Origin of the sequence: Halalkalibacter alkaliphilus (assembly GCF_023555415.1) — a bacterium.
In the GTDB taxonomy this organism is placed as follows: domain Bacteria; phylum Bacillota; class Bacilli; order Bacillales; family Bacillaceae_D; genus Halalkalibacter; species Halalkalibacter alkaliphilus.
The window spans coordinates 57672-173014 of record NZ_JAKRYL010000005.1 but is presented as its reverse complement, the minus strand read 5'-3'; the positions used below and the strand labels follow the sequence as shown (position 1 = coordinate 173014).

The window sequence follows — 115343 nt, the reverse complement described above, 5'->3', positions numbered from 1 at the left end:
TTCGTTCTTCTTCGGCGATGGAGGATTTAGAGGGAGCGTCGTTTGCCGGGCAGTATGAGACGATACTAAATGTTACAACGAAGCAGAATCTGTTTGACAGCATAAAACGATGCTGGGCTTCTTATTTTTCAAGCGATGTCCAAAATTATGCGAGTAACCATGACGTAGCGCTTGAGGATCTTCTTATGGGAGTCTTTGTGCAAGGGATGGTCGATGCAGAAGTATCTGGTGTGATTTTTAGCGCTAATCCTGTTACAGGGAATGCAAAAGAAGTCCTGATTAATGCAAGCTACGGTTTAGGTGAAGCGATTGTCGATGGAAGTGTAACGCCTGATATGTATATTGTAGGAAAAGAGACAAACCAGGTGATGAAAGAGCTTGGTGATAAAGATATCCAAGTGGTTCGAACGGATAATGGAAATGAAACGGTGGCTGTACCTTCTGAATTGCAGAGCGCTTTTTGTTTAGAAGGGGAAGAGGTACGCTCTTTAACCGATTTGACAGTAGAAATAGAAAACTATTTCAAGCACCCAGTTGATATTGAGTTTGCGATAAGCAAGAAAGATATTTATATATTGCAAGCAAGACCGATTACGACGTTGAAAGGGGAACATTTAGCATGAGCAGCGAATTGCAGAGCGTAGATTTCCAAGACTTTAAGAAAGATTTATTTTTAGCAGAGGAAGAAAAATACGTGTTTTGGGAAATTGATGGAGCACATTTTCAAAAGCCATTAACACCGTTATTTGCTTCCTATATGGTTCCAGCTTTAAGTGCAGGTACATTGGAAGCATTTGAGAAGTTGAAATTGCCGATGAAGCAGTTTCATGCAAAGATTGCAAATGGCTATTTCTATCAAACGGTGCCAATGCACGATGACCCAGAAGCAAGGGTCAATGAACATAAAGCAGCAATGCAGCACGTGTTTCCAAGAGCCACAGAAATTCTAGATGAGTATGTTGAAAAAACAATTTTGCCGTTTTATAGCAAACTAGATGAATATAAAAAGGTAGAGCTGTCGCTAGAAGAAGCGAAGAAGGTTGCATTAGAACTTTATGAAATGTACAGAAAGATTTGGTCCATTCATTTTGAAGTTGTCATGCCGAGATTGTCGCTAGGTGTTGCACTTGAAGAGGTATACGGTGCACTGCTGCAAACAGAAAATACAACAGAAGTGTACGATCTATTATTAGGTGTGATGAATAAGTCGTTAGAGACAGATCGAGAGTTGTGGAAGCTGTCACTGCACGTTAAAGGCTCAAGTGTGCTGTCAAAAGTGTTCGAAGACATGGATGTGGAGCAACTGCATGCAGCACTGCAAGATGTGGAGGAAGGCCGTGCATTCCTTGCAGCGTTGGATACCTTCCTTGAGGAGTATGGGTACCGCACTGCAGTGAGCCACGAATTTGCAGAGGAAACATGGGTTGAAAATCCATACCATGCCTTGAAAGTAATTAAAAACTATTTAGAGAAAGATTTTGATTTTGAGGCAGAGTTTCAAGAAGTGATTGAAAAAAGAGAAAAGAAAGTAGAAGAAACACTTGCTCGTATGCCTGAAGGAGAACTAAAAGAGACATTCAAAGCTCTTCACGCGATGGCATTGAATGTGTGGGGACTAGATGAGGATCATCACTTCTATATCGATGCGATGCTTCCGGCAAAAGCAAGACCGGTTATCCTAAATATAGGGCAAACGTTAGCCAGTCATTCGATCATTGAACAGAAGGAAGATGTTGTCTTTCTTTATTTAGATGATCTAGTAGAGCTGCTTCAAAATCCAACTGCAGCTACTGCATTAATCGAAGAGAGAAAAGAAGAACATCGTAAAAACGAAGCGATAACTCCTCCTCCATTCTTCGGCCCACCGCCAGAAGGTCCTGTCGATCCAATCGTTGAGCGTGTATTTGGGACGAAAATGGCAGATTTAGATGAGGAGACAAAGAAATTCTCCGGTTACTCGGGTTCGCAAGGGACACATACTGGAACGGTTAAAGTCGTCAGTGACCAAAGTGAGTTCGACAAAGTGAAAAAGGGCGACATTCTTGTTTGTAAAACAACGACCCCTCCTTGGACGGTTTTATTTAATTTGGCTGGTGCGATTGTGACAGATGTTGGCGGGATTTTATCGCATGCAGCAACTGTTGCAAGGGAATATGAAGTGCCTTGTGTGATCGGTACAAAAATTGCAACGGCTACATTAAAAGATGGAGATGTTGTCACGGTTGATGGAACAAAAGGAGAAGTCATTATCCGTGAACAAAACTAATTATCAGCTCATACTGCTAGGGATATTAACTGGAACCTTTTTGGTTCCTGTTAATTCTACTATGATCGCGGTTGGGCTTCCGGTAATTGCGGGTGACCTTCAAGTATCGATTCCGCAAATTACGTGGGTCGTAACGATCTATTTAATCATCATGGCCGTTGCACAGCCAATTGCAGGCAAATTAGGAGACATGTATGGAAACAAGAAAGTCATGATGATTGGTTTTCTTTTGTTTTTGGTTTCTTCGATTGCTTGTGCGTTCTCTTATAATATCCTTTCGCTGATTATTTTTCGTTCGTTGCAAGCACTTGGCGGCGCACTCGCTACTCCGAATGCGACTGCAATTATTCGTCATGTGATGCCAAAAGAGAAGCTAAGCAATGTCTTTGGGATCTTTGGTCTTTCAATGGGACTTGGAGCAGCGATTGGTCCATTAGTTGGTGCGGGATTGATTGGTTGGTTAGGCTGGCAAGCGATTTTTTGGGTGAATGTTCCGTTTTTGCTTTTTTCCATAATTCTAACTTGGACGTTAGTGCCTTCTGTTAATGTTGAAAAAAAGCATGCCCTAGACGTTCTTGGTTCGTTGTACTTAGGTGTGATGCTCACACTAATTACGTTATTTGTCACGAATCCTGAATATGTAAGCGTTTGGACGATTCTGCTATTACTAGGTAGTATCGCGTTATTTATTTTCCAGGAAAGAAGGACGAAATCGCCGGTAATAGAGTTTGCCTTATTTAAAAACATTGGTTTTTCAAGCTCTAATGTTTCTATCTTTATCAATAACTTTGTCATGTATAGTACGGTTTTGTTCATTCCGATTATATTAGTAATGTATGATTATCCGATTGGATCAGTTGGTTTGTTATTGTTTGCCTTTTCGCTAGCTATGTCACTTTCTTCTTTGTTTGGTGGGAAACTAGCCAATCGTTATGGGAAGGAAAAGATCATTGCACTCTCCTTTTTTCTGCTTTGTATGAGTGTGTTGTTGTATTTTGGATTCGGAGAACAGGCCTCTTCTCTTTATATGACGATCGTGCTTATTTTAGGAGGCGCGTCAGCTGGGATGGGCGTTGCATCGATGCAAGCTGCGAATCTAGAGTCGGTACCTAAGGAAAAGTCAGGAGCTGCATCTGGTATCTATTCAACATTTAGGTATATGGGAGGCATGATGGCTTCTGCGAGTGTAAGTTTGTTAGCGGGTTCGAGTCTTTTATATGTGCTGCTGCTTGTCTTCTCAGTTCTGGGGCTCATTATGTCTGGTGTACTGACAGTGCGAAGTCGTAATAAGGGAGAGGGTTCTTTTGCAGAGGGAGCCTGATTTATAAGGGTTCTAAGTACAAATTTCCTAAAGGTTGTTGCTATAAAATAGTATTTCCTCGTAGTGAAATGGAGCGGAAGTCACTCGACTCCTGCGGGATGCAGAGGTAGGGGCGAGACCCCGCAGGCACAGCCGAGGAGGCTCGGCACCTCCCCGCGGAAAGCGAGTGACTGGAGCGCAATGGAACGAACATATGGAGGACACCTAAGCCAAAAAGAACAACAAAAGCATGCGAAAACAGCCTTTCTAAAAGAAGTATTCTAAATATAGATTTCCTGGGACATTATCTGACAAGTTTGCTTACAGCTCTTTTAATGCTTGGTATGATGAACTCAAGTTAAAGAGATGAACAAACAGGAGGTAATAATGATGACAAACACAGCACTTAGAAACCCTGGATTCTTAACGATGATGGCTCTTACTTTTAAGGTATTTTTTCATAAATAAGTATATGAAGCTGAGCTCCTTTTGTGGGGGCTCAGTTTTTTTTTACATAGATTCAATGCTGTATGAACCCTTCCTACCCTCGAAAAGAGCATTCAAGAGTATATCCAGTTATTTGGGAGGAAAACAAAAGGTCGACAACATGACCTACTCTTATCCCACCCAGTCCATGATTAATCGATATTTTCATAGTTTACACAATTTGCCTAATTAGTAAATTGTGTATAAAGTTAGAAAAGTCAAAAGATTAATTAGTTTGCCTAAATTTTCTGATGGTAAATGAAAAAGGGGGAAGCAAGATGAAAGGAACACACGGTCAAAAGAGAAATGTGACAATGAAAAGTGCACTTATGGCGTTGTTCATGACGGCATTGCTAATGATGCTGGCAGCTTGTGGAACAGCGGAAGAAACACAAGGTGAAGAGCAAGCAGGTAGTGAAGCTGGGGAGGAAACAACGGAACAAGAAGCAACGGAACCAGCAGAGAAAGAAGAGATTAAAGTGGCTGTCGTACAAGACTACCCGCCATTTGAATATATTGTTGATGGGGATTTAACAGGATTTGATATTGATATTATTGAGGCGATTGCTGATCTGCAAGGGTTAGAAGTTAGCTGGGAGATTATGCGATTTGATGGAATTATTCCAGCGTTACAAGCGAATCAAGTAGATGCGGCGGTATCAGCGATTACCATACGTGAAGATCGTGCGGAGGTTGTTGATTTTACACAGCCATATTTTGAATCTGGTCTATCACTTGTCGTTCCAGTAGATAGCGAGATTGAGGGTATTGAAGATTTAGCAGGAGCACAGCTTGTTGCAAAACAAGGAACATCAGGACTTGAAAAAGCGCGTGAGTTTGCTGAGGAATATGACGGTGATGTAACGGTCCTTCAAGAAGATGCAACGATGTACATGGAAATTGTTTCTGGAAACGCTGATGCGATGATTAATGATTATCCGAGTGTAGCGTACAAAATTGCTCTAGATGGTGACGATTCTGATGTTCGCATTGTAGGCGACCGTTTAACTGGGGAAGACTACGGAATTGCCGTTTCAAAAGGAGCAGATGGCTTACTTGAGAAAATGGATGCGGGCCTAGCAGAAATTATGGAAAACGGCACGTATGATGAAATTTACGATAGTTATTTTGCAGAGTAAAAGAGTTAAAAAGGTGTGGCTGAATACAGTCTCACCTTTTTTCACAAAGAGAGGGTGTTGAACAATCGGAACGTTGGAGATCATGATCGATGCCTTACCAGTGCTATTAAAAGGGTTGTGGTGGACTGTTGTCATTACAGTTATTTCTCTTTTAATTGCACTCGTAATTGGATTAGTTTTAGGATTATGCAGCATCTCAAGAAACAAACTGCTTAAAGCTATAGCAACGATCTATGTGGACATCATTAGAGGAACACCGATTTTGGTACAGATTTTGTTTATTTATTTTGGTTTGCCGGCAGGGACAGGAATTACGATGTCGGCGTTAACGGCAGGGATTATTGCGATCAGTATTAATGCCGGGGCTTATTTAGTCGAGATTTTCCGTGCGGGGATCAACTCGATTGATAAAGGGCAAATGGAGGCTGGGCGTACGCTTGGTTTTTCGTACGGGGAAACGATGCGGTTAATCATCTTGCCTCAGGCGGTCCGTCGAATGATTCCGGCGTTTGTGAATCAGTTTATTGTGAGTATTAAAGACACGTCACTTCTTTCTGTTATCGGGATTGCGGAATTGACGATGTCTGGTCAGTCGATCTATGCGATGAACTTCCGGGCATTTGAAATTTTGGCGTTAGTCGGTATTTTGTATTTTGTTTTAATTTATGCACTGACGTTATTTTCTCGTTGGCTTGAAAGGAGACTTGATGTCACATGATAAAAATAGAGAATTTACGAAAGTCGTTTGGAGACTTAGAAGTTTTAAAAGATATTAATGCCGAAGTAAAGGAACGTGAAGTCGTTTGTGTCATTGGCCCATCAGGTTCTGGGAAAAGTACGTTTTTGCGTTGTATTAATCGATTAGAAGAGCCTACGGGCGGATCGATATACATTGAAGGAACAGATATCACTGATTCGAAAAACAACATTAACAAAATGCGTCAAAGGCTCGGAATGGTGTTTCAGCAGTTTAATCTTTTTCCGCATATGACCGTGTTGGAGAATGTGACGGTTGCTCCGAAACGACTGAAAGGGAAAACAAAAGCGGAAGTGGATCAGTTAGGGAGAGAGCTGCTTGAGAAGGTTGGATTATCAGATAAAGCAGATGTATACCCAGATAATTTATCTGGCGGACAGAAGCAGCGTGCAGCGATTGCGAGAGCGCTTGCGATGGAGCCGAATATTATGTTGTTTGACGAGCCAACCTCGGCATTAGACCCGGAAATGGTCGGAGATGTGTTAGCGGTTATGAAGGATCTTGCTAAAGAAGGAATGACGATGATGATCGTAACCCATGAGATGGGGTTTGCAAGAGAAGTAGCGGACCGCGTAATTTTTATGGATGGCGGGTATATTGTCGAAGAAGGGAAACCTGAAGACTTGTTTGGAAATCCTCAGCACGAGCGGACGCAAGCGTTTTTGTCGAAGGTGTTGTAGAATAGGAGAAAAGCTCTGTGGACTAATGTCTGCAGAGCTTTTTGTATTGACTAAGGAATTAAAAAATGTACAAGAGATAGATTGTCAGAGCTCCATAAGCAAAAATAACCTCTCATCACTTGGATGAGAGGTTATTTTGTTTTGGGGAGCTTATTGCTCAGTTAACTCGTTTACCGAAACACTTTGTTTGCTGTTTGGGTTATCTAGTGGATGAACTGTAGCTTGTCCGCTCCCTTGGTCTACATGCTCAATGTAAACAGCTTGTCCGTTATACATCACGTTTTTCATTTCTGTTGATGAGCAGATTTGTTGTGCGCGCTGTGCGTCCATAATGGCTGCACCTCCTTTGGATTTTAACATTTATACTATTTGCCTTCTGCCCGGAAGATATACGGAATTTGTGGAAATGATTTCTTTTTTTGCTGAGACCGGTATGAGGAGCGGATATGTCGATTGGACAGTATATTGAGGGTTTTGGACAGTAATGATCTGACCTAGGCTTATTAAGAATTAACACTAAATTTTAAGATACACTTTGGAAGATCGCAAACAAGTATGACACGTCTGTTCGAGATTTAAAACTAACAAATGGACTGCAATCTGACTTATTATTAGTTGGCCAGAGATTGTTTGTTCCAATGAGGTATGAAGTGGCTGCTGGAGATACACTATGGAAGCTTTCAAGAGCATATAATTCTACAGTTCAAGCTATAAAAGAAACGAATGGACTAACATCGGATGTATTGTACATAGGGCAAAAGTTAAGGATTCCTCCTAAGAAATTACCGATGGATGGTCAGTATGTTCTTATGACGAGAGAGGAGTTTAAAGACTGGTTATTTAACCATGAATTCACGAGGAACATAAGCCTCATTCAACAGCACCACACATGGTCACCTGCTTATGGTCATTTTAATGGGAACAATCATTTTTCGTTGCTTAAAGGGATGGAGTATTATCATACGAAAGAAGTGGGCTGGGAAAACATCGCTCAAAACATTACTACATTTCCAGATGGAAGAATAGCAGTATCTAGACCATTTAACAGTGCTCCTGACGGCTCGATTGGTCCAAAAGCAAATTCTATTGGGTTAAACATCGAACATGTTGGGAATTTTGATTTGGGTAACGATCAAATGACAGCTGAACACAGAGAAACGATTATCTATCTTACGGCATTGCTTTGTATGAAGTTTGGGTTAACGCCTTCTGTTGACAGCATCACGTATCATCGCTGGTGGGATATGAACACGGGGGAGAGAGTGTTGGATCGAAGTGAAGGAGTTTCTGTTAAAACATGCCCTGGCACGGGATTCTTTGGCGGGAATACAACAGAAAGTGCAAAGAACAATTTTTATCCTTTAGTGTCACGTAAAATACAAGAGATTAGAGCAACTTTGAATTAAGGTTAGGAGGAGAAAAGGACATTCATTAGAGTGGGCATTCCGCGCATATGTTTGAGAGAAGAAGGCGGAGCGCCGTCTATAGTTTGTTGGAAGAGCCTGCTGTTACCTAATAGCAGGCTCTATGTCGTACTTTTTTATCGATAGTTAACATTTAAAATAAGGGCTTGTTCATAGTTTCCAAATTTTGAACCAAATATATTAATTCCGCCTAGGTTTTTGGCATTCTCTTTTACTTCAATTTTAAATGAAATATAAGGCTGTTGTTCTATATTAAGGTCTTGAATCGTTATGTCGGATATTTTTTCTCCGTCGAGGTAACAGCCGTGGCTTGTTATTTTCCATTTCTTGAGAAGGCCAAATTGTGTATTATTAACTCCCCACCACGATGGTGTGAGGTTTCCTCTGACTCCTCCAAAATCTCCAGGACTTGTCCATAGGCCGATTTCTTTTCCGTTAATGGAACAAGTGATATCAGATGGCCAGTCCTCTTTATAATTCGTTGCTTCAGAACAGATTTCAGCAGAGAGAGTAAGTTCTTCCACTTCTGCTCCTCTAGGAATCCTATTAGGAAAATGGTACTCGACAAAGCCCATTTTAAACCAAATAAGCTGTGCGTCTTTTCGCTCGGGCTCAAAAAAGGAACGTGGATCGTCTTCAGTATGAATAATACCTTCTTCGCTTAATAGACCGCATGTAGGAGTGATGTCGCAGTTTACGAATTCGCCTACATTCATTTCGTATCGATATACATTGTCTTTAGTTGGTGTTACATCATTTCTAAGATTAATAATAATCCGGTCATATCGTTTCGAACTGACTTTCTGTGATCCTCTGCCAGGAACCAATTCCGTAGAGATTAATTTTGTATCTTCAAGCTTTTTCACATTTACAGCTGTAGTAGAAAAAGGGATTTTTAATTTAGAAGATAGGTCATTTACGTTCATTGGTCCTTCACTTAAGATACGTAAAATGTCCATTCGGTGTTCGTTTCCTAATGCTTTGCAAACTTCGATGGCTTCAGCGAGCGTTAATTCTAACGTTCTCATGAATAAACTCCTTTTTATTATATGTTTTATTAAAATTATCTTACTTTTTATGGAAAAGTCAAGCAATACAGGTTGAATCACTGGTAAATCAAGCTTTTCCATCAAAATTTTTAGTGAAATATTTCCGTATTTACCAATGGATAATTAATATAAAATGTTTTATTACACTTTTACTTGATTTATTATAATAATTAATGTAATAATAAACTTAGATTAAAAAAGGGGGAGTTGTTATGAAAGTGAACTTTGCAAACGTATACAAATTTACAGGTGTTGTTTTGTTGCTTTTGATTTTCGTGGGCTGTTCAAGTGATAGTGATGCTGCTGGAGATAGTGCCGATCCAGAAGCAACGAACTTAGTATTTTGGGCACCGTTTAGCGGTGGAGATGCTGACTTTATGAGAGATCTAATTGCAAATTTCAACGAGGCGCATGAGGGTATTGAGGTTGAGTACTTAACAGTCCCGGACTCAGAATATTATACGAAAATTCGTACATCTGTAACGTCAAATCAAGCACCAGATATTGCGATATCACATGCTTCTAGAATTGCTGAACTGCAATCTTCTAACCTAATAGAAAACCTAGATGAATTCGCGAGTGAGGCAGCGGTGGATTGGGATTCTTATAATCAAAACATTTTAAGTTCTACTATTATAAATGATCAACACTTTGCGATTCCTTTAGATACACATGCATTAATTATGTATGCAAATAAAGATATTTTGGAAGAGGCTGGCGTGTTAGATAGTAATGGACTACCTATCGTTGGTGAGGGGGCAGATGGCTTCATAGATTTCTTGTCAACAATTAAAGAGAACACATCAGATGACATTTTCCCTCTCGCTGCTACATCTTCAGGGTACTCTGCATTGCGTGTTTGGTGGACGTTATACAGTCAAATGGGCGGTGAGCTTCTAAATGAAGCTGGTACAGAAGCGGCTTTTAATAATGAAATTGGACTTGAAGCACTTCACTATATGGAAGAGTTAATGGATCAAGGGTTATGGCCTAGAAATATTCAGAATGGTGGAGAAATTTTCACTGCAAATAGAGCTGGAATTCATATTAATGGAGTTTGGATGACAGGGGCTTTAGAGAACAACGAATCTTTAAACTTTGTTGCACTGCCAATTCCACAACTATTTGGAGAGCAAGCAACATGGGGTGACTCTCATACATTTGTGCTTCCAGCAAATCAAAATCAAACAGAAGAAAAGAAGGTAGCAAGCTTGTTGTTTGCTGATTGGGTAGCTGAAAACTCTGCTTCTTGGGCAGAAGCTGGCCATGTACCAAGTAAAACTAGTGTTGTTGAGTCAAATGAATTTAACGAGTTGCCGTATCGTAAAGATTATGCTGAGTTAACGGATTACGTAAGCTTTATGCCGTCATCTTCAAAGACAACAGGGATTAGCGATTCCATTGCTAGACATATCTCTACATTTATGAGTGGTCAAACAAATGCTCAAGAAACGCTAGACATTCTTGAACAAGACATCAATAACATTCTATCAAACTAGACATAGCATACTTTATTTATAAAAAGTGGGTGTCTGCCAAGTGTAGGCACTCTCCTTTTTTAAGGAGGGTCAGATTATGAGAACGCAATGGGGAAAGGGAGAAACTGTAATAGCCTATCTATTTTTAGCCCCTTTCTTAACAATTTATGGTTTGTTTATGATATATCCAATCTTAAAAGGGATGTCAATTAGTTTAAGTGAATGGCAGTTTGGTGTTGAGCCTACCTTTGTGGGGTTAGATAATTATAAAACGATGTTACAAGATTCCTACTTTTGGGAAGCGTTGTGGAACACAATCTACTTCGTTCTAATCTCTACACCGTCTTTAATTATACTAGGTCTTTTGATGGCATTGATTGTAAATAGTCGATTAAAAGGGACTACATTTTTAAGATCGGCCTTTTTCCTTCCGTATATTTTATCTATTTCCGTTATGGCAAGTGTCTGGGTATTTATTTTTCAACCGTATACAGGATTGTTAAATTCAATTTTGCAAAATTTCGGTGTGACTGAAGAAATCTTCTGGTTAAATGATGAAAACCTTGGCTGGGTATCAATTTTAATCGCGACCGTGTGGTGGACGGTAGGTTTCAATATGATTCTCTTTTTAGCTGGGCTGCAGGAGATTCCGCAAGAGTTTTATGAGGCGGCAAAAATTGATGGAGCAGGACCAATCAGAAGCTTTTTCTCTATTACCGTTCCTTCTTTGAAAAATGTCATCTTATTGATCGTTGTATTACAAACAATTAATTCATTTAAACTATTTGGTCAGCCTTATTTAATGACAGGTGGTGGACCGGGCACGTCTACTAGACCACTCGTTCAATATATATATGAAAAAGCATTTGTCGATCAACATATGGGTGTGGCTTCATCGATGTCCTATGTCTTATTTGTGATAACGATCTTGTTTGCGTTTATTCAGTTTAAATTTTTCCAAGGAAAAAAGAATTCATAGGGGGGGGAGAATAGATGGCTGCGATTAAGAAGAAGACAACAGTAGGTAGAAAGCTATTGTATCTATTTAGTTATTTATTTGTAGCAGTTTGGTTGATTCCTATTGCGTGGATGTTTATTACCTCGGTCACCCCTAGTGGAAGTCCGGTTACGGTTATTAGTCAGTTATTTAAACCTCCTTTCACATTAGGGAACTATGATTATGTAGTAAACAATGCACTAATTTGGAGATGGACGTTTAATAGTTTCTTAGTTGCAACAACTACGACGGTATTAACGATTATGTTAACGTCTTTAGCGGCTTTTGCCCTATCTCGTCTAACGTTTAAGGGGCGTAACGTAATCTTTTGGGTGATCATTGCTGGTTTAATGGTTCCAATTGAGGCTTTAATTGTCCCACTATTCCAAATTATGATTGATTTTAATTTAGTTAATAGTTATAGTGCGCTCATTTTGCCTAATCTTGCAGCGCCGCTTGGTGTATTTATTTTAAAACAATTCTTTGATGGTGTTCCAAATGAACTGGTGGAAGCGGCTAGAGTAGATGGAGCAAGCATCTTTACAATTTATTGGAAAATATTCTTGCCATTATCACGCTCTAGTATGGCGGCCTTAGCTATATTCACTTTTATTATGTCATGGAATGATTTCCTTTGGCCGTTTCTTGCGGTTAATAGTGAAGCAATGTTTACATTGCCAGTTGCCATTCCGACATTCCAAAGTGCCTATACTGCTGAGTTGATGATTCCTATGGCTGCAAATGTGTTAGCAAGTGTGCCTGCAATTATTGTCTTTATCTTATTCCAGAAACATATTATCCAAGGTATTGCAATGACAGGTATTAAGTAACAGAAAGGGGCAAGGGTATGTACAGGGAAATTGATTTATCAGGTAAGTGGAATTTTAGGACAGATCCTTTAAATATAGGGGAAAAAGAAGGTTGGAATGAAGGGATTGAATCGGCAGAAGAAGTCCGCGTTCCGCATATTTGGCAGCAAGATGATCGGTTTTTAAATTATAGTGGTGCCGCCTGGTATGAAAAAACCATTCCTCAACTCAATAAGAAAGGAGATAATACCTTTTATTTACATTTTGAAGCGGTCGATTACCAATGCCGAGTTTGGTGGAATGGGATTTATATTGGGACCCATGAAGGTGGGTTCACTCCATTTAGCTTCAAGATAGATGACGGATTACTGAAAGAAACGAATAAGCTTACCGTGCGTGTATATGACCCAGCTGATAATGGAGAAATACCAATTGGGAAACAAGGTAGCTGGTACACGAGAGTGAGTGGAATCTGGCAAGGTGTTTATTTGAAAGAACGCTCAAGTGTGTTTGTTTCAAATGCATTTGTTACACCAGATATTGATCAGGAAACATTAGATTTAACTATCGATATGAGTGGCCAGCAAGACCAGGCATGGAATATTGATTATGTGATTCGCCCACATAGCATAGGGGAGGCAACTTGGGAAGCTGATGAAATCTACGATGGGACGTTTTCTTGCAGTTCTCTTCAATCAACTGGAGATCTCACTCGTCTGAAAGAAACAATAGCTGTTCCGAAAATGGCCAAGTGGAGTCCTGAAAGTCCCTATTTATATGAACTGGAATTGAAGGTGAAAGCAGGTAGCGAAGAGGGAGAGTTTCGTACGACTTTCGGTTTTAGAAAAGTAGAGCAAAAGAATGGAAAGATATATTTAAATAATAAGCCTCTCTATATTCGAGGAGCATTAGATCAAGCTTTTTACCCTGACACGATTTACCGTGCTCCTTCACAACAGTTTATAAAAAAAGAAATCACTCTTGCAAAAGAAATGGGTTTTAACTTATTGCGAAAACATATCAAGGTGGAATTGCCGGAATACCTATATTGGGCTGATCGATTAGGGATGTTAATTTGGGCAGAGCACCCGAACTATGTGAAATGGACAGAGATTGCAAGAAATCGCTTTGAAACAGGAATGAAAGAAATGATTGAACGCGATTACAACCATCCATCCATTATTATCTGGTCAGTTTACAACGAAGAATGGGGTTTAGAGTGGGATTTGGAGTTTGATAAAGAGAAGCAAGCGCATGTTCTTGAGTTGTTTGAAAAAGTAAAAGGGTGGGATCCGAGTCGATTGATTTGTGACAATAGCGGCTGGTCTCATGTTAAAACAGATGTGAATGACTACCATCGATATTTTGTTTTACCAGAGCAGTTAGATCAGTGGGAAGAGGATTTGGATGATCTAATCATTAATAATGCTGACAAGAATTTCGTGGCTGGTAAAAGCGCGGGTAACGAACCTAAGATCATTTCGGAGTTTGGTGTCTGGGGACTTCCGAATGTAAATAAGTTAAAAGAATACTATCAAGGAAAAGAACCTTGGTGGTTTGCAAATCAAGGAGAGCAAACTCATCAAGATGATTACAAAAAGCCGTATACACTATATGAGAATTTCGAACGATTTGGCATTTCAAAAGCAATTGGCGACTTTGATCGTTTGGCAGAACTTTCACAAAAACGGATGCTGCGAGCGGTCAAAGCACTTATTGAAGAAATGAGAAAACGCCCCGAAATTGGAGGGTATGTCGTTACAGAGTTCTCTGATATTGAATGGGAAACAAATGGATGGATCGATTTCTTGCGTGAACCTAAGGTTGGCTTTGAAAAGCTCATTCAATTCAACGGAGCTACCTGCATTATGGTTGATGTAGGGGAGCATAATGTTTGGTCGAAAGATGTACTAGAGTGTGAAGTATATATTATCAATGAGCAGGATGATCTAAATAATTTTACAGTTAAATGGTCGCTTGATGTTGGTGGTGTAAAAGAAGCAGTTAGCGGAGAAATGGTTATGAAGGCAGATGCTATTTACAATCGTTATCCACATGCGCTGTCTATAGTGGTACCTGAAGTGGAGGAACCAACTTTTTCCAAGCTTAATTTCGAATTATGGTCAGGGAATAAAAAAATTGCTGAAAATGAGGAAGAATTAACGATTAGCAACAAAGTTCTGGTTAAAGAGGAAGGGCCGTCTGTATTTTTTCATCATGTAGATACAAAGCTTATTGAGTCATTACCTGTATCCTTCGCCGTTAGTAAAGAAGAAGCGGATATCGTGCTTACGGAACGTTTAGACGAAGAAATGCTTCGGTTTGCAAGTAATGGTGGAAAAGTTGTCTTCTTAGCAGAAAAAGGAGATGCCTTAAGCAAAAAAGGAGAATTTACATTTAGAAAATTAGATTTAGGAGAAAGTTGGGCAAGGGCATCATCCATGAACTATTTAGATACAACATGGTTTGAGGGTCTCCCTGTTCAAACGGAAATGGGGTGGGAGTTTGAACGTTTATTTCCAGACTTCATCATTCCATTTGCAGACTACAAAAAAAGCAATAACAATCGGACGATCCATATGTTTGGGAATCCGGGTTTAGATCATCAATGTGAAGTAATTGCTGGATATTTTCAAGGTTGGTTAGGTCAAAATGGTGGGATTATGATCAAGCAGGATTATGGAAAAGGCTCAATCGTTACCACTACGATGAAGCTGATCGAACATATTGGCGATCAACCTTTGGCAGAACACGTTTTAATGATGATGATAAAAAAGTTATCACCTGAGAGAGTCAAAACAAATTAGTGAGGGTGAGGACAATGAGCGAAGCTATTCAAAAGATTATCGATGAAAAGTTAATAGCAATTATACGAATTGAAGATACGAATTCGATTGAGCAAGTTGTGACGAGTTTATACAAAGGGGGAATTCAAATTGTTGAAGTGACTATGAATACCCCTGGGGCTTTAGAGGCGATTGGGAGAATAAAATCCTTGTTTCCTGATCTTCTTGTAGGTGCTGGAACTGTGCTAGACTCAGAGACTGCACAGTCTGCGATTTCTGCCGGGGCAAATTTTCTCCTTTCTCCTACTTTAGATAAAGCGACAATACGAACTGGCAATCGATACGGAGTCCCTGTTATCCCAGGTGTGATGACTCCGACTGAAGCACTAAAAGCGTATGAGTATGGAGCGCAAATGGTAAAGGTCTTTCCGGTGCGGTCACTTGACCCTTGTTTTGCGAAGGACCTTTTAGTCCCGCTGCCGTTTTTGAAGCTGATGGCTGTTGGTGGAATCTCGGAATCTAACACTGAAGACTATTTGAATTCTGGCTGGCATGCCGTCGGAATTGGAGGACAGCTTGTTAACGCACAGTTAATAAGAGATCGAGACTTTGTTGAAATTGAAAAACGGGCAAGGCGGTTTGTAGAGCGAAAAAATAACACCTGCTCTTTTAAGGGTGGTGAATGACAGTGTATGTAATATTAATCGATTCAGGTACGACAAATACTAGAATTCGACTTGTTTCTTATGACTATCATGTTGTTGATGCTATAAAACTAAAGGTTGGGGTGCGGAATTCTGCAATTGATGGCCGTAACGACCGGTTGAAAAGAGAGATTCATAGCGGGATTAAGGAGATTATTAATAAAAATCAACTAACGCCTAAACAAGTTACATTTATAGTGGCTTCAGGTATGATCACGTCGAATTTAGGTCTTTATGAAGTTCCGCATATTACTGCACCAGCAAAAATAAACGATTTCATAAAAAACGCTAAAGTGATCCAATCTAATGAGTTTCTCCAAATCCCTTGTCTGTTCATCCCGGGTTTGAAAAATCAAGCGAATGAGCTTTTTATTGATTCCTTACAAGACATAGATGAGATGGATGTTATGCGCGGTGAAGAAGTAGAAGCTCTAGGGCTGTTAAAGCAGTTATCACCTAAAGGGAAGGGGATTATGGTATTACCTGGATCCCATACAAAGTATTTATTAATCGATGAGAATCAATCTTTTCTATCTTCTTGCACAACATTAGGAGGTGAAGTAATCCAAGCTATTCGTTCGAATACGATTCTATCGAGTTCATTGGGTGAGAGACTGCTAGAAACTGTTGACCTTACTTCATTGTTAGCTGGATTTCGTTCTGCCAAGAAAGTAGGCTTAACCAGAAGTTTTTTTCACATTCGATTATTACAGCTTTCCTCCAACCTAACGGAAAATGAACGGGCGAATTACTATGTCGGGGCAGTGCTGCAAAGTGATATCGCTGCACTTGATTCGTTCATAAAAGATAGACATGAAATCGATTGGATGATTGTCGGAGGAGCAAGTCCTCTAAGAAGGGCTTTTGTCCACGTATTGAAAACGGAATATAGGGAAATAGACATCATCGAAGCAGATGACAGTCAGGCAGAGCTTTCTCTCGTTCACGGTGCAATGGAATTAGGGAAGAATTATTTTGAAATGATCGAAGGAGGAGCGCCAAGATGAAAATAGTGGGATACGAGTTGTTCCAGGTACCGCCTAGGTGGTTATTTTTAAAAATAGAGACAAGTGAAGGGATCGTTGGATGGGGAGAGCCGGTTGTTGAAGGAAGGGCCCATACAGTAAAAGCTGCTGTTGAGGAATTAATGGAGTATCTGATCGGCAAGGATCCACTAAGAATTGAAGATCATTGGAATATGCTATACCGTTCAGGCTTTTATAGAGGTGGGCCTATTCTCATGAGTGCTTTAGCTGGGATCGATCAAGCACTTTGGGATATAAAAGGGAAATTTTATAATGCCCCTGTCTATCAGTTGATGGGTGGTGCATGCAGAGATTCGATTCGTGTCTACTCATGGATCGGAGGTGACCGACCGTCCGATGTTGGAATAGCTGCAAAGAAAGTAGTAGAAGCTGGCTTTACCGCAGTAAAAATGAACGGAACAGAAGAGCTTCAATATGTCGATTCTTATAAGAAAATAGACGAAACTGTAGAGCGTATTGCAGCGGTAAGGGCTGCAGTAGGGAATGATGTAGGCATTGGGATTGACTTTCATGGCAGGGTGCATAAACCGATGGCGAAAATTTTAGCGAAAGAATTAGAGCCTTATCGTCCGATGTTCATCGAAGAACCGGTCTTAACGGAAAACAATGAAGCATTAAAGGAAATTGCTCAATGTACACATATACCTATTGCGACGGGAGAGCGCATGTTTTCAAGGTGGGATTTTAAAGGCATTCTAGCAGACGGCTATGTTGATATTATTCAACCAGACTTGTCACATGCTGGTGGAATTACCGAAACGAAAAAAATCGCCTCAATGGCTGAAGCTTATGATGTTGCATTGGCACCGCACTGTCCTTTAGGTCCTATTGCATTAGCATCGTGCTTGCAAGTTGACGCTACATCGCATAATGCCTTTATTCAAGAACAAAGTTTAGGCATTCATTACAACAAAGAAAATGATATTCTTGATTATATTAAAGACAGAAGTGTATTTGATTACGAAGATGGGTATGTGAAAATCCCATCAGGACCAGGTCTAGGAATTGAAATTGATGAAGAATATGTCCGAGAAAGAGCTAAAGAAGGGCATAATTGGAAGAACCCAGTTTGGCGTCATAAGGATGGGAGTATAGCAGAATGGTAGTATTTCTGCTTGTAAATGAAAAAATCTGCTATTGCCTTTAGGAAATAGTGGGTTTTTTTGTGTTCGGACAGAAAAAGCATGTTTTTGGACAGTGAATAAAAAATTTCCTCAAATCTTCCGAGTAAATTGCAATTATTTTTATAGCTAGATAGAATAAAAAAAATATAATAATAGATAGGTTTTGATATTAAATTAATTTAATTAATTCACGAACTAGACCTAAATGCACGATGTATTAGGGATAAATACTGTATATACAAGGCTAAAAACCAGTTGACAGCGTTTGCAGATAGGTATATTATGATTATAAATTAAATTAATTAACTAATTTGATTTGGTTCTTCAAATAAAGGGGGAATAGTAATGAAAAGGTTTTTTTGTGGAAAGTTATTGATCATTCTTTTATTAGTAGGGTTAGTTGCTTGTGGTAATAACGAGGGCTCAGGCACAGCTGGTGAAGATACTAAAAGTGCTGCAGGAGGAGAACAGATCACGTTATGGGTTCCTTTCTCCGGTCCGGATGGTCCGAAAATGCAGGAGATTGTCAATGCATTTAACGACTCTCAAGATGAATTCTCTGTAAACTATCAAGTGGTTCCGCAGTCTGAGTACTATACGACAATTGATTTAACGTTAAACGACAATCGTAATGTACCTGATTTAATGGTTATGCATGGTAATCAAATTCTTACTTATGTGGAAAATGACCTTTTGAAAAATTTAGATGATATTACTGGTGAAACAGTTAATCTAGAAGATTATAACGAGAATGCAGTAGAAGGTGCGATGGTTGATGGAGAACTATACGGGATTCCGCTAGATATTCACCCGTTAATGTTCTATTGGAACAAAGATCTATTTGAAGCAGCAGGTCTAGATCCAGATGTACCACCAACAAATCGTGAAGAGTTCGTAGAGTTTGCGCAAAAGTTAACGGATGGCAATGGTCAATATGGTTATGTTGTACCAACTTTATGGCCACAACAATTTATTATGCCGACAATCGTCTATCAAAATGGCGGTAAGTTATTTGATGAAGGTCAAGTGCTTTATGATTCAGAAGAAGTAGTAGAAGCATTAGAGTTCCAACGTTCTTTAATTACTGAGTATGGTGTATCACCTTCTGATGTTCAACAAGATGGAGAAGTTACTCTATTCTTACAAGGGAAAAATGCCATGCATATGAACGGCCCATGGATGTTACAACAATGGGAAGATTCAGGCATGAACTTTGGTGTAGCACCGGTTCCTATGCTTGGTACAAAGCAGCAAGCTGTTTTTGGAAACTCCCATAACTTTGTTGTTCCAGAAGTAGTAGGAGAAGAAAAGCACGAAGCGATTAAGCAATTCTTAAGTTTTACAGCTGAAAATGGGATGGCTTGGGCTGAGTCTGGCCAAGCACCTGCTTCAAAAGCAGTGTATGAAAGTGCTGAGTTTCAAGAAATGAAGCAACAGCCTGAGGTGGCAAAGCAGTTTGATTACACGCAATTCTCACCTCGAGTTCGTAACTGGGGACAATTATCAGACCCTCTAATGGAAGCGGTTAATGAAGTGCTTCTTGGACAAAAAGAGCCGAGAGAAGCTTTGGAAGAAGCAACAAATCGAGCTCAGCAACGACTTAACTAAAAATGGGAGCAGGGTTATCCTGCTCTTTCCTTTTAAACATACGAAAGATTAATGAAAAGGAGGGATTGGATGAAAAACTCAAAACTGTCAAAATTGACCTCGTTCTTGTTTGTTTTACCTTATTTTGTGATGTTTGTTTGCTTTCTCTTAATTCCAATCATTTATGGATTATATATTAGTTTTCATAGTTGGGATTTGCTTTCGAAAGATCGACCTTTCGTAGGATTACAAAACTATATTGCTATTTTTGATCCTGGTACTCATCTTAACTCTGTTTTCTTTAATGGGTTATTTAATACATTTAAGTTTGTTATCTTTTCTGTTCCATTATTAGTTGTCATTGGATTGTTATTAGCGCTTTTAGTGACAAACTTACCGAAAAAAGTGCAAGGATTTTTCAGAACGGTTTACTTTATACCATATGTTGTGTCTGTATCGGTTATCGCGATTGTATGGCTATGGCTTTTAGATACAAACTCTGGTCTGATTAATGAATATTTGAGTGTATTAGGTCTTGACCCGATCCCGTGGCTGACAAGAATTCCTTATGCATGGATTTCGATTGTCGTTGCTACGCTTTGGTGGACGATTGGATTTAATATGATTCTGTTTATAAATGCGCTAAATGAAGTTCCTGAAGAATTATACGAATCAGCCTCAATTGATGGCGCTAGTTCATGGAAGAAATTGATTCATATCACATTGCCAACGATTCGACCTGTGATGCTATTTGTATTCATTACATCAACGATTGCGTCATTTAATGTGTATGGTCAGCCGTACTTAATGACAAGGGGCGGCCCTGGGAATCAAACAGAGGTTTTACTTATGAGTATTGTTAATGAAGCCTTTTCTCAGCGTCAATTAGGATCAGCTTCGGCTATGGCGATTTTAATGGCACTTATTATGATTACGATTTCAGTGATTCAATTTAGAATCAACCGCGCAAGTGAAGAAGGAAAGTTCAAACGAAAAGGTAAGAAAGGAGTGGGAGCATGGACAAAAAGAAAAAATCAATCCTTCTAGTTAGTATAGCTGTAGTGATAGCGATCCTCTTCTTAATGCCTTTATTCTGGATGCTTTCCACTTCTTTTAAAACAGATACTGAAGCATTAACAGGTGGATTAAACTGGATTCCGCAAAACTTTACGATTGAAAATTACACATATACGTTATTAGGCGAAGGCTTGAATGTTCCGGTTATAAGATGGATGTTTAACTCGATTTTCGCTGGTCTTGTTGGAACGATGATCATTGTTTCAATTGATGCAATGGCAGCTTACGGGTTGGCGCGGTTAGATGTTCCATTTAAAAAGTACCTTTTCCCGTTATTTGTTAGTACGTTAATGATTCCGTTTGTGATCACGTTTTTACCAATGTACATGCAATTTAGCAATCTAGGACTTTTAAATACGTATGCAGCTTTGATCTTGCCATATACAGCTAATGCGTTTGGAGTGTTCTTGCTTTATCAATTCTTTAAGACATTCCCGAAAGAGCTTGAAGAAGCAGCGAAATTGGACGGAGCGAACAAATGGCAAATTTTTATTCGTATTGTCGTTCCTTCGGCTAAACCGATTTTATGGACGTTGTCTATTTTCTCTTTCATGATGATTTACAACGATTTCTTATGGCCGCTCGTTGCGACAAGTTCTCCAGAAATGAGAACGATCGCTACAGGGATCGCGGTTATGCAGCAAGGAAGCTTCGTTTCATCATACGGAAAATTAATGGCGTTAACGTCGATTGCAACGATTCCAGCAGTGATCGTGTTTATCATTGGACAGCGCTATTTCATTAAAGGTGTTACACAATCTGGTATTAAGTAAGGAGAGATAAACATGAGTACAATACGAAACGAATATCCACGCCCTCAGTTTGTGCGTCAGGAATGGTTAAATTTAAATGGTGAGTGGGATTTTGCTTTTGACGACGAGAACTGTGGCTTAAAAGAGAAATGGTATAAAGAATTTCCACAATCAATGAAAATCGTAGTTCCATTTGCTTATCAAACAGAGAAAAGCGGGATTAATGATCATAGCTTTCATGATGTGGTTTGGTATCGCAGAACCTTTACAGTAAGTGAAGATTGGTTAGATCAAGAGTTGATTCTTCACTTTGGAGCAGTTGACTATAAATCTTGGGTTTATATTAACGGGGAGCTTGTGACGTTCCATGAAGGGGGAAATACACCGTTCTCAGCAAATATCACACCACACTATAACAAAGATGGTGAAAATGACATTGTTGTACGAGTGGAAGACCCGTCCGAAGATGTGACGATCCCAAGAGGGAAGCAATATTGGCATGAGCAATCTGCATCGATTTTTTATACAAGAACAACAGGAATCTGGCAGCCGGTTTGGCTTGAGCCAATTTCTGAGAAAAAAATTGAAGGCGTACGCTTTACACCGGATATTGATCGAGGAGATATTATTGTCGAATACGATGTACCAAAAGATACGTCATTGACGATTAAAACAACGATCTCTTTTGGTGATCAAGTTCTTGTAGAAGAAGAATCAAAAGTACTAGAATCATATATTAAACGAAGCTATAATTTGCGCAATCGCTTTACGGATCGAAGCAATGTTCATGATGATGGCTGGTATTGGACGCCAGAAAATCCGAATTTATTTGACGTCAATATTAAGCTAGTAAGTGAAGGTGTAGTGCTAGACTCGGTTGATACGTATTTTGGAATGAGAAAGGTCTCGATTGAAAATGGAAAGTTCAAGCTTAACAACAAGCCTTACTTCCAAAAGCTCGTGCTTGATCAAGGGTACTTCCCAGGTGCGTTATTAACAGCTCCGACAGATGATGATCTAAAGAAGGATATCATCGTATCAAAGGAAATGGGCTTTAACGGCGCGAGAAAGCACCAAAAAGTCGAAGATCCACGTTATTTATACTGGGCTGATAAACTAGGATTTTTAGTTTGGGGCGAGATGGCGAACTGTTCGGAGTATAGTGAAGAAGCCGTCCGCCGAATGGTGACGGAGTGGGTCGATGTTGTCAAACGTGATTACAACCATCCAAGTTTAATCGTTTGGGTGCCTCTAAACGAAAGTTGGGGAATCTCGCGTGTTGCTTATGAAAAACAACAGCAAGATCACGCAACATCAATGTACTATTTAACAAAATCGATTGATACGACACGTCCTGTTCTTTCAAATGAAGGATGGGAGCACACGATTTCTGATATTTGTGGAATCCATAACTATAACTCTGCTGAGCATATTAAAAAATCATATGAAACGGTTGAGAGTGCGATCAATACAGAACCGGCAAACCGAGTCATCTACGCAGAAGGCTATGAATACCGCGGGGAGCCAATTCTTATTACAGAATATGGCGGAATTGCCTATCAAGTGGATGAGCAAGATGGCTGGGGCTATTCATCGGTTAAGTCAAGTGAGGACCTGATTGAGGAATACCGCAAAGTTACCGAGGCAATCTATCATTCTGATATTTTACAAGGGTTTTGCTATACGCAGTTAACCGATGTTGAACAAGAAATTAATGGGCTGTTAACGTACAACCGCGAACCGAAGTGCGACTTAGCTAAAATCAAAGAGATTAATGATCAAAAATAATGACAATCAAGCGCCTTGTGCAATGATAGTACGAAAAAGGGAAAAACGTCCTTTTTCGTACTATCTGCAGGGCGTTTCTTTATAACAGAGGGAAGGGGTACTATAATGAAAAAGTGGTTTTTATTATTTGTACTTGGAGGTTTACTCATGACAGGCTGCCAATCTAAAGAAGAAAAAACATTTCAAAATCCAGTATTTGAACCGGTTATTGCCGATCCTTCGATTGTTCATGCGCACGATGGATACTTTTATGTGTACGGGACAGAGGATCATTTTGGAGATGAACGAGGTCAACCTTTGATTCCGATCATAAGATCAAAGGATTTAGTCGAGTGGGAGTATGTCGGAGAGGCACTAGAAGCGAAGCCGGAGTGGAAGGACCAGGGCTTCTTATGGGCGCCTGATATTGTTCATCGCAATGATAAGTATTATATATATTATGCTGTTTCAACGTGGGGGGACCCAGACCCTGGAATCGGGATTGCAATTTCTGAGAACCCAGAAGGACCGTTTGAGGATCTTGGAAAATTATTTACAAGTTCAGAAATCGATGTTCGAAATTCGATTGACCCAATGTTTTACGAGCATGACGGGAAGAACTATCTATTTTGGGGCAGCTTCCATGGTATTTATGGGGTTGAGCTAAGTGAGGATGGACTTGAAGTAACAGGGGAAAAGTTTAGAGTAGCAGGGAATGCCTTTGAAGCCCCTTATATTATTGAGCGAGATGGGTACTTTTACTTTTTTGCATCACTTGGTTCATGTTGTGAAGGGTTGAATAGTAAATATCGAGTCGCTGTCGGAAGAGCTGAATCAATCGAAGGACCTTATCTCGATAAGGACGGAAACGATCTCCTTGATTCGGAAGGAACACTTATTTTAAAAGGTGAGCCAGCAGAAGATAGTGAGTCAGTGTTTGTTGGTCCAGGACACAATGCCATCGTTACTGATGATGAAGGTACGGATTGGATTGTATACCATGCAATTGAACGTGACAAACCTTATTTGCCACTCGGAGCGACGAGACGACCGTTAATGATTGATCCAATTATTTGGGAAGATGGCTGGCCGACAATTGAAGGCTCAATCCCAAGCAGTGAGCCTCAGAAAGCACCTGTTTTTAACGATTAAGCTGGTAGAAAGTTATGGTTTTAGCAGGCTAACTTATTGACCAACCTTATGTAATATATGATACTTAAGTTAATTAAACAATTTAATTAATGAGTCGGAAGAAATAGTTCAAATGTGAATCTAAATTGAAGGCGGATGGATATGGTTTATAAAACAGGTAGTTTCGAAGGGATGAAGTCACTTAATCAATCAACAATACTAAATTTAATACGTTTAAAAGGCCCAATTTCGAGAGCGGAAATTGCCAAAATTACGAAATTAACCCCGCCTACCGTTGGAGGGCTAGTGAATGAGCTGGTAGAAAAAAATCTCATTATTGAACAAGAGGCCAGTAAATCAAACGTCGGTGGCAGACGACCGATCATGCTAAGTATTAATTCCTCTGCTTATTTTGTGATCGGAGTCTATGCGGCAGGAGAAGTGATTCGGGTCGTCACTGCAACGCTTGATGGGAAAATCACATTTGATTACGTTCAAAAAATAACAACTTTACCGACAAAGAGTGAGTTTCTTTCTATGGTCAAAGAAAGCATCCATTATGTACTCACAGAACATGAGGTAGATAAGAAATACATTCTTGGGTTAGGTGTAGCTATGCATGGGTTGGTGAATCCAGATAAGGGAGTGGCGATTTTCTCGCCTCACCTGCAGCTTCGTGACGTCCCATTAAAGGATGAACTAGAAAATGAATTTAACATTCCCGTTATGGTAGAGAATGACGTCCGGGCTTTAGTCATTGCAGAAAACTGGTTTGGCCAAGGGCAAGGCGTTTCTGATTTTCTCTGTTTAAGTGTCGGCCGCGGGGTTGGTTCTGGCATTTTTATTAATAATGAAGTGTATCGAAGTTCATTTAATACAGCAGGAGAAATTGGGCATACGATTGTAGATGTTAACGGACCATTATGCCGCTGCGGGAACAGAGGGTGTTTGGAAGCATGTGCTTCAGAAACGTCTATTTTAGAACGTGCGCAAGAGGCAATCGAGTCAGGCACGGAGACGGTCTTGGTGGACTGGACGAATGGGGATAAGTGTATTTTATCAACTGAGTTGGTGTTTAAAGCAGCCAAAGAGGGTGACCAGCTAGCGAGAACGATTTTAGAAGATACAGGTAAATCGCTTGGAATTGCAACGGCGAACATGATCAATATTCTTAAACCATCTAGAATTATATTAGAAGGTCAAATATTTGAAGGGGAAGATAATCTCGTCATTGATTCGCTTCAGCAAATGGTGAATCAATATATCTTAACGAACTCATCTGAGGATATTAAAGTGGTTTGTTCAAAGCTTGGTAAAAAGGGTATGGTCTTAGGCGCGGTTGCACTGATTATCAACAAAGTCTTTATGCCTGGCGGGGTAAATTAGTATGATTAGCGGCTTGTGGGAGCAGGCCGCCTTTTTTTAAGTTGATAATAAATTAAATTAATTAATTTAATTATTTGGGAGGAGTTTTTTTATGAGAGTGATGAAAGAGTTTTTTGGTAAGTTAAATGGGAAAGAGGTAACATCCTTTATTCTTCGTAACAGCAAAGGAATGGAGATGACGTGTCTAAACTATGGAGGAATTATCACAAGACTTTTAACGCCAGACTGCGAAGGAAAAGTAGAGGATGTTGTGCTAGGATTTGATAATGTTGAAGACTATGAGCATCACTCTCCTTATTTTGGAGCAATTGTCGGTCGTTTTGCAGGAAGAATAAGTGGTGCAGAGTTTGAATTAGACGGAAAGAGCTATCGTTTGCTGAAAAATGACGGGGAAAATCATTTACATGGAGGGAACGAAGGGTTTAGCCATGTGATTTGGGAGGCTGAGACATTTGAAGCTGAAGATCGAGTGGGAGTGACATTCAGCTACTTAAGTAAGGACGGCGAAGAAGGGTATCCAGGAAATCTCGATGTGAGTGTCACATATACGCTGACAGAGGAGAATGAGCTTCTTATAGATTATTCAGCAACAAGTGATCAAACAACGATTGTGAACTTAACGAATCATACGTATTTTAATTTAAGCGGCGATTTGAAAGAAGATATTCTAGACCATACACTTACAATTAATAGTAGTGAGTTTCTAGAGCTTAAGCCGGATCTTATGCCAACGGGTGAAAAGCTCCGTGTCGATGATACACCATTTGACTTTAGAAATGGAAGAAAAATTAGTGATGGTGCTGTGTCGGAATATGAGCAAAATATCTTGGCTGGGAGAGGCTATGATCATCCGTTTATGTTAAATGCCAATAATAATAAAGAGATTAAGTTAAAAGATGACAAGAGTGGTCGTGTGCTCGTTATCGAGACGGATGAGCCTTGTGTTGTTTTGTACACAGGCACTCAGATTGAGGATAATTATGAAGTGAAAGGTGTTCAAGCACGAAAGTATTTAGGACTATGCTTGGAAACGCAAGGAGCACCAGATTCAATTAATCAGCCACATTTTCCTTCGCCGGTACTACGGGCAGGAGAGCGGTATGAGACGCGTACGCGGTATGCGTTTGGTGTCGAGTAAAAGGTATGTTGATAATGACGGAAGCCTGCTATTGCTTTGGTGATAGCAGGCTTTTTAGTGCCCTCCTTTTTACACGTTGTGGGGGTTCGGACAGAAAAAGTCGTACGTTTGGACAGTATAAATCAATAATTGGACAGTAAATCAAAATTCCAACACATGAAAGTAGATAATTTCTAAGGAAGAGAAGCGGAATCCCCGCTTCTTTTCTATATTTTGGATTAATTGAATGAATGATGTTATAAGGTATGGAGAAAACTACCTTCAGTATCTTACGCAGTCATTAAGTCGTTTTTTAGAAGGGAGAACGTAAGGTGAAAAAAGAGATGGGTGTTTTTTATGTTTCAGTTTCCATACTTTTAGTCCTTGTTCTTATTGGGGTACTGGTTCCTGATGCTTTAGAACAAGTTACAGCTAATGTTCAAGTTTTTATAACCGAAGCGTTTGGGTGGTATTATCTCATTGTCGTAACGTTGTTCACGATTGTCTGTTTGTTCTTTTTAATAAGCCCAGTGGGGAGAATTAAATTGGGGAAACAGGACAGTAAGCCGGAATTTTCAAGACCTACTTGGTTTGCGATGCTGTTTAGTGCTGGGATGGGGATTGGGCTTGTGTTCTGGGGTGCGGCAGAACCGATAAGTCATTATGCTGTAGATTCTCCAACAGGACAAGTTGGAACAGAGGTGGCAATACGAGATGCGATGCGGTTTACTTATTTTCATTGGGGATTGCATGCGTGGGCAATTTACGGGATCGTTGCATTAGTTTTAGCTTATTTTAATTTCAGGCACGGAGAGCGTGGGTTAATTAGTGCCACGTTAAAGCCGATTTTTGGTGACAATGTGAATGGCATTACAGGAAAAGTGATTGATGTGATTGCCGTGCTTGCTACGGTTAGCGGTGTAGCAACGACACTGGGATTTGGTGCAGTACAGATTAATGGTGGATTGTCATTTCTATTTAACATTCCGGTTAATATTCTTGTTCAATTTATCATCATCTTAGTTGTGACGGTCTTATTTATGATTTCAGCATGGACTGGCTTAAAAAAGGGGATCAAGATTTTAAGTAATGTGAACATGGGGCTTGCGGTACTCATATTTTTAATGATGTTTATTGTTGGACCTACTTTATTTATATTAGAGTTATTCACCCATTCTATTGGAACTTATCTTCAAAATTTGCCGGCGATGAGTTTTCGAATTTCCCCCTCAGATCCGGATTTGCGTGCATGGATTGATGGTTGGACGGTTTTCTTTTGGGCTTGGTGGATTGCTTGGTCGCCTTTTGTTGGAATTTTTATTGCGCGTGTTTCAAAAGGGCGCTCGATTCGAGAGTTTGTCTTTGGGGTTTTGTTCGTTCCGTCACTTGTTGGATTTTTATGGTTTTCAACATTTGGCGGTACAGCAATTATGCTCGAGCATGACGGAATCGCAGCTATTTCAGAACTAGCGGTAGAAGAGTCCTTGTTCGCAGTGTTCTCCTATTTTCCATTAGGATTTTTGGCATCAATTTTAGCGATGATACTGATCAGTACATTTTTTATTACCTCAGCCGATTCAGGAACATATGTGTTAGGGATGATGACAACAAACGGCTCTCATACCCCAGGTACTCGGATCAAGTTGATTTGGGGAGCGATGCTTTCTGCTACAGCTCTTGTCCTATTATATACAGGCGGACTTCAAGCGTTGCAGAATACGATGATTGCAGCAGCACTGCCATTTTCCGTTATTATGGCATTAATGGTCATTAGCTTTTTGAAAGCTTTGTATAAAGAAGCTGCGGAGCTTGGGATTGGGCAGATTAGGAAGCAGAGATGATAGAAGAGAGGTGGTGTCTCAAAGGTCTTTTTTTGACCTTTTGAAACACCTTTTTTTTTAGGTGATGGGACAGTTTGAACAGATAACTGTGTAAATTGGATGGAATCAATGGGAGGCACCTTAGTTATAAATTGATCTCCGTAATGTCTGTGATCAAATCGTAGAATACATCCTCTTTTTCAGGGAAATGTTGCTCTTTTAAATACTGGTTAATCTGACTGCCGCTAGGCTTTTCTTCAGACTCAACAATAATTCCTTTAAAAGGGATGTTATATTCTTTTATAATCTCTTCGCCCAGTTGCACGGCCCATGTTTTCATATAGATCGCCTCCTTGTTGAAATTGAATATAGGAAGTTTCCCCTATTTTTAAATATGTATTCTTAAAAAATGTGTCGAGAGTTCATAAAAAGGTCTAAATTCTATCTAATAAAGTTCATAGATTAGTTATATTTCTTCTGTAAAGTGTAGGACAAGCAGTTAAAGATACTGCAAAAAATGACAAAAGGAGGGAGCGACTTATTCGTTTCGACAATACAGTATGAACGTCTGGAACGTAATAGCTAGCCCACCTAAAAAACAATCTTACGCATTAAGGGAGGAAGAAACATGGTGAAAAAGAAAGATATGCAATTGAAAAGGAGAAAAAAATCTAAAAAAGTAGTACCTTTTGTGTTATCTACAGCGATGGTGGCAAGTGCATTTGCTGCTGCGGGTGCACCTGTTTCCGCATCGGAATTAGGAAATAACGAAAAAAACCATGGTGAAATCGTTTCAGAAGTAGCCAAAAGCATTTCAGGATCGCCTGAAAAAGGAAAGATCATGCGAGAGGTTGCAAAAGGTAATTATGAAGTATTAGAGGATTTGCTTAACGAGCATTCGGAAGATGGCTTAGATAATGATAATGACACAGAAGATGAAAATAATGAAGATGACAGCATAGATGAATCGTCTGATGAGGAAGACGAAGTTGAAGAAGCAGATGTTGTAGAAGAAGACGGAAGCGAAGAGGAAGCAAGTGAAGAAGCAGACGTTGTGGAAGAAGAAGGAACAGAAGAGGAAGCAACAGAAGAAGTAGATGTTGTGGAAGAAGGAACAGAAGATGATGAAATTGAAGAAGCAGATGTTGTAAAAGAGGACGGAAGCGAAGAGGAAGCAAGTGAAGAGACAGATGTCGTAGAGGAAGACGGAAGCGAAGAGGAAGCAACTGAAGAAGCAGACGTTGTGGAAGAAGAAGGAACAGAAGAGGAAACAATTGAAGAAGCAGATGTTGTAGAAGAGGATAAGTCTGTTGATGAAGATGTTATTGAAGAAGAATCGGATGTTGAGGTAGTAGAGGAAGAGGTTATTGAAAACATTGATGAGGGCCTAATAAAACATGATGTTGAAAATGCTATCTACGAAAACTATCAAACTATTTTCAATCATTACGATCAGTTAATTCAATATAAAGGTCAATACATCAAGAACCACCTTCAAAACATAGAGCTAGAACCAGTGATTGAAGAAGTAGAAGAAGTAACAACAGTAATCGATGAAGAGGCACTAGAAGTAGAAGAAGGAATCGAAGAGGTAACACCAGTAATTGATGAAGAGGCACTAGAAGTCGAGGAAGGAGTCGAAGAAGTAACACCAGTAATCGATGAAGAGGCACTAGAAGTAGAAGAAGGAATCGAAGAGGTAACACCAGTAATCGATGAAGAGGCACTTGAAGTCGAGGAAGGAATCGAAGAGGTAGAGCCAGTAATCGATGAAGAGGCACTAGAAGTAGAAGAAGGAATCGAAGAGGTAACACCAGTAATTGATGAAGAGGCACTAGAAGTCGAGGAAGGAATCGAAGAGGTAGAGCCAGTAATCGAGGAAGAGGCAACAGAAGTAGAAGAAGGAACAGAAGAGATTGATTCAGTAATTGATGAAGGTACAACAGAAGATGAAGAACCAACGGATGCTAATGCCGGAGTCGAGCTTGGCTCGGAGGCAGAAGCAAATGCTAACGTGCAATATGAAGGTACATTTGATAAGTTGTTTGGCTATTATGAGAGACTGAAAACGGCTTATACAAACTTCCTTTCTTTCTTAAAATAGGCGAGACTAAAAGAGGGACTGTCCTAAAAGTCTGGAACAGAGACGGCAATGGCTCCGTTCGTTACGTGCCTTGTGAGGAGAAACCCACTCCTCTCAAGGCTTTTAAAAGATGTAGCGACTCCGCCCATTGCTTCGGGGGTGTCTCAAAAGGTCAAACATAGGAGGCCACTGAAAAAGGTACGGTTTTGACCTTTTTCAGTGGCCTACAAACATAGACCTTTTGAGGCATCCCCTTTCTTAAATTGGAAAGAAGATAGGACTGAGTTTCAAACTTATGTCCCTTGAAACGTGTTAATTGTTAATGCTACCTTGTATATGTGTAAAAGCTTCTTAGCAAGATTCCAATAGAATAAGAGGAATTAAAGGAGAGGTTTTATTTGCTAAATGTTTTGGTAGCGGATGATGATGATAATATTAGAGGAATTATTGATCATTATTTAAAAAAGCAAAAATATAACGTAGTTGAGGCTGAGAATGGCAGAGATGCACTGGATTTAGCTTTAGAAAAACAATTCGACATGGTCATACTCGATATTTTGATGCCTGAAATGGATGGGTATGATGTTTGTCGTGAAATTAGAAAAGTTTCTAATGTCCCGATTATTATGTTAACCGCAAGCGGGGATGAATTGGATCGAGTTCTTGGTTTGGAGCTAGGAGCTGATGATTACATAATCAAGCCATTTAGTCCAAGAGAATTGGTTGCTAGGATTAAGGCGATTTTAAGAAGAGTGGAACCTTCAAGCAACGAAAATGTCAAAGAACAAAGCTACACATATGATTATGGTGAGTTTAAGATTGATGTGGATCGAAGAGAAGTGATCTATAAAGGTGAGAAAGTGACTTTACGGCCAAAGGAATTTGATTTACTAGTACAATTAGCAAAGACCCCCGGGAATGTATACACACGTGAGACATTACTTGAACATGTTTGGGGATACGACTTTTTAGGTGATATTCGAATTGTTGATGCTCATGTAAAGAAGATTAGAAATAAATTCAAAACAACAGGTTGTGATGTGCTCCGTACGGTTTGGGGCGTCGGTTATAAATTTGAAGTATAAAAACCTTAGAAAGCGCAATGGAGTCAAATGAGCCCATTTGCGCTTTTATATTTCGTCTTTACTTTAAAGTACCCAAGTAGTAACCAGCAAGAAAAATAGTAATAATCAGTATGAAATGGATAAGAAACCATCCTATTTTACCGTACTGTAAATTTTGAATGCTTATTGGTTTTCGTAAATGTTCGGGTATAATTTTTCCACCAATCCATTCAAAAAGTAAGAAATAAATCCACCACCATGTATAAGAGTCCCAAAGATTCCATTTAAAATTGAATTCAATAATACGGGTGTTTGTTAAAAGGAGGGCTTCAAAAAAAACTCCTATATGAATAACGGTCCAATAAAAGGGGATTTTCCACATCCAAAGTTTTGGACTGTACCTAACACAAATCAACACAAGTAACGGAAAACTAGCTGTTATAGCGGTTATAGGCATGGTTGCAAGTTTCGGAAATAGACGGTAAGGATATGAGTAAAATCCCAGTTTCACAAATAATAAGCATAAAATATTTCCCACACTGGCACTTAGTAAAAACAACAACCCGTACCGTTTCCAATCTAATATAAAAAATAGAATTAATCCAATGACTCCAATGATAATGATCCCCAATAGGATAAAGGTTTCTATGTTTGTGCCAACATTAATATAGTGATTCATACACCTCCCCCTTACATAACAATTTAGTATGGATTATTCTACTTTCGTCGTTATATGTTGAAACTTGTATAAAGATGATATCCCGTATTTCAAAAGGGTTAACAAGGCTTTCGTTTTAATTCCTGTAATAGATAAGAATAGTATGGATAAATACATGTTTTGAAATTATCCATGAGGGGGTACTTTTTCTTCCTGATAAATAAAAAATAAGGACCTCTCAATAACCGCTCAGTTACGGGAACCTTAAATGTTGTCATATAAAACAGTACAGAAAAGAGTGATAGCACCCAGATAATTACAGGTTTTTTTAGAAAGAAATAACTAAATAAATACATCTGTAAATAGATCAGCCCTGACCAAATGATATTCCAACCGTATTTAAATCGAATCATTTTTTTCTCCGCTAAAATATACTCAGCGAAACTAGATGCTAATACCCACTTCACCGTATAGATGACCTGATTTATAAACGATCTGGGAAATCGTGATAAGAATAGGAGCACTAAAACAGGAGAGAGAAAAAACGTATGTATTTTTCTTAAAAACCTCCAGTTCATATCTCCAGGTGTGAATTCCCAAAGAAGATTTCTTTTAAAAATATAATAATAAAGAGCATTAATAAAGCTTGTGTACAGCATGCTTTTGTAGTATTTCGAGAGATCCTTCCATGTTCGGAGGTAAAGATTAAGTAATAAAATAATTAGGATTAATGCAATCTGTTTATGCCTTTGTCTCATTTTGTCCTCCTAAACGTTAGTGTGTTTATAAGTATCTCTTATCAAATGCCGAATATGTAAATTAATTGGAAAATAATAAATTATGGAGGTTGACAATCATTTACTTGGTAAAATTATGGATAGAACCCAAATAAATAGGGGTACCTCTCCCTCTCTAATCGCGTTATGATGAGTCTCGTTGAAAGAAAGCAGACAAATCTACCTTTAGGAGTGTGTTGTTCATTGAAAAAATACGTTATCACTGCTGCTATGTTTGGGTTTTTTACTTTCGGTTTATCTGATCACGCATCAGCTAGTGGATTAACATATAATGTCCAATCTGGTGATTCGCTTTGGAGAATAGCAACGACTAATAACCTCACTGTTGATCAGTTAATGCAATACAACAACTTATCATCATCAACGATTCATGTCGGGCAGCAGTTATTTTTAACGGATCAGCGAACAACTACTCCTCAAACGACCACTTATACAGTGAAATCAGGTGACAGTCTTTCTGTCATCGCTAGAGCTCATAATACAACAGTACATGAACTGAAGTCTTTGAATAATTTAACAACCGATTTAATTAGAGTTGGACAAGTTTTGAAGGTATCTGGTACAACAGTAACGCCGATTCCATCTACACCTGCACCTGCACCTGCTTCATCAACTACCTATACAGTACAATCAGGTGATACACTATGGAAAATTGCAACAGCTAACGGTTTAACTGTTCAGCAGCTTAGATCGTTTAACAACCTAACATCAGATACGATTCATGTAGGACAAGTGTTACGATTATCAGCTAATGGTCAGGAAGCAGCTCCTGCTAAAACATTTAATGCCGATTCCTTAATTGCTGAAGCTAGAAAATATATAGGAGTTCCTTATGTATGGGGTGGGAGTACTCCTTCAGGGTTTGACTGCTCTGGCTTCTTGAATTATGTCTATAATAGTCAAGGGATTACATTGCCTAGAACGGTTGCAATGATTTGGAGTGCGACAAAGCCGGTTTCAGCTCCTCAAAAAGGCGATCTAGTATTCTTTGAAACAATCAGTCCAGGAGCTTCTCATGCTGGTATTTACATTGGCAACAATCAATTTATTCACGCCGGATCAAGTACGGGTGTTACGATAGCAGATATGAATAATTCGTATTGGAAACCACGTTATTTAGGGGCGAAGTCGGTACGGTAAGAAGCCTTTTTAGCAAGAGCTGATGAATCATGCTCTTGCTTTTTTTAAAATGCTGTTTTCACATACTTTGTTGTTTTTATGGGTTACGTGTCCTTCACATGTTCGTTCCATTGCGCTCCAGCCACTCGCTTTCCGCGGGGAGGTGCCGAGCCTCCTCGGCTACGCCTGTGGGGTCTCGCCCCTACCTCTGCATCCCGCAGGAGTCGAGTGACTTCCGCTCCATTTCACTACGAGAAAACACATTTCTTCACAGCAACAATCTTTACGAAAACAGCCTTATTAAAAGAAGGTAGGTTTTATGATAACCTAGTTATAGAGATAGAAAGTGGGTGAGATAGTTGCGAAAAGTGCTAAAAAGATTAACATTTATTTTTAAAGTGTGGAGGTTTGCTCCTTTTCTGAAAGATTATTTTTTATCGAAAGAGGTTTCTGTTAGTAAAAAGTGGATTGGAGTGCTGTTGATCATCGGATATGCTCTTTTTCCAATTGACCTCATTCCGGACTTTATCCTGTTTTTTGGGATTCTAGATGACATTGTTATTGCGACATTTATCTTTGAACGCATGGTGAAAATGGCTCCAGATTCATTGAAGGAAAAGTATAAACTTAAATAAATATACGAATTTCAAAAGCCTTGTCAAAAGGCTTTTATTTTTTGAAGAAATTTCAAGAAAAGTGAATCCAAACTCTTACAATATACGTCAAAGGAAGTGGTCTGGTCTCTAGAGGGGGTGGTTAGTTGAGTGACTTGTTAGCACCAATAGGAGATTTGTCCCGAATGACAGAGAAAGAAAAAGAAGATCTGTTGGAAGTGATCATTCATACATACGGGAAACAAGTTACAAATTTTGCTTATACATATGTGAAGGATTGGGGCATTGCTGAAGATGTTGCGCAAGATGTGTTTATTAAAGTGTTTCAACATTTGCACCAATTTCGCAAAGATTCTAGCTTGAAAACATGGATTTATCAAATTACAGCTAATCATTGTAAAGATTTACTTCGGAAAAAGTACTTTCAATCAACGTTTCTTACAGATTTGGTTGGCCAAATCATCAACGGAAAAGCAGTAATCGAGTCCTCTGAACATACTTTTTTACAAGTAAATCAGGAAAAAGAAATGGCAAAGCAAGTACTCCATCTGCCAGTAAAGTATCGAGAAATCATGATTTTATATTATTATGAAGAGCTGTCAACAGAGGAGATAGGCACGTTTTTACAAATAAGTGTAAGTACAGTGAAGACGAGGTTACAAAGAGGAAGAGAGCGGTTAAAACGGCGATTGAAGGGAGGCGATTGGCTTGGCTGACCAATTCAAGCATGTTAAGAAAGGGTTAGAGAAGCATGTGTTCAATCAGCATTCGCTCGATCAAGAAAAAATGATAGCGGAGATTAAGCTAAAGAGGAAAAAAAGTAGAAGGCCCTTTGTCTTTTGGGATGTAAAACCGGTATTATCTATGACTTTATTCTGTTTCGTGATGGTAACAGCGGGAGCTTTGTTTTTCTTAAAGGGAGATGAGTTTGAGCGCTTGGCGATTGAAGATGGTTTGATCACAGAGCTTTCAGCCATCCCCGATCCTTACTTACAAAATGAAATAGAAGAGAACGAATTGTTGCAACAACGGTTTATGCAAGACTTAGAGTTTCGTACAAATGCACTCTCAGGAAAAACATGGTACTGGAGTGAGGGTGAAATTAGATTTTTAGAAGAGGCGCCAACATTAGATGCTTCGTATGAGAATGAGTTTTTGGTTTTGCCCGAACACATTCAGGAGGTTATTCATGATGACCCGTTTGTTTTGCTGGCTCAATTTAATGAAAATGAAGACTTTAGAGAGAGATTAAGTTTAGCGAGTGAGAAAATGGATGAGTTCCAAAAGGAGGATGTTTACACTCTTTTAAAGTATGATGAGAATATAGGACGTTCTGGCTTATACAAAAGAGGTGAGGAGACGATTTTTGTAGAGTATGGTTCAGTGTATAGAAGGATTTATGATCAATTCTATGAGACAAAAATAACGCAAAAAAAGCAACTTATTTTAGATGATTTGTATGTGCTTGCATCGTCTTTTTATTTACAACAAGATGGGTTTTCATCAAAACCTACGCAGATTGAGGAGATTGATGAGGCGGAAGCATTGGCTGAGGCAGGCTCAATCAAAGACTATCGACAAATAAGTTATCAATTATCAAGAGATTCAAGAGAAAAAAATTATATAATTTATGATACGTTGAGACTAGCGTTGGATGAGGATGTTAGTTCCCTTCATCAATTTTTAAGCAGAATTCGTAATGATTTAGAAATCCTTGCTGAACAAGATCAAGTAATTTCCCAATATGAGTATTCTTACTATTACCAGGCTGCGCGTGAACTATTTATTCTCAACGAAGTATTAAATGAACCATTGCCAGTAGAATTTATTGACTTTAGCCAACCCCTTTCTAATCAAGAGGTTGTCGAAGAGATAGCTAGAGAGAAAAAGTAAGTTAGTTGAGAGAACGGAAGGAGATAATGATGAAAAGTAAAAAGGTTGCGTTTATTTTAGTTTATTCCTTAATTGCACTGTTCGGTGTTGTTATTGCAGTAAATTGGTATTCAGTTATTCAAGGTGAGGAGACTATTGAGGAATATCTTGAAGAGGAAGAAGTTGTAGAGGTGATTACAGTTAGTCATGAAGAAGAGGTCGAGGAGACAGATCTGTCTAGTGAAGCTGAGCAATCTGAGGTCGCTTCAGGAGAGATCATTGCAGATGTACATGCTGAGTTAAACAGTTTAGTAGGGTGGAATCGATACCGTGGGTTTTCTTGGGGGCGTAATGAACCTCGGCTTGAAGGAATTGTTGAAGATCTTGAAACGATGTTAGAGATAGAAACGAACGATGCTCGACGTAAAGATGCACAAAGAACGATCCAAGCCATTCAGAAAGCATTAGATGGAAGTGATGTAGAAGGGGTACGACTAGCTCATAAAATTATGCATGACCTAGATTTTTACGTGAACGGGAATGTTGGAGATGGGAAGAGGTATGGGATTACGGAGTATCAGTAGGAATAGGAAAACCGCACGGGACTTTCATCCCATGCGGTTTTTAGCTATTGCAAACTTTATTATGATTCCAACTTGTAGGAAACCACTATTGAACAAACCCCTGTAACATCAAAGTTAACAGTGTTTTCTTCCTAAAAGCTAACTGTGCCGTTTCATCAATTTCTTGTACCTTTAATTTCGTAACAAATGGGTTGTTATCCAACATGCCAGTAGAATTTGCTACAAGCCGGTCTCGTAACACAACCCCTCTCGTTACTTGTTGATGGTTATTTTTCGACATCCCTAGTTCAATATGGCGTTGTTCGAGAAGGCCGTCTTCTATAACGAAAATCGAATATTCATCATTCTCTACTAAAATGCTAGACTCAGGTATTGTGATCGCGCTATGAATTTCATTTTGAATAATATTGAGGTACACATGGTAGCCAACCTTTATTCCGTCATCTGGCTCTTCCATATCCCAGTCTACGTAAAAAGGGTAGGTAGTTTCTTTATCAAGTGATGGTTCTTCTTTAGGTAGGTTGGAAATCCGCGAGAGGATCCCGTTAATTGGTTCTTGATTATGTCCTGTGATTTCAACTCTCAACCCTTCATGAATCTCTTGAGACTCTGCCTGTGTTAGCTCGCCTTGGGCTAGTAATGTGCTAGAGACAATGGTCAGTAGCGGTGCGTTTTGCTGGGTGTTCACTTCTTTGATGATTCCCGTTACTGGACTGGTGACCTCTAATTCATATTGTAAGCTATTTAGCGCGAGGAGGTATTGTTGATGGATGTCCCTTTCAAATTCGAGCGCTTCAATTTGGTGTTGCTTTTGCAAAATTTGTACTTCATACTGGTCTATTTGTTGATTTTGAAATGCTGTGAGTTCTTCTTCTGCTTCATCACCGAATTGATAATTTTGTTGTTCGAGCCTGTTTTTGATGGATGTAATGGTCCAAATTTCTTCCGATAGCTGAGATGTTTTCAAGTCAATCTGATCAATTTTTGACTGCAATTCTTGCTCGGTAGATTCGATTTTAATGTTTTCATAAGTAAATAGAATATCTCCAACATGAACTTCTTGTCCCTCTGCTACATAAAGGTCGCCCATCGAACCGATATTTTCATTAAAATAAATATGCTCTTCATTTGTAGATAAAATAATACCTGGTTTCTCTATCGATTCAACGAGATCGCGTTCAGTTGGTGATAGAATTTGATCAACAATTTGTAAGCGTGGAATTTTATTTTCATTCCCGACGATGAGATAGACATTAACTGAAATCAATAAGACACAAGCCAAAACGATTACATTCACTTTCCATTTTTTCACTAGTTGTACCACCCTTTTACATCAAATCAACGCTAAAAAAGTTTGAAAGAAATAATAAAAATACCGATGTGACAATCATGATGAGATGAACTAACACGGTTATAACAATTAAGAACCATTTCCTCGTGTAAGCAATTTTTGAAAAAGCATAGATTTGGTAAAACATTGCCGCTATGAAAAATAATGATATTTGCCCAAAAAAGTGAATATAGTATTCATTTGTTGTCCACAAATGAGCAAGAACACCTAAAGCAAAGGGAGACGTAGCTGATTGAACTCCGAGCCAAACTTCAAAAGGCAGCAGTGCTATGTTTCCGATAGTAAGAATGAAGATGCTAATAGTTGATACGACAAAGGCTTGTCGATAATGTGTTTCATCTAAGAACACCCAAAACCATACACTTGTAAACATCAAGTAGGCGAGGGGTGATACGAGAGCATCTATCACTCCGCCTAGTCCAATCATCAGTTTGGCTAACTCAAATTGGCTCGCGGTATAATTAGTAATGACGTGAGAAATGCCTGACGTATGTAAGCCGTAGTAGGCTTGTACGATCGAGACGGATAACCCTAGGAAGAGGATGAATGCTACTTTCCCTAGGTTAAGAGGGATCTCTTCTGCAATCGATAACTGGTCAACCTTTGTATCTGGTTCTACTAAACTCCTTACTAATTCTAAATGGTACCTCATTATATAAATCCCCCATGTGAGTCGATATGATAAGTCTACTTTATTTTACAATTTTTTGTAGCTGTTGCCTAGAGAGTGCCTGACATCACCCGAGTTTTGTCGATTTTTGATAGGATGTATGTAGATTTTGTAAATTAGGTAAATTATATGCCATACATGATGATTGCGAGACAAGGTGCTGTTATGATGACAGTGAGGTGAGGAAAATGACTAACAAGACGATTTTGGAGAATATGAAGGTTTATTTTGAAGAGAAGCTGAAACGGAAATTGAAGGTCGAGGAAGTTGCAGTTTTATCTCAAGCAATAGAAAAAGCTCACCGGTGATGTAGAAATACTAAGATGAGAGCTCTGATGAGTACTTAAAATTAAGTACTAGTGTAGAGCTCCTTTTTTGTTTGATATAATAAAGCAGGCATTCATTTAAAAGGGGATAGGAAAATGTTAAAAAGGAAGATCTTGTTCTTGGCGTTCGCTTTATTACTTAGTGCTTGTGCACCGGTGGAAAGTGAATTACCAGTAGAAATTGTGGCCGATGATGCTGCATTTTTTGAGAGTGATTGGATTTTGGCAAGCGTTGAGAGAGTAGTAGATGGGGATACCATTCGTATTAAAGATGTAAATGTGGATTATGTTAGTGATCTCAACTTAGTTGAAGAGCTATCTGAGGTTGGTCCTTCTGTACGAGTGAGATTTTTAGCAGTAGATACTCCAGAGGATACGAATGTGAAGCAGCTGTATGGCAGAGAAAGCACTGAGCGTGTTCAGGAATTATTGGGAAGTGGGTATGTCGTTATTGAGATCGATGAAAATGCTGATTTTGACCGGTATGATAGGTTGCTTGGTCATATCTTCACTGTAGATGGTGTGAATGTGCAGGAAGTGCTTTTACGAGAGGGCTTAGCGCGAGTCGCTTATTTGTATGATGATTACAAGTATGTCGATGATTATTTTAAAGCGGAAGCAGAGGCGCTAGCAGAAGGGTTGAACGTGCATTCCATTGAGGGATATGTAACGGATCGGGGATTTGATATGAGTGTGGTCGAGTAAGGAACTTTATAACCTGTATTTAGAATACAGATTTATTGGTAAATAACCTGACATGAATGCTTACAGCTTTTTGGATGCTTGGTAGTATGAAGTTATCAAAAGAGATGAACATTCAGGAGGTTATTCAAATGACGAACACACTTAGAAACCCGGGAATTTTCACGTTACTTGCTTTGACATTTACGGTGTTTTTTCAAAAATAAATAGATAGAAGTGAAGAAGGAGCAAGAGCATGGGGATGAACATGCTCTTTTTTTTGCGTGGGGATTTTTGGGGGAGTGGATAGTAAATCGGTTTGTTTGGACAGAAAAGGTTCCAAATTTAGACAGTATCATGCCGACTCATAGAAAAAAACAGGAGCAAGCATCTAATGCCACTCCTGTTTTCCGATCAATTTTGGTTAAACGTTAACTATTCGCTCCTGTTAATCTATTTACAGCATCTTGAATTGTCGTAATGAGGTTATCCATGCTTTCTTTGATCGATTCTGTTACTTGTGTTTGTTCTTCAATCGCCTTTGTTTGGTCTTGAATGGACTCGTTCATATTAGAAACTTCATTTGTTAAGCCGGAAAGAGCGAAAAACAGAACACCAATCCCAACTGCAGCTACAATGAGCCACATCCAGCCTTGATTGTACCAAGGCTTTTTATTATTAGAATGTCTTGTTTCATTTTTATTATTGTCCATACCAATCACACCTTTGTTGAATTGATTAGGAGCGCTCGTTATCTATTTTTTATATACCCTTAATTGATCTATATAAACACCTCTCCAAAAGGCCATTGAAAAAGGTCAAAACCGTACCTTTTTCAGTGGCCTCCCCTTTTTGGAGAGGTGGTATTGTCTCTATATCTTATTCGATTTGCGAAAAAAGTATAGCGAATCCACGACATCTACATTCTTCTTGTAGAGTTTTACAATGTTTACGAGCCGTATTTTAGAGTTTCTGAGATTGTTGTAGAATCACCAAGAGTGGCAAATTGGCCCATCTACTAATGCCTAATTTCCAAAAGGATAAGCTCTTATCCCGTCCTAGTTCAATAGGATATATAAGCTCTAAGGAAAAGGTGATGATATGTTTGTAAATGCATTTCACGGGTTTGGCCCAGTTGCACCCGCACGGTATGGACATGGGCACATTTGGCATCATCCGGGATTTTATCCAGGCCATTATGGGTATGGGCATGTTGGATATCATCCAGGGTACCACTATGGATATCCTCAGCAGCAGTGGCATCACGAATATCAGCAACAACAAGAAGCGCTACCTAAGCAAAAGCCCGCCAAAAAGAAGGATCATCAAGAGTATCATTTGCATCATGGATACGCGTTCGGACAAGGTACGGGTCAGTTCCCGGATTACTACAATCATAACTACTGAACCAAAAAAGGGATTATCCCAAAAAAGGTCTGATTTTTGACCTTTGGGATAATCCTTAATTCATGTGCAGAGTCGTGGCGAGTAGCGAATGGAGCCATTGTCATCTCTGTCACAGGCTTTTGAGACAGCCTGCTTTGTAAAACCTACCACCATGGACGACGTGGATACCAAGGGTTCCATGGAGTCCAATGTAACAATAGGTGATCTTGGTAAGAAGGGTTCCAGTGTCTTTGATGACTTGGATTGTGGTGCACATGTGGATGAAGACTCATTTCTTGAAGCCAAGGAAACATATTATCACCTCTTTATGAGCTGGATAATATAGTTTATTTGGCTTTTTTCAGATTAGAGCTTTTCCACAAAAATTTATAGCGAAAATCTGTATTAACTAAGATTCTTGCTTTCTCTCTGTAGATTTATTTGAAGATAACTTTTCTCTGAGTTCTATTTCTTTCTCAATTAATTCAATAAATTTCGGGTCTAGTTGGAGTGTAAGGGCTTTCTGTCTTGTATCTAAAAGAACCTCATGATCGAGTCTTCCTAACCCTTTGTTTGTGAAAGTGTTCTTCATCATATATCCCCCTTGGTATTGAGTCATATAGGTGAATACCACAAAAATAAATCATTAAACATCTTTCATACATTAATTATACAGAATATAGACGGTTTGGTGAAGGTATTTCGATATGTATTCGTAAAAAATGAGAGCTTTGACGTTTGATGCCAAGCTCTCATCTGTTTATAAATGTTATTCAGTTGTCTTTTTTTCTCTTAAATAAAGCTCTTGATTTAACAATGTAATAAACTCCTCATCCAATTGGAGTTTCATTGCTTTGTTGCGAGCATCTAGTAAAATTTCCTTATCAACCTTTGCTAGAGCACGTTCCTTCTTGAGACTTTGCATAAGATAACCCCCTATTTGAGTTATATATATTACCTACCACATCAATTCAATTCGTAAACATACTACGAATCTAAGCTAGTTTCGACTTTTTGTGATCTATCATTTATAATAAAAAGAAAAAAAGGATACGATTATGTCAATAAATCAGAACCTATCAGAGTGTGAACTGAAAAATGAGATAGAGAAGTTGAATCAACTGAATCAACTCATATTGGATTCAGTAGCAGAGGGAATCTATGGAATTGATTTACATGCAAACGTCATTTTTTGGAATAAGGCAGCTGAACAATTAACAGGTTTTCAAATCACTGATTTTGAGAAGCAAAATCTCCATGACTTAATCCATCATACGAATCAGCAAGGGGAGCACGTTCCTCTAATTGATTGTCCTGTTTACCATGCCTTAAATAGTGGCGAAAGTATCTTTGTCGAAGATGATATCTTTTGGAGGAAAGATGGTACTTCTTTTCCTGTTGAATACACAGTGAATCCGATGACGGAAAAGGGAAAGTTTATTGGCACCGTCATTACGTTTAGGGATATCTCTGAGAAAAAGAAGACAGAGCAAATGCTAGCTGAATGGGAGAAACTCTCGTTAGTTGGACAAATGTCTGCTGGAATTGCTCATGAAATTCGTAATCCCATTACATCTTTAAAAGGCTTCGTGCAGCTAATTAGAGAAAGCAAGCAATTAAGAGAAGATTATTTTGACATCATGGACTCAGAGTTTAATCGGATTGAAACAATTATTAAAGAACTATTAATGTTTTCAAAGCCTAAGGACGTTAATTTTACTCAACATGATTTAAAGGAGCTCATTACGCAGGTCGTCATGCTCATGGAGCCGCAAGCTATTTTGAAAAATATTCGAATTGATACAGAATGGAACTCTAACGAAGCAATTATTTCGTGCCTCGAACATCAAATCAAGCAAGCCTTTTTAAACTTAATAAAAAATGCAATGGAAGCGATGGTAAATGGCGGAAATATTACTGTGAAAGTAGATACAAATGAGAAAGATGTTCTTATTCAGGTCATCGATAATGGTCCAGGAATTCCAAAAGAGAAGCTTGAAAAAATAGGAGAGCCGTTCTTTACGACAAAAGAAGGCGGGACGGGTCTTGGAATGATGGTAACGAAAAACATTATAAAAAATAACCATCAAGGAGCATTAGAGGTAGAAAGTGAAGTCGGGAAAGGGACGACGTTTCATATTCGTTTGCCTCTTGGGATGGATTGTTAGGGGAGATCTTGATTGAATCTTCCAAAATATCAAATTACATAATCAAATGAAGAGGGCTGGAGAAATACACCAGTTCTCTTTTTTTGTTTTAATGGTTTAACGTAGTAAAGAGGGGTCTGACCCCCGGAAATAAATCCCTATTTCCCGGTTGCTAGATTTAGGGATTATTAACTAGGAACGAAACAGTTATAATAGAATGGTGAGAGAAGGAGGGACGATAGATGTCGCGAAATCAAATGACCGGTAGTTTTCAGTGGATGAAAACATTAAATAAGTCGACGATCTTAAATACGATTAGACTTCATAGCCCTATTTCTAGGGCTGAAATAGCAAAGAAAACGAAATTGACTCCACCGACGGTTACGAATATTGTTGCTGAGTTAATCGAAGCCAATTTAGTAAGAGAAAGCAAGGTTGGCACGTCTCAGGGAGGTCGCAAACCGATCCTTTTAACGATCAATGATCAGCACTCATTTATTGTTGGAATTGATGTAGGAGGGCATATCGTTCGTGCTGTTGTGACGAATCTTAATGCAGCGATTCAAGCAAAGTGTGAGGTAGAACTCCCAAAGCAGTTAACGAACGATCTGTTGCTTGAGGCGATCACAGCAGCTGTTGATGCAGTCATTAAAAAATCAAAGGTAACAAAGGAAAAAGTGATTGGAATTGGCATTGGGATGCACGGGATTGTGGACCATACGAAAGGCATCGCTGTCTTTGCACCAAACTTTCAATTGAGTGAGATTCCAATAAAAGATACAGTCGAACAGCATTTTCAAATACCGACCTTCGTTGAGAACGATGTACGTGCTTTGGCGTTAGGAGAAGCGTGGTTTGGAAATGGCCAAGGAATTGATAATGTCATTTGTATTAACATCGGTGTCGGAATTGGTGCAGGGATCATTTTTAACAATGAACTGTTTCATGGGCAAAATGGCATTGCTGGTGAGTTTGGTCATATTATTGTCGATATTAACGGAAGTCGATGTTCTTGTGGCAGTTACGGATGTTTACAGACGATTGCGGGTGGAGGTGTCCTAAGGGAGCGTGCTTTGCAGTCTGAGAGGAACACAAAGCTGTTAGAAAAAGCCGATCACAACCCCGATGCAATCAATGGTGCGCTCATTTATCAATGTGCACAAGAGGGCGATGAGTTTTCGATCCAACTTTTAGCTGAAACAGGGCGATCGATTGGGGTAGGAGTTACGAATCTGATCAATTTAATTAACCCAACTCGAATTATCGTTGGGGGAGGCGTTTCAAAAGCCGGTGACTTTGTGTTAGGGCCGTTACGTGAGGTTGTTAAGCAAAGAGCGCTGACATCTCAAGCACGTGAGACGGAAATCATCCAATCAAAATTAGGCGATGACGGAACGGTAATAGGTGCGGCAACGCTCGTGTTAAAGGACCTTTTTAGTCCACAAGTTCCACATTGATTAAGCGTTTGCAAAATACTTTTGATAAAAGGGTTTTATTTTATTAAAAGTATGATACAATCTTAATTAATTAAATTAATTAACTAAGTTTATCTTTAATAGAAAATCAATAAAATGAGGTGTGCACATATGTGGAATACAACGAGTCTTTTAGAGAAGTTTGATCAGCTGTTTCCTGCATCAGATAAGGAAAAGCGCTTGTTCTTTGCTCCAGGGCGTGTGAATTTAATTGGAGAACATACAGATTACAATGGCGGATATGTTTTTCCTGCAGCGCTGACGATTGGAACGGAAATGGTCGTTCGTGAGCGAGAGGATGGAACGTTCCACTTAGCGAGTACGAATTTCAAACAACGAGTTTCTTTTACGTTGGATGAATTAACGTACGAAGAAAATGATGACTGGGGCAACTACCCAAAAGGAATCATTAAAGAGCTCGTAAAAGAAGGCGTTGTCTTAAAGGGAGCAGACATCCTATATGAAGGAACAATCCCAAATGGCGCAGGGCTTTCTTCTTCAGCTTCAATCGGAATGGTAACAGCGTATGGCTTAGCAGAGTTAGCCAATGCGTCGATTTCACGAGTAGATTTAGCGAAGCTTTGTCAGCGCATGGAAAATAATTTTATCGGCGTTAATAGTGGCATTATGGATCAATATGCTGTTGGCCTTTGCAAAGAAAAGCATGCGATTTATTTAAATACGATGACGATGCACGCTGAGGATGTTCCTCTAGAGCTTCATGGCCACAAAATCGTTATTACGAATACAAACAAACGCAGAGGTCTTGCGGATTCAAAATACAACGAGCGTAGAGCACAATGTGAGGAAGCTTTACGAAGAATCCAAACGAAAAAGTCTGACACACAAACATTAAGTGATCTAACGAGCGAAGACCTACCGGAAATGGAAGCACTAATCCAAGATGACCTGCTTTACCGTCGTGCGAAGCATGTGGTAACAGAAAATAAGCGTACAAACGGTGCGAAAGAAGCGTTGCAAAACGGGGATCTAGCTATTTTTGGTAAGCTAATGATCGGTTCTCATCTTTCGTTAAGAGAAGATTATGAGGTAACAGGAAAAGAACTTGACGCCTTATTTGAAGCACAAAGAAAAGTAGAAGGTTGTGTCGGTACACGTATGACGGGAGCTGGATTTGGTGGATGTACAGTAAGTGTTGTCAAAGCGGAAGCGGTTGATACATTTAAAGAGCAAGTGACAAAAGAGTATGAAAAGGAAACAGGGTTAACACCAACCTTTTATATTTGCGAAGCCGGAAACGGTGTTCATGAACGTCAATTGGAGGTGCAAAAATAATGAGTGTTTTAATTACAGGTGGAGCTGGATATATTGGAAGCCATACGGTCCTTTATTTTCTAGATAAGGGCGAGGATGTTGTAGTGTTAGACAGTTTGGAAAAAGGCCATAAGCAAGCTCTTTTAGATGGAGTTACGTTTTATCAAGGATCGATTCATGATGAAGCACTTCTTAGTGATATTTTTCAAAAACATACCATTGAAGCTGTAGTTCATTTTGCTGCTTCATCCTTAGTCGGAGAAAGTGTGGAGAAACCACTAGATTATTATGAAAACAATGTGATTGGCTCTCACACGCTTGTGAAGCAAATGGTGAAACATGAAGTAAAGCATATTGTTTTCTCATCAACAGCTGCGACATATGGAGAGCCGAAAAACATCCCAATTAAAGAAACGGATCCGACGATTCCAACGAATCCTTACGGAGAAACGAAGCTTGCGATGGAGAAAATGTTCCGCTGGTGTGACGCAGCATACGGATTAAAGTCGGTTTGCTTACGTTATTTTAACGCAGCAGGAGCCGATCCAGATGGCCGTATTGGGGAAGACCATACGCCTGAATCTCACTTGATACCAATCGTTTTGCAAGTCGCATTAGGGCAGCGTGAACAGGTACAAATTTTCGGTGAAGATTATGATACAAAAGATGGAAGCTGCATCCGCGACTATATCCACGTCATGGACTTAGCAGAAGCTCATTATTTAGCATTAGAAAAATTACGTCGTGACAACACCACATCGATTTACAACTTAGGAAATGGGAAAGGTTTTACCGTAAAAGAAGTGATCGAGACGTGTCGAGAAGTAACAGGACACGAGATTCCAGCTGTTGTCTCAGAACGAAGAGCCGGAGATCCTGCAACCCTCATTGCATCAGCAGAACAAGCGAATCAAGAGCTAGGGTGGCAACCACGTTATCCAGAGTTGAAAACGATCGTTGAGCACGCTTGGAAGTGGCATGTGGCTAATCCAACAGGCTACGATAAAGAGATCGCAGTGAATAAACGATAGAAAGGATGTCAGACAATGGGTGTACACATTCATGAACAAATTGAACGACTCCTACATTACGGATTACAAAAAGGTCTTATTACAAAGTGGGACCTCGATTATAGCCGAAATCAAATCTTTCAAGTATTAGGAATCGATGACGCAGAGCCAGTTCAAGTAAGTGACGAAGAGCTAGAGACGCCTGTTGAGATCTTAAGCGAAATAGTAGATTGGGCGGCAGAACATAACATTCTTGAAGAAAATACCGTTACGTATCGTGATCTACTAGACACAAAAATCATGGGCTGTTTAACAGCGCGTCCTTCAGAGGTTGTTAAAGATTTTTATGAGCGTTATGAGGCGAACAGCCCAACGGATGCAACAAAAGCTTTTTATCAATTTTCAAAAGATGTTCATTACATTCGAACAGACCGAATTGCAAAAAATGAGCATTGGTATGCACCAACCGAATACGGCGATATGGAAATTACCATTAATCTATCTAAGCCAGAAAAGGATCCGAAGGCGATTGCGGCAGCAAAGCAGCTTGCATCGACCTCGTATCCGGAGTGCTTACTATGTAAGGAAAATGTCGGTTTTGCTGGAAGGGTAAATCATCCTGCTCGTCAAAACTTACGAGTGATTCCGCTGACGTTAACAGAGGAACAATGGTACTTGCAATTCTCACCATATGTTTATTACAACGAGCATGCAATTGTCTTTTTAGGCGAGCATGAACCGATGAAAATCTCTCGAAAAACATTTGCAAGGTTGCTAGAGTTTGTGGAGCAGTTTCCGCATTATTTCCTTGGTTCGAACGCAGATTTGCCGATTGTCGGAGGATCGATTTTAAGTCATGATCATTTCCAGGGTGGGAGCCATGACTTCCCGATGGCCCAGGCGCCGATTGAACATTCTTTTACGGTAGCAAAATTCCCAGACGTTCAAGCAGGGATTGTGAAATGGCCGATGTCGGTTGTTCGCCTTCAAGGAGAGTCACGTGAATCTCTCGTTGAGGCAGCGGATTACGTACTAGCTCAGTGGAAACAGTATGAAGATCGCAATGCGGACATTCATGCGTTTACAGGTGATACACCTCATAACACGATCACGCCAATTGCGCGCAGACGCGGGGAATTATTTGAGATTGATTTAGTGTTGCGCAACAACCGCACAACAGATGAGCATCCAGATGGTCTTTTCCATCCACATGCGGAAGTACATCATATTAAAAAAGAGAACATTGGCTTAATTGAAGTGATGGGTCTTGCTGTGCTTCCGGGACGTTTGAAAGAAGAGTTAGAGGAGCTTGCGAATGTGCTGTCAACAGATAATGCGGAGGCGGTCATTTCTCGCAGCGAGGGGATTGCGAAGCATCTTGATTGGGCTTTGAAAATTAAGGCGGCTCACCCAGAGTTGTCGGAAGAGAATGTGACATCAATTCTACAAGATGAAGTAGGAAAAGTATTTGCAACGATCTTAGAGCATGCTGGCGTGTTCAAACGAAATGATGAAGGAACAGCTGCATTCCTACGTTTTATTGAATCATTATGATTGATCAAGTTAATGAGCTAACGCTTGGGTGTTAGTTCATTAACTTTTTTAGTAGAAAGAGGAGTAGAGTGGATAAGAGAGTCAGTTTGACAACGGTTGAACGTGCTCTTTAGCATAAAGAGGATGAAGAGCCTCTTGTCTGAAATAGAGGAAGGAAAAGGTCGTCATGGAGGAGATGAAAACTCAAACGACCCAAATAGAGCAAGGAAAAGGTCGTCATCGAGAGGATGAAGCCAAAACGACCAATCAGAGCAGGAAAAGGTCGTCATCGAGAGGATGAAAGCCCAAACAACCGAAACAGAGCAGGAAAAGGTCATCATAGAGTAGATGACGACCCAAACGACTAAAACAGAGCAAGGAAAAGGTCTTCATCAAAGAGATGAAGACCCAAGCCGTCAAAACAGAGCAAAGAAAAGTTCCTCATCGAGCGAATTCAGTATTCAGTAGAACTGCAGATTTGAGGCACCTCTATCTGCTACTCTATCATCTTCTTCTGCTCCACACCCCGATATGTTTGTTGATACAAGTTTTCTGGCAGTTTTAAAATCGATTGGTTAACAAGGTCGAGCTTGTTCTCTATCCGGTGAAGAAGGTAGAGAGTCACAATGACCGGAAAGCCAAACTCACTTAAAACTGGCAGCCATGCCTCCATAGGGTTGTCCTCCTTTCAAAAAAAGAGGGAGGATACAAGTTCCTCCCTCTCCTTACTCATTAAATTTCAATATCTTCAACAGTACGATCAACAATTCTCGCGGATTTCTTAGCGACAATGTCTCCGCCAGATGATACAAACGCATTTTGTGCGACAATCGTATCCATCGCTGAACTAACAGCAGCGGCGTTCGCTGGGTAGACAGGGTTGTCTAGAGAAAGAGTGACATTTCCACCCATTTCATTTTCAAATACTAACTCAAGTCGTTTGCTCAAAGGAATTCCTCCTTTCTACTCATTTTTCAATTCATTACATCAAGCTGTGAATGTTCGTACGGTCAACAGAGACTAAATCCCACTCTTGAAGAGGAGCTAACACTGTTGCAACCGATGTAAGCTGTTGGTCGGTTGCTGTTGGTTTGACGTTGTTGAAGCTCTTCGTTCTTCGAATTGGGTTGCCCTCGTTGTCTTGACCGTTTTCTAAACTTAGAATCAAACGAGAATCGACTAGCATCGTATCACCTCCTCTCACTTTGTATATATAAGTGAGAGTGAGAAAACGTTTAGAGGCATGGATAAAATTTTTTGAAATGAGCAGGCAGAGGGTTTAACTGTAACTAGTTGAAAAAGGAATAGGCGGGTCTCAAAAGGTCAAATACAGGAAGCCACTGAAAAAGGTCAAAACCGTACCTTTTTCAGTGGCTTCCAAAAACAGCCCTTGTGAGCCCCCTTTCGTTAAAGCTTTCGAAAAATAAACAGTACGCCTTTAATAATGAGATAAAGTGAGAAGACCAATACAGCTAGGAGACCAATCACTGTTGTAATTGGGTCAATTCCAGCTAAAAACGTACCTGATAATGGTAAGTTTAATAAAGCGAACCCTGCTAAAATACATGCTAGCATTAAGAAAATCCAACTACTCATGCTTCATCCTCCTTTCTTTACTAATTTATGTACAAGGAAGGAGGGAGTGCTTGTCTTTAGCAGGATGAGTTTTTGTAAAAATTCTCTTACCCTGTGACCATCACCTAAACGAATTTTTTTTTTGGACATACAATATAGCATAACTGGTGGAAGGAGGGGAAAAGATGAGCTACTATGGATACGGATATGGCTGCGGTTATGGTCCACAGGTGGCAGGTGCGTATCATCGCCCTGGAACGGGATTTGCGTTAATCGTTGTTCTGTTCATTCTATTAATTATTGTTGGAGCTGCTTTTGTAGACGATAAAAAACGTTGCTAATAGAAGCTCTACTGAAAAAGCGCCTTGATTAGGCGCTTTTTTATTGGAAGGAACTGATCAGTTATCTCGATGGGTTTATAGGAGAATAGCATACAAAAGAGCAGGCTGCTCCTGAGCGCCTGCTCTTTTGTATTAAGGTCGAAACGTTGGTTCTTCTGTCCTTGCCATAAAGACGGAGAAGTGAGCCCGTGTTAATGGTGACTCAGGACGGAAGGTATGATCAGTAAATCCTGTTGTAATGTTATGTTCGACTAAAGTAGTGATGTGAGCTTCAGCCCAATGAGACTGAATATCTGTTATATGAGATAGAGTCGAAGTAGAGCTTAACTGATAGGCATTTGTTAGAATAGTTGCCATTTCTGCTCGTGTTAATGGTTGATTTGGACCAAACTGATCTCCCTTAACAAACTCTGCAAATAGTCCTTCATCGATTACCGCAGCGATTTCTTCATAGCCATTTAATGTTGTTGCAACATCAGTAAAATTAGTATTTGGCCGCTTCTCTAGATCAAGCTCGAAAGCTCGTGCAATCATTAATGCTGCTTGTCTTCTAGTGATATGATTACTAGGTTTAAACGTGCCATCTGAATACCCGTTAATAATATTGCGGTTAGATAACCATACAATTTCTTCTATACTTGGATGCCCATCTCTTACATCAGTGAAACCAGATTTATTTGATGGATTGTCTAGTTCTTTAGGTTTTTCCTCTTGTTTTGGTGGCACTTCCTCTTGTTTAGCTGGTGTTTCTTCTTTTGTATTATTGGATTGTGCCTTCTCAATTTTAGCATGTAACTCATTTTCTCTTTGAGTCAATTGTTTCGCAATCTCTTTCATACGAGAGGAGTTGCTTATTTGGATAGACGCTGCTTTTTTCAATTGTGTGCTTGCTTTCTCAGGTCCGTCTTTCGTTAGTGTGATTTCGACTTCATTTAAGGCTAGGTATTTAGTTACAGCACCATCTATTAATGCAATGGTTTCTTTAGCTGGAACGGCATATGCTTGTGAGATCACACGGCGATTTCCAACACCTACTACATTTTCAATCGCAGCTTCCGTTCTTTGAAGCTCATGTTTCACGCTTTCTAAAGCCGCAATAGTCTTATCGTTTAACGTGTTTTTGTCAATGGATTGGTTTAGTTCAACATTACGTTCCGTTAACAATTCGCCACGATTCATTGCTCGCATTACTAGTGTGGCACGTCTGCGAAGTTCAATTGTTCGTTCTAAGCGTTGTTGCAGGTTGCGTTTCACAGCGTTATTTGGTAACTGTCGAACAGTACTTGCTGCGTTTGAAATCGCATCCCGTGTTTTGTCGTATTGTCTTTCAAATTCAGGTGTAAGTCTTACATTTTTAGGTGAGGTGATAATATAAAACTCTGTTAATCTATTTGCTTCTCTTTCTGCTTTGCTTACTTCGTTTTCGGCAACAGTGGATAAACGGTTTAAATAAAGTTTATGCCCTTCATAAGCAACATATAATCCGACATAGCGATTCTGCTTCCAAACTCGATCAAACTCTGAAATCGGTAAATTCGTTTGTCCAGGGTATCTGCCGAGTTCAGGAGTAAAACCTGGACGTTTAAACTCTTGAATAAACCAATCGGTCATTCCTCCACCTGAAGGGTTAGGTCCTGGATAAATTAAGCGGTAGCCTGTTAGCTTTCCTATTTGTTTTGCATAAGCTAAATCGCGGTTATAACGGCTTCCTGTTTGATGAAAGTTCCAGAATAAAATTTCTCCACTCGAATGATAACTAACCGTCATTTCGGGATCAATTCGATATGTAAAGTCAACAATTGCTTTAGTTTCACTAGCTGAATGCGGCCTAGTTCCTTTATAGTTTGCAAATTTAGGCTTTCCTGGGTCGTTCTTTATGTTCCGCCAATCGGCATCGTATTGGCGATTTAGGTCGACACCTTTGGCATTAGCTTTCCATCTTTTAAAGTCACGGCTGCCGTCATTCATTTGAATGATACTTGCATGATCTTTTGATGGAAAAGCGGAAAGGCCAAATTGCTGCAGCTGAACACCATCTGGATTGACCATTGGCACAAACCACATCGTTGTTTCGTTTAAGACGGTCCTTACGCGATAACCACCCATTGTGCTGTTACTTTTGTAGGCGCGTGCATACTGTTCAAGCATATGCATATTCAAATTCGTTGAAAGCCATTCTCTTGCATGATGAGAACCATTAATAAAAACAGTTGAGTTTCCTTTCCCTAATGCGACTGCATAAATATTTCGTCCGTACTCACTTTTCCCAATGACCTCGTATTGAATTAAATCAGGGTATTTTTTCGCAAGATTTTTAATGTCTTTTTCCATTTGAGAATAAGAGTATTTTTGCTTAGGGTTAACAATGGTTGATGCTTCAATACTAGTAGAAAATGAGAAAAGTGATAAGAGAATAATAAAAAGGGCGAGTCTTTTGCCGTTCATAAGTCTTTCATCAACTCCTGTTGTTATTTGACAGTAATAGTTTACTAGAAAACTAAGCAAAAAGCCCTATTTATTTTTAAGGACGGAGGAAGTATATAAAAAATGCTAGAGACGTTACACCGCCTCTAGCATTTTTTATAACCTTAACTCCTCGTTCAGTAATCTTGCCATAATAACAGCAAATTGCATTCGTGAAATTGGCTTATTTGGTTGAAACGTTCCGTCGGGATATCCACCGACAATGCCAAGCTCAACTAATATAGGAAGCGCTTCTGCTCCTGTTGTTGTTTCACTTACATCAGAGAACGTGTTCTCATAGTCACCTTCTAAATTGTAGGCTTTTCCAATAATCTTGACCATTTGTCCACGTGTCATAAAGTTATTAGGTCCAAATGTTCCATCTGAGTAGCCTGATATAACTCCTCTATTTATAGCTTCTAGGACATAGCCTGAGGCGAAGTAGTCTTGTCTTACATCAGGGAATTTTGTACTTCTTTGCGTACCATCCCAATTACTGGAACGACCGATCATCGCAACCGCTTGTCCACGTCGCACGTTATCTAGAGGTTTGAAGTATTGGTTGTTGTCATATCCTGTAATAATGTTTCTTTCAAATAAGTAGCTAATATGTTCAGCTGCCCATGAATTTATGCTTACATCTTTGAAAGAATGCAAAGTAGGATCAGTAGAACCTTTCTTAATAGGTGGCTGGACGAGTCCAAAGCCAAATAATTCGTCACGTCCTTGTGCTCCTAAATCAAGTGCATTGTTCCTGACGAGCCTGCGAATTTCAATATTAGAAGCGTTAGGGTACGCTTCTTTATAAAGTGCAATGACACCAGCGACGAATGGGGAAGACATGGACGTCCCATCCATATGTGTATAACCATTATTTAAATATGTGCTGTAAATATCTACACCAGGTGCTGTTAATTCAATGGCTGCGCCTGTTGCAGAAAACCTAGCAATCTTGTTATTTTTATCAAGAGCAGATACGGCAATAACACTTCCATATCGAGCAGGGTACTGTACAGGCATAGGCTTATCAAAGTTGCTATGCTTGTTACCCGCAGCAGCGACAATGATTACACCGCGTTCATGAGCTTCGTCCACTGCGGACCTTAATGCTGTATGTGATTCATCGGTACCTAAGCTTAAGTTAATAATATCCATTCCATTATTAACAGCCCACTCAATCCCTCGAATCGTATCATTCAGCCGTCCCATACCATTTCGATCCAATGTTTTGACAGCATATAATTGAACTCCTTGAGCAACACCAGGAGCCTTACTTGCAGTGGAAGCAATAATTCCTGCTGCATGAGTGCCATGTCCAAAATCATCGTTGTAAGAGTTTGTATAATTAACCATGGATACCCCACCTGTCACTTTAAGAGCAGAGTGATTCGTTGCAATGCCGCTATCGATGACAGCGATTTTGACTCCTTTTCCAGAATAACCAGAATCCCAAGACTGAGGGATATTTAAATGTTCAATTCCCCAATTTTTTGAGGAGGAAGAAGTTGATGTTAATTGGATGTTTGGTTCAACTGTATGGATACTAGAATGTAAGATTAGTTGATCAAGCTGGTCACGGCTCGTTTGGACAACGACACCTGGAAATAAATCAAAGCTCTCAATTATCTCAATATGTGCATTTTCTAAAACTGCTTCATCTATGTGATCGTTAAATGTAATAATGTATTCTTCTACTTCTTTTGCATGGTCAAGTCCTAGTAAAAGAACTAGACTTAACATTAAGAGTATAAATGGTTTTGCCTTCATGAATAGCCTCCCCGTATTCGTTTGTAACGATGACTCTTTTACTATCATACCTAAAACTTCAAAAAATTTGAAGAGAGTATCGTTGGAAATAAAAAATGATAGGTTATGAGAAACCTATCATTTTAGAATGAATTATTCATATAATGCGCGGTGTAAGAACACGGCAAGCTGAGCTCTCGTTGTTGAGTTATTTGGTCTAAATGTATTGTCATTATGCCCAGTTGTAATCCCGCTTGCTGCTAATCTTTGGATAGCATCATACGCATTTGATGATGAAGGAACATCAGTAAAACCAGCAGCTGTCACAGCTTCAGGCAAATCAAATGCTCGATCAAATACAATTGCTATATGAGCTCTAGTAAATGGATCATTAGGACGGAAGTTACCGTTTGAGTCACCTTTGAATAGTCCCGCATCAACTACTGCTTGAATTTCTTCATAGCCACTTGTATTAGAATGAACGTCATTAAAGTCACCAGAGTAATTCGTTGGTTTTAAGTCTAATGCTCTTGCTAATAATCGAGCAACTTGAGAGCGAGTAATTTCATTGTTTGGCTTAAAAGTAAAGTCATTATAACCATTAATGATTCCGGCTTCTCCAAGTCTTTTAATCATGTCATGTGCCCAAAAAGAGTTATCGACATCATGATATTGACCTGCTGGCAATGAAACAGGCTTTGCTTCTTGAACAGTTGGCTGTTTTTCTTCAATCACTCGTTTAGCCCCTAAATAACGAGGACCCCAATAATGAGGATCATTAATGGAAGAAGTACTCACTCCATTGGAAGAGGATGCATGTACAAATTGATTGTTACCTATGTATACACCAGAGTGTGAGGCTCCTGGTTGATATGTTTCAAAGAATACTAGATCACCAGGTCTTAGGTTCGATTTAGAAACGTTTTGCCCAACACGATATTGTTCTGCAGTTGTACGTGGAAGCGAAATTCCAACTTGATCATAAACGTAACGCATAAATCCAGAACAATCAAAACCACTTGGTGTTGTTCCTCCCCATCTGTAAGGAACTCCGATTTGTGCTTTGGCAGCTGCAACGACTTTGTCTGCTGTTGACGACGCACTTACCTGATTACTAGGATACAATGTAACTAGTAAAATGACGGCAAGCAGAGTCATCATTATTCTACTAAACAAGAAAATCACTCCTAAATTTCTACAATATGTATGTTTTATATCAATTTATTACGGGTATGTACTCTGTTAGTCTATCATAAGAAAGAAGTGTCGAATATTACAGTTTCGTAACAGAATAATGTCAAAGAATGAAAAGAAATTTGTAATATTTGGTAGTTTTGTGGTGTGATTACTTTGAATTCATTCTTAGATGAAATATCGCTTGTTTTCGGATAACCCATTTATGTACAATAGGAAGAGTGATTAATTAGCGTAAATCGTAGTTATTTGTTGTCATAAATAGGAGAGATAGTTATGAAAAGAAAGATAGCAGCAGGGATCATACTTATGGTCATAATCATCTTAACAGGGTGTCGTGAATCTATTTCAACGGAAGAAGTCTATGATGAAGGATTGGCCCAATTAGAACAATTAGAAACCGTGTCATTATCAAGGACGCAAAGCTTACGAGCTCAACAGCAGACATTTCGCAGTACGATGGAGGCAGATGTACAATTTGAGCCGTTAGAAATGTATGGAACGGTTGAAATGTCCTTACTCGATTTGCGGGAACCTCTGCAATTTCAAATGTATTTAAATGATGATGAATGGCTTACTTTGCCAGACCATCAAGGAGCTACTTGGGAAACAAATGATCGTGAACAATTTGATGACGTAGTTTTTGAAAATATATCTTCGTTATTATCAATTTATAAGCCATATCGCCATGAATTTCTAATGAAAGAAGTGGATGTAGTATTTGCCGAAGATGTGTCAGAAGTGGAAGTTATTGATGAGGCTGAGGAAGTAGACCTCGAACTGGAAGAAGATGAAAACAAGCAAATCGTTGCAGCTTATGAAGTATCGTTTCGAGGTTCCGATGAAAAGTATAAGCCTCTTGTTCGCAGTCACCTTGAACAAATGAATTTAAGCGAATTACAAGGAGTAGATTTAGATTCTGTTATGGAATCAGTGGAAATTGAGCGGATTGATATGATTGTGCAAGTAGATCAAGAAACGTTTGATATCCTAAGGTTTCAAACAAGGTTTCGATATTTAGTAGAAGTTCTTGATGAATTTCATGTCATTGATGAGTCGGTGATTATTAATTTACGAGATCATAATGAGCCAATTGACTTTGATCAGTTGCGAGAACAAGCTATATAAAAAAGCAGAGCGTGCTCGCACGCTCTGCTTTTTTGAATGCCTCTATATTCCTTCATCCAAAACAGAAGGCTTAAACGTTTCGATTCGTTCAATTAATTCTATACCTGACACGTTATCATTAACATTAAGGCGGTTAATTCGCAGGGGATTGTCAGTTATATGGCTTGTCCGTCTCCCTGTTAGTAATACCAATTCAAATCCGACATCTTGAACAATTTGTTCGGTTACATCATTAAAGGCTCCAAAAGGATAAGCGAAGGAGAAGACCTTTGTTCCAAGTTCTGTTTCAATCACATCAATTGATTTTTGTAAATCATCAAAAATCCGAGTATAGTATTGCTCGTCTATTTCCTCTTGGTCATCCCGTTCCTCACGAAGAAGCATGGCTTCAAGGCCCTTTTTTTCTCGATGATGCAAATCATACGTATGGCTTTGAATATCAATCAACCCGGACTCGACCATCTCAAGAGCCTGGTCCCATGTAAAGTGTGGGATGTTCAATCGTTCTTTCCCCATTTTGCTAGCGATAACGTAGATCGTTGCATTCATATCCAACTCTTTTAAAATCGGAAAAGCAAATTCATAGTTACTTAGATAGCCGTCATCGATTGTGATCCAAACGGGTTTATCTGGTAGACCATCATGTTTCTTTTGATAAAACTGTAACGCTTGTTCGGTCGTAATGGTTTCATATCCGGCTTCTTTTAATGCGAGTAATTGATTTTTAAACGTTTCTGGAGTTACGGTCATGGATGGGTAATCCGTAATTTCTTCTTCAAAATGATGATACATGAGTACAGGTAGATACTCTGATTTCACGTATGGGTTAAGCTTATTTGATGTGTTTTCTAGGACATATGATTCATTATTCTCTAGAACAAGTTCTGGATTATAGGCTTCTTCGGACTGAAAAATGCTATATAAACATGCACCAATGGTTATTAAGATAATGGACGTGGCAAATAGGTTTCTCAATGAAACGCTCCTCACAAAAAAGTTAGTAAGTAGTAGTCGAAAACTCCTATATTAGATTACCATTTTATTACGAGAATGCCTATGAGGATTTAAGTGGAAGATAGAAATCTAAGTGAAAAGCGAAGCTACTGAAAAAGGTACCATTCAACCTTTTTAGTGGCAATGACTCCGCACGCTAAAAAGCCTGCTATGAGAAGATCGCTAGTATAGATGAAGACAGAAGGAAGAGGGGAGAGGTTGAGAAAAGAGCATCATAGCTATAAGGAAGACCAATTTTAATGTAAATCAGTTGCAAAAAGAGTCTTTCATAACTCAAAATTAAAACTTTAACTTGTCTACTACAATTAAATGTAAAAATGCACACGAGAGTTTCGCCTAAAAGACTCCGTGTGCATGCTTTGTTATTTATTTACTTTACTACTTGAATCCCATCAATATGAATTCGCTCATTCGTAGCTTCAGATCGGCTCTCGCCTTTAACAACAATCGTAACTGTATGCTCACCATGTTCTAATCCGGTCAACTCAAATAACTCATTTTGGAAGACTGCATTAGGTTGATAAGTGTCGACTTCAGCAATTAGCTCATCGTTTACATAAACATCAGCTAACCCTTGAGTACTTGCGCTGTATCCATACCAAATAAATCCTGTTCCTTCAAAGGTGAAAGAGACTTCACTAGCTTTTTCGTTTGAGAAGATCGCTAGTTGATTTCTATGTTCAGCAATTCTGCTTTGTTGCCAAGTTCCAGAGTAATGGAAGATCGGACTATTTGCATTGTAAAAATCAGCGGTACCGGCGACATTGTTTGTAGAAACATTTAGAATGTGAATGACATTGCCTTCACGGGTGTGGCCAGTAACAACAACGGAACCAAAATCATTAATTTGGAGAACATTGTTTTCATCGATAGAAGCGACATCTGCGTCACTTGTTTCCCAACGTACAACGTTAGTATCGATTAACTCAACTGTACTACCTAGTTCTACCGTTTCGTTGTTTTGCTTAATATGAGAGACATCGATCGTTAACTCAAGAACAACTTCATTTGCTGTCGAGAAAGTAATCGTAGAAAATCCCTTTTCTTGTAAAAGTAATGTACCGTTTTCTCCTATTTCCACGACTGTTTCATCACTAGAATCAATTTGGATTTGCTCTAATTCCGGGAACGAAACATCAATTGGTGTGTCTGTAAAATATGTTCCACTCCATCCGGCAGGTAAATCACTTGCATCTCGTCCAGCAATTTTCCATTTTAGATCAGGATCAACGGTAGCTATTGTCATTTCGCCTATTCCACGTAAATCAAAATAGCTTAAAAGGTGAGCTTGAACGAAATCGGGTCTCTCTTTGGCAAAGCGGCGCATTGTATCGACTTCTTCATTCCATTTTTCGATATCAACAGGTGCACCCCAACGATCAATATGACTTGGCATCTCAGGGGCAATAACCGCAGCCATGTTATCAATCGTTTGAATGACTAGATCTGATTCGAAATTCGTATTTAAATAATGAGCAAAGCGTGAGATGAATGTCTCACGGAATGAATCATTTTCGAGAAGCGTTCGTAATAAAAACGTCGAATAATCTGGGTTTGGCCAGCTTGTCCCACCTGGTTCTGTAGCAAATGCAAGTGTATGATGAGCAACAGTACCGATAGCTCCAGGTAAGTCAAAAGCAAAATCAAGATCATAGACAGACCAGCGCCACTTCCCATCAGGTCGTTCACGCCAATAACGGTTGTTATTTCCCGGCCAGTCTGTATTTCTCACAAAAATTTGTGCAATTTGGTAATCAATAAAATTGTTTACATCAATTTGGTTTGCAACTTGGTCATAGACGTCAGGTTGTGATAGATCATTTTCTCTCATATAGGCAAGAAGAGCAACATAATCATCATTTGTCCCCTCTATAACCGTTGCATCTCTTTCAAGAAAATCAAGATCTTGAGGGTCGACACCATGTTTAATTTCGTAATAATGGCTATCATACCGCTCTCTCAAGTTATAAATACCCCAATACTCGCCATTTACATATAGCGTAGTAGGACGGTATAGCTGTGTTTCTAAATCGAAATCTTTTATTAGTTCTTGAAGCATGGCATCACGGAACAATGTGTTATTCCAATCGTTCCCGGAATTTCTTAAAAGTAACCGGTTATACTCACTTCGCGTGTCATCCTCAAAGAATGGGTAACGGAATCGATTTTCACCGTAATCACTCCTAGCATAAAGACGGAATGACTTTCGATCAACGGTCCTTGATGCACCTCCATGCATCCGGATACCTGCACCTTGTGATAAGACTCGCTCTCCGTCTTTTTCGAAAAACTCAAGGTTAATTGGGCGTTCCCATTCTGCTCCGCTTTGTGCAAAGTTTCCAGTGTGATGTGGGTTCGGTGCATCTGGGTTGTAGTAAATACCTGGTACATAGATTCCAATTTCTCGGTCAAATAGGTTTGCTGGATCAGTTGAAATAGAAACAATTGGTAATGTTGTGTCAACACCAATTAAGAATGTGTGAGTAACCTCATCACTTTCCTCTATCCCTTCCGCGAAAAACTTAGCACGAATAACTGTATTTTTTGCAATTTCAATAGGGTTACTATAAGCAGTTGATGTTTCATCTGGAGCTGAACCGTCCGTTGTATAACGAATGACACCTTCAGAATCTCCTTCTGTAGATATGCTTACCGTAATCTCGGAATCGAATAATCCACCTGTTTCAGAAAAGACTAAATGATGTTCGGGCCGCGCAAAGTCTTTATCTTTGATTGAGTCGTATGCTTCGGAAAGTAAAATCCAATCCGTAATGGGGTTTCCTTCCAAATAAAGACGCTCACGTAAAGTAGGTAACGTTGTTAACACTTCAACGGATGTAATGTCGTTATACCTTGCATTTAAGTCGTTAAGCTCTGTCAATTTACTAAGAGGAGTTAAATCATCTATTTTGTTTTCACGAATGTTTAGTGAAAGTAGATTTGTTAAATCTCCAATTGGTTCCAAGCTTTCAACTTTATTCCCTCGTACACTTAAGGAAGTTAATGCTCTTAATTGAGCTAATGGCTCAAGCGTAGTAATGTTATTATCTCGAACGTCCAAACTTTCTAGTCGAATCATCCGTTGCAATGGTTGCAAATCACTAATTTTATTGCCAGATATGTCTAAACTTACTAAGCTCTCAAAGGCTTGTATCCCTTCAATGGAAGTAATTCCACTATTAGCAAGGGAGAGATTTTCTACTCGATTGAGCATATCTTTCCGGATAGCTCCTTCTTCTAATTGTAATTCTGTCCGAATTGCTTCTTCGAAAGCAGGATCTTCAAATACCAATTTTTGATCATCGGCAATTTGAAATCCAATCCCCCATATTAGGGCAATAATAGGGATAAGCCATAGTAAATTCTTAAACAATTGCTTCTTCAATGTATGAGTCCTCCTGTACGAAACTTGAATATGATCATGAGTTCAAAATGATTTTCCCATTAATAAAACTCTTAGATTTTGTAATGACAGTTGAATTCAACCAGTGTTATACTACTAATTATGTTAACATTCTGTAAAAATCAACAGTTTTATTATAAAGATATTGTAAAGCTTAAGTCCAATATAAATTAAGGTGGTGATTGGTCTTGGCACTTGAGATCTTTAGTCGTTTTGAAGTGAAATATTTAATCCCATATAATATTTACGAAAAATTAGTCCCTTATTTGTTAGAAAGAATGCGATATGACAAATTTGGTACAAATGGTTATTATAACATTGTTAGTTTATATTTTGATTCCCCTGATAAAAAGATTTATTATGAAACTAGAAATAAACTTAGGTTCAGGCAAAAGCTTCGACTTCGTGTTTATGAAGATGCAACGATAGAAGGTCCTGCATTTTTAGAAGTAAAGCAAAAGTATAACAATGTCGTTAATAAGCGTCGTACGAAAATTAAATTAAGTGACGCTTACCATTACTTGCAAAGTGGCACAACTGATTTTATGGAAGGCTACGACCTTTCAAACCCGCAAATTCTAAAAGAGGTTCATTCGTTCAAGAGCTTATATGACTTAGATCCTCGAATCATTGTCAGTTATGATCGTCAGGCATTCCATGGTCTATATGAAGAGGACTTGCGTGTTACGTTCGATTTTAATTTAATGTGCCGTGATGATAACTTGCGGGTAGAAGATGGACCACAAGGGAAGCACTTTGTTGATCCGAATTTAGTTATTATGGAAGTGAAGGTTACGCATAGTGTCCCGCTTTGGTTGACGCGTCTACTTAGCGAATTTGAATGTAAAAAGCAAAGTGTCTCGAAATTTTGTACAAGTATCGACTTAATGGAAGAAGCTCGTAGGGACGCTGTAACACTGAGGGAAAAAGTCATTATTTAGCTTGAGGAGAATACGATGAATCAATTGTTTGAAGAACTTCAATTTTTTGCAGATCATACTACACGGTTAGCTGTGATTGAGTCTTTTGCAGCCATTATTTTAAGTTTTATTTTAAGCTTACTAATTACATGGGTTTATAAACTTACTCATAAAAAAGGTCAATATTCTCAGTCGTTTATTCATACAATCATTATTATGTCTGTCGTTGTCTCAGTCATTATGATTGTCATTGGAAATAATATTGCCGTGGCCTTCGGTTTAGTCGGGGCGTTCTCGATTATTCGCTTTAGAAGTGCAATGAGTGACCCGAAAGATATTGCATTTATCTTTTTCGGCATGGCAACAGGGATTGCTTGCGGGTTAGGTTTTTATATTTTAGCTATTTTATTTGCGATTACGCTGTCTGTTTTAATCTACATTTTATTTGTTGTTGATTATGGCAAGAAAGATGTGGAAGAAAAAACACTGAAAGTAACAATTCCAGAGAACTTACATTATGAGCAGTTATTTGATGAATTGTTTAATAAATACTTAAAAAGCTATACTTTGCAGCAAGTTGAAACGACAAGTCTTGGGACTATGTATCAACTGACATATACGATCACGTTACAGGAAGGCGTGACAGACAAAGAATTTATGGACGCCATCCGTGAGCATAATGCCAACTTAAAAGTTTCCATAATTATGCCATCGCGCGTGTATTAATATGATTACGAGGCTGTCTCAATGGTCAATGAAAGGACCATTGAGACAGCCTCGTTTTTGTTTTAAAATGCAAAAAAGGGGATCGCCTAAGGTCTTTGTTTGACCTTGGGAGATCCCCCTAAATGCAATTGTTCTTATTTGTCCAGCTTTTCAAAAGCTTCAACCATATAGTCCTCTAAAACAGGTCCTAGCGTTTCAGAATATAAAGTGGAAAGGTGATGATTGTCACGGTAAATTAATACATTTCCAATAACAGCCTCACATGTTCCCTCTGGACAGAAATAGTCGGATAGGTCGATAAAGAACACATTGGATGGGATCCCTTCTGTGTTTTCCCACGGAGGAATGTCGGACAAGGCGTCTTGTCTAGGAACGGAACATTCATCAGGGTTTACCTCGACACATAAAGGAATATCATCTTCCATCCTCGGGTTATCCCGGATGGCGATAACTTCGGTAATGCCTTCCATCTTTTTCCACTGATTGAGATATCCTAATGGGACGGTATCGCCTCGATTGACGTTTGCTGTTGTAAATACGAAATCAGGTGGATCTGATGTTAATGGATCAAGAACATTTTCATTCCACTCCATACAAGACTCGTTCAGGATTCCATCGAAATCATCATCGGAAAATCTGCAACCATCTTTATTATAAACATCAATTCTTATATTCAACCTTTCTGACATTTCTTCTAAAGCAGGGAACCAGTGCCCTGAATGGGAACCACCGACAAGAGCAATCGTATAGTCTGGGTTTTCTAGCTCACCGTACGAGCAGAGTGTTACTTTAGGGTCATTTAACCCGGAGTAGCAGTTTAGCTCTTCTTCGTTATAAAAAGTTGGCAAGTGAGCTTTTGCCTGAACGGCATTCGGCAGTGGCTCTAACCCAGGGGTCGGTTCAATGCCATAAAAGATCGATTGTGCACCTGGATAATCTTTAATCGAATGGTATCCATCTAAGGATTGACTATTAGCTACATGAACGCTCCAAGCCGTACCGGCGACAAGAACAGGAACGAGGAAGCTCACCAAAATGGCTGATAACTTGACCTTTGATTGCTTTACGTTCATGTTTCGGACTGGTGACTCAATGATTTTTACCGATACGATTGATAAAGTGATCGAAGCGATAATAATTGCAATCCCACCGACGATTGAAACAGTATCCGTCCTAAAGTAATCATAATAGAAAACCAAGATCGGCCAGTGCCACAAATAAAGCCCGTAGGAAAAGTTCCCTAAGAATGAGAGTGGCTTTGATCCTAGTAATTTCTCCACTCCAAACTTGCTTCCGCCCTCAGCTGCGATTATGACGAAAATGACCCCGGTTGTTGGCAGTAGTGCAGCATATCCTGGAAAGACTGTTGATACAGGCAAAAGAATTCCAGTTAATAAGATAATCGTTAACCCAAACCAACCTAGTATAAAACTGATTGCTTTATTAAATGAAAGATATGGAATCAGTAGCGCTAGAATTCCACCTAGACTAAATTCCCATACACGGGCGAACGTGTCGAAATACGCCCACGGCTGATTAACTGTTGTAATGTACACGGAATAGCTGAGTGAAGCTGTAAAAATTGTGAGCAGCACAGCAAGCAATGTTTTTCTAGCAGGTGTTTTTAGCACCTTTTTGGCAATAAAAAAGGATATAAAAATAATGAACGGCCATAGTAAATAGAATTGGCCTTGAATTGAGAGAGCCCAGTAATGTTGGAATGGACTTGCTTCATTATTTTGTGCTAAATAATCGACCGCATTGTGGGCCAATTGCCAATTTTGATAATATAACGCTGATGCAAAAAGTTGCGGAATGGTTTCTCCCCATTGTGCATGCGGTAAGATGAGAATAGAACCAATGGTTGTTACTAAAATAACAGTAAAAGCAAGGGGAAATAACCTTCTAGCCAAACCTAATATATACTCAAATACGTTGACTGAGCCGACTTTTTCCATTTTTGATAATAAAAGAGTGGTAATTAAATACCCTGACACAATAAAGAAAACATCTACTCCACCAGAAACGGAGCCTAACCAAATATGATAAATTGCAACCAGAAGTGCAGCAACTGCTCGTATCCCTTCTAATTCGGGACGGAACCTTCTTTCTGGTGATTTTAAATCGACCATAATATACATCTCCAATTTAATAATTTCATTTAATCAAAAACTCCGTTGGTACTTACTCTGACTAAATGCCTATTTGTTATAGTACTCCACTTTTGTTATCAGTATTAGATACAAAGTGAAGAAGCAAAGGAGCTAGGACCCTCTCATTGCTTGTCTATTTTATACTAGCTTCATAGTTTTATCAATGTAACGGAAGATGGACTTGGAAGCACGGCCTCTAGCATTACAGTAACGGCCATGAATAGAAAGATTGGGTGGAAGCCAAGTTAGAACTAAGCAAAGAGTTACTATACATTAGGGGGGATTACTACATTGTTTCGTATTAGGTTAAAGCTTGTCTTTATTTCGATATTGATATACATGTTTCTGCCTTTTTCGAGCACACAAGCCCAAACGGATTTTCATGACGTAGATGATGATTTTTGGGCAAAGAATGAAATTGAATTTTTACATGAACAAGAGGTGATCTTTGGTTATCCAGAAGGGAACTTTAAACCAAACTTATCGATAAATCGAACACAAGCGGCTACAATGCTTGTTCGTGCATTAGGTCTTGATACGAGAAATCGACCGGACCCGGGTTTTGCAGACATTAGTCAAAACTTTCATGCGTATGACATTGTTGCTACTGTCGCAGAAGAGGGATTGTTAACAGGAAGTGATGGGATGTTCCGACCAGGTGAAACACTATCCCGAGCACAAATGGCAGTCATTTTACAACGTGCTTTTGAGTTATCTGGAACGTGGGATCGAGAATTTACGGATATTCAAAATGGCTTTTGGGCGTATGATGAGACTCAAGCACTTGCGGCAAACCGAATTACAACGGGCTACTCGGCGGATGGAACATTTCGTCCTAGTAATCCAACAACTAGAGCTCAATTTTCTGTGTTTTTGGCTAGGCAAATAGATGAGGCTTTTAAACCAGCAGATGAAGATCAAGTAAAAGAGAGTATGTTGGTAACTTTATATGAAGAGGCCAAAGAAGGGAGGCTACTAGGAACGAACGTAAAGATTGGATCTAATTATTATGATGTATTACGTGAATTTGGGACACCTGACTCACAAAGTGTAAACTACATGCAGTATTTTAGCGGTTATTTGGTTGGTCTTAACCCGACGGGCAATGTTTTTTTGCTTCATCGATACGACGATGCAGGACTTACCTTAAACGATTTAACAAGGGTATTTGGACCTCCAGATAGAGAAGAGGTTCAAATCGGTGAAATGCACACGATTTATCATGCAAATCTTTATAAACTTACTTTTACGAGAGACTTTATTGGAAGAGATAACTATTCTAATAATGTAAGAAGTGTGTTTTTACAGCCGCGTGATCCGGATGAGTCTTATTATGAAATTGATAAATCGACATGGCAAGTGTACGAAAATCAGAAGTTTGGATTTAAGGTTCACTTCCCCATTACGTGGTCTCCGAATGATTGGGACGACAGTGGAATGGCGTTGCATGAAAAGCGAGACATGTATATTGTTGCCTTTGCTAGGCCTGTTGTGGAGTATGATTTTGAATTCCCGCCGACCTATTATGATACTGTTACTTTAAATAGTGGAAAGCAAGCATATTTTCATGAAGGAGCAGATGATCAATTTGCAGGATACCATATGATCCTTATTGAAGATGGAATTGAGTATCACTTTAGTTCTGAAATGGCACTGTATTTTTATGAAGATAACAAACATATTTTAGATGAGATTATGTTGAATTTTGAGGTTTTCTAAGGATATACCAACGCTATTTTGTTAATTAGGGAAGTGAAGGTGCAAGCAGCTGAAAACCAGGGGAATAGGTCATCATGAGATAGATGAAGGCCTCAACTGTCCAAGAATAATAAAATAGATCCGTCATAAGAATAGGTGAACAAACCCACCAATATCATCTAGTACAATTCTTTAAATCCATTTTCGAAAAAAACGAAAAGGAGGAAATCATCCTCGATTTCCTCCTCTATACTATGTTTCGCACCCATTAGGTTAAAGCCGCCCTAGTTTAATTTAGAATCAAAATAACTACGATACATCCCGAACGTATCTGTACCATATGTCTTTAAAAAATCGGTCGTAGGAGAGTATGTCATCTCAAGGTAAGCTGCTGCTGCTTCGTGTTCTCCCATTTCTTCTAATACGTAACTTAACGTATAGTATAGGGACATATCATCAGGTTCCAACGCAATTAAGAAAAGGTAATTCTCCACGCTTTCTTCGTAATTCCCTTTTACATAATGTGCATTTGCAAGTGCGTGCAATGTTTGCTTATTCGGATCTTCTCCACTAGCGTATAAATCCTCTTCCAATTGTAGAAGTAACTCAACTCCTAAATCAATATCATACTTTGTATCAATTAGCAGTGAAGCATAATAGGCCACGTTATTTTGTCTTTCTGACTCACGCTCGTACTGACGTTTAGCCTGGTTAAGTGTATCTTCTACCAATTTCGGAGAGGGATTATTCGTGTTTCTCACGTGAGCTTGCAGTGCTTCGTAATAGCGTTCTGTATACATTGCTGCTTGTGACTCTTCTTCAGCTAAAAGGTAACGTAAATAAATAATAACTTCATTATAATTACCAGCAGCGATCTCATCTTGCATAATGCTATTTACATTTGTAGTCGATAGTTTCTCGAAGCGGAAACGTTCTGCGAGGGTTTGAACCAATGAATCATTATATTGAAATTGTTCGTCGTCATAAGCATAAACTTCCGAATCAATGCGACGTTCTTCAGCAAGTTTTCTCTCCATATTTATTGTCGAACATGCGGATAAAAAACTTAAAATGAGTATTAAAAATAGAGAAAAAAGAGTTTTCTTCATTATAATTACCACCTTATATGAACAGTCTTCTTATTTTAGCTTTTTTTCATACGATTGTGAAGGGAGCGGCAAAGGTTTTTAAGCTATTACCAAATTTATATAGATTACAACAAGATATACGAAAAAAATACTAATTTCGATATTTTTCTAAAATCGCTAGTTTCATAGAATTTTACATGGTATTCTAGGATAGAACAAAAATGACGGATGGGAGGCATGTAATTGTTAAAAAGAGGAGTTTCTTTGTCTTTAGTTTTCGGACTCTTGTTCTCCCTATTTTTGTTAGGAACAGGAACGAATGCTTCAGCACAAAGTACGTTTAGTGATGTCCCTTCAAGTGCATGGGGACATAAAGAAATCCATTATTTAAAAGATAACGGGATTATTGGAGGTTATCCAAATGGTACATTCCGTCCGAATAACTCGTTAACTCGTGCTCAGGCTTCCGTAATTCTTACAGGAGCTCTTGGTGTTGATGGCCTTAAAGTTAGTAGAGCCACATTTCGAGATGTGAGCCTTTCTTATTGGGCTTCGCCAGAGATCGAGCGTGCTGCTTCATTGGGAGTTTTGACTGGACGCAGTGATGGACGTTTCTCTCCAGGAGATAACCTTACAAAAGCTCAAGCAGCAGCAGTTATTGTCCGGGCCTTTAACTTGAGTGGTTCTGGATCTAGCTCTTTTAGTGATGTCAGTTCTGGGTATTGGGCTCAAAGAGAAATTAAAGCTTTAGAACAAAATGGCATTGTTGAAACAGGTGGACGCTATGAACCGGGAAAAAGCATTTCGCGTGCAGAGTTTGCTACATATGTAGCTCGTGCGATGAATAACAGCTATCGCTTAGGCGCATCACAGCCAAAACCGGAAAGCGCTCAGTTTACAGGTGTTGTTAATGTATCAAGTACATTAAATGTCCGTTCTGGTGCTGGGACGAATCATTCAACAATTGGCAGTTTAAGAAATGGACAAAAAGTTGATGTGTATGAAACGATTGGGTCTTGGTATAGAATTAAGTTTGGCAATGGTTGGGGATTTGTAAGCTCGACATTTGTCAAAAAGGAATCTAGCAATTCATCTAATACCTCTAACTCCAAGTTATCAAACCGTGTCATTGCGATTGACCCAGGACATGGTGGTCGTGACCCAGGCGCAGTAGGTAATGGATTACAGGAAAAGGATATTGTATTAGCTGTTGGACTTGAGTTAGAAAAGAAGCTTAAAAGTGCTGGTGCGACGCCAGTTATGACGCGAAACAGTGACGTATTTATTGAATTAGGTCAACGTGCTAAAATTGCGAATGATGCAAAAGCTGATATTTTTGTAAGTATTCATGTTAACTCAGGGCCTTCAGGTGGTCATGGAACAGAAACATGGATTGCTTCATCTTCTTCATCAAGCAGTGATAGTAGAAAACTTGCAGAAATGATTAATAAGCGTCTAGTAGCAGAATTAGGCACACGTGATCGCGGAGTAAAAACAGCGAACTTCGCTGTACTTCGTGAAACAAATATGCCTAGTGTTTTAGTTGAACTTGGATTTATTACAAATAGCAATGATGCCTCCATCATGAAGCGTTCTAATTTCAATGAAAAAGCTGCAAATGCGATCTACAAAGGTATTGAAGATTATTATTCTAGTAAATAAAGAAGGAGAGTAGCAGAGGACCGATCTGCTGCTCTTTTTTGTTATCGTAAGATTCCTTCATAGAATGTACATTTTCATATATTTTTACATCATTGAAACGAAGAATTAATCTGCAATGTAGGAATGACTCATGTATAATGTAGAAGGAATTAACTCTGAATGATAAACGGGAGGGTACCGTCTTGAAAGTAAAAAAAGCGATTATCCCTGCAGCAGGTTTAGGGACGCGGTTCTTACCAGCTACAAAAGCGCAACCGAAGGAAATGTTACCAATCGTTGATAAACCAACGATCCAATATATTGTAGAAGAAGCTGTGAAATCAGGTATCGAGGATATCTTAATCATTACTGGACGTGGGAAGCGAGCGATTGAAGACCACTTTGACAGAATGGTCGAACTTGAGGAAGAGCTAAGAAGAAAAGAAAAAGAAGAGTTACTAAAAACCGTTCAACAAAGTACGGACCTACTCGATATCCACTACATACGTCAGAAGACTCCATCAGGACTAGGGCATGCTGTGTATTGTGCACGTAAGTTTATTGGCGATGAGCCCTTTGCTGTATTGTTAGGGGATGACATTGTTAAGTCAGAAACTCCGTGCTTGCAGCAAATGATGGAGTTATATGAGAAACATGAAAGCCCAATTATAGGGGTACAAGAAGTTTCGGATCATGAAGTGGAACGTTATGGGATTGTTGATTGCAAGCCTTATGGCAAAGGGGTTCATAAGGTGAAGAGACTTGTAGAGAAGCCGTCGAAGGCAGAAGCCCCGTCAAACATTGCCATCATGGGCCGTTATATCCTTACCCCAGATATCTTTGACGTTCTTGAAAATACGGCACCTGGAAAGGGCCAGGAAATCCAGCTGACAGATGCCCTTCAGACGTTAAGTCAAAAGCGTGATGTACTTGCCTATGAGTTTTGCGGGACCCGTTATGATGTCGGGGAAAAGCTAGGATTTATTCAGACGACGATTGAATTTGCCCTTGATCGAGCAGACTTAAAAGATGAGATGGAAATATATTTAAAGGATCTTGTTGAAAAACGATTCACAGGAAAGTAGGACGTAGAACATGAAAGTTGGAATTATTGGGAATTACGGAAATAACAACAATGGAGATGAAGCGATCTTAACGGGAATTTTGAATCAATTGACCGAGCATCTCCATGTGAAGAAAGAGGACATTGTAGTCTTCAGTAATAATCCTGAGAATACGGTCGAGCGTTACGGCATTACAGCGAAACCTCTCATCCACAAAAAGGGGAGTATCCTGAAATCAGGAACCACAACGATTCGGGCGAGTTTTCGTGTGATGAAGGAGCTTGATCTGCTTATTATTGGCGGTGGCGGTCTATTAATGGATATGTATAAACGAGACGCGCCGCTTTATAGCACCCTTGGTATTACAGGCAAGCGTGCAGGGTGCAGGGTTGTGGTGTATGGAGTGGGCGCGGGTCCTCTGAACACAGCGATTGGGAAGTTTCTTATTAAGCAATTAACGAATGCAGCACAGTCGGTCTCTGTTCGTGATACGGACTCACAAAAGCTCTTGCAATCCATTGGGGTAAAAACACCTGTGGCTGTTATCGGAGATCCTGCTTTTTCCGTACCAGCGGAGAGAACACATACGCATTCAGAGGCAATCAAAAAAGTGGGAGTGACGGCCGTTCCATATTTCAGCAATCAATATTGGCCGACTCCGGATCTGCCAAAGTATAATGCGTACGTTGAAGGAATGGCTGCAGAACTCGATCAATTGATTGAAGAAAAAGGGGTAGAGGTTACCTTCTTCTCGACAAAATTTCCAGAAGATGTTCAAGTGACAAAAGATATCTTTTCGAAAATGCAACATCAAGAAAAGGCTGCATTACTTGAAGACAATCTTCATCCAACAGAAATTGTTCGGATTAGTGCGGAGCAGGATTTAATCATTGGAACAAGGCTTCATTCGCTTATCCTATCTGTTGTCGCACAAACACCTGTTATTGGGATCGGCTATCATCATAAAGTAGAGGATTTTATGAAAGTGATTGGTATGCCTACATCGGGAATTCCGATTAACAAAGTCACTCCTAACTCAACAGCGATTGTTGATGTTTTTCACGGGATTAGTGAGAAGTGGGATTCGGTTCAACATGCTTACGTAAAGGTATCAGACCAATTAAAACAAGAAGCGTTAAAAGGTTTGAAACAGCTAGAATTAGATAAAAAGTGAATGGTGTGAATTTTTTATGATAGAGAAATATTTACCGGTGGAACGAACGAATCGGCTCCTCTTGGTAGCTACCGTCTTGCTTGTTATTTGGACATCAATTGAACTACAGTTTACAAGGATTTGGGGGAACTTACTTCCGGGAATCGTCCGAATGGCCATTTCCTATACGGGGGAAATGCTCCTTGTTGCCATGGCTCTGATTGTGATTATCCATCCTCAAATTGGTCGGAGACATTTACTAGCGAAGTTGAAAAATCCGATTAACGGGAGCTTAATCCTCTTTATGAGTTTTGCGCTATTTAGTATGTTTGTGAACAATGTTCCGTTTACTCAAGGTGTCTTTGGAGTCCGTGCATTGTTTCAATATGCCATTTTGTTTTTTATCTTGCTTGCCTTGGATATTCCGGCTAGCTGGGTGAAAAAAGTGTTTCATTTAATTATTGGTTTGGCTATTTTTCAATCTATTATTGGCTTTATTCAAATTGCCTTACTAATACCACTTCCGTTACGAGATGTTTCACAAAGAAGGAGCATTGCGGTTGGGGAGGAAGTTCGTGCATTTGGATTAATGGACTCTAGTAATACACTTGCTGGATTTTTAGTTGCTGTACTGTTGCTTGTCGCTCTCTATGTATTTGTTTACCGACAAGAGCTCTCTACAAAGAAGAAGACGATTTATTTGGTGATCGTTGCGGTGTTATTAACGGCAATTGCACTAACGTTTTCACGTCAAGCCTTTTTAGCGTTAATCGGCTGCTTTGCTATAATTGGTATTATCAATCGAAAAAACAATGCATTTCGTATTTTATTAAAGGTTGCTATCGGACTCATTATTTTATTTATCGTAGGCTACGGTCTTGCTCTTGCCTTTCTTGAAGGGTTTGCTCAGCGGAATTTATATACGTTAGATTTAACAAAGAACTACCGTTTCCTTATCATATTAAGTGGGTTAGAAGTGTTTATGTTTAATCCAATTGCCGGGGTCGGTCCAGGGATGTTTGGGAGTAATGCTGCGTTTGTCTTTAACTCACCATTCCACCAATTTATGCATGAAGGGCTTCCGAGTACGATGCGTACAGTAGATAACAATGCGTTGTATGTTCTTGTTGAATACGGCATTATTGGAGTTATTTTACTCGGTTATTTCTTGTTTAAAGTGTTAAAGGAGATGACCTTGTTCGCTGAACGAAATCAATTGATTTATAAATGGGTAGGTTTATTTGTTGTTACATTTGGGATTGCCTTTGTTATTATGGGGTTATTGTCTACAGCCTGGGAAAATCACCAAATTGCACTATGGTTTTGGCTCTTCTTAGGAATCGGGATGAACTGGCATATGAAGGAGAAAGAAAATGAATAAACAAAAGCGGGTACTTGTTTTAAGTAACATGTACCCTGGTGCAAAAAGTTCAACGTTTGGCATTTTTGTAAAAAATCAAGTTCAGGCATTAAGAGAACATGGGGCGAAAGTTGACGTTGTTGCTGTATCTGACCCAGATATGAACAAGCCTAACGTGTTAAAAAAGTATCTAAAATGGGCAGCGGAGACCATGTTTTCTTTTCTTTTTAAAGGAAGACGCTATGATGTTGTCCACGCTCATTACGTCTTTCCTACGGGAATGCTTGCCCTCTTATTTAAAAAATGGTTTAAAACAAGAATGGTTGTAACGGCTCATGGTGGAGATATTAACCGGATGGCTAAAAAAAGTGAGCGAATTAAGCAATGGACGGCGAAAATTTTAGAAGAGGCTGATCACGTTATTACGGTAGGGCATGATTTATATCGTGAAATTCATGAAAAGTACCATATCCCAGAAGAAAAACTATCGGTCATTAATATGGGTGTCAATTTAGAGGTTTTTCAACCACATGAAGTTAGTGAAGCAAGGCAAGTTCTCGGGATAAAGGTGGGTGAAAGACCAATTGTTTTTGTTGGAAACATTATAAGAGAAAAAGGAATATTAGACCTGCTTGAAGCTTATAAAATCTTGAAGAAAGAGCAAGAAAATTTATCTCTTTATTTAATAGGAAATCCAAAGCTTGAATCATTTAAACTAGAAGTTGAAGAATATATAAGGCAACATCAACTAACAGATGTTCATCTTTCTCCGGCTGTTCCTCAAGCGGAGGTTGCGATATGGATGTCAGCAGCGGATGTGTTCGTCCTTCCGTCCCATATGGAGGGGTTTGGACTTGTTGCAGTGGAAGCAATGGCTTGTGGAACACCAGTTGTTGGAGCAAGGGTAGGTGGACTTCAAACTCTACTAGAAAATGATCATGGGGTATTAGTTGAAGCGGAAGACCCCAATTCATTAGCGAGGGGTATTAGGAAAGTCATTGAGAATGAGGACTATAGAAAGCAGTTAATTAAGGCTGGTAGAAAAAGAGCGCTAGAAAACGATCAAGAGCTATTAATTGAAAAGGTTTTTGAGATATATGAGAATAAGGTGATCGAAGATGAAAAGAAATAAAAAGAAAAAAGTAATGTTCATCTCCTCGATTGGTGGTCATTTGACACAACTATTGCAGTTGAAGCCGTTATTTGAGAAATATGACTACCATATTGTAACAGAAGAATCGAGTATCACAAGAGAATTAGCAAAAGAATATCCTGTGTCTTTCTTAGTTTATGGAGCTCGTAATTACTTATTTAGTTACTTATTTAAGTTTTCTTTTAATTGTATTAAGTCCTTTTTTATTTTCTTAAAAGAGAGGCCGGATGTCATTGTTACAACAGGAACTCATACGGCAGTTCCAATGTGCTATATTGCTAAGCTGTTTGGAAAAAAAGTGGTTTACATTGAAAGCTTTGCTAAAACAACAACTCCAAATCTAGCTGGGCGTATGGTTTATCCAATTGCTGACTTATTTATTGTTCAATGGGAATCGATGAAAAAAGTCTACCCGAAAGCCGTGTATGGGGGGTCAATCTATTGATATTTGTAGTATTAGGAACGCATGAACTGCCCTTTACACGATTACTAGAAGAGGTTGAACGTCTGCAGAAGGAAGAAGTAATCACAGAAGAGGTTGTCGTACAAGTGGGGCATACTCCGTATAAAAGTGAGACAATGAAGCTTATTCCATTTATGAGCTATGCTGACATGGAAGCATATTTTGATCAAGCGAGATTAATCATCACCCATGCAGGCACGGGATCGATTATTACAGGTGTGAAAAAAGGCAAAACCGTGATTGCGGCTGCACGCTTAGAAAAATACGGAGAACATAATGATGATCATCAAATTGAAATCTCTGAAACGTTCAGTAATAAAGGTCATATTTTGAGTGTAGTAGAGATGGAGGATCTCGAGTCAAAGCTTGAAGAAGCAAAAAGCTTTGAGCCCGTTCCGTTTGAAAGTGGCAGGGATCGGATGATTGGGCTTATTGATGATTTTATTAAATCAATCTAATTTTATTAGGGAATGACGGAAAGAAGTGAACCGAACGTGAAAGGCAGTACGTTATTTAAAATTATTGGAGCAGTAGCCGTGATCAATCTTGGGTCGCGGTTTATCGGTTTTTTACGAGAAGTAGTCATAGGTTATCAGTTCGGAACAACAAATATTGCAGATAGCGTCATTGCGGCCTATACGCTGCCGAACTTCTTTTATGTCGTTCTTGGTGGAGCGATCACAACAGCATTTATCTCGATATTTAGTAAAATGGATGATCCGTTGAAAAGAGAGACGTTTGTAAGCTCCATTTTCACGTGGCTTTCGTTGCTGTTATTGGTGTTTACGGTTTTACTCATGCTATTTTCAGAGGCAGTTATTGGATTGTTGTTTCAAGGATTTGCAGTGGAAGAAGTCAAACTAACAGCTGACCTCTTTCAATTCATGGCACCAGCCACTTTATTTCTTGTCTTGTCGATGTGGTTTACGGGCATATTAAATGTAAATGGAAAGTTCACGTTAGCAACAACATCAACTTTAGTGATGAATGTGGTGTTTGTGATTATTGCGGTGGTTGCTTTCCCGTATATCGGACCGTATGCGCATGCGTATGGGGCAATTATTAGTGCGATTGCTATGGCGGTCATGCTGATAATTTTATTAAAGAAAGGGAAGTTTGTGCGCTTTCGATTAAATTTCAAAATCGATGATGATTTTAAGAAAATGTGGCGTTTAGCTCTGCCGATTATTTTAGGTGGTGCTACATTACAATTTTATTTTCTGATCCATCGAATTTTCGCATCGGAGTTAGCGTCGGGGGCAATTGCTGCATTAAACTATTCATCTAAAATCGTTCAATTGCCACAAAGTGTGCTGATGACAGCTGTGACAACGGTAATCTACCCACTGCTCGCTAAGAAAGTAGCGGCAAATGAGCAGGATGACATCCAAGCCCTTTACCAAAAAGGGCTGCGTATGATGACGATCATCATTATACCAGCAACCATTTTTGCTTTCTTTTATGCTGAGGAAATTTTTAGACTTGTATTCGAATATGGAAGTTTTACAAGAGAATCAACGTTAATCGCCGCACCTCTTTTTCAAATATTAGTCATTGCGATGTTTGCTCACTCAGCTAACCTTTATGTCACACGTTTTTTCTATGCAAAGGAAAAATCAGTGCTGCCAGTATTATTAGGGACAATTTCGGTTTTTGGAATCAATGTTGTACTTAATCTTTTATTTATCGAACGGTTTGGTGCTGCGGGCTTGGCAGCGGGGACATCCATTAGTGCGATTTGTAACTTCATCATGTTAATTGTTGCGGCAAAATATGTCCTTAAGTTAAAATTATTTGGTCCAAAAATCTTGAACACAGCTATGAAGTTTGCTGTTCTATTCGGGGGGCTAATTGCTGTTCAATTAGCTGTAAAAAGCGTCGTTACGATTGATGTGCCGATCGTAACTCTTGCTGTTGGTGGGGTTGCTTCAATGATAGTAGTAGGTTTCATTTTGTACGTATTGCGTTTTCCGGAATATGAAGCGATTCGTACTAAGTTAAAGAAAAAGGTTGTGAAACGAGGATGAAATTAGCTGTTGTAGGAACTGGATATGTAGGACTCGTATCGGGAACTTGTTTTGCCGAACTTGGAAATACAGTTATCTGTGTTGATAAAATAGATGAAAAAGTTGAAATGTTAAAGCGTGGAGAGATCCCGATTTATGAGCCTGGATTAAAAGAGTTAGTAGTAAGTAATCAAGAAAAAGGCCGATTAACATTTAGCACAGACTTGGCTGCAGCTGTTGCAGCATCGGACATTATCTTAATTGCTGTAGGTACACCAGCAGCAGAAGATGGATCGGCAAATATGTCCTACGTTTATGCGGTTGCCGAAGAAATTGGAGAAGCACTTGATTCAAGTTATAAAGTAGTTGTTAATAAATCTACGGTCCCTGTTGGAACAGCAGAGAAGGTTGAAGAGATTATTAAAGAAAAGAATGAGAACGCGCAGGTTGATGTTTGTTCTGTTCCAGAATTCCTACGTGAAGGATCAGCCGTTAAGGATACGTTTAACCCTGATCGAATCGTCATTGGAACATCGTCCAAGAAAGCAGAAGAGATGCTAGTAGCTTTACATAAGCCTCTAACAGAAGAGATTGTTGTTACAGACGTCCGTAGTTCAGAGATGATTAAATATGCGTCCAATGCCTTCTTAGCAACGAAGATTTCGTTTATTAATGAAATTGCTAACATTTGTGATGCATACGGAGCTGATGTGAAAGCTGTTGCTAGAGGAATGGGTCTTGATAACCGAATTGGGCCGAAATTTTTAAATGCAGGACTTGGCTATGGAGGGTCTTGCTTTCCAAAAGATACAAAGGCCATTATTCATTTAGCGCAATCGGCTGGGTATACTCCTGAGCTTTTACAGGCAGTAGAAGGGGTTAATGAACGTCAAAGTTTCCGGATTATTGAACATGTAAAAGGCATTTTTGGAACGGAATTAATTGGATTAAAAGCTTGCATACTTGGCCTTGCTTTTAAACCTGAAACCGATGATATTCGTGATGCGCCAGCTTTGAAAATTATTGACCAGTTATTAGAAATGGGGATGGCTGTTAAAGCGTACGATCCAATTGCGGTTGAAAATACGAAAAAGGTACTTGGTGATCGTGTTGAATATGGAGCGAATGTAGAAGAGACGCTTGAAGGTACTGACGTGATGATTTTGGTCACTGAGTGGGATGAGTTTGTTAAACTTGATCCAGAAATGATTAAGAATAAGCTCAATCGAGCCATCGTTGTCGATGGAAGAAATGTATATGAACCGAAGGCTATGCGAGAGGCTGGATTCATTTATCATGGAATTGGGAGATAATAAAAAAGACGAAGCTGTGACGAGCTTCGTCTTTTTGCTACATACTTTTTTGTGAGTTGCAAATACTACTTATCTAAATGACTCATCAATGGCACGTGTCATAAAACGTGAGAACTGAACGCGATTTGTCGTCTGGTTAGGACGGAACGCGCGATCACCGTGTTCTGTTGTTAAACCGTGATAAGCAATTGTATCAATCTCTTTTAACAGTGATTGATTATACGTATCTCTGTTGATGTCAGCATACGTAAACGTTACGCTATCTGGTTTTGTTAAGTTAAAGGCACGAGTTAGAACGGCAGCCATTTGTGCACGTGTTAAGTCCCCGCCAGGATTCATTTTTCCGTTGCTGCCTGTCATAATACCGTGATATTCCATCTTTCTAAAAAGGTCATAATATGACTGGTCTTTTGTAATATCGGTAGCTTTCAAATTGTAGCTACTTGGTGGTGCTGATAAATTAAGCTCTCGGTCAAGCATTCTTGCCGTTTGTACACGTGTAATTGTTTGGTTTGGTCTGAAGCTATTGTCTGGATAACCAGTAATAACACCACGGTTATAAAGGAACATAATTTCTTCAAAACCTGAGAACGTGTTTGTTACGTCAGTGAAGATGTCATTGCGCTCTACATCGAATTTGATGCTTCGTAGTGATACGCCGAAAGCAGATCGCAATCCATCTGCGTTTCCAGAAGGTAATACAACAGAGTGCGCTTTGCCGCTAGTTTTGTGCTTACCAGTTACTTTCACTTCTTGAACAGAATCGGCACTTGTTCTTTTCTTAATTTGAATGTCTTCAACCATGATATCTCTTGAACCAAAAACAGCTTGCGCAATAGTGGCATTTGGGACAATGACTTGCCAGTTATTAAAAGGGCTTGTAGCTGTATCGTAAGGGTCATTAACAGCTTTTAAATAAGAAACACTGCTTGTCCAAACATTTTCACTGTTTTCTGTATGGCCGCCTGAACTAGCATGGAAAACAGCATTAATAAGGTTATTGTTGTTATCTAATGCGACTTGTCCAACTGTTTGTTTAATCGCATCATCGGAACGAGAGTGTTCAGATGCTTGCCAGTTTACAGCAGAATGCGCACGAGTTGCCTTTCCTTTGTAGACTTGGTTAGCAACAGTGTCAACTAAAGTACCGCTGTTAGAATTTACTTGGACATGCGCATACGTACGCGCAGCAATAGCTTGTGCTTTTAATGCCTCTAGATTCCACGAAGCAGGCATTTCATTAGGAACAACACCGCGTAAGTAATCTTCCATCTTTAATTCGTTCGTTAAGGTTGGTCGGTTGTTTCCAACTCCAATAATAAAAGATCCTCGGTATTGTGCATCCACTGTAGAGGTTCCTTGTGTAACTTGAGACACAGCAGCAAATGTGTCGTTCGAGTTGTTCGTTGCTCTTAATTCAAATCCTTTGTCTGATGTGATTTCTTGATCGTTTACGTTTACTACGACTTTATTGCTTTTTTGACTAAATTCAAGTTTGCCAGTAAATGAAACTTCTTCATTATTATCGGCGTTATATAATTTGTGATTGCCGTTTGGTTCAATCGTAAAAGTTTCGGATGGAGATAACCTAACTTTCACATCGCGATCATCTCTTGTACCAAGTTTAATTCCCTGGTAATAATGTTTTAAAATTTGCTCATAGTTTTTTCCGTCTTGTGCCATACCGCGTGCACCATATTGACTCATACCTATACGGTGGCCCCAACCATCACCAGTAAATGTAAACGTGGCACCACTATTTGAAGATGAAGCTTGTACAACTTCAGCTGGATCTACATATTCAACACGTTCAATTGGTTCACCGTCAATAATTGGATATGTTTCTACGTTGTCTACAATGTCATCAGCTAAAGCCAATCCACTACCTGAAAAAGTAATAATGGCTACTAAAAGAAGGATAAAAAGGGAATGTAATCGTTGCATAAATAAACTCCTAACCTATTAAATGTTTTTGCTAAACTACTAGATCTTGCTCATGATTGTGAGTTAAACTATTAAATTTCGACCTCCTCTTACAAAATCTGTAGTTTTATTATAACAAAATGCTACATGTTTCATAGAGTTAACGATTGGAAAGTGTAAAAAAAGGTAAATTTACACATCTAAATTGTGTGAAATTGTGTCAATCTGCATAAAATGAAAAGTTTTTGATTCCGCTTTACAATCTTTATGGTACAATCCATTATGGGGAAATTGCTTTGGTATAAAAAGATACAAATTAAGTTCTTAAAAATGAAATAAAAGTGATGATACTGGAGAAGGTAAGAAATAAGGAGGGTAATTATGCTTGCTCTTGCTTTAATCATTTGCTTTATCGTGACGGTGCTTATTACACCGCTAGTAAAGCGTTTTGCAATCAAAATTGGTGCAACTGACAAACCAAATCACCGTAAAGTACACCAAACGTTAATGGCACGTTTAGGTGGTTTGGCGATATATATTGGTTTTCTTGTAGGTTTTGTTCTTTTACAGCCAAATAGTGAATTTACATTGCCGATCTTAATTGGAAGCTTCGTTATTATTGTCACCGGTTTTCTCGATGATATGATAGAGCTTTCAGCTAAATGGAAATTGTTTGGACAGTTGCTTGCAGCTGGTATTGTTATATATGGTGGTGTACAAGTTCAATTTATTAACTTGCCATTTGATGGGCAACTACAGCTTGGCTGGTTTAGTATTCCATTAACATTGTTGTGGATTATTGGGGTAACGAATGCGATTAACCTAATTGACGGATTAGACGGTCTGGCAGCAGGGGTTTCATCGATTGTGCTAATTACAATTTCATCATTGGCGATTATGCAAGGGGATCTTTTCGTTGCATCGCTAGGTGTAATCCTGTTAGGAAGTACGTTAGGGTTTCTTATCCATAATTTCAACCCAGCGAAGATTTTCATGGGTGATACTGGAGCTTTGTTTTTAGGTTATATGATTTCGGTCATTTCCTTATTAGGGTTTAAGAACGTAACGATGTTTTCATTGTTAATCCCAGTTATTATTTTAGCAATTCCTATTTCGGATACACTATTTGCCATTGTTCGCCGTTTAGTGAACAAGCAACCTTTGTCTTCGCCGGATAAGTCTCATTTGCATCACTGCTTGCTAAGGTTGGGGCTTTCACATAAGCAGACAGTGTTAGCTATTTATGCGATGACAGCATTCTTTGGGTTAGCTGCTGTCATGTTGGCGATGTCAACGTTATGGATATCAATGATTATTATCTGTGTGATTATTATTGCGATCCAGCTGATCGTGGAGCGTGTAGGGCTCGTTAGTCAAGACTACCGACCAATGTTAAAGTTTTTGAGAAGGTTTAGTGCGAAACGACCATTGAAATATGAAAAATGACTAGGTTAACATAACCTAGTCATTTTTTTTGCGTCATTATAAACAAATGACTCAGAAATTATTCTGAGTCATATTCATTATATTCTGTTTCGTATTGAGGTGCCGCTTCCTTTAATCCAAGGTGAACTTGGAATATCTCTGATAGCTCGTTTACGGATTCATCATGAAGCTGATAGTAGTAAACACCATTTATACGTGCGTCACTTCCTGCTAATGATAAAGATTCAATGTCATTTAGACCACTAGCATAAGAGTGAAGAGCAATGATGTTTCCGAAGCTTAAGTTTGTACTCATGTGGTCTTCCACACTTTGCATCACATCTCCATAGTTTCCAATCGATGAAAGTGATGCTCCTTTATCAATAATTCCTTTGATTACTTGCTGTTGACGTTCCCCACGTCCTAAATCTCCACGTGGATCTTTTTTACGCATCCGTGTAAATGCTAATGCTTCTTCTCCGTTTAACGTATGTCTTCCTTCAAATAAAGTAATGCTCTCTTTGTTGTTTTGACTATCCATCTCACTGAAAGTAAATGGTACATCAACCTCAACCCCGCCAAGGGCATCAATAATTTCAACAAAAGCGACAAAGTTTAATTTTACGAAATAGTCAACGGGAATATCAAATAAATGCTCTACTGTTTCAATTGTTAAATTAAGTCCCCCAAATGAATGGGCATGGTTGATTTTATCGTAATTCACTCTGCCTGGTATTTCAACATAGGAATCTCGCGGAATGTTTAAAAGCTTAATCGTACCTAGCTCTTTGTTGAAAGTTGCAAGAAGCATGGCATCTGTTCGCCCTCTTAAATCGCCATCCCGATCGTCAACTCCAAGTATTAATACAGAAATGTTATCCTTGGATGGATCAACAGCAACCTCTCTGCGTTCTGACTTTTCACCACGGTCAAGTTCTAACTGAGTGTTAGCTGTTACATTAGAGAGCTGATAAATGAAATAACTGACGGCAGCTCCAAGCCCTAATAGACTCACAAGACTTATAACCATAATGATACGAAATATATTTTTTTTCTTTCTTTTTTTACGGCGCCTAGACTTTATTTGCGTCATACGCAATACCTCACTTTTAATAAATAATGTATTACTTCTTTCATCTATACATACCAAAAGGTTTAAACCGAAAATAAGACAATATTCTACACTTACTTCATAGTATCTAAAAAAAGTAGATTAGTAAATAAGAAGATTGAGGGAAAACGTGAAGGAGTTTCAAAGAGGACCAAAGAGGGTCAGACCCTTCTGCAGTACTGTACAGAACAACAGAGGGGTCTGACCCCAAATATACGTTGTGGGTGCATAAGTTATTGTAAGAAACCAAATGGTCTGTTTACACTATTTGGGTAGGTTTTACTGGTGTGAGAGGATTCGTAGCAATACTTGAGTTATTTTGTTAATTTCGAAAAAAATAGTGCTAAATAGCATGGAAATCACATATAAAATCATAACTTACTATTCCGTTTGTTAGAAATTCCCACAAGGAAATAATTATTTTAAAAATATTGAATATTGCATTAAGCTGAATATTAAATTATAATGACGTTAGTCCAATTTACGAAATTTGCAGAAAAATATGTGAAATTAATAAATTTCGTAATGAAATACTAGTTTTCTAGCAAAATTCGTTATTGAAGAGAGTGGTCATATGAGTAAATTAGATGAAATGGATTTTTCAATTCTAGGATTTTTACAAGAGAATGGTAAGCGTTCGTATACTGAGATTGCAAAGTTGCTGAATGTCAGTGAAGGAACCGTTCGAACGCGAATCAACCGAATGTTAAAAGATGGGGTTTTCGAATTTATTATTCATATGGACCCGAACAAAATTGGATTAAATGTTCAAGTCATTATTGGGATCGTCACAAAGCTAGGGCATCAGGAGCAAATTGCGACAACTCTGAATCGATATCAAGAAGTTCGTTTTGTCGGTGCCTTTTCTGGTCGTCACGATCTAATTTTACAAGCCTATTTTAAGAACAATGACGATCTTGTTCATTTTGTTAACAAGGAACTTGCTAATATGGATGGCGTGATCTCTGTTGATGTAAGTATTGAATTAAAGCAATACAAAGATTCTTTCTCGTATATAGAAAAGTAACTAAAATTTTCGCAATCTTTTTACTATTATTAATATTAATCCAGTTCAATCGTTAATTATGCAAAGTCTTCTAAGATGAATGAGGTGAAGATGGTGACAAATCAGCCATTATTAGATGTACGTAATTTAAAGACGTATTTTTATAAAAAAGGAAAAGAGCTTCCTGTTGTAGATGATGTGTCGTTTCAAGTACATGAAGGGGAAACGGTAGCCATTGTTGGTGAGTCAGGTTCTGGGAAAAGTATGACGACGTTATCAATTATGCAGCTTGTGCCATCTCCTGGCGGGAAAACCGTTGGTGGAGAAATCCTCTTTAATGGGGACGATTTGTTAAAGCACGGACAGGACCGAATGTTCAAAGTGCGTGGAAATGACATCGGAATGATCTTCCAAGAACCAATGACGTCATTGAACCCAGTATTGACGATTGGCGATCAATTGATGGAAACGCTCATCTACCACAAGAAGCTCACAAAAAAACAAGCATATGCACGAGCAAAGGAAATGCTTGAGTTAGTAGGTTTTTCAAGAATAGATGAGATTTTGGCTGACTATCCTCACCGTTTATCTGGAGGGATGAGACAGCGTGTCATGATCGCAATGGCAATGAGTAATGATCCAAAGCTTCTAATCGCTGATGAGCCAACGACAGCTTTAGATGTAACCGTACAAGCCCAAATTCTTGATTTGATGCGCGGTTTAAGTGATAAGTTTAATTCTTCTATTATTCTTATTACTCACGACTTAGGTGTTGTAGCAGAGCTTGCTGATCGCGTCGTTGTCATGTATGCAGGTCAAGTCGTCGAGGAAGCGGATATTGTGCCTTTATTTGATAAACCACTGCATCCATATACGGTTGGATTAATGGAGTCAGTTCCGAAACTAGATGTAGAGCAAGATCGTTTAACATCAATTGCTGGAAACGTTCCAACGCCGGATAACTTCCCTAAAGGTTGTCGCTTCGTTACGCGTTGTCCTCTTGCATTTGATCGATGTTCACAGGAGCTTCCTGAATTGGTGGAAGTTGAAGCAGGGCGCAAGGTTAGATGTTTCTTGCACGAGGAAGGGAGAAACGAGTCATGAGCACAAATGCAGCAAACGAAGTGTTGCTTGAGATAAATGGATTAAAAAAGTACTTTCCAATTAAAAAAGGTTTTTTCCAACGAACCGTCGGAAATGTGAAAGCGGTTGATGGAATTACGTTTTCGATAAAAAAAGGAGAAACATTTGGCCTTGTAGGAGAGTCGGGCTGTGGGAAATCCTCAGCTGGTCGTACGATTATGCGATTGTATGAGCCAACAGAAGGGCAAATCATCTTTGATGGAACAGATATTTCGAAGCTCAAAGAACGTGAACTTCTAAAATATCGTCGTGACATTCAAATGGTGTTCCAAGATCCTTTTTCATCCTTAAATCCTCGTAAAACAGTTGGTGCGATTTTAAAAGAACCGTTAAGTGTACACGGACTTTATAAAGGAAAAGAGCGTCAAGAGTATATTGAAAGATTAATGGAGAAAGTGGGGTTAAATCCATCTTACGCAAACCGCTATCCGCATGAGTTCTCAGGCGGGCAACGTCAACGTATCGGAATTGCTCGTGCACTTGCGCTAAATCCAAAATTAATTATCGGGGATGAGCCTGTATCAGCCCTTGATGTATCGGTTCAATCACAAGTATTGAACTTAATGAAAGATTTACAAGAAGAATTTGGCTTAACGTATTTGTTCATTGCCCACGATTTAGGGGTGGTCAAACATATTTCTGATCGCATTGGTGTTATGTATCTAGGAAATATGATGGAGATTGCTAGTAAGCATGACTTGTATAATGAACCACTTCATCCATACTCCCAAGCTCTTTTGTCGGCGGTACCCAAATCGCATCCATCAGAGCGTAAGCGTGAGCGAGTTATTTTACAAGGGGATATTCCAAACCCGTCGAATCCGCCAACTGGTTGTGTGTTTCATACACGCTGTCCAAAAGCGATCGACCATTGCAAGGTGGACATTCCTGAATTTAGAGAGGTTCGAAAAGATCGTTTTGTCGCATGCCATTTGTATAACGATGAAGCGATGGTGTGACATAAGCAAGCTGAGAAACGATTTTTTAGAAGGATCTTCTATATCCTGTAAGGGAGGTGTTGCCGAGCGAGGGGAGCTCACAAAGGCAATGTGTTAGTAACCAATTTTAAAATGAGACGTTAGGGGGAAATACGATGTTAAACAAGAAGTTGTTAATGCTGCTTGGCTTGGCGCTCGCATTTATGCTTGTCCTTGCTGCTTGTGGTGGTGGCGATGACGCTCCAGCTGAAGACCCAGCTGATGAGCCGACGGAAGAAACAGACGAAGATGCAGCTGAAGGTGAAGCGGCTGCTGGTGGTAGTGTGATTTTAGGTACGTCAGGAGAGCCTGTAACTTTTAACGATTTATACTCTCAAGATTCTGCTTCTGCAGATGTCATTGATTTAATTCATGCAAGTCTTTTAAGATCTGATGAAGAATTAGAGATGATCCCATATCTTGCTGACCTTCCGGAAATTTCTGAAGATGGCTTAGAGTATACTTATACACTTAACGAAGGTGTTCTCTTCCATGATGGTGAAGAGTTAACAGCTGAAGATGTTAAGTTCACATACGACATCTTCATTCATGAAGATTATACGGGTCCACGTGCTGGTGATTTTACAGAGCTAGAAAGTGTTGAAGTAGTTGATGAGTACACTGTTAAGTTCGTACTTAATGAAGTAGACGCAAGTTTCATCACTCGTTCTGGTTATGGAATTCTACCAAAGCACATTCTTGAAGATGTTCCTGTAGCTGATCTTGAGGATCACATGGAATATAACCGTAACAACCCTGTTGGTGCTGGTGCTTTCCAATTTGTTGAGTACCAAGATGGACAATACATCGAGCTAGTTGCATTTGATGACTACTTTGAAGGTCGTCCTAACCTTGATAAAGTGACATTCCGTGTATTTGCTGATACAAATGCTGAGCTATTAGCTTTTGAAACAGGCGAAATTGATTGGATGATCCTTCCTGCAAACGAAATCGCTACGGCTGAAACATATGACCATGGTCGTATTTCTTCAACTTTAGCCCTGCGTTATGACTATATTGGTTGGAACAACGACCGTGAACCATTTGATGATGTACGTGTTCGTCAAGCGTTAACAATGGCAATTGATCGTGAATTAATTGTTGAAGCGATCATGGATGGTCGTGGAGAGGTTGCACATGCTCCTGCATCTCCACTTAGCTGGGCATTCCCAGATGATGTTCCTAAGTTTGAGTACGATCCAGAAGGCGCTCTTGAGTTACTAGCAGAAGCTGGCTGGGAGCCTGGTGCTGATGGCATCCTTGAAAAAGATGGAGAGAAATTCTCTTTTGAAATTCTATCTAATGATGGAAACGTTATTCGTCGTGACATTGGTGTAATTGTTCAAGATATGTTATCTGATATTGGTGTTGAAGCAAACCCTCGTCAAATGGAGTGGGGTGCATTCTTAGAGCAAATCAACCCTCCTAACTATGACTTTGATGCTGTCGTACTTGCATGGGGTCTTGCCCTTGATCCGGACCCGACTGCTATCTGGCATTCTCGTGAAATTGAAAATGGTTTAAATAACATTTCATACCGTAATGACCGTGTTGATGAGTTAGCAGCTGGTAACAAGCAAATTGTTGATCAAGATGAGCGTGCGGCTGTCATTGGTGAGATCTATGAGATTCTTGCTGAGGAGCAACCTTACACGTACCTTTACTACCCAGAGCAACACATCTTACTTAGCAACCGTGTAGAAGGCTTCACTCATCACCCACGTGTTAACATGTACAAAGTTAACGAGTGGTATGTAACAGACTAAGCCTTCAAGTAGTGGGGGGAAGGGGTGAATCCCTCCCCTTCCTACTCTACTAAATTATCTTGAGGGATTGTGAGGAATGTAATCATGATTAGTTACATCATTAAGCGGGTCGTTATGATGATCCCAATACTATTTGGAATTTCCATTCTATCATTTGCTATTATGTACGCAGCACCTGGAAAACCAGCCATTATGAACCTAGATCCAGAGATTTCACCTGAAGTACGCGAGGCGCAAATCGAACGATTAGGGTTAAATGATCCGATTCCGGTTCAATATGTTCGTTGGTTAGGTAATGTTGTACAAGGTGACTTTGGTACATCATATTCAAGAAAAATACCGGTTACTGAAATGATCTTAGATCGTTTACCGAACACGTTATTATTGATGGCTTCATCCTTGTTTTTAGCAGCAATTATAGCAATCCCGTTCGGGGTTATCTCAGCAACAAGGCAATATTCCTTGACCGATTACGGGGTTACGATGGGTTCCTTTGTGGGGCTTGCGACTCCTAATTTTTGGCTCGGTATTATGTTGATTATGTTGTTTTCCGTTCAATTAGGGTGGACTCCTGTTGGTGGAGTTGCAACCATAGGTGCAGATTTTAGTATTATTGATAGACTTCACCATTTAATCTTGCCTGCGTTTGTTTTAGCAACGGCAGACATGGCTGGTCTTACTCGATATACGCGTTCTAGTATGCTTGAAGTGGTTAATCAGGATTACATTCGTACAGCACGTGCAAAAGGGTTCCGCGAACGCCGCGTTATTTACAAGCACGGTCTGCGTAACGGGCTGATCCCTGTTATTACGATGTTTGGTTTAATGCTCCCAACGATGATCGGTGGTTCTGCGATCGTTGAATCGGTCTTTAACTGGCCTGGGATTGGGAAAATGTTTATCGATGCGACCTTCCAGCGTGATTACCCAGTCATCATGGCTATCACAATGTTTGGTGCATTACTAACAGTCATTGGGAACTTGATTGCAGATATTTTATATGCAGTACTAGATCCGCGAATTGAGTATTAAGGAGGGACGAGAAGCATGAGTGCACAACAACAACCACAACTAGAGAAGTTTGGACATGGGGTTGAAGACAAGCAAGTTCTCGGCGAACGTCGATCCCTCTTATCCATTATTGTTACAAAGTTTTTCCAAAATAAATTAGCAGTAATAGGTTTGGTCGTCTTGACGATCATTACGATTGCATGTTTACTAGCACCGTACATTGCGCCGCATGATCCAGCGACTCAAAATTTACGTAACCGTTTAGGTGCGCCGAGTCCAGAGCACTGGCTTGGAACGGATCACCTAGGTCGTGACTTATTCAGCCGGATGCTGTACGGTGGACAGGTTTCCTTGTATGTAGGCTTTGCATCGATGTTAGGTGCAGTTACGATTGGAGCAGTCATTGGAGCAGTTGCAGGGTATTTCGGGGGATTAGTTGATGCATTCTTAATGCGTCTCGTAGATATTATCCTTGCATTCCCGAATATCTTCTTATTGATTACATTAGTTGCGATTTTAGACCCGAGTATTAATATTTTAATTTTGGTCTTTGCTTTACTCAGTTGGACAGGAACCGCCCGTGTTGTTCGAGGGGAGTTCTTGTCACTGAAAAAGCGGGAGTTCGTGCTAGCTTCCCGGACCATCGGGATGTCTAATGTTCGGATTATTTTCTCACAAATCTTGCCGAATGCATTAGGTCCGGTCATCGTTGCAGCAACGCTTGCAGTTGGGTCTTTTATCCTAGCAGAATCTGCATTGAGCTTCTTCGGACTAGGCGTGCAGCCGCCAAATGCATCGTGGGGCAACATGTTGACAGACTCACAAAGTATTACGATTTTCCGTAACGCTTGGTGGTATCCAACTTTTCCAGGCTTGCTCATCTTAATTACGGTGTTGTGCTTTAACTTTATTGGAGATGGACTGCGCGATGCGCTTGATCCGAGAGTTGTGGAGAAGTAGAAGTAGGACGGTACTTGGATGGATATGTGTGGGAAGGCAGCGGTTAAGGCCGCTGCTTTTTGGTTTGCCGCAGTAAAGTGGTGCAGAGGGGTCTGACCCCGGGAAATGAATGGGAAATAGAAAACCGTCGAAAACTTTAAACGAATAATTTCAGGAGGACCAACAATGCGTGTACTACTAACTGGATTTGTCCCTTTCCTTGATCATGGCATAAATCCGACAGAAGCAATCGCCCGTGAACTGAATGGACAACAGGTTGGAAACAAACAAATAATTGGAGAAGTCCTCCCTGTAACCTATTCCAAGTCGGGGAAACAGTTGATCAAGCTATTTGAAGAACACCAGCCTGATGCAGTCATTATGCTAGGCCTTGCAGCCGGTCGTAATCGCATTACACCTGAACGGATCGCAATCAACTGCAGTGATGGGGAAGTTGATAATGAAGGACAAGCACTTCAGGACGCCCTCATACGAGAGGACGGCCCGGCTGCTTATTTCTCAACGCTGCCTATTCGAGAAATGGTCAACAAATTAAATGAATCGTCCATCCCAGCTCAAATCTCCAACACTGCAGGAACGTACCTTTGCAATAATATTATGTTTCAAATGCTAGACTACCTAAAGCAACATCACATCAGCTGTCCAGCTGGATTTATTCATCTTCCCGCAAGTTATGAGCTTGCTGTTATGAATGCGCGGCTACCGAGCATGTCACAGCAAGAACTTACAAGAGCTGTAACGCTCTTACTTGAATGCATAATAGAATAAAAAAGAGGAGGATTGAGGCCCAAATAGGCCTCCAATCCTCCTCCTAAGCGAAGCACTGAAAAAAGAAAACTTTTTACCCTTCCAATACCTTTACTAATACCTTCCGATGACGCGGGCCATCAAACTCGCAGAAATACACCCCTTGCCATGTCCCTAGCACAAGCCGGCCTCCAGAGATCACAATCGTCTGGGCATGTCCAACCGTACTCGTTTTCATATGTGCAGCGGTATTGCCTTCCATATGAAGATCCTTATCATGCTGCCATGGGTAAATCTCATCAAACCGTCTAAGCATGTCCGTCTTCACATCGGGATCCGCATTCTCATTGACAGTAATGCCAGCTGTCGTGTGCAGGGAAGACACAACAACGATCCCATTATTCACCCCAACGGAACGCACCCATTCAGCGATGTCTCTAGTAATATCAATCATCTGATCACGAGAGTTTGTTTTTAGTTGCAATGTCGTTTCAGCCATAAATAAACTCCTTTCTCTATGTAAATACCTATACCTGATTAGGGTAAGGGTCAGACCCCTCTTTACTACACTAAAGTTTCCAAATACGTTTCTTCGCCTTGGCGAATCTTTGCTTGTCCATTTGTAATGTTTGTCATCCATTCTTCAAATGCGTCAAGATCATCAACCTCGACATACGTCTGGACATCAACTTGCTCCAAGTATTCAGTACCTTTCATTTGATAAGGCGATTCTCTTAACGCGTGTTCGACCTTTCCAAGCCAGTGATAGTCCACTTCTGTATGAACGACTTTCACCAGTGAACGTTTGACAACACCAACGGCATTGAGCCCCTCGCTAACTGCACCGCCGTACGCGCGAATCAAGCCGCCAGCACCGAGTTTGATCCCACCAAAGTAACGGGTAACAACGACGACTGTATCTTTCAGACCACGCTTTTTTAATACCTCAAGCATCGGCACACCTGCAGTACCACTAGGCTCGCCATCGTCATTGGCTTTTTGAATTTCATCGCGTTCGCCGATCATATAGGCAGAGCAATTATGATTTGCATTCCAATGCTCTTTTTTTATTCGATCAATAAATGCTTGAGCGTCTTTTTCTGTCTCAACACGATCGAAAAATGCAATGAATCGTGACTTTTGAATGACGATTTCATGTTCACCTCGTCCTTTTACCGTATGATAGGTTGCTAGAGCCATAACTTATTCCCCCTTCTTTTTTCATAGTTTTACAAAACTGAGCAATCATTATGTAATAAAGCTATGGTACGATAGATTCGTTGTAGTCTCCCATCCTCAAATGCCTAATCCTTCCTAACTAAAAATAGCGCCCAAAAAAGATTTATGCGTTATTTCGTTGAAGATGTTGTAAAATAAGGATATCGAATTCTTTTTTACATAGCAACTGGATCGCTTTATCTTCAACTAAAGGTTGGTGTTGGAATGACAGACACAAAAATTTTGGACAAGATTATAGATCAGACGTTAGATACAGTAGGCCAAAGTCGAGAACAAATTTTTGAAATTGAGGAACAATCAAGGCTCGAACAACAAGCACTTGAAAAAGAGTTAGAAGAAGTTCGAATGAAAGTAACAGAAGTTATCGAAAAAACGGACAAGACACAAGTGTACGCCCGACTTGCACGCAGCCGATTAGTTGAAGTTAGTAAAGCCTTCGATAAATTTACAAACGAGGAAGTTCGCATCGCATATGAAAAAGCGAATAACTTTCAGGTGCAACTAGCTGTTTTAAAACAGGAAGAAATTCAATTACGGGATAAACGTGACCAAATTGAACGAAGGCTGATTAATTTGAAGGATACGGTCATGCGAGCTGAACAACTTTCGGGGCAAATGTCTATCGTTTACAAATTCCTTTCTAGTGACATTAAGCAAGTTACTGGTGTAATCGAGGATGCGCGTGAAAAGCAAGCATTTGGACTGAAAATCATTGAGGCTCAAGAGGATGAGCGGAAAAAGATTTCACGAGATATCCATGATGGGCCTGCCCAAATGATGGCAAATGTGATGCTGCGTTCTGAGCTAATTGAACGAATTTATCAAGAAAAAGGAATAGATGAAGCGCTGAACGAGATTAGAGATATGCGAAAAATGGTAAAATCCTCACTTGCGGAAGTGAGAAGAATTATTTACGATTTGAGACCAATGGCGCTTGATGACCTCGGATTAATTCCTACTTTAAAAAAGTATTTGAGAACATTTGAAGAGCATAACCAAGTATCTGTAGTGTTTCAACATTTCGGTAAAGATGAGCGGCTGCCTCAACAATTAGAAATTGCCTTATTTCGTCTCGTACAAGAATCGGTACAAAATGCCTATAAGCATGCCGAACCGACGGAAATTCAAGTGAAAATTGAAATCAAGACAAACAAGGTTATAATGATAATTAAAGATGATGGCAAAGGCTTTGATCCTGCCCAGAAAAAGGAAGGATCATTTGGATTAATCGGAATGAAAGAAAGAGTGAACATGCTAAAAGGTGAGATGAAGATTCAATCAGAATTAAAGGTTGGAACGATTGTCATCATTGGCATCCCATTAAACTCTGCAAAGTAACAGACGATAAAAAATATGTAACTAGTAAAAAACATGTCAGCGGAGAGGTGAAAATGATGAGTGAAATCAAAGAGAAAATTAAAATCGTCATCATTGATGATCATCAGTTATTTCGTGAGGGAGTTAAGCGAATTCTAGCGATGGAACCTGAATTTGATATTGTGGCAGATGGTCAAGACGGCTCACAAGCGATTGAACTTGTAAAAATCCATCGTCCTGATGTCATTCTTATGGATATAAATATGCCGCAAATGAACGGAGTAGAAGCAACGAAAGAACTCATTCAAACGTTCCCAAATGCTAAGGTATTAATTTTATCAATACACGATGATGAGTCATATGTGACTCATGTATTAAAGACAGGGGCATCTGGCTACTTGTTAAAAGAGATGGATGCATCAGCACTAATTGAAGCGGTAAAAGTTGTTGCTTCAGGTGGAGCATACATTCATCCAAAAGTTACACATAACTTGATTAATGAATACCGTAGACTTGCAACGGAAGATGATCTTCATGAAGAATCGATTGGCTTCCGTGAAGTCGAATATCGCAAACCATTACATATTCTCACTCGCCGTGAATGTGAAGTGCTGCAGCTAATGACAGACGGGCAAAGCAATCGTGCCATTGGGGAAACGTTATTCATTAGTGAAAAAACGGTTAAAAATCATGTTAGCAATATTTTACAAAAGATGAGTGTAAATGACCGAACGCAAGCTGTAGTTGAAGCAATAAAAAAAGGATATGTAATTGTTAGATAACGATGAAGAGAGATAGCAGACGATGCTTTCTCTCTTTTTTTGATAAAAAATCCTGAAGCTTACTCAGAAGAAGAGTAATGGCTCCACTCGTCGCACGCCTATTCCGAAAAGACCACTCAGAATAGGCTTAAAAGAAGGGCATGCTCGGCTTTTGCTTGAAAGCTTGGACAATTCCATGTACAGTAAGAATAGAGATTTTCAGTCAGTAGAAGTAGAGACTTTGAAAAAAGAGAGGACCTTTGCATGAATAAGAGTGTTGCTGTTGTAACGGATAGTACAGCCTATATACCAAAAGACATTCGTAACGAATTATCAATTGAGATGGTTCCTCTTAATGTGGTGTTCGGAGAGAAGTCGTATCAAGAAGAAATCGACTTAACGACCGATCAATTTTATGAGGAAATGAAAACAGCGGAGCAGCTCCCGACGACATCTCAGCCTGCGATTGGAGATTTCGTTACATTATTTGAGCGTCTTGCCAAAGAAGGCTGCAAACAAGTGGTAACGATTCATTTATCGAGCAAAATTAGCGGCACATTTCAATCGGCAATGAGTGCTGGAGAAATGGTAGAAGACATCGAAGTGCTCGGGTTTGATACAGAAGTAAGTTGTGCACCTCAAGGCTATTATGTTCTTGAAGCAGCAAAAATGGCGAATGCCGGAGCAGATGGCCATGCTATCATTGAGAAACTAATTTCGCTAAAAGAAACGTCGAAAGCGTACTTTATGGTAGATGATCTTAACCATTTGCACCGCGGCGGAAGACTTTCAGGCGCACAGTTACTTGTTGGAAACCTGCTGAAGATTAAGCCGATCTTGCATTTTGAAGAAGGAAGCATCGTTCCATTTGAAAAGGTGAGAACAGAGAAAAAAGCATTATCGCGTATCGTTCAGTTACTAGAAGAAGACGTGAATAAAGGCGGAAGCTTTATTGCAACGGTCATCCATGCCGACAACCTAGAAGGAGCTAAACAGCTTCAAGCGACGATTAACGAACGTTTTGAACATGTTACTGTAAATATAAGTTACTTTGGGCCGGTCATTGGCACACATTTAGGTGCCGGCAGCCTTGGTTTGTCCTGGCAAAAACAGAACTAGATATAACACCGAAGAGCATGCTGACTAATGTTGCGTGCTCTTTTTTTAAAAAAATATGAGGTGATCCCCGATGAAACTATCCCCGCAATTCGAATCAATTGCCCGCTTTCTCACCGGAAAACGGCTCCTTCTATCGGAAATTCCTTTCCCGCAAGACGTTATTACGGAAGCACTGGTACAAAACGTTATCGAAAAAGTAAGTGGGTTACAAGAAAACGGAACGAACCTCAAGTGCAAGCGTTGCGGCAATCAAGATCGCTCATTATTTGGCGTCCATCATTGTGATCGCTGCGAGCAAGACTGTTCGTATTGCCGCCATTGTTTGCAGCTTGGCAAAATCAGCAGCTGTCAACACTTGTACTCGTGGATTGGCCCGCCAATCTCTTACGGCAATCTACAAGATACGTTAAAATGGCAAGGAGAATTGTCTCCTGGACAAAAACAAGCATCCGAATCGGTCATTCAAGCCATTATCGACCAGGCAGAATTGCTCGTTTGGGCCGTATGTGGTGGAGGGAAAACGGAGGTGCTCTTTCACGGATTAGAAAGAGCTTTTGCCACAGGGAAGCGAGTCCTCATTACCACCCCGCGTACGGATGTTGTAAAAGAACTGTACCCCCGCATCCAAGCAAGTTTCACGCAAGTCTCCATCACTGCTTTGTACGGCGGTAGCAAAGACCGGCATTCGAATGCACAACTCGTTCTCGCTACAACTCACCAAGCAATGCGCTTTTACAAAGCGTTTGATGTCGTCATTGTCGATGAAGTCGATGCCTTTCCATTTTCTTATGATGAAAGCCTTCAATATGCTGTTGAACATGCGAAAAAACCAACAGCAGCAACGATCCTATTAAGCGCAACCCCATCAGCCCAATTAGTCAAAAGACGTCCCTTTAACATTGTCAAAATTCCAAGGAGATATCATGGTTTTCCTCTCCCTGTTCCTCGATTTCAATGGATAGGCAATTGGAAAAAGCAAGTTAAAAAGAGTCAACTCCCACCCAAGCTGCATCACTGGATCCAAACGTATCTTTGTAAGAAAAAACCACTTCTCCTCTTTGTCCCTTCTGTATCCACTCTTGCAACGATTTCACAAATCTTAACAGAAAACTCCATTGAACATGCTTCTGTTCATGCGGCTGAACCTAATCGTCACGAAGCGGTACAAGCATTTCGACGCAAAAACATATCCCTGATGGTAACGACAACAATCCTGGAACGCGGAGTTACATTTCCTGATGTACAAGTGGCGGTACTTGGGGCAGAGGATGATGTGTTTACTGAAGCGGCGCTTGTTCAAATCTCTGGGCGTGTTGGAAGGAAAAAAGAAACACCTACAGGCGATATTGTCTTTTTTCATTATGGAGTAACTAAGGCGATGCGGGCAGCGCGGGCTCATATCGAACAAATGAATCGTGAAGGAGGATTTTCATGAATAGATGCTTAGCTTGTCATGGAACGTATTATGATCAGCCAGGGTGGAGGCGGTTGTTGATGATCGAGCAACCATCACAGATTTGCCAAACTTGTGAATCGAAATTAGTTTTGATTAGTGGATGCCGTTGTATAAAATGCTCTCGTTCTATGGACCAGTTATCGCAAACATACAGAAAAGGGGAACAATGCTTGGACTGCTGGCGCTGGGGCCAGCAAGGAGAGACTATTTGGAAGAATCTTTCCATTTATGAATACAATGCCTTTTTAAAAGAATGGTTAGCCACGTTTAAGTTCCGTGGTGATGCGATCATTGCGTCCTTTTTTACCAATAAATTAGCCAACATATACGAGAAACATTTTCAAGGGTATGTACCAGTCCCAATCCCATTAAGTAAAGAACGTCTTTGTGCTAGAGGGTTCAACCAGTCTAGTTTACTGATGAAAGGATGGGCCGATGCCGTAGAAATGTTAGTAAGAACAGAAGGAGAAAAACAAAGCAAAAAGAACCGTAAACAACGAATTAGACAATTCAAACAAAATCCATTTTTACTTAAAGACGGAATTCAGTTCAATGGTGAAAATATCTTACTAATTGACGATATATATACTACGGGGACAACAGTCAGGCAAGCAGCGAGGGTGCTAAAAGAAAAGGGAGCTGCTAAGGTTGCCTCATTAACGGTTGCGAGATAGATATGACAACCTTAAGACAATGACTATAATGAAACTACGAGAGGGGGGAATAGCTATGAAAGATATAGCGAATTGTCCAAGGTGCGGACAGATCTTTGTGAAGGCACTTCGACCAATCTGCCAGCACTGCTATAAGGAACAGGAAACGAACTTTGATATCGTTTCGAAATTTATGAGACGAAAGCAAAATCGGATGGCCTCGATTCGCGAAGTACATGAAAAAACCGAGGTTCCATTAGAGCAAATTCATCAGTTTGTTCGAGAAGGACGTCTGCTTACCGGGCATTTTCCGAATTTAGGGTACCCGTGTGAATCGTGCAGCTCCATCATTCAAGAAGGCAGACTTTGTACATCATGTTCCGATCAAATTAAAGACGGTCTTGAAAAGGTAAATAAAGAAAAAGAATTTGAGCTGAAGAAGGAAGAGGAAAGACGAAAGGAACGCGCTTCGATTTCAACATATCATTCCTTAAATGATCGTTTTAATAAAAAGTAGTTAACAATAATGAAAAACGTGCCGATATAAATACAAAGATAATCGGTGCGTTTTTATCTACTTTCAGTGAGGTGAGAATCATGAAAATTAATCCATACAATTCTATTCATCAAAACCCGTATCGTAAACAAATTGAAAAGAATGACAAAGCGGCAGGAGTTTCAGCGAAACGAGATAAGCTTGAGATTTCTTCTGAAGCGTTACAAATGCAAAAAGGAACGAAGATTGAGCAGGAAAGAGCAGAAAAAGTGAAAGCATTGAAGCAGAAAATCGACGCTGGTGAGTATAAAGTTGATGCAAAGGCGGTTGCCAATAAATTTTATGAATACTGGAATCAATAGGAACAAGGAGGAAAGAGCATGTCACTTAATGCCGTTATTCAGCTGATAGAGCGATTAATTGAAATTCATGAAAAATTGTACAGCATGGCAAAGAAAAAAGTCGAGCCAATCAAAAAAGGTGACATGCCTGTCCTTGGAGCGCTTGTTCGCGAAGAGTCGAAACTTATTAGAATGCTTCAAACGACGGAGCTGATGAGGGGCAAAGTCGTACGAACATTTTTGTTGGAAAAGGGAGAGGTAAAGGAAGACGCAACGATTTCGGATGTAATGAAATTGGCTTCAGCAGATGAGAAAAAAAAGCTCGATGAACTTCAAAAAAAGTTACGTGCGCAAGTGAAGATGCTGAAAGAGCAAAATGATCTTAACCAAGAGCTAATTGAAGAGTCATTGCGGTTTGTTAACCTCTCCCTGGATCTCATCGTTCCACATAAAGAAGACATTAGCTACAATCCTAAGGAGCGAGATGACGAACCATATGAGACGGGCCATTCGCTTTTTGATTCAAAAGCGTAAACGAAACGGAGGAGCACTACATGCAATCAACATTTCATGGGTTAGAAACAGCAAGACGTGCAATGATGACGCAGCAATATGCATTGCACACAACTGGACATAACATTGCCAACGCTAATACAGAGGGATATACAAGGCAACGAGTTAATTTTACGCAAACAGAATCATTTCCAGCGGTCGGCAAAAATACACCTCGTGTACCAGGCAATCTAGGAACTGGAGTAGCAGCCGGCTCAATTCAGCGTGTCCGTAATGAATTTTTGGATGTGCAGTATCGAACTGAAAATAACAAAGTTGGGTATTGGGAGGCGCGTGCAAAGTCACTTGAAAAGATGGAAGATATTTTAAATGAACCATCGGAACAAGGGTTAAATCATCAAATTGATATGTTTTGGATGGCACTTCAAGATTTATCCGTTGATCCAGAAGATACAGGTGCCCGCTCTGTTGTACGTCAACGAAGTGTGGCGGTAGCAGAGACATTCAATTATTTACATGACTCCTTGAGTACGATTCGCAATGATTACAAAAATGAAATCGAAGTGACGGAAAAGGAAGTAAATGCGCTCTTAAATCAATTAAATAATGTAAATGAACAAATTCGTAAGGCAGAGCCGCACGGATATGTGACGAATGATTTGTATGACCAACAGGACAATATTCTCGACCGGTTATCTCGGGTCATGAATATTCAAGTTCAAAGAGAGCATAGCGGCGGTCAAGCCAATTCAGCTGCTGAGGGGGCAGTGACCGTTTATTTAGTAAATGATGCAGGTGTTCGTTACACAGATGAAGCTGGGAATCCTATTAAACTTGTAAACGGAAAACCAGACCAAAACGAACCTACTCATTTAAAATTAGCGATTAACTTCAATGATGATAATTATGTAGATGGCTTCACGTTTGCGGCACATGATGCCGACTTAACTGATCCAAATGTTCAACAGGCAGGGGTAATTGATTTGGCAGCCATGCCGCGCGGAGAAATGAAGGGATTAATCGAGGCATACGGGTATGAGGTTGACGGCGCTGTTCGTGGATTGTATCCAGATATGTTAGAAGAGTTAAATGTAATGGCTACCGCATTTGCGAATGAGCTAAACGCGATTCATCGTACAGGCTACACGCTTCCAACAGACATGATCGACGCTGTTCTTGGAGGAGACTTCTTCCAATTTGAAGAAGGGAATGCTGCAGGAACGATTCAAATTGCTGGTGCTATTCAGAGCAACTTAAATAATATCGCGGCTTCAAGTGTGAATATAAATGCATTGTCAGATGAAGATAAAGCGATCTATGAAAATATGATTAATCAAACACCGAAAGATACGAACTATTTTAACGAACTTGGGAGTTTTTTGGCAAATGCTGCTTATAAAGAAAATGTCACTCGTTCCTTTGCTGGTGACGGGTCCAATGCAAAGCTGTTAGCGAATGCAAAAGATGCAAGGCTGCCATTTGAAAATGGAACAGGAACGATCGGAAGCTATTATCAAGGAGTCATTGGTGATATGGCTGTGAATGCGAATGAAGCCAATCGAATGGTTTCTACCACCGATACTCTTCGTGATAGTATCGAATTCCGTCGTCAATCGGTGAGCAATGTCTCGTTAGATGAAGAAATGACGATGATGATTCAATATCAGCATGCTTACAACGCTGCAGCTAGAAACATTACGATGGTAGATGAAATGCTTGACCGTATCATTAACGGTATGGGCATTGTCGGCAGATAAGGATAGGTGAAAAACGATGCGAGTAACGCAAATGATGCTTTCTCAAAGTTCATTGCGCCACATTAATAATGGCTATACTAATTTGGGGAAAATCCAGGATCAGCTAGCGACAGGAAAGAAAATTACCCGTGCTTCGCAGGACCCGGTAGTAGCGATGAAAGGAATGCGGTATCGTACACAGGTTACGGAAATAGAGCAATTTAAGCGTAATTTAGGTGAAGTGTACAATTGGATGGAAGCAGCGGATGCTGCTCTTGATCAAGGAACTCAAGCACTTATGCGTATTCGAGAGCTAGCTACTCAAGCAGCGAATGATTCAAACAATAAAGAAGAACGTGCCAATATCGCAAAGGAAATTAAGCAGCTAAGGGAGCATTTAGAGTCATTAGCTAATACAAAAAATGGAAATAAATATATTTTTAATGGTACGGACACGACCAATGCACCGATTAAGGGCAGTGAGACAATGGATCGTGGCTTGAATGTTTTAGCTGAAATGAACGCAGATCAGCTTCAAGCAATGGATGTCGTTTATGACGGGAAGATGTTTAAACATGTCGGTATAAACGAAGACGGGCAGCTAATTTTTCAAGCTGTGTCACAGCAGGAACCGGCATATGGGGATGATGACTTTGATGAGAGGGCTGTTCAGCTTATAATTGATCTAGAAGGGAATGAAGTGTCATTCTCTGAACCGAATAAGTCTTTTGATCCAGCCAATCCAGCTAGCCAAGAAGTTCTGCGAAAAAATGTTCGAACAAGTGACGTCATTGTCTCGAATAAAAATGCTGTTTCGACTAATGGGCAGAATGTAGAAGTCGAGTTAATAAAAGGGGTTTCGATTCCTGTCAATATTAATCCTGGGAATGTATTTAATAATGGATTATTTGGAGATATCATTCGTCTGGAGAAAGCATTAGAAGACGGTTCGTTAAGCGGCAGTGACATGACGGGGTATATTGATAATATCTTTAAACATATTGATAACTTTGTTGCGGAACGAGCAGAGCTTGGTGCGCGGGTTAACCGAGTAGAAATGATTGAAACACGCCTCATGCATCAAGAAGTGACAGCGAACCGGATTATGTCCGACAATGAAGATGCTGATATGGAAAAGGTAATTATAGACCTAATGATGCAGGAAAATGTTCACCGAGCAGCTCTTGGAGCAGGTGCTAGAATCATTCAGCCTAGTTTGATGGACTTCCTTCGTTAAAAGGAAAGGTGATCTTCTATGCAATTAGCGACGATCGACATTCAAAAGCAAGATGCATATATTGGACTCAACTCCCATCGTCCTGGGCTTCAATTGAAGCAGGAGCATGCTGACATGCATATCGACCAGCAGCTTTCGGCGATACTTGAAATCAGTACAACTGCATCTAAGCTATTCATTGATCAAACGGAGGCTTTTGCCGATGCGAATTTAAAAACCTCGCTTCGGATGGCAAGTGAGTTTTTCTCTAGATCTAATGCCGTTGTATCACAATATGTGGCAAAGACGGCTCAGCAAGGCGAACAGCTGAAGCGAATTGAGAATGGTACAGGTGCCCTTGCCCAAATTGCAAAGGTCAATAGTCAAATTCCTGAAAAAGAAGTGACCCTTGGCTACATGCCCAAATCGATGTCACAAGTGAAGTTTGATTATCAACCAGCATCGCTTTCAGTTCGTGCGCCTTACAAAGAGGTGGATGTTAATGTTAATCGGCGTCCACCTCAAATTGAGATTCCGAAATGGCAGACAGAGACATATGTCCAGCAGAAAAATCAAATTTCATTTCAAGCTGTTGGCGGGAACGTGAATATGGGATTATAAAAAGCCGCGGTGCGGTTTTTTTTATTCTCAAGGAAATAACTAACATCTTTCCCGGGAAATCGACAAATAGATTGGGGAATAATGGCTTAATATAAGGGTCGAAGGAAGACTGACTTTACAATTTTCCGTCTTCGACATAAACTGATAGAGAGACTAGCACTCAATAGAAATATGGAGGTGGATGTGATGGAAAAGGAAATCTTAGCTCTTTTGAAACAGATGAATGAAAAGATGGACAAGCAGTTTGAACAGATCGATGTTAGATTTGGCAGGATTGAAGAGAGATTTAGCAGGATTGAAGAGAGATTAGGCAGGATTGAAGAGAGATTAGACAGGGTAGAAGCGAGATTAGACAAGGTAGAGCAGAGATTAGACAGTGTAGAGGAGAGATTAGACAGGGTAGAACAGAGATTAGACAAGGTAGAACAGAGATTAGATAGGGTAGAAGCTCGTCTCGATCAACATGAACGACTGTTAGAATCTTTAATAAAAATGACTGCTCAAAACACAGAAGACATCACAGCACTCCGAACAGAAACGAATGAACGTTTTGACAAGCTAGAACTCTCCTACTATAAAATGACTGCTGACATTAACCTCCTATTCCAAGAAACCCAAACAAACAAGCGTGATATAGCATTATTAAAAAATCAATAAATGACATCTCCCCACTCTAGCGTTTGTGGGGAGATTTATTGTTCAAAGCAATTGGATTTGGACGAATTGTGTTATGCTACAATGAAGAAAATAACATAGAAGATGGAATAGGTGATTGTACAATGAAATTAGAAACAAAATACCAAGGCCAAATAGATGTGAACGAGAAACGATTCATTTTATTTGATAAAGGGATTCCAGCCTTTGAAAATGAAACTTCTTTTGTTCTTCTTCCATTTGAAGAAGGAACTCCTTTTTTTGTCCTTCAATCAACAAAAACACCAGAAGTTGCCTTTATTTTAATTAGTCCGTTTGACTTTGTACCTGGTTATCAAGTGAAGCTGCCGGATTCTACTCTCGAAGTTCTTGAAATTGACAAGGCAGAAGATGTCGCGACGTTTGTAATGCTAACGGTAAAGGAGCCGTTTAACGATACTACCGCAAACTTGCAAGCTCCCGTCATTATTAATGCGAATAAGCAAAAAGGAAAACAGCTGCTAATGAGTGACAGTTCATACCAAACAAAGCATGCCATTTTTAAAGAAGCAGTGGCAGCGAAGGGGGAAAAGTAAATGCTTGTTCTCTCTAGAAAATTAAAAGAAGCGATCCAAATCGGTGACAATATTGAACTGAAAATCATTGCTATCGAAGGCGACCAAGTGAAAATAGGAATTGAAGCTCCAAGACATGTGGAAATTCATCGAAAAGAAGTGTATTTGGCGATACAAGAAGAAAATAGTGCGGCAGCACAGACGGTTTCGGTGGATGTGTTGAAGGGGTTTTTGAAAGGACAATAGCAACCGCGTACAAAGCTAGCTATTCAAATGAATACAGCTAGCTTTGTTTTTTTATGCATTTTAAAACTCAATGGTATCTCCAACTTCAAGAGAATAGTTGGAAATGGTATTAGCAGGCAGTTCTAACACAGACACAGCCTTTTTAATCGGAAAAATCACCGTCCATGGCTTAACGCTCTCTTTCAAATAAACAATTTGTTTTTGCTCGTTTAAAAAGACGACATCAATCGGGAAAAACATGAAAAACATATGGATCGAGTTGCAAGGGAAAAGGAATATTCCTTCCTTAGCAATTGGTTTTCTACGGAACATTAAACCTTTAAACCTTCTAAGAAAAGTCTCATATTTAATAATTTCAATAGGAGTATATACGACTTTGTTGTCAGATACGATTTTCATAATGCAACACTACCTTTTAAAAATATGAAATAGTTGGCTAATACAACAAACTAAGGATTAGGCGGAAATATTTATATAAAAAATTGATGATTTTATAGGTTTTTGGTCAGCTTTTTACCAAAATAACGCAAGACATGAAGGATTTTGTCATTGTTGATCTAGATAAGCCGATGTATTATCAAATTACAAACAACGCGATAATTTTACACAATGTTACACAGTTGTTTGTAAAAAAATGAAAAGGGCAAACCAGTGGAAACGTTGGGACGCAAAGCTATAGGGGCTTTTATCTTAGATATGCCAGCCAGTTGCCGGAAATAGTAACTTACATACTATTCTTCGGGGAGTAGTATTTTTTATGCAATTATACAGCAAAAAAACATTTTAAGGGGGACTCACAATGATGAGCAAAGTTATGAAGTTTTTTAAAGAAGAAGATGGACAAGGTATGACTGAGTATGGTTTGATTTTAGGATTGATTGCACTAGCTGCTGTTGCTGCAATGTTTACAATGGGAGACACAATTAAACAACAATTAGGAGAAATTACAACGAGAATTTCAAGTGGTTTTAATGGTAATCAATAATAATTAAAACTAGGTATTACTTTATCTTATCATATCCCTACTTTCATTAATTTTTCTCTTACATGAAAGTAGGGTTTTTTTAGAGGTGACACATAATGACACTAATCATCCTTTTCCTAGCCATGGCTATCTCCTTATTCACAGACATCAAAAACCGCAAAATCCTTAACATCGTAACCCTCCCCGCGATGTTATTAGGTTTGATTCTTAATACAATTAATTACGGATGGGAAGGACTTTTACTTAGCTTTTTAGGCCTCCTAATAGGATTCGGCTTACTCGTCATCCCTTACGCATTAGGAGGAATGGCTGCAGGTGATGTAAAGCTACTCATGGCAATTGGGGCATTACAGGGACCGGCATTTGTGTTCGGATCTTTCTTGTATACAGCTATTTTCGGTGGGATCATGGCGCTTATTATCTTAGTTATGAAAAAGGAATTGCTAAGCTCGTTGAAGCGAATTTTCGTTACACTGCAATTAAAAACATTGGATGGATTAAATAAAAATGACATGCATCATGCGTTTCCATATGGTGTTGCGATTGTATTAGGGACAGTCTGCTATTCAGGAGTAAATCTGCTATGATTCGGTCAGAAAAGGGGCAAGCAGTTGTTGAGTTAGCATTAACCATGACCGTTCTTGTGTTTTTGATCTTTGGAATTATAGATTTTGGACGGATTTTTCATGCCTATTTGACCTTAGAACATGCCAGTCGGGAAGGGGCTAGAGTGGCTAGTGTAGGCGGGACGAATGCGGAAGTGGTTCAGCGGATTAGAGAGGCTTCTCCATCATTGCGCTCTGAGAACATAACCATTGCTCCTATTTCAGCAAGCCGAACACGAGGTTCGTATGTAACGATCGATTTATCGTATCCTGTTTCCTTTTCAATCCCTGTATTCAAAAGTGTGTTACCTGACCCTCTTACATTGAGGTCAAAAACGGTAATGAGGGTCGAATGAGGATGAAGAGGTTTCTTAAACAGGAAGAGGGAGCGGTCATTGTTTTAGTTGCATTATGTATGACGATGTTTATAGGCTTCATGGCATTAGTTATTGATATGGGGTCTCTTTATCTTGAAAAAAGCAGACTTCAGAAAATGGCGGATGCAGCAGTTTTGGCTGCAGCGCAGGAACTACCGGGAAACCGTGAAAAATCAATGAAAACAGCTCACCAAACGATACTGCTCAATGGAGGGGAGCCAACTCATTTTCAAACGGTCATTAATCAAAGCAATTCGTTAATTGAGGTTATCGGCAGCAAAAAAGGAACATTGTTTTTTGCGAAAGCACTTGGAATCAAGGAGCCATTGATTCAAGCGAAAGCGGTTGTTCAATTGCAACCACTCTCTTCTGGTAAAGGTGCCATTCCATTAGGAGTTCAACCTTCGATGAATTTGTCCTTTGGTGCTGTTCAAACTCTAAAAGTAAGTGATTCTGCAAGCGGAAACTTTGGTGCAATCGCGCTGACAGGAACTGGTGCAAGAAACTACGAAACCGATCTAAGAAATGGGTATGAATTTGAACTGAAAGTAGGAGCTGTGCTCGGTACGCAAACGGGGAATTTAGCAGGACCGACAAGGGATGCGGTCACGCCGCGAATTGCAGCTTGTCCAAATGCAACGTATTTGGATTATCCGCCAGGCTGTCAAAGAGTTGTCTTAATACCAATTTTTGAACCAGTACAAGCAGATCAAAACCAAATTAAACAAGTTCGCGTCCTTGGGTTTGCATCATTTTTTATTGAAAGTGTGGCCTCGACAAATCAGGGAGCTGAAGTAACAGGACGATTTATTCAAGTTGCTCATTCTGGGGAGTCTTCTCAAGGTCAAACGAACTACGGAACATTTGGTTTTAAACTTATTCAATAAATGAAGGTGAGACATAGATGAGTACGAAAAAAATATGGGTGCTCGCAATTATATTTGGACTGATAATGTCGATTCTATTCTTTATCGTCATTTCCTATAATGGCAGCACGAATCAAGTGGCAACGGCTACAAGCTTAGAAAGTGAAGAGGTAGAAGAAACGGAAGAAGAGATTCCGCAAACGATTGAAATTGCAGAAGGAAAAAGAGCCATTTCGATTGCAGTTAACGAAGTACAAAGTGTTTCTGGATTTGTAAGACCGGGGTCTTTTGTTGATTTAGTAACGGTGCTTCCGCTACCAGCAGGGGAAGAAAGCACTTCGCAAATTTTACTTAACAATGTCAAAGTACTAGCTGTAGGGAAAACGTTTGTTGATGAATATAGCGAGAATCTAGATTCGTATCAAATGGTTACTCTTGAAGTGAGTCCAGAAGACGGAGCGGCCCTTGCCTTTGCTCAAGAAACTGGAGTTTCCACTCTGATGTTACGAGGAGAAGAGGATAGCGAGCTCTCGCCACGTGTCAACATTTCCTTAGAGCAATTGAAAAAAGGAAAGATGTCAAAATGAGACTGAACTATTATATTCTTTCTGAAAAGCGAATGTATTCGACGGCAGTGAAAATGATGCTCGATGACTTGAAAAAAATAAATAAGATTTATGACCATGTATCTGAGTTGAAAACAGATCTTGAACACTCAAAAGGCACGGTTGTCATCATTGGCCCTAATACGGTACATGACCCGTATGAAATGTGCCAGGATTTATCCCGGATCTTCCCATTAACGGCTGTGCTTTTACTTCTTAACAAAGATGACATTGATTACAAGAAAGCGATGTTTGCAGGAGCGGTTGATGTCCTCGATCTTGAAGGTGATGAAGCTGAGGTCATTGAATCGATCAAAAAGGCTGAAAAAGTGATCAATATCAAAGTAGAGAGTGATCCAAACGTCAAAGGGGAAGAGAAAGAAGCGAAAGTTATTACGGTTTGCAGCACAAAAGGCGGAGTCGGGAAGACGACAATTAGTGTGAATTTGGCTGCGGCTCTTAGTAAGCACAATTTAAAAGTAGCAGTTGTAGATTTAGATTTGCAGTTTGGAGATGTTGCTCTTTTGTTTGACCAATTGCCGAGTCAATCGATATACGATTGGGTAAAGCAATCGTATGAAAATGGCGACAAATCCTTTACTCCATATGTTTTGAAGCATAAAGCAGGAATTGATATTGTTGCAGCTCCTGATTTGCCCGAATTTGCCGAACTTATAAACGGTGAACACATTGCTTATCTTATTGAAGCAATGAAAAAGGAGTATGACATGGTGATCATCGATACTCCTCCAGCCTTTGTTGAAACAAGTTTAGTCGCTTTAGAAAGTTCGGATCTTATTTTACTCATTGCTTCTCTTGATCTGCCAGCGTTAAAGAACGGAAAGCTAGCCATCGAAACGTTAGATTTATTAGGCCTCAAAGAAAAGATCCATATTCTTTTAAATCGTGATTCGGAAATGGAAGGCATGACAAAAGAGCTGATTGAGGACGTGCTAGGCCTTGAAATCAATGGGAGAATTCCAAGTGACTATCGCACGGTGATTTCTTCGATTAATAATGGGGAACCTTTTGTGACAAAGGCCGCAAGAACCCCGGTAGCCAAAGCAGTAATGAAGCTGGCTGAACAATTAATAGACTCTTTTTCTCAAGGGGAAAAAGTGAACAAAGAAAAGAAGAAAAAAGGTTTGTTTTTCCGTAAGAAAACATAGGGGGAGATCCACTTGTCATTATTAAAACGTTTAAATGAAAAATCTCTCTCTTCTTCAGCAACTGAAGGAAGACAAGATTCATCCACTCCTCAAAAAAGGGAAGGAACAAGGCCAAAGGATTCCGAATTGAAGATCGCTTTACAAAGTCACTTAATTTCCGAATTGAAAAAGAAGCCAGACTTAACAGATGAAGAGCAAAAAGAGTTAATTGAAGCCGAAGCGACGAAATTTTTCAATGAGAAAAATGACCGTCTCTCTTTTGAAGGGAAAAAAGAGCTGACTGATGCTGTCACTCATGAACTGATTGGATATGGTCCGATTACAGCTTTGTTAAACGATCCAAATGTCTCGGAAATTATGGTGAACGGACCTTACCAGATTTACGTGGAGAAAAAGGGGAAGCTCGTCTTGAGTGATTATTATTTTCGGGACAATGACCATATCTTACAGGTGATCGAAAAGATCGTTTCACCGCTTGGAAGAAGGATTGACGAGAGCAGTCCGATGGTTGATGCACGTCTTCCCGATGGGTCGAGGGTCAATGCGATCATTCCTCCGCTTTCATTGGTAGGTCCGACGATTACCATTCGTAAATTCCCGCAGAATCGTTTGCAAATTGCTGATCTAGTCGGGTTCGGTTCGTTAACAGAGGAAATGGCCCAATTTCTAGATGCGTGTGTAAAGGCTAGATTGAATATTTTCATTAGCGGAGGAACAGGGAGCGGTAAAACGAGTCTCTTAAATGTCCTGTCTTCTTTTATTCCAGATGATGAAAGAATCGTAACGATTGAAGATGCTGCAGAGCTTCAATTAGGTCAAGATCATGTCGTTTCATTAGAGACAAGACCTCCAAACATTGAAGGTAAAGGGGCCGTAACGATCCGAGACTTAGTAAAAAACTCATTACGGATGCGGCCAGACCGAGTCGTTATTGGTGAGGTGCGTAGTGGAGAAGCATTAGACATGCTCCAGGCCATGAATACGGGACATGACGGTTCCTTGGCAACTGGGCATTCGAACTCGCCAAGAGAGATGCTCTCACGTCTTGAAACGATGGTTCTAATGGCTGGAATGGACTTGCCGATTCGAGCAATTCGAGAGCAAATTGCCGGGGCAGTCGATCTCATCATTCAACAGTCGAGATTAAAAGACGGCAGCCGAAAAGTCGTGAAAATTACAGAAGTGATTGGGATGGAGGGCGAGACGATTGTTCTGCAAGATTTATTTACATTTAATCAAACAGGGACGACAGCAGAAGGAAAAGTGATCGGAAACCATGGCTCTACAGGCATTCGCCCTTATTGTTCAGAGAAATTAGAACGGTATGGCTTTGAGCTGCCTGCTGAATGGTTTAATGGTGATAACTGATGACAATTGTTATTTTTATGCTTTCGACGCTAAGCTTTGCCTTATGTGGAACTTACTTCTTCAATAAGCAGCAAAAGATAAAAAAGAGAATTCATCAGTTTATTCCAAACGATGGAAAAAAAGTAAAGCTTGAAAAAGCCCCGAAGCCAGTAAAAAAAGTAACACTTAAAAGCTTTCTGCAACAGCTTTCCAAAAACATCAAAACGACAGATACAAAGCGAAGCCAGCTTGAGATAGAACTTGAGAGTGCCGGACTCCCTTTGAAAGTTGAAGAATTTATTACGATCAGGGTCGTTATTTTTGGCTTCGCCTTCTGTCTGACATTGCTGATGGGTATCCAATTGCTTCTTGCGATTGTATTCGGCTTACTCGCATGGAAGCTGCCTACTTTTTATTTAAAAAAGAAAAAAAGTGCACGAATCGCAGCATCAGCAGCTCAACTGCCGCAAGTGTTAGAAATAATGGCTAATTCAATGAAATCGGGATTTAGCTTTATGCAGGCGATGCAGCTAGTTTCTCGAGAAATGCCGGATCCAATTGGGATTGAATTTCAACGTACGATTAAAGAAATCAATTTGGGGATATCTACTGAAGAGGCGTTTGAAAACCTGTTACAACGCTTGCCTAACAAGGATTTAGAGATCGTTGTAACAGCGGTGTTGATACAACGTTCTACAGGTGGTAATTTAGCTGTCATTTTGGAAACTATCCAAGAAACGATAACTGAGCGAGTACGGATGAAAGATGAACTTAAGGCCCTTACGTCTCAAGGCAGAATGTCAGCACTAGTCATAACATTATTACCTGTCATTCTAGGGCTGCTTTTAAACGTCATGAATCCTGATTATTTTAGCCCAATGTTCAGTCATCCACTGGGATTAGTACTGTTAGGTGGAGGGATTTTCTCTGGATTATTAGGGTGGATTTTTATTCAAAAGGTAGTAACGATTGAGGTGTAACCGATGTTGATGTTATTGTTGTGGATGTTTTCATTTGTCTTTTTTACATGTATTGGTTTTTTGTTGATGCATAGAATTTACAAAAACAGATTGATTATGCAACGAAGAGTAGCTCCTTTTCTCAATAAAGGGACGGATTTGAGTCGGCCTAAAGAAGAGGAAGATCGGAAAAATCGAACGTTTTATGTAAGGCTCATTAGGCCAGTGTTATTAAAGATGCGGCTCCTCATTGTAGGAAGACTGCCCAAACACAAGATGGCACAAATTGATAGAAGGCTTCAAGCAGCAGGCTATCCACTTGGAATGTCAGCTGGCGACTTTGTTTTGCTGCAGCTCTTTCTGCCGGTAACTTTATTTATCTTATTCCTGCTTTTGTTTGTACCAGCAGCTGAAGAAACAGCAAAAGTCGTTATCCTTTCAGCGATTGTCGCTATTTTTACGTACAGTTATACGAATTACTATTTAGCAGCAAAGGGCAAGCAGCGGACAAAGTTAATTGATAAAGCAATGCCAGATTTCTTTGATATGTTAAATGTCTCCATTGAAGCAGGGATGGGATTAGACGGGGCATTAAAGAAAGTATGCTCTCAAATGGACAGCCCTCTTTCTCAAGAGTTTCTGTCGAGCTTAGAGGATATGAAGCTTGGGAAGTCAAGAAAACAAGCGTTTATCGAACTAAGAGATCGTGTCCCGTCAGACTTCTTCAAAAGTGTGATGAGTTCTATCATCCAAGCCGATCAAATGGGGATTGGAATGAGCAAGGTGTTACGGACTCAGACTGTGCGAATAAGAGAAAAGCAGCGGTTCACTGCGAAAGAGCAGGCAATGAAAGCTCCGGTTAAGATGCTGATTCCTATGGTCTTATTTATTTTTCCTACTTTGTTTATTGTTCTGATTGGGCCAGTCATTGTGAATTTAGTTATGCAATTTATGTAATGAAACCTCCAATATATTTTGGAGTTTTTTTTTCGGAAAATTGCACGGTTCTTTCTTATTCAACGACTCTGCTTTCTAACTTCTTGTTTTAATAAAAAAAACTCAAAAGGAAACTCTACTCGTGTAATAGTTAAAAAAGAGGTGAAGAAATGTCTTTATTTGACCATCATCAACTTAAAGAAGAAAACGGTGAATTAGTCGTTTATTTATACGTAAATCCTGCTACTGTTGAATTTTCTAAAGAGCTAGGAGAAGTGCAACTGAAAGATCACTCAGAGGTTCGGGAAGAGGCAGAGCGTTACGTTATTACCCATTCTTTGTTTAGAGTGAAAACAGTCAAAGTAGTTGTCGGTTCATTTATCGTAGTATCTTTTTTATTTTCAGATATAAATTCGAAAGCGGAAGCCTCCACCACTAATGCTATCGTGGCAACAAGTCAAATTGAAAGTTATCCGACTTTATTTATAAATGGTCAACGCATTACTCAACTTCAACAGCCTGCCATATTAATGAATAGAACGATCTATGTACCATTGCGAGAAATTACCGAAACTCTAGGGGGGACGATTTGGCGAGATACGAGAACGAATACAACGGGGATAGAAATTAACGGGACAACGATTTCTTTTGTTGTTGGTTCCAATTCAGCGCGAGTCAACGGCCAAGTCGTTCCGATGACAAATTCAATCATCTTAAATGGGCGAACGATGATTCCTGTAAGATTCTTAGGAGACAGCTTAGGCATGACAATCGAGCGAGATGCAAGAGCGAACACTGTTGGTTTGTCAGAGAAATCTTCGCAAACAGGAAATTCTTCCACCTATACAGTTGTTGCGGGCGACACACTATCTACAATAGCGAGCCGTTTTAATACAACGGTAGCGACATTAAGACAGGCTAATAATCTAACCTCCGATGTTATTTTTGTAGGCCAAGTCCTAAAGGTTACGGAAACGTCATCTCCTAGCAGCACTCAGCCAACGAGTACACCAACTACTTATACGGTTGTATCAGGAGATACCTTATCAGGGATAGCGAGCCGTTTTAATACAACGGCGGCAGCATTAAGACAAGCTAATAATCTAACCTCGGATATGATTTTTGTTGGGCAAGTGCTGACGATTAACGGAACATCAACTCCAAGTAACAGTCAAGCAACGAGTACTACAGCTTATACGGTTGTAGCAGGGGACACACTATTTTTAATAGCAAATCGGTTTAATACAACGGTTAACGCTTTACGTCAAGCGAATAACTTAACATCTGATACGATTCGAGTTGGACAGGTTCTAACAATTCCAAGTGCTGGGGGGACGCCATCTAACAACCAAGCCGTTACAAAGACGGAAACGACTCATACTGTACGTTCAGGGGATACAATGTGGGGCATTAGTCTGCAATACGGGATTCCCTTTAATGAATTATTATCTTTTAATAACATGTCGGACCGAAGTACCCTTAGTGTAGGGCAAACGATTAGAGTACCGGTTTATCATGTACCGATTAGGCCGGTTGTGAGTGAACGGCATGGGGAACTGTTAGATTGGTGGACAGAGGCGAGATATGTCTTTTCAACAGGGAAAGTTGCAACGATTACGGACTTTGATACAGGACGTACTTTTCAAGTTAGGCATACAATGGGTGGAAACCATGCCGACAGTGAGCCTTTAACAGCGCGAGATGCGCAAATTATGAGGGAGATATGGGGTGGCAGTTACTCCTGGACACCAAGAGCCATCATTGTTGAAGTGGATGGTAGAAAATTAGCTGCAGCGATGCACTCCTTCCCACACGGAGACCAGGTGATAAGGGACAATAACTATAATGGCCATTTTTGTATTCATTTCTTGAATAGTCAGCGCCATAATGATGGGCAAGTTCAGGAGTCTATGCAAACGCAAGTGATACGGGCGGCAGGAAGATAAGAGAATAGAGAGAACTAGGTCGAGAGCTGATGTGCCATTTCCTCGACCGGTTTCACAAAAACTTTAAAGACAAAGGTATATTGATGCAGGGGAATTGGAGGTGGGCAAATGGAAGTCCTATCAAGAAAGTCACTGCTGGCATGGCTGATTTTACTGCAGTTAGCTGAAAATGAAACAGATAGTCAGACTCTCACTAAGGCCATTCCGAACGAGCTGTCATTATTCTCTAGTACAAGCAGTTTAAAAACACAAGTGAACAACCTTTTAATTTCATTAGAATTAAAAAATTACGTTACAAAATTTTTTTACGGAAGATCTCCGCTTTTCAGTCTAACTGCTAAGGGAGAAAGCTTTTTGAAGCAGCCCCTTAATAGTTGGCAGATGACCCTTGAACGTCAAATGATAAGTTTAGAAAGAATGTTAGAAGCATGCTTGAACCTGCAGCCACCTTCTAAAAAAATCAATCTTAACCACGATGAGTCACTTTTTCTTGCGCAAAATGTGCAGTCGAAACCGGTTTTATCTAGTTTGAGCCTGATAGAGCTTGAAGAAAGGAAGAAACAATTAGGACCTAAAGAGCATTCCATCTCCCTAGTTGAACTGCAGAAAGTTTTCAAAAAAACATATGGCTGGATTTGCTCGAGTCCGACATTTAATCAATATATGATGACATTAATTGAGGAGAATTATCTGCAGTTAGATTGGCAAACCGAGAAAAATAACCATAAGGTCCGAGTGGTTGCGATTGATGAAAAAGGTGAAGAGGCGATTCCTGACTTATCATCTAACGCAGAAAAAAAGCTACATACGACACTGACCTTATTTCAAGAAGTACAGGATCTTTTTCAACGAATACGTGCTAAGCGATTATCCCTACATTCAAAGTGGAATTGAGTTAGTTCAGTTGAGTATTAAAAAAGTTAATGCGTAATGTACTAACTTTTTAGTACGTATATCTTTATAGGTTTATTTACCTGGTAATTGATAAAATTCGACAAATTGAAACGAGGTATAGCAATAAAGGGTAAAGTTTCCATAAAAATTAGCCTATATATTACAAATTTCGACAAAAATAAATGTCGTTTACATGTAAAATAGTTAATAAGATTTGTTACCAAAAGACTATAAAAGGTGGTTTTATGATTTCACTACAAAACTTTTTTGATACGTCTGCATCAGCTGTTGATTTGGAAGCATTAGAAACATATAAAACGATTCTTACTCACAGTACGGATTTAACATTTATTTTAGACCATAATGGCACGATATTATCTACAAACAGCAGAATGGAAAAAACGATTGGTTATAAGGAAAATGAATTACAAAACCAGTCATTTTTTACATTCCTGCCAAATTATGAGCCGGTTAAGCTTTTTACTGCTTTGTCTACCGTTAGAAAAGGGAATCCGATCACTATTACTTTTTCTTTGCAACATAGAGACGGACACTTAGTTGATATAGATATTACGGCAATCCCAATTAAACATGATAATAAAATCACTGGTGTAATTGGAATCGGAAAAAATATCTCGAAAGAAAAGCAGCAAGAACGTGAATTAGTTAAAATCCAAGAAAATCTTAATCAAGTGCAAATGATCGGGAATACGGGCAGTTGGGACTATGACGTG

108 protein-coding genes and 1 riboswitch (2 of these 109 cut by a window edge) are annotated in these 115343 nt (G+C 39.6%); of the genes, 83 read left to right on the top strand and 25 right to left on the bottom strand.

All coding sequences use genetic code 11. The features are described from left to right. The 6 genes from MF646_RS06795 to MF646_RS06770 all read left to right on the top strand — a co-directional run. Window positions 1-623: the 3' portion of a PEP/pyruvate-binding domain-containing protein gene (locus MF646_RS06795; protein WP_250095739.1), read on the top strand. 283 nt of this gene lie to the left of the window's left edge; the window shows 623 of its 906 coding nt (coding positions 284-906); the start codon falls outside the window, past its left edge; it ends in the stop codon at window positions 621-623. Then, the gene (locus MF646_RS06790) at window positions 620-2266 is read left to right on the top strand and encodes a PEP-utilizing enzyme (protein WP_250095738.1); all 1647 of its coding nucleotides are present in this window, start codon (window positions 620-622) and stop codon (window positions 2264-2266) included. Before MF646_RS06795 ends, MF646_RS06790 begins: the two co-directional genes overlap by 4 nt. Then, window positions 2253-3587 (top strand): MFS transporter, encoded by a 1335-nt coding sequence (locus MF646_RS06785; protein ID WP_250095737.1) that lies wholly within the window; start codon window positions 2253-2255, stop codon window positions 3585-3587. The genes MF646_RS06790 and MF646_RS06785 overlap by 14 nt, the downstream gene beginning before the upstream one ends. A gap of 743 nt (window positions 3588-4330) precedes the next feature. Next, window positions 4331-5191 (top strand): transporter substrate-binding domain-containing protein, encoded by an 861-nt coding sequence (locus tag MF646_RS06780; RefSeq protein WP_250095736.1) that lies wholly within the window; start codon window positions 4331-4333, stop codon window positions 5189-5191. Between the two features lie 82 nt (window positions 5192-5273). Next, window positions 5274-5909 (top strand): amino acid ABC transporter permease, encoded by a 636-nt coding sequence (locus MF646_RS06775; RefSeq protein ID WP_250095735.1) that lies wholly within the window; start codon window positions 5274-5276, stop codon window positions 5907-5909. Next, a complete protein-coding gene (locus MF646_RS06770) occupies window positions 5906-6628 on the top strand; it encodes an amino acid ABC transporter ATP-binding protein (protein ID WP_250095734.1) in 723 nt (240 codons plus the stop codon). The genes MF646_RS06775 and MF646_RS06770 overlap by 4 nt, the downstream gene beginning before the upstream one ends. A gap of 150 nt (window positions 6629-6778) precedes the next feature. Here MF646_RS06770 and MF646_RS06765 read toward each other — a convergent pair whose 3' ends face one another. Continuing rightward, window positions 6779-6958 carry a small acid-soluble spore protein H gene (locus MF646_RS06765; protein WP_250095733.1) on the bottom strand — a complete coding sequence of 60 codons (180 nt, stop codon included), beginning with the start codon at window positions 6956-6958 and terminating at the stop codon, window positions 6779-6781. A gap of 296 nt (window positions 6959-7254) precedes the next feature. Here MF646_RS06765 and MF646_RS06760 point away from each other — a divergent pair, with 296 nt between their 5' ends. Beyond that, window positions 7255-8034: a LysM peptidoglycan-binding domain-containing protein gene (locus MF646_RS06760; RefSeq protein ID WP_420842485.1), complete on the top strand. Its 780-nt coding sequence runs from the start codon at window positions 7255-7257 to the stop codon at window positions 8032-8034. 134 nt (window positions 8035-8168) lie between these two features. On the opposite strand, the gene MF646_RS06755 is transcribed toward MF646_RS06760, so the two are convergent. After that, on the bottom strand, window positions 8169-9080 hold the full coding sequence (locus tag MF646_RS06755; RefSeq protein ID WP_250095732.1) for an ArsR/SmtB family transcription factor: 912 nt from the start codon (window positions 9078-9080) through the stop codon (window positions 8169-8171). A gap of 233 nt (window positions 9081-9313) precedes the next feature. Between MF646_RS06755 and MF646_RS06750 the strand changes: the two genes are divergently transcribed. The 15 genes from MF646_RS06750 to MF646_RS06680 all read left to right on the top strand — a co-directional run bounded on the left by MF646_RS06750 (window position 9314) and on the right by MF646_RS06680 (window position 28703). Beyond that, complete coding sequence (locus MF646_RS06750) at window positions 9314-10600, top strand: ABC transporter substrate-binding protein (protein ID WP_250095731.1); 1287 nt, start codon at window positions 9314-9316, stop codon at window positions 10598-10600. A gap of 76 nt (window positions 10601-10676) precedes the next feature. Then, window positions 10677-11558 (top strand): carbohydrate ABC transporter permease, encoded by an 882-nt coding sequence (locus tag MF646_RS06745; protein WP_250095730.1) that lies wholly within the window; start codon window positions 10677-10679, stop codon window positions 11556-11558. A gap of 14 nt (window positions 11559-11572) precedes the next feature. Further along, window positions 11573-12406 carry a carbohydrate ABC transporter permease gene (locus tag MF646_RS06740; RefSeq protein ID WP_250095729.1) on the top strand — a complete coding sequence of 278 codons (834 nt, stop codon included), beginning with the start codon at window positions 11573-11575 and terminating at the stop codon, window positions 12404-12406. A gap of 17 nt (window positions 12407-12423) precedes the next feature. Then, window positions 12424-15192, top strand: a complete 2769-nt coding sequence (locus tag MF646_RS06735) for a glycoside hydrolase family 2 protein (RefSeq protein ID WP_250095728.1) — start codon at window positions 12424-12426, stop codon at window positions 15190-15192. 14 nt (window positions 15193-15206) lie between these two features. Continuing rightward, a complete protein-coding gene (locus MF646_RS06730) occupies window positions 15207-15857 on the top strand; it encodes a bifunctional 4-hydroxy-2-oxoglutarate aldolase/2-dehydro-3-deoxy-phosphogluconate aldolase (RefSeq protein ID WP_250095727.1) in 651 nt (216 codons plus the stop codon). Window positions 15858-15859: 2 nt separating this feature from the next. Next, on the top strand, window positions 15860-16882 hold the full coding sequence (locus MF646_RS06725) for a 2-dehydro-3-deoxygalactonokinase (protein ID WP_250095726.1): 1023 nt from the start codon (window positions 15860-15862) through the stop codon (window positions 16880-16882). Next, window positions 16879-18027 carry a galactonate dehydratase gene (gene dgoD, locus MF646_RS06720; protein ID WP_250095725.1) on the top strand — a complete coding sequence of 383 codons (1149 nt, stop codon included), beginning with the start codon at window positions 16879-16881 and terminating at the stop codon, window positions 18025-18027. Before MF646_RS06725 ends, dgoD begins: the two co-directional genes overlap by 4 nt. Window positions 18028-18390: 363 nt before the next feature. After that, on the top strand, window positions 18391-19653 hold the full coding sequence (locus MF646_RS06715; RefSeq protein WP_250095724.1) for an ABC transporter substrate-binding protein: 1263 nt from the start codon (window positions 18391-18393) through the stop codon (window positions 19651-19653). 69 nt (window positions 19654-19722) lie between these two features. Beyond that, a complete protein-coding gene (locus tag MF646_RS06710; RefSeq protein WP_250095723.1) occupies window positions 19723-20679 on the top strand; it encodes a carbohydrate ABC transporter permease in 957 nt (318 codons plus the stop codon). Beyond that, complete coding sequence (locus MF646_RS06705) at window positions 20649-21482, top strand: carbohydrate ABC transporter permease (RefSeq protein WP_250095722.1); 834 nt, start codon at window positions 20649-20651, stop codon at window positions 21480-21482. The genes MF646_RS06710 and MF646_RS06705 overlap by 31 nt, the downstream gene beginning before the upstream one ends. A gap of 12 nt (window positions 21483-21494) precedes the next feature. Next, entirely contained in the window at window positions 21495-23249 is a 1755-nt protein-coding gene (locus MF646_RS06700; RefSeq protein ID WP_250095721.1) for a glycoside hydrolase family 2 protein, read from the top strand. Window positions 23250-23354: 105 nt separating this feature from the next. Then, a complete protein-coding gene (locus MF646_RS06695) occupies window positions 23355-24380 on the top strand; it encodes a family 43 glycosylhydrolase (protein ID WP_250095720.1) in 1026 nt (341 codons plus the stop codon). Between the two features lie 141 nt (window positions 24381-24521). Further along, window positions 24522-25745, top strand: coding sequence for an ROK family transcriptional regulator (locus tag MF646_RS06690; RefSeq protein ID WP_250095719.1), 1224 nt, complete (start codon window positions 24522-24524; stop codon window positions 25743-25745). A 91-nt stretch (window positions 25746-25836) separates the two neighbouring features. Beyond that, window positions 25837-26883 carry an aldose epimerase family protein gene (locus tag MF646_RS06685; protein WP_250095718.1) on the top strand — a complete coding sequence of 349 codons (1047 nt, stop codon included), beginning with the start codon at window positions 25837-25839 and terminating at the stop codon, window positions 26881-26883. A gap of 311 nt (window positions 26884-27194) precedes the next feature. After that, window positions 27195-28703 (top strand): glycine betaine uptake BCCT transporter, encoded by a 1509-nt coding sequence (locus MF646_RS06680; protein WP_338035473.1) that lies wholly within the window; start codon window positions 27195-27197, stop codon window positions 28701-28703. Between the two features lie 124 nt (window positions 28704-28827). Here the strand turns inward: MF646_RS06680 and MF646_RS06675 are convergent, their stop codons facing one another. After that, complete coding sequence (locus MF646_RS06675; RefSeq protein ID WP_250095717.1) at window positions 28828-29022, bottom strand: hypothetical protein; 195 nt, start codon at window positions 29020-29022, stop codon at window positions 28828-28830. Window positions 29023-29310: 288 nt separating this feature from the next. Between MF646_RS06675 and MF646_RS06670 the strand changes: the two genes are divergently transcribed. Further along, window positions 29311-30786, top strand: a complete 1476-nt coding sequence (locus MF646_RS06670; RefSeq protein ID WP_250095716.1) for a DNA polymerase V family protein — start codon at window positions 29311-29313, stop codon at window positions 30784-30786. Window positions 30787-31163: 377 nt separating this feature from the next. Then, window positions 31164-31850, top strand: coding sequence for a response regulator transcription factor (locus MF646_RS06665; protein ID WP_250095715.1), 687 nt, complete (start codon window positions 31164-31166; stop codon window positions 31848-31850). A 58-nt stretch (window positions 31851-31908) separates the two neighbouring features. On the opposite strand, the gene MF646_RS06660 is transcribed toward MF646_RS06665, so the two are convergent. Then, window positions 31909-32508 (bottom strand): CBO0543 family protein, encoded by a 600-nt coding sequence (locus tag MF646_RS06660; RefSeq protein ID WP_250095714.1) that lies wholly within the window; start codon window positions 32506-32508, stop codon window positions 31909-31911. 959 nt (window positions 32509-33467) lie between these two features. Here MF646_RS06660 and MF646_RS06655 point away from each other — a divergent pair. From MF646_RS06655 to MF646_RS06635, 5 genes are all read left to right on the top strand, one after another. Beyond that, on the top strand, window positions 33468-34424 hold the full coding sequence (locus MF646_RS06655; protein ID WP_250095713.1) for a C40 family peptidase: 957 nt from the start codon (window positions 33468-33470) through the stop codon (window positions 34422-34424). Window positions 34425-34771: 347 nt separating this feature from the next. Continuing rightward, window positions 34772-35038, top strand: a complete 267-nt coding sequence (locus tag MF646_RS06650; RefSeq protein WP_338035478.1) for a YkvA family protein — start codon at window positions 34772-34774, stop codon at window positions 35036-35038. A 125-nt stretch (window positions 35039-35163) separates the two neighbouring features. Beyond that, window positions 35164-35733: a sigma-70 family RNA polymerase sigma factor gene (locus MF646_RS06645; protein WP_250095711.1), complete on the top strand. Its 570-nt coding sequence runs from the start codon at window positions 35164-35166 to the stop codon at window positions 35731-35733. After that, complete coding sequence (locus MF646_RS06640) at window positions 35726-36910, top strand: hypothetical protein (RefSeq protein WP_250095710.1); 1185 nt, start codon at window positions 35726-35728, stop codon at window positions 36908-36910. The genes MF646_RS06645 and MF646_RS06640 overlap by 8 nt, the downstream gene beginning before the upstream one ends. 29 nt (window positions 36911-36939) lie before the next feature. Beyond that, a complete protein-coding gene (locus tag MF646_RS06635; protein ID WP_250095709.1) occupies window positions 36940-37473 on the top strand; it encodes a hypothetical protein in 534 nt (177 codons plus the stop codon). 85 nt (window positions 37474-37558) lie between these two features. On the opposite strand, the gene MF646_RS06630 is transcribed toward MF646_RS06635, so the two are convergent. Beyond that, on the bottom strand, window positions 37559-38785 hold the full coding sequence (locus tag MF646_RS06630; protein ID WP_250095708.1) for an efflux RND transporter periplasmic adaptor subunit: 1227 nt from the start codon (window positions 38783-38785) through the stop codon (window positions 37559-37561). 16 nt (window positions 38786-38801) lie between these two features. After that, window positions 38802-39476 carry a hypothetical protein gene (locus tag MF646_RS06625; protein WP_250095707.1) on the bottom strand — a complete coding sequence of 225 codons (675 nt, stop codon included), beginning with the start codon at window positions 39474-39476 and terminating at the stop codon, window positions 38802-38804. A 440-nt stretch (window positions 39477-39916) separates the two neighbouring features. Here MF646_RS06625 and MF646_RS06620 point away from each other — a divergent pair, with 440 nt between their 5' ends. Further along, the gene (locus MF646_RS06620; RefSeq protein ID WP_250095706.1) at window positions 39917-40525 is read left to right on the top strand and encodes a thermonuclease family protein; all 609 of its coding nucleotides are present in this window, start codon (window positions 39917-39919) and stop codon (window positions 40523-40525) included. A gap of 407 nt (window positions 40526-40932) precedes the next feature. On the opposite strand, the gene MF646_RS06615 is transcribed toward MF646_RS06620, so the two are convergent. The 3 genes from MF646_RS06615 to sda (MF646_RS06605) all read right to left on the bottom strand — a co-directional run bounded on the left by MF646_RS06615 (window position 40933) and on the right by sda (MF646_RS06605) (window position 42812). Then, complete coding sequence (locus tag MF646_RS06615) at window positions 40933-41214, bottom strand: hypothetical protein (RefSeq protein ID WP_250095705.1); 282 nt, start codon at window positions 41212-41214, stop codon at window positions 40933-40935. 1082 nt (window positions 41215-42296) lie between these two features. Further along, the gene (gene sda / locus MF646_RS06610; protein ID WP_250095704.1) at window positions 42297-42479 is read right to left on the bottom strand and encodes a sporulation histidine kinase inhibitor Sda; all 183 of its coding nucleotides are present in this window, start codon (window positions 42477-42479) and stop codon (window positions 42297-42299) included. Window positions 42480-42656: 177 nt separating this feature from the next. Continuing rightward, window positions 42657-42812, bottom strand: a complete 156-nt coding sequence (sda, locus tag MF646_RS06605) for a sporulation histidine kinase inhibitor Sda (RefSeq protein ID WP_250095703.1) — start codon at window positions 42810-42812, stop codon at window positions 42657-42659. A 133-nt stretch (window positions 42813-42945) separates the two neighbouring features. Between sda (MF646_RS06605) and MF646_RS06600 the strand changes: the two genes are divergently transcribed. The 5 genes from MF646_RS06600 (at window position 42946) to galT (ending at window position 49348) form a co-directional block, all read left to right on the top strand. After that, entirely contained in the window at window positions 42946-44055 is a 1110-nt protein-coding gene (locus tag MF646_RS06600) for an ATP-binding protein (protein ID WP_250095702.1), read from the top strand. Window positions 44056-44276: 221 nt separating this feature from the next. Beyond that, window positions 44277-45491 (top strand): ROK family transcriptional regulator, encoded by a 1215-nt coding sequence (locus MF646_RS06595; protein WP_250095701.1) that lies wholly within the window; start codon window positions 44277-44279, stop codon window positions 45489-45491. 129 nt (window positions 45492-45620) lie between these two features. Further along, window positions 45621-46805, top strand: a complete 1185-nt coding sequence (locus MF646_RS06590; RefSeq protein ID WP_250095700.1) for a galactokinase — start codon at window positions 45621-45623, stop codon at window positions 46803-46805. After that, on the top strand, window positions 46805-47815 hold the full coding sequence (gene galE / locus MF646_RS06585) for a UDP-glucose 4-epimerase GalE (protein WP_250095699.1): 1011 nt from the start codon (window positions 46805-46807) through the stop codon (window positions 47813-47815). Before MF646_RS06590 ends, galE begins: the two co-directional genes overlap by 1 nt. 15 nt (window positions 47816-47830) lie before the next feature. Further along, window positions 47831-49348, top strand: a complete 1518-nt coding sequence (gene galT, locus MF646_RS06580; protein ID WP_250095698.1) for a UDP-glucose--hexose-1-phosphate uridylyltransferase — start codon at window positions 47831-47833, stop codon at window positions 49346-49348. Between the two features lie 475 nt (window positions 49349-49823). Here the strand turns inward: galT and MF646_RS06575 are convergent, their stop codons facing one another. The 4 genes from MF646_RS06575 to MF646_RS06560 form a co-directional block, all read right to left on the bottom strand. Continuing rightward, the gene (locus tag MF646_RS06575) at window positions 49824-50000 is read right to left on the bottom strand and encodes a YvrJ family protein (protein ID WP_250095697.1); all 177 of its coding nucleotides are present in this window, start codon (window positions 49998-50000) and stop codon (window positions 49824-49826) included. A gap of 59 nt (window positions 50001-50059) precedes the next feature. Next, window positions 50060-50275 (bottom strand): DUF2922 domain-containing protein, encoded by a 216-nt coding sequence (locus MF646_RS06570; protein ID WP_275980225.1) that lies wholly within the window; start codon window positions 50273-50275, stop codon window positions 50060-50062. A 34-nt stretch (window positions 50276-50309) separates the two neighbouring features. Beyond that, entirely contained in the window at window positions 50310-50513 is a 204-nt protein-coding gene (locus MF646_RS06565; protein WP_250095696.1) for a DUF1659 domain-containing protein, read from the bottom strand. Between the two features lie 221 nt (window positions 50514-50734). Continuing rightward, window positions 50735-50923 (bottom strand): hypothetical protein, encoded by a 189-nt coding sequence (locus tag MF646_RS06560; protein WP_250095695.1) that lies wholly within the window; start codon window positions 50921-50923, stop codon window positions 50735-50737. A 164-nt stretch (window positions 50924-51087) separates the two neighbouring features. Here MF646_RS06560 and MF646_RS06555 point away from each other — a divergent pair, with 164 nt between their 5' ends. Then, window positions 51088-51243 (top strand): YjcZ family sporulation protein, encoded by a 156-nt coding sequence (locus MF646_RS06555; protein ID WP_250095694.1) that lies wholly within the window; start codon window positions 51088-51090, stop codon window positions 51241-51243. A 132-nt stretch (window positions 51244-51375) separates the two neighbouring features. Here MF646_RS06555 and MF646_RS06550 read toward each other — a convergent pair whose 3' ends face one another. The 3 genes from MF646_RS06550 to MF646_RS06540 all read right to left on the bottom strand — a co-directional run bounded on the left by MF646_RS06550 (window position 51376) and on the right by MF646_RS06540 (window position 56628). Beyond that, window positions 51376-53688, bottom strand: coding sequence for a M14 family zinc carboxypeptidase (locus MF646_RS06550; RefSeq protein ID WP_250095693.1), 2313 nt, complete (start codon window positions 53686-53688; stop codon window positions 51376-51378). A gap of 135 nt (window positions 53689-53823) precedes the next feature. Next, window positions 53824-55473 (bottom strand): S8 family peptidase, encoded by a 1650-nt coding sequence (locus tag MF646_RS06545; protein ID WP_250095692.1) that lies wholly within the window; start codon window positions 55471-55473, stop codon window positions 53824-53826. Between the two features lie 132 nt (window positions 55474-55605). Continuing rightward, the gene (locus MF646_RS06540) at window positions 55606-56628 is read right to left on the bottom strand and encodes a C40 family peptidase (protein WP_250095691.1); all 1023 of its coding nucleotides are present in this window, start codon (window positions 56626-56628) and stop codon (window positions 55606-55608) included. Window positions 56629-56922: 294 nt separating this feature from the next. Between MF646_RS06540 and MF646_RS06535 the strand changes: the two genes are divergently transcribed. Further along, window positions 56923-57774 (top strand): DUF6612 family protein, encoded by an 852-nt coding sequence (locus MF646_RS06535; RefSeq protein ID WP_250095690.1) that lies wholly within the window; start codon window positions 56923-56925, stop codon window positions 57772-57774. Between the two features lie 42 nt (window positions 57775-57816). Here the strand turns inward: MF646_RS06535 and MF646_RS06530 are convergent, their stop codons facing one another. Continuing rightward, window positions 57817-58749, bottom strand: coding sequence for a polysaccharide deacetylase family protein (locus MF646_RS06530; protein ID WP_250095689.1), 933 nt, complete (start codon window positions 58747-58749; stop codon window positions 57817-57819). A gap of 409 nt (window positions 58750-59158) precedes the next feature. Beyond that, entirely contained in the window at window positions 59159-62173 is a 3015-nt protein-coding gene (locus tag MF646_RS06525) for a CotH kinase family protein (RefSeq protein ID WP_250095688.1), read from the bottom strand. A 206-nt stretch (window positions 62174-62379) separates the two neighbouring features. On the opposite strand from MF646_RS06525, the gene MF646_RS06520 reads away from it, so the two are divergent. Continuing rightward, complete coding sequence (locus MF646_RS06520) at window positions 62380-63132, top strand: polyphosphate polymerase domain-containing protein (RefSeq protein ID WP_250095687.1); 753 nt, start codon at window positions 62380-62382, stop codon at window positions 63130-63132. Between the two features lie 15 nt (window positions 63133-63147). Beyond that, window positions 63148-63837, top strand: a complete 690-nt coding sequence (locus MF646_RS06515; protein WP_250095686.1) for a DUF4956 domain-containing protein — start codon at window positions 63148-63150, stop codon at window positions 63835-63837. 134 nt (window positions 63838-63971) lie between these two features. On the opposite strand, the gene MF646_RS06510 is transcribed toward MF646_RS06515, so the two are convergent. Next, complete coding sequence (locus MF646_RS06510) at window positions 63972-65969, bottom strand: acyltransferase family protein (RefSeq protein WP_250095685.1); 1998 nt, start codon at window positions 65967-65969, stop codon at window positions 63972-63974. Between the two features lie 312 nt (window positions 65970-66281). On the opposite strand from MF646_RS06510, the gene MF646_RS06505 reads away from it, so the two are divergent. Continuing rightward, entirely contained in the window at window positions 66282-67709 is a 1428-nt protein-coding gene (locus tag MF646_RS06505; RefSeq protein ID WP_250095684.1) for an S-layer homology domain-containing protein, read from the top strand. A 263-nt stretch (window positions 67710-67972) separates the two neighbouring features. Here the strand turns inward: MF646_RS06505 and MF646_RS06500 are convergent, their stop codons facing one another. Then, a complete protein-coding gene (locus tag MF646_RS06500) occupies window positions 67973-68797 on the bottom strand; it encodes a tetratricopeptide repeat protein (protein WP_250095683.1) in 825 nt (274 codons plus the stop codon). A 222-nt stretch (window positions 68798-69019) separates the two neighbouring features. Here MF646_RS06500 and MF646_RS06495 point away from each other — a divergent pair, with 222 nt between their 5' ends. The 9 genes from MF646_RS06495 to MF646_RS06455 all read left to right on the top strand — a co-directional run bounded on the left by MF646_RS06495 (window position 69020) and on the right by MF646_RS06455 (window position 78929). Continuing rightward, window positions 69020-70438, top strand: coding sequence for an N-acetylmuramoyl-L-alanine amidase (locus MF646_RS06495; protein WP_250095682.1), 1419 nt, complete (start codon window positions 69020-69022; stop codon window positions 70436-70438). Window positions 70439-70620: 182 nt separating this feature from the next. After that, window positions 70621-71502 (top strand): UTP--glucose-1-phosphate uridylyltransferase GalU, encoded by an 882-nt coding sequence (galU, locus tag MF646_RS06490; RefSeq protein ID WP_250095681.1) that lies wholly within the window; start codon window positions 70621-70623, stop codon window positions 71500-71502. A 10-nt stretch (window positions 71503-71512) separates the two neighbouring features. Beyond that, the gene (locus tag MF646_RS06485; RefSeq protein ID WP_250095680.1) at window positions 71513-72655 is read left to right on the top strand and encodes a polysaccharide pyruvyl transferase family protein; all 1143 of its coding nucleotides are present in this window, start codon (window positions 71513-71515) and stop codon (window positions 72653-72655) included. A gap of 16 nt (window positions 72656-72671) precedes the next feature. Beyond that, entirely contained in the window at window positions 72672-74015 is a 1344-nt protein-coding gene (locus tag MF646_RS06480) for an O-antigen ligase family protein (RefSeq protein ID WP_250095679.1), read from the top strand. Beyond that, window positions 74008-75126 carry a glycosyltransferase gene (locus MF646_RS06475; RefSeq protein WP_250095678.1) on the top strand — a complete coding sequence of 373 codons (1119 nt, stop codon included), beginning with the start codon at window positions 74008-74010 and terminating at the stop codon, window positions 75124-75126. Before MF646_RS06480 ends, MF646_RS06475 begins: the two co-directional genes overlap by 8 nt. After that, on the top strand, window positions 75113-75592 hold the full coding sequence (gene pssD, locus MF646_RS06470) for a PssD/Cps14F family polysaccharide biosynthesis glycosyltransferase (protein WP_250095677.1): 480 nt from the start codon (window positions 75113-75115) through the stop codon (window positions 75590-75592). Before MF646_RS06475 ends, pssD begins: the two co-directional genes overlap by 14 nt. Further along, the gene (gene pssE / locus MF646_RS06465) at window positions 75589-76068 is read left to right on the top strand and encodes a PssE/Cps14G family polysaccharide biosynthesis glycosyltransferase (RefSeq protein WP_250095676.1); all 480 of its coding nucleotides are present in this window, start codon (window positions 75589-75591) and stop codon (window positions 76066-76068) included. The genes pssD and pssE overlap by 4 nt, the downstream gene beginning before the upstream one ends. A 12-nt stretch (window positions 76069-76080) precedes the next feature. After that, window positions 76081-77637 carry a murein biosynthesis integral membrane protein MurJ gene (murJ, locus tag MF646_RS06460; protein WP_250095675.1) on the top strand — a complete coding sequence of 519 codons (1557 nt, stop codon included), beginning with the start codon at window positions 76081-76083 and terminating at the stop codon, window positions 77635-77637. After that, window positions 77634-78929: a UDP-glucose dehydrogenase family protein gene (locus tag MF646_RS06455; RefSeq protein WP_250095674.1), complete on the top strand. Its 1296-nt coding sequence runs from the start codon at window positions 77634-77636 to the stop codon at window positions 78927-78929. The genes murJ and MF646_RS06455 overlap by 4 nt, the downstream gene beginning before the upstream one ends. 69 nt (window positions 78930-78998) lie before the next feature. Here MF646_RS06455 and MF646_RS23375 read toward each other — a convergent pair whose 3' ends face one another. Continuing rightward, on the bottom strand, window positions 78999-80873 hold the full coding sequence (locus MF646_RS23375; protein ID WP_420842483.1) for a SpoIID/LytB domain-containing protein: 1875 nt from the start codon (window positions 80871-80873) through the stop codon (window positions 78999-79001). Window positions 80874-81233: 360 nt separating this feature from the next. Between MF646_RS23375 and MF646_RS06440 the strand changes: the two genes are divergently transcribed. Then, on the top strand, window positions 81234-82298 hold the full coding sequence (locus MF646_RS06440; protein WP_250095673.1) for a glycosyltransferase family 4 protein: 1065 nt from the start codon (window positions 81234-81236) through the stop codon (window positions 82296-82298). 58 nt (window positions 82299-82356) lie between these two features. Here MF646_RS06440 and MF646_RS06435 read toward each other — a convergent pair whose 3' ends face one another. Continuing rightward, entirely contained in the window at window positions 82357-83370 is a 1014-nt protein-coding gene (locus MF646_RS06435) for an LCP family glycopolymer transferase (protein ID WP_250095672.1), read from the bottom strand. 592 nt (window positions 83371-83962) lie between these two features. On the opposite strand from MF646_RS06435, the gene MF646_RS06430 reads away from it, so the two are divergent. From MF646_RS06430 to pcp, 7 genes are all read left to right on the top strand, one after another. Then, on the top strand, window positions 83963-84415 hold the full coding sequence (locus tag MF646_RS06430) for an Lrp/AsnC family transcriptional regulator (RefSeq protein WP_250095671.1): 453 nt from the start codon (window positions 83963-83965) through the stop codon (window positions 84413-84415). 90 nt (window positions 84416-84505) lie between these two features. Continuing rightward, entirely contained in the window at window positions 84506-85498 is a 993-nt protein-coding gene (locus MF646_RS06425; RefSeq protein WP_250095670.1) for an ABC transporter ATP-binding protein, read from the top strand. Continuing rightward, a complete protein-coding gene (locus MF646_RS06420; protein ID WP_250095669.1) occupies window positions 85495-86496 on the top strand; it encodes an ABC transporter ATP-binding protein in 1002 nt (333 codons plus the stop codon). The genes MF646_RS06425 and MF646_RS06420 overlap by 4 nt, the downstream gene beginning before the upstream one ends. A gap of 134 nt (window positions 86497-86630) precedes the next feature. After that, window positions 86631-88280, top strand: a complete 1650-nt coding sequence (locus MF646_RS06415) for a peptide-binding protein (RefSeq protein WP_250095668.1) — start codon at window positions 86631-86633, stop codon at window positions 88278-88280. Between the two features lie 84 nt (window positions 88281-88364). Beyond that, a complete protein-coding gene (locus MF646_RS06410) occupies window positions 88365-89312 on the top strand; it encodes an ABC transporter permease (RefSeq protein ID WP_250095667.1) in 948 nt (315 codons plus the stop codon). A 15-nt stretch (window positions 89313-89327) separates the two neighbouring features. Continuing rightward, complete coding sequence (opp4C, locus tag MF646_RS06405) at window positions 89328-90251, top strand: oligopeptide ABC transporter permease (protein ID WP_250095666.1); 924 nt, start codon at window positions 89328-89330, stop codon at window positions 90249-90251. Between the two features lie 165 nt (window positions 90252-90416). Continuing rightward, entirely contained in the window at window positions 90417-91019 is a 603-nt protein-coding gene (gene pcp, locus MF646_RS06400) for a pyroglutamyl-peptidase I (RefSeq protein WP_250095665.1), read from the top strand. Between the two features lie 73 nt (window positions 91020-91092). Here pcp and MF646_RS06395 read toward each other — a convergent pair whose 3' ends face one another. Both MF646_RS06395 and MF646_RS06390 read right to left on the bottom strand, forming a co-directional pair. Continuing rightward, window positions 91093-91497 carry a secondary thiamine-phosphate synthase enzyme YjbQ gene (locus tag MF646_RS06395; RefSeq protein WP_250095664.1) on the bottom strand — a complete coding sequence of 135 codons (405 nt, stop codon included), beginning with the start codon at window positions 91495-91497 and terminating at the stop codon, window positions 91093-91095. A 65-nt stretch (window positions 91498-91562) separates the two neighbouring features. After that, window positions 91563-92198 carry a YigZ family protein gene (locus MF646_RS06390; protein ID WP_250095663.1) on the bottom strand — a complete coding sequence of 212 codons (636 nt, stop codon included), beginning with the start codon at window positions 92196-92198 and terminating at the stop codon, window positions 91563-91565. A gap of 243 nt (window positions 92199-92441) precedes the next feature. Between MF646_RS06390 and MF646_RS06385 the strand changes: the two genes are divergently transcribed. From MF646_RS06385 to csrA, 14 genes are all read left to right on the top strand, one after another. Then, window positions 92442-93575, top strand: a complete 1134-nt coding sequence (locus tag MF646_RS06385; RefSeq protein ID WP_250095662.1) for a sensor histidine kinase — start codon at window positions 92442-92444, stop codon at window positions 93573-93575. Between the two features lie 56 nt (window positions 93576-93631). Beyond that, window positions 93632-94336, top strand: coding sequence for a response regulator (locus MF646_RS06380; protein ID WP_420842482.1), 705 nt, complete (start codon window positions 93632-93634; stop codon window positions 94334-94336). Between the two features lie 243 nt (window positions 94337-94579). Continuing rightward, window positions 94580-95434, top strand: a complete 855-nt coding sequence (locus tag MF646_RS06375) for a DegV family protein (protein ID WP_250095660.1) — start codon at window positions 94580-94582, stop codon at window positions 95432-95434. A gap of 70 nt (window positions 95435-95504) precedes the next feature. After that, window positions 95505-96869, top strand: coding sequence for an ATP-dependent helicase ComFA (locus MF646_RS06370; RefSeq protein ID WP_250095659.1), 1365 nt, complete (start codon window positions 95505-95507; stop codon window positions 96867-96869). Next, window positions 96866-97564 (top strand): ComF family protein, encoded by a 699-nt coding sequence (locus MF646_RS06365; RefSeq protein WP_250095658.1) that lies wholly within the window; start codon window positions 96866-96868, stop codon window positions 97562-97564. The genes MF646_RS06370 and MF646_RS06365 overlap by 4 nt, the downstream gene beginning before the upstream one ends. Before the next feature lie 55 nt (window positions 97565-97619). Continuing rightward, window positions 97620-98060 (top strand): TIGR03826 family flagellar region protein, encoded by a 441-nt coding sequence (locus tag MF646_RS06360; protein WP_250095657.1) that lies wholly within the window; start codon window positions 97620-97622, stop codon window positions 98058-98060. An 80-nt stretch (window positions 98061-98140) separates the two neighbouring features. Further along, window positions 98141-98401 (top strand): flagellar biosynthesis anti-sigma factor FlgM, encoded by a 261-nt coding sequence (flgM, locus tag MF646_RS06355; RefSeq protein WP_250095656.1) that lies wholly within the window; start codon window positions 98141-98143, stop codon window positions 98399-98401. Between the two features lie 18 nt (window positions 98402-98419). Next, on the top strand, window positions 98420-98914 hold the full coding sequence (locus tag MF646_RS06350) for a flagellar protein FlgN (protein ID WP_250095655.1): 495 nt from the start codon (window positions 98420-98422) through the stop codon (window positions 98912-98914). A 20-nt stretch (window positions 98915-98934) separates the two neighbouring features. After that, window positions 98935-100650 (top strand): flagellar hook-associated protein FlgK, encoded by a 1716-nt coding sequence (gene flgK, locus MF646_RS06345; protein ID WP_250095654.1) that lies wholly within the window; start codon window positions 98935-98937, stop codon window positions 100648-100650. 16 nt (window positions 100651-100666) lie between these two features. Further along, entirely contained in the window at window positions 100667-101866 is a 1200-nt protein-coding gene (flgL, locus tag MF646_RS06340; protein WP_250095653.1) for a flagellar hook-associated protein FlgL, read from the top strand. A gap of 18 nt (window positions 101867-101884) precedes the next feature. Next, window positions 101885-102466, top strand: coding sequence for a DUF6470 family protein (locus MF646_RS06335; protein ID WP_250095652.1), 582 nt, complete (start codon window positions 101885-101887; stop codon window positions 102464-102466). A gap of 186 nt (window positions 102467-102652) precedes the next feature. After that, a complete protein-coding gene (locus MF646_RS06330; RefSeq protein ID WP_250095651.1) occupies window positions 102653-103123 on the top strand; it encodes a hypothetical protein in 471 nt (156 codons plus the stop codon). A gap of 122 nt (window positions 103124-103245) precedes the next feature. Next, on the top strand, window positions 103246-103695 hold the full coding sequence (fliW, locus tag MF646_RS06325) for a flagellar assembly protein FliW (RefSeq protein ID WP_250095783.1): 450 nt from the start codon (window positions 103246-103248) through the stop codon (window positions 103693-103695). Next, a complete protein-coding gene (gene csrA, locus MF646_RS06320; protein ID WP_250095650.1) occupies window positions 103696-103920 on the top strand; it encodes a carbon storage regulator CsrA in 225 nt (74 codons plus the stop codon). A 60-nt stretch (window positions 103921-103980) separates the two neighbouring features. Here the strand turns inward: csrA and MF646_RS06315 are convergent, their stop codons facing one another. Then, window positions 103981-104319 (bottom strand): DUF192 domain-containing protein, encoded by a 339-nt coding sequence (locus tag MF646_RS06315; RefSeq protein ID WP_250095649.1) that lies wholly within the window; start codon window positions 104317-104319, stop codon window positions 103981-103983. Window positions 104320-104552: 233 nt separating this feature from the next. Beyond that, window positions 104553-104635, top strand: a riboswitch (cyclic di-GMP riboswitch). 84 nt (window positions 104636-104719) lie between these two features. Between MF646_RS06315 and MF646_RS06310 the strand changes: the two genes are divergently transcribed. From MF646_RS06310 to MF646_RS06255, 12 genes are all read left to right on the top strand, one after another. Then, on the top strand, window positions 104720-104905 hold the full coding sequence (locus MF646_RS06310; protein ID WP_250095648.1) for a Flp family type IVb pilin: 186 nt from the start codon (window positions 104720-104722) through the stop codon (window positions 104903-104905). Between the two features lie 95 nt (window positions 104906-105000). Next, entirely contained in the window at window positions 105001-105492 is a 492-nt protein-coding gene (locus MF646_RS06305; RefSeq protein WP_250095647.1) for an A24 family peptidase, read from the top strand. Further along, complete coding sequence (locus tag MF646_RS06300; RefSeq protein ID WP_250095646.1) at window positions 105489-105866, top strand: TadE/TadG family type IV pilus assembly protein; 378 nt, start codon at window positions 105489-105491, stop codon at window positions 105864-105866. The genes MF646_RS06305 and MF646_RS06300 overlap by 4 nt, the downstream gene beginning before the upstream one ends. Window positions 105867-105868: 2 nt before the next feature. Next, complete coding sequence (locus MF646_RS06295) at window positions 105869-106774, top strand: pilus assembly protein TadG-related protein (RefSeq protein ID WP_250095645.1); 906 nt, start codon at window positions 105869-105871, stop codon at window positions 106772-106774. A 17-nt stretch (window positions 106775-106791) separates the two neighbouring features. Continuing rightward, window positions 106792-107340, top strand: a complete 549-nt coding sequence (cpaB, locus tag MF646_RS06290) for a Flp pilus assembly protein CpaB (protein WP_250095644.1) — start codon at window positions 106792-106794, stop codon at window positions 107338-107340. Further along, window positions 107337-108527, top strand: coding sequence for a CpaE/TadZ family protein (locus MF646_RS06285; RefSeq protein ID WP_250095643.1), 1191 nt, complete (start codon window positions 107337-107339; stop codon window positions 108525-108527). The genes cpaB and MF646_RS06285 overlap by 4 nt, the downstream gene beginning before the upstream one ends. Window positions 108528-108539: 12 nt before the next feature. Further along, complete coding sequence (locus tag MF646_RS06280; protein WP_250095642.1) at window positions 108540-109895, top strand: TadA family conjugal transfer-associated ATPase; 1356 nt, start codon at window positions 108540-108542, stop codon at window positions 109893-109895. Continuing rightward, on the top strand, window positions 109895-110854 hold the full coding sequence (locus tag MF646_RS06275; protein ID WP_250095641.1) for a type II secretion system F family protein: 960 nt from the start codon (window positions 109895-109897) through the stop codon (window positions 110852-110854). The genes MF646_RS06280 and MF646_RS06275 overlap by 1 nt, the downstream gene beginning before the upstream one ends. A gap of 138 nt (window positions 110855-110992) precedes the next feature. Beyond that, window positions 110993-111790: a type II secretion system F family protein gene (locus MF646_RS06270; protein ID WP_250095640.1), complete on the top strand. Its 798-nt coding sequence runs from the start codon at window positions 110993-110995 to the stop codon at window positions 111788-111790. A gap of 149 nt (window positions 111791-111939) precedes the next feature. Beyond that, entirely contained in the window at window positions 111940-113715 is a 1776-nt protein-coding gene (locus tag MF646_RS06265) for a LysM peptidoglycan-binding domain-containing protein (protein WP_250095639.1), read from the top strand. Between the two features lie 108 nt (window positions 113716-113823). Then, window positions 113824-114609, top strand: coding sequence for a hypothetical protein (locus MF646_RS06260; RefSeq protein WP_250095638.1), 786 nt, complete (start codon window positions 113824-113826; stop codon window positions 114607-114609). Between the two features lie 245 nt (window positions 114610-114854). Then, a protein-coding gene (locus MF646_RS06255) for a sensor domain-containing protein (protein WP_250095637.1) crosses the window boundary here: on the top strand, window positions 114855-115343 show its 5' end (the start). The gene runs 2004 nt beyond the window's last position; only the first 489 of its 2493 coding nucleotides appear in the window; it begins with the start codon at window positions 114855-114857; its stop codon lies off the right edge, out of view.

Bases quoted from the DNA above. Each gene is read 5' to 3' on its own strand.
- MF646_RS06510 (WP_250095685.1), bottom strand. From the start codon at position 65,969: ATGGTCGATTTAAAATCACCAGAAAGAAGGTTCCGTCCCGAATTAGAA.
- MF646_RS06715 (WP_250095724.1), top strand. From the start codon at position 18,391: ATGAAAAGGTTTTTTTGTGGAAAGTTATTGATCATTCTTTTATTAGTA.
- MF646_RS06415 (WP_250095668.1), top strand. From the start codon at position 86,631: ATGTTAAACAAGAAGTTGTTAATGCTGCTTGGCTTGGCGCTCGCATTT.
- MF646_RS06300 (WP_250095646.1), top strand. From the start codon at position 105,489: ATGATTCGGTCAGAAAAGGGGCAAGCAGTTGTTGAGTTAGCATTAACC.
- flgK (WP_250095654.1), top strand. From the start codon at position 98,935: ATGCAATCAACATTTCATGGGTTAGAAACAGCAAGACGTGCAATGATG.
- flgM (WP_250095656.1), top strand. From the start codon at position 98,141: ATGAAAATTAATCCATACAATTCTATTCATCAAAACCCGTATCGTAAA.
- MF646_RS06625 (WP_250095707.1), bottom strand. From the start codon at position 39,476: ATGAGGTACCATTTAGAATTAGTAAGGAGTTTAGTAGAACCAGATACA.
- MF646_RS06375 (WP_250095660.1), top strand. From the start codon at position 94,580: ATGAATAAGAGTGTTGCTGTTGTAACGGATAGTACAGCCTATATACCA.
- MF646_RS06705 (WP_250095722.1), top strand. From the start codon at position 20,649: ATGGACAAAAAGAAAAAATCAATCCTTCTAGTTAGTATAGCTGTAGTG.
- MF646_RS06700 (WP_250095721.1), top strand. From the start codon at position 21,495: ATGAGTACAATACGAAACGAATATCCACGCCCTCAGTTTGTGCGTCAG.
- MF646_RS06780 (WP_250095736.1), top strand. From the start codon at position 4,331: ATGAAAGGAACACACGGTCAAAAGAGAAATGTGACAATGAAAAGTGCA.
- MF646_RS06435 (WP_250095672.1), bottom strand. From the start codon at position 83,370: ATGACGCAAATAAAGTCTAGGCGCCGTAAAAAAAGAAAGAAAAAAAAT.
- MF646_RS06370 (WP_250095659.1), top strand. From the start codon at position 95,505: ATGAAACTATCCCCGCAATTCGAATCAATTGCCCGCTTTCTCACCGGA.
- MF646_RS06615 (WP_250095705.1), bottom strand. From the start codon at position 41,214: ATGGACAATAATAAAAATGAAACAAGACATTCTAATAATAAAAAGCCT.
- csrA (WP_250095650.1), top strand. From the start codon at position 103,696: ATGCTTGTTCTCTCTAGAAAATTAAAAGAAGCGATCCAAATCGGTGAC.
- MF646_RS06775 (WP_250095735.1), top strand. From the start codon at position 5,274: ATGATCGATGCCTTACCAGTGCTATTAAAAGGGTTGTGGTGGACTGTT.
- MF646_RS06535 (WP_250095690.1), top strand. From the start codon at position 56,923: ATGAAAAGAAAGATAGCAGCAGGGATCATACTTATGGTCATAATCATC.
- MF646_RS06485 (WP_250095680.1), top strand. From the start codon at position 71,513: ATGAAAGTTGGAATTATTGGGAATTACGGAAATAACAACAATGGAGAT.
- MF646_RS06675 (WP_250095717.1), bottom strand. From the start codon at position 29,022: ATGAAAACATGGGCCGTGCAACTGGGCGAAGAGATTATAAAAGAATAT.
- MF646_RS06310 (WP_250095648.1), top strand. From the start codon at position 104,720: ATGATGAGCAAAGTTATGAAGTTTTTTAAAGAAGAAGATGGACAAGGT.
- MF646_RS06430 (WP_250095671.1), top strand. From the start codon at position 83,963: ATGAGTAAATTAGATGAAATGGATTTTTCAATTCTAGGATTTTTACAA.
- MF646_RS06555 (WP_250095694.1), top strand. From the start codon at position 51,088: ATGAGCTACTATGGATACGGATATGGCTGCGGTTATGGTCCACAGGTG.
- MF646_RS06305 (WP_250095647.1), top strand. From the start codon at position 105,001: ATGACACTAATCATCCTTTTCCTAGCCATGGCTATCTCCTTATTCACA.
- galE (WP_250095699.1), top strand. From the start codon at position 46,805: ATGAGTGTTTTAATTACAGGTGGAGCTGGATATATTGGAAGCCATACG.
- MF646_RS06730 (WP_250095727.1), top strand. From the start codon at position 15,207: ATGAGCGAAGCTATTCAAAAGATTATCGATGAAAAGTTAATAGCAATT.
- fliW (WP_250095783.1), top strand. From the start codon at position 103,246: ATGAAATTAGAAACAAAATACCAAGGCCAAATAGATGTGAACGAGAAA.
- MF646_RS06670 (WP_250095716.1), top strand. From the start codon at position 29,311: ATGGTGAAAAAGAAAGATATGCAATTGAAAAGGAGAAAAAAATCTAAA.
- MF646_RS06635 (WP_250095709.1), top strand. From the start codon at position 36,940: ATGAAAAGTAAAAAGGTTGCGTTTATTTTAGTTTATTCCTTAATTGCA.
- galT (WP_250095698.1), top strand. From the start codon at position 47,831: ATGGGTGTACACATTCATGAACAAATTGAACGACTCCTACATTACGGA.
- MF646_RS06315 (WP_250095649.1), bottom strand. From the start codon at position 104,319: ATGAAAATCGTATCTGACAACAAAGTCGTATATACTCCTATTGAAATT.
- MF646_RS23375 (WP_420842483.1), bottom strand. From the start codon at position 80,873: ATGCAACGATTACATTCCCTTTTTATCCTTCTTTTAGTAGCCATTATT.
- flgL (WP_250095653.1), top strand. From the start codon at position 100,667: ATGCGAGTAACGCAAATGATGCTTTCTCAAAGTTCATTGCGCCACATT.
- MF646_RS06790 (WP_250095738.1), top strand. From the start codon at position 620: ATGAGCAGCGAATTGCAGAGCGTAGATTTCCAAGACTTTAAGAAAGAT.
- MF646_RS06475 (WP_250095678.1), top strand. From the start codon at position 74,008: ATGAATAAACAAAAGCGGGTACTTGTTTTAAGTAACATGTACCCTGGT.
- cpaB (WP_250095644.1), top strand. From the start codon at position 106,792: ATGAGTACGAAAAAAATATGGGTGCTCGCAATTATATTTGGACTGATA.
- pcp (WP_250095665.1), top strand. From the start codon at position 90,417: ATGCGTGTACTACTAACTGGATTTGTCCCTTTCCTTGATCATGGCATA.
- MF646_RS06590 (WP_250095700.1), top strand. From the start codon at position 45,621: ATGTGGAATACAACGAGTCTTTTAGAGAAGTTTGATCAGCTGTTTCCT.
- MF646_RS06550 (WP_250095693.1), bottom strand. From the start codon at position 53,688: ATGAACGGCAAAAGACTCGCCCTTTTTATTATTCTCTTATCACTTTTC.
- MF646_RS06395 (WP_250095664.1), bottom strand. From the start codon at position 91,497: ATGGCTGAAACGACATTGCAACTAAAAACAAACTCTCGTGATCAGATG.
- MF646_RS06685 (WP_250095718.1), top strand. From the start codon at position 25,837: ATGAGAGTGATGAAAGAGTTTTTTGGTAAGTTAAATGGGAAAGAGGTA.
- MF646_RS06735 (WP_250095728.1), top strand. From the start codon at position 12,424: ATGTACAGGGAAATTGATTTATCAGGTAAGTGGAATTTTAGGACAGAT.
- MF646_RS06295 (WP_250095645.1), top strand. From the start codon at position 105,869: ATGAAGAGGTTTCTTAAACAGGAAGAGGGAGCGGTCATTGTTTTAGTT.
- sda (WP_250095703.1), bottom strand. From the start codon at position 42,812: ATGCAAAGTCTCAAGAAGGAACGTGCTCTAGCAAAGGTTGATAAGGAA.
- MF646_RS06500 (WP_250095683.1), bottom strand. From the start codon at position 68,797: ATGAAGAAAACTCTTTTTTCTCTATTTTTAATACTCATTTTAAGTTTT.
- MF646_RS06410 (WP_250095667.1), top strand. From the start codon at position 88,365: ATGATTAGTTACATCATTAAGCGGGTCGTTATGATGATCCCAATACTA.
- MF646_RS06770 (WP_250095734.1), top strand. From the start codon at position 5,906: ATGATAAAAATAGAGAATTTACGAAAGTCGTTTGGAGACTTAGAAGTT.
- opp4C (WP_250095666.1), top strand. From the start codon at position 89,328: ATGAGTGCACAACAACAACCACAACTAGAGAAGTTTGGACATGGGGTT.
- MF646_RS06390 (WP_250095663.1), bottom strand. From the start codon at position 92,198: ATGGCTCTAGCAACCTATCATACGGTAAAAGGACGAGGTGAACATGAA.
- MF646_RS06595 (WP_250095701.1), top strand. From the start codon at position 44,277: ATGTCGCGAAATCAAATGACCGGTAGTTTTCAGTGGATGAAAACATTA.
- dgoD (WP_250095725.1), top strand. From the start codon at position 16,879: ATGAAAATAGTGGGATACGAGTTGTTCCAGGTACCGCCTAGGTGGTTA.
- MF646_RS06600 (WP_250095702.1), top strand. From the start codon at position 42,946: ATGTCAATAAATCAGAACCTATCAGAGTGTGAACTGAAAAATGAGATA.
- MF646_RS06560 (WP_250095695.1), bottom strand. From the start codon at position 50,923: ATGAGTAGTTGGATTTTCTTAATGCTAGCATGTATTTTAGCAGGGTTC.
- MF646_RS06480 (WP_250095679.1), top strand. From the start codon at position 72,672: ATGATAGAGAAATATTTACCGGTGGAACGAACGAATCGGCTCCTCTTG.
- MF646_RS06360 (WP_250095657.1), top strand. From the start codon at position 97,620: ATGAAAGATATAGCGAATTGTCCAAGGTGCGGACAGATCTTTGTGAAG.
- MF646_RS06285 (WP_250095643.1), top strand. From the start codon at position 107,337: ATGAGACTGAACTATTATATTCTTTCTGAAAAGCGAATGTATTCGACG.
- MF646_RS06440 (WP_250095673.1), top strand. From the start codon at position 81,234: ATGCTTGCTCTTGCTTTAATCATTTGCTTTATCGTGACGGTGCTTATT.
- MF646_RS06515 (WP_250095686.1), top strand. From the start codon at position 63,148: ATGAATCAATTGTTTGAAGAACTTCAATTTTTTGCAGATCATACTACA.
- MF646_RS06455 (WP_250095674.1), top strand. From the start codon at position 77,634: ATGAAATTAGCTGTTGTAGGAACTGGATATGTAGGACTCGTATCGGGA.
- MF646_RS06420 (WP_250095669.1), top strand. From the start codon at position 85,495: ATGAGCACAAATGCAGCAAACGAAGTGTTGCTTGAGATAAATGGATTA.
- MF646_RS06695 (WP_250095720.1), top strand. From the start codon at position 23,355: ATGAAAAAGTGGTTTTTATTATTTGTACTTGGAGGTTTACTCATGACA.
- MF646_RS06365 (WP_250095658.1), top strand. From the start codon at position 96,866: ATGAATAGATGCTTAGCTTGTCATGGAACGTATTATGATCAGCCAGGG.
- pssD (WP_250095677.1), top strand. From the start codon at position 75,113: ATGAAAAGAAATAAAAAGAAAAAAGTAATGTTCATCTCCTCGATTGGT.
- MF646_RS06765 (WP_250095733.1), bottom strand. From the start codon at position 6,958: ATGGACGCACAGCGCGCACAACAAATCTGCTCATCAACAGAAATGAAA.
- MF646_RS06545 (WP_250095692.1), bottom strand. From the start codon at position 55,473: ATGAAGGCAAAACCATTTATACTCTTAATGTTAAGTCTAGTTCTTTTA.
- MF646_RS06565 (WP_250095696.1), bottom strand. From the start codon at position 50,513: ATGCTAGTCGATTCTCGTTTGATTCTAAGTTTAGAAAACGGTCAAGAC.
- MF646_RS06620 (WP_250095706.1), top strand. From the start codon at position 39,917: ATGTTAAAAAGGAAGATCTTGTTCTTGGCGTTCGCTTTATTACTTAGT.
- MF646_RS06350 (WP_250095655.1), top strand. From the start codon at position 98,420: ATGTCACTTAATGCCGTTATTCAGCTGATAGAGCGATTAATTGAAATT.
- murJ (WP_250095675.1), top strand. From the start codon at position 76,081: ATGACGGAAAGAAGTGAACCGAACGTGAAAGGCAGTACGTTATTTAAA.
- MF646_RS06755 (WP_250095732.1), bottom strand. From the start codon at position 9,080: ATGAGAACGTTAGAATTAACGCTCGCTGAAGCCATCGAAGTTTGCAAA.
- MF646_RS06385 (WP_250095662.1), top strand. From the start codon at position 92,442: ATGACAGACACAAAAATTTTGGACAAGATTATAGATCAGACGTTAGAT.
- MF646_RS06690 (WP_250095719.1), top strand. From the start codon at position 24,522: ATGGTTTATAAAACAGGTAGTTTCGAAGGGATGAAGTCACTTAATCAA.
- MF646_RS06275 (WP_250095641.1), top strand. From the start codon at position 109,895: ATGACAATTGTTATTTTTATGCTTTCGACGCTAAGCTTTGCCTTATGT.
- MF646_RS06710 (WP_250095723.1), top strand. From the start codon at position 19,723: ATGAAAAACTCAAAACTGTCAAAATTGACCTCGTTCTTGTTTGTTTTA.
- MF646_RS06380 (WP_420842482.1), top strand. From the start codon at position 93,632: ATGAGTGAAATCAAAGAGAAAATTAAAATCGTCATCATTGATGATCAT.
- MF646_RS06330 (WP_250095651.1), top strand. From the start codon at position 102,653: ATGGAAAAGGAAATCTTAGCTCTTTTGAAACAGATGAATGAAAAGATG.
- MF646_RS06575 (WP_250095697.1), bottom strand. From the start codon at position 50,000: ATGGAGGCATGGCTGCCAGTTTTAAGTGAGTTTGGCTTTCCGGTCATT.
- MF646_RS06740 (WP_250095729.1), top strand. From the start codon at position 11,573: ATGGCTGCGATTAAGAAGAAGACAACAGTAGGTAGAAAGCTATTGTAT.
- MF646_RS06745 (WP_250095730.1), top strand. From the start codon at position 10,677: ATGAGAACGCAATGGGGAAAGGGAGAAACTGTAATAGCCTATCTATTT.
- MF646_RS06425 (WP_250095670.1), top strand. From the start codon at position 84,506: ATGGTGACAAATCAGCCATTATTAGATGTACGTAATTTAAAGACGTAT.
- sda (WP_250095704.1), bottom strand. From the start codon at position 42,479: ATGAAGAACACTTTCACAAACAAAGGGTTAGGAAGACTCGATCATGAG.
- MF646_RS06335 (WP_250095652.1), top strand. From the start codon at position 101,885: ATGCAATTAGCGACGATCGACATTCAAAAGCAAGATGCATATATTGGA.
- MF646_RS06260 (WP_250095638.1), top strand. From the start codon at position 113,824: ATGGAAGTCCTATCAAGAAAGTCACTGCTGGCATGGCTGATTTTACTG.
- MF646_RS06750 (WP_250095731.1), top strand. From the start codon at position 9,314: ATGAAAGTGAACTTTGCAAACGTATACAAATTTACAGGTGTTGTTTTG.
- MF646_RS06660 (WP_250095714.1), bottom strand. From the start codon at position 32,508: ATGAATCACTATATTAATGTTGGCACAAACATAGAAACCTTTATCCTA.
- MF646_RS06265 (WP_250095639.1), top strand. From the start codon at position 111,940: ATGTCTTTATTTGACCATCATCAACTTAAAGAAGAAAACGGTGAATTA.